The 111868-nt window shown below is 72.5% G+C and carries 103 protein-coding genes and 2 pseudogenes (1 of these 105 cut by a window edge); 59 read left to right on the forward strand and 46 right to left on the reverse strand.

Features of this window, described 5'->3' with window-relative positions; genetic code table 11:
- Positions 1–108 precede the first annotated feature (108 nt).
- From AB0H12_RS33820 to AB0H12_RS33835, 4 genes are all read right to left on the reverse strand, one after another.
- Complete coding sequence (locus AB0H12_RS33820) at positions 109–1143, reverse strand: hemolysin family protein (protein WP_230566197.1); 1035 nt, start codon at positions 1141–1143, stop codon at positions 109–111.
- Positions 1140–2492 carry a hemolysin family protein gene (locus tag AB0H12_RS33825; protein ID WP_499628469.1) on the reverse strand — a complete coding sequence of 451 codons (1353 nt, stop codon included), beginning with the start codon at positions 2490–2492 and terminating at the stop codon, positions 1140–1142. The genes AB0H12_RS33820 and AB0H12_RS33825 overlap by 4 nt, the downstream gene beginning before the upstream one ends.
- Positions 2493–2644: 152 nt before the next feature.
- Entirely contained in the window at positions 2645–3685 is a 1041-nt protein-coding gene (locus AB0H12_RS33830; protein ID WP_499628470.1) for a LacI family DNA-binding transcriptional regulator, read from the reverse strand.
- 123 nt (positions 3686–3808) lie between these two features.
- The gene (locus AB0H12_RS33835; protein WP_499628471.1) at positions 3809–4423 is read right to left on the reverse strand and encodes a TetR/AcrR family transcriptional regulator; all 615 of its coding nucleotides are present in this window, start codon (positions 4421–4423) and stop codon (positions 3809–3811) included.
- Between the two features lie 67 nt (positions 4424–4490).
- Here AB0H12_RS33835 and AB0H12_RS33840 point away from each other — a divergent pair, with 67 nt between their 5' ends.
- From AB0H12_RS33840 to AB0H12_RS33855, 4 genes are all read left to right on the forward strand, one after another.
- Positions 4491–5255, forward strand: coding sequence for an SDR family oxidoreductase (locus AB0H12_RS33840; protein ID WP_499628472.1), 765 nt, complete (start codon positions 4491–4493; stop codon positions 5253–5255).
- 117 nt (positions 5256–5372) lie between these two features.
- Positions 5373–6512, forward strand: a complete 1140-nt coding sequence (locus AB0H12_RS33845; RefSeq protein ID WP_499628473.1) for a Gfo/Idh/MocA family protein — start codon at positions 5373–5375, stop codon at positions 6510–6512.
- Positions 6509–7627 carry a dihydrodipicolinate synthase family protein gene (locus tag AB0H12_RS33850; protein ID WP_499628474.1) on the forward strand — a complete coding sequence of 373 codons (1119 nt, stop codon included), beginning with the start codon at positions 6509–6511 and terminating at the stop codon, positions 7625–7627. The genes AB0H12_RS33845 and AB0H12_RS33850 overlap by 4 nt, the downstream gene beginning before the upstream one ends.
- Positions 7624–8457 (forward strand): sugar phosphate isomerase/epimerase family protein, encoded by an 834-nt coding sequence (locus AB0H12_RS33855; RefSeq protein WP_499628475.1) that lies wholly within the window; start codon positions 7624–7626, stop codon positions 8455–8457. Before AB0H12_RS33850 ends, AB0H12_RS33855 begins: the two co-directional genes overlap by 4 nt.
- On the opposite strand, the gene AB0H12_RS33860 is transcribed toward AB0H12_RS33855, so the two are convergent.
- Positions 8454–9800 (reverse strand): Dyp-type peroxidase, encoded by a 1347-nt coding sequence (locus AB0H12_RS33860; protein ID WP_499628476.1) that lies wholly within the window; start codon positions 9798–9800, stop codon positions 8454–8456. The two genes, AB0H12_RS33855 and AB0H12_RS33860, sit on opposite strands and share 4 nt — an antisense overlap.
- Before the next feature lie 124 nt (positions 9801–9924).
- On the opposite strand from AB0H12_RS33860, the gene AB0H12_RS33865 reads away from it, so the two are divergent.
- Complete coding sequence (locus tag AB0H12_RS33865) at positions 9925–10722, forward strand: PP2C family protein-serine/threonine phosphatase (RefSeq protein WP_499628477.1); 798 nt, start codon at positions 9925–9927, stop codon at positions 10720–10722.
- Between the two features lie 85 nt (positions 10723–10807).
- Here the strand turns inward: AB0H12_RS33865 and AB0H12_RS33870 are convergent, their stop codons facing one another.
- Positions 10808–11074: a hypothetical protein gene (locus tag AB0H12_RS33870; RefSeq protein ID WP_499628478.1), complete on the reverse strand. Its 267-nt coding sequence runs from the start codon at positions 11072–11074 to the stop codon at positions 10808–10810.
- A 61-nt stretch (positions 11075–11135) separates the two neighbouring features.
- Between AB0H12_RS33870 and AB0H12_RS33875 the strand changes: the two genes are divergently transcribed.
- Both AB0H12_RS33875 and AB0H12_RS33880 read left to right on the forward strand, forming a co-directional pair.
- Entirely contained in the window at positions 11136–12089 is a 954-nt protein-coding gene (locus AB0H12_RS33875) for a helix-turn-helix domain-containing protein (RefSeq protein WP_499628479.1), read from the forward strand.
- A 24-nt stretch (positions 12090–12113) separates the two neighbouring features.
- Entirely contained in the window at positions 12114–12302 is a 189-nt protein-coding gene (locus AB0H12_RS33880; protein WP_499628480.1) for a DUF397 domain-containing protein, read from the forward strand.
- A gap of 9 nt (positions 12303–12311) precedes the next feature.
- On the opposite strand, the gene AB0H12_RS33885 is transcribed toward AB0H12_RS33880, so the two are convergent.
- Positions 12312–13016 carry a helix-turn-helix transcriptional regulator gene (locus tag AB0H12_RS33885; RefSeq protein ID WP_499628481.1) on the reverse strand — a complete coding sequence of 235 codons (705 nt, stop codon included), beginning with the start codon at positions 13014–13016 and terminating at the stop codon, positions 12312–12314.
- A gap of 120 nt (positions 13017–13136) precedes the next feature.
- Here AB0H12_RS33885 and AB0H12_RS33890 point away from each other — a divergent pair, with 120 nt between their 5' ends.
- Entirely contained in the window at positions 13137–13559 is a 423-nt protein-coding gene (locus tag AB0H12_RS33890) for a hypothetical protein (protein ID WP_499628482.1), read from the forward strand.
- A 57-nt stretch (positions 13560–13616) separates the two neighbouring features.
- Here AB0H12_RS33890 and AB0H12_RS33895 read toward each other — a convergent pair whose 3' ends face one another.
- Positions 13617–14657 (reverse strand): serine hydrolase, encoded by a 1041-nt coding sequence (locus AB0H12_RS33895; RefSeq protein ID WP_499628483.1) that lies wholly within the window; start codon positions 14655–14657, stop codon positions 13617–13619.
- A 99-nt stretch (positions 14658–14756) separates the two neighbouring features.
- On the opposite strand from AB0H12_RS33895, the gene AB0H12_RS33900 reads away from it, so the two are divergent.
- Positions 14757–15464, forward strand: coding sequence for an SDR family oxidoreductase (locus AB0H12_RS33900; RefSeq protein ID WP_230566182.1), 708 nt, complete (start codon positions 14757–14759; stop codon positions 15462–15464).
- Here AB0H12_RS33900 and AB0H12_RS33905 read toward each other — a convergent pair.
- Entirely contained in the window at positions 15418–16374 is a 957-nt protein-coding gene (locus AB0H12_RS33905) for a helix-turn-helix transcriptional regulator (protein ID WP_499628484.1), read from the reverse strand. The two genes, AB0H12_RS33900 and AB0H12_RS33905, sit on opposite strands and share 47 nt — an antisense overlap.
- Before the next feature lie 42 nt (positions 16375–16416).
- Between AB0H12_RS33905 and AB0H12_RS33910 the strand changes: the two genes are divergently transcribed.
- Positions 16417–17094, forward strand: a complete 678-nt coding sequence (locus tag AB0H12_RS33910; protein ID WP_499628485.1) for an alpha/beta fold hydrolase — start codon at positions 16417–16419, stop codon at positions 17092–17094.
- 9 nt (positions 17095–17103) lie between these two features.
- A complete protein-coding gene (locus AB0H12_RS33915) occupies positions 17104–17835 on the forward strand; it encodes a maleylpyruvate isomerase family mycothiol-dependent enzyme (protein WP_499628486.1) in 732 nt (243 codons plus the stop codon).
- A gap of 306 nt (positions 17836–18141) precedes the next feature.
- On the opposite strand, the gene AB0H12_RS33920 is transcribed toward AB0H12_RS33915, so the two are convergent.
- The gene (locus tag AB0H12_RS33920; RefSeq protein ID WP_499628487.1) at positions 18142–20967 is read right to left on the reverse strand and encodes a glycoside hydrolase family 9 protein; all 2826 of its coding nucleotides are present in this window, start codon (positions 20965–20967) and stop codon (positions 18142–18144) included.
- Between the two features lie 300 nt (positions 20968–21267).
- Between AB0H12_RS33920 and AB0H12_RS33925 the strand changes: the two genes are divergently transcribed.
- Positions 21268–22134, forward strand: a complete 867-nt coding sequence (locus AB0H12_RS33925; protein WP_499628488.1) for an LLM class flavin-dependent oxidoreductase — start codon at positions 21268–21270, stop codon at positions 22132–22134.
- A gap of 81 nt (positions 22135–22215) precedes the next feature.
- On the opposite strand, the gene AB0H12_RS33930 is transcribed toward AB0H12_RS33925, so the two are convergent.
- Positions 22216–22725: a carboxymuconolactone decarboxylase family protein gene (locus tag AB0H12_RS33930; RefSeq protein WP_230572903.1), complete on the reverse strand. Its 510-nt coding sequence runs from the start codon at positions 22723–22725 to the stop codon at positions 22216–22218.
- Positions 22726–22861: 136 nt separating this feature from the next.
- Entirely contained in the window at positions 22862–23482 is a 621-nt protein-coding gene (locus AB0H12_RS33935; protein ID WP_499628489.1) for a hypothetical protein, read from the reverse strand.
- A gap of 340 nt (positions 23483–23822) precedes the next feature.
- Between AB0H12_RS33935 and AB0H12_RS33940 the strand changes: the two genes are divergently transcribed.
- Positions 23823–24890, forward strand: coding sequence for a glycoside hydrolase family 19 protein (locus AB0H12_RS33940; RefSeq protein ID WP_499628490.1), 1068 nt, complete (start codon positions 23823–23825; stop codon positions 24888–24890).
- A 39-nt stretch (positions 24891–24929) separates the two neighbouring features.
- On the opposite strand, the gene AB0H12_RS33945 is transcribed toward AB0H12_RS33940, so the two are convergent.
- Positions 24930–25523 carry an alpha/beta fold hydrolase gene (locus AB0H12_RS33945; protein ID WP_499628491.1) on the reverse strand — a complete coding sequence of 198 codons (594 nt, stop codon included), beginning with the start codon at positions 25521–25523 and terminating at the stop codon, positions 24930–24932.
- Between the two features lie 267 nt (positions 25524–25790).
- On the opposite strand from AB0H12_RS33945, the gene AB0H12_RS33950 reads away from it, so the two are divergent.
- Together AB0H12_RS33950 and AB0H12_RS33955 are read left to right on the forward strand one after the other, a co-directional pair.
- A complete protein-coding gene (locus AB0H12_RS33950; protein WP_499628492.1) occupies positions 25791–26531 on the forward strand; it encodes a lytic polysaccharide monooxygenase in 741 nt (246 codons plus the stop codon).
- An 82-nt stretch (positions 26532–26613) separates the two neighbouring features.
- Positions 26614–27180 (forward strand): DUF305 domain-containing protein, encoded by a 567-nt coding sequence (locus AB0H12_RS33955; protein ID WP_499628493.1) that lies wholly within the window; start codon positions 26614–26616, stop codon positions 27178–27180.
- 75 nt (positions 27181–27255) lie between these two features.
- Here AB0H12_RS33955 and AB0H12_RS33960 read toward each other — a convergent pair whose 3' ends face one another.
- Both AB0H12_RS33960 and AB0H12_RS33965 read right to left on the reverse strand, forming a co-directional pair.
- Positions 27256–28158 (reverse strand): RluA family pseudouridine synthase, encoded by a 903-nt coding sequence (locus tag AB0H12_RS33960; RefSeq protein WP_499628494.1) that lies wholly within the window; start codon positions 28156–28158, stop codon positions 27256–27258.
- A 2-nt stretch (positions 28159–28160) separates the two neighbouring features.
- Entirely contained in the window at positions 28161–28739 is a 579-nt protein-coding gene (locus AB0H12_RS33965) for a DUF4386 domain-containing protein (protein WP_499628495.1), read from the reverse strand.
- A gap of 87 nt (positions 28740–28826) precedes the next feature.
- Here AB0H12_RS33965 and AB0H12_RS33970 point away from each other — a divergent pair, with 87 nt between their 5' ends.
- Positions 28827–29480 (forward strand): TetR/AcrR family transcriptional regulator, encoded by a 654-nt coding sequence (locus AB0H12_RS33970; protein WP_499628496.1) that lies wholly within the window; start codon positions 28827–28829, stop codon positions 29478–29480.
- Here AB0H12_RS33970 and AB0H12_RS33975 read toward each other — a convergent pair.
- Together AB0H12_RS33975 and AB0H12_RS33980 are read right to left on the reverse strand one after the other, a co-directional pair.
- Complete coding sequence (locus tag AB0H12_RS33975; protein WP_499628497.1) at positions 29464–30087, reverse strand: DUF4230 domain-containing protein; 624 nt, start codon at positions 30085–30087, stop codon at positions 29464–29466. The genes AB0H12_RS33970 and AB0H12_RS33975 overlap by 17 nt on opposite strands.
- A 22-nt stretch (positions 30088–30109) precedes the next feature.
- Complete coding sequence (locus tag AB0H12_RS33980; RefSeq protein ID WP_499628498.1) at positions 30110–30790, reverse strand: SDR family NAD(P)-dependent oxidoreductase; 681 nt, start codon at positions 30788–30790, stop codon at positions 30110–30112.
- 61 nt (positions 30791–30851) lie between these two features.
- Here AB0H12_RS33980 and AB0H12_RS33985 point away from each other — a divergent pair, with 61 nt between their 5' ends.
- The 6 genes from AB0H12_RS33985 to lipB are packed head-to-tail and all read left to right on the forward strand — an operon-like array spanning position 30852 to position 34795.
- Positions 30852–31133: an acyl carrier protein gene (locus tag AB0H12_RS33985; protein WP_499628499.1), complete on the forward strand. Its 282-nt coding sequence runs from the start codon at positions 30852–30854 to the stop codon at positions 31131–31133.
- Complete coding sequence (locus AB0H12_RS33990) at positions 31120–32331, forward strand: beta-ketoacyl-[acyl-carrier-protein] synthase family protein (protein WP_499628500.1); 1212 nt, start codon at positions 31120–31122, stop codon at positions 32329–32331. Before AB0H12_RS33985 ends, AB0H12_RS33990 begins: the two co-directional genes overlap by 14 nt.
- Before the next feature lie 13 nt (positions 32332–32344).
- Entirely contained in the window at positions 32345–33328 is a 984-nt protein-coding gene (locus tag AB0H12_RS33995; RefSeq protein ID WP_499628501.1) for a beta-ketoacyl-ACP synthase III, read from the forward strand.
- Positions 33325–33669 (forward strand): 3-hydroxyacyl-ACP dehydratase FabZ family protein, encoded by a 345-nt coding sequence (locus AB0H12_RS34000; RefSeq protein ID WP_499628502.1) that lies wholly within the window; start codon positions 33325–33327, stop codon positions 33667–33669. The genes AB0H12_RS33995 and AB0H12_RS34000 overlap by 4 nt, the downstream gene beginning before the upstream one ends.
- Complete coding sequence (locus AB0H12_RS34005) at positions 33669–34100, forward strand: 3-hydroxyacyl-ACP dehydratase FabZ family protein (RefSeq protein WP_499628503.1); 432 nt, start codon at positions 33669–33671, stop codon at positions 34098–34100. The genes AB0H12_RS34000 and AB0H12_RS34005 overlap by 1 nt, the downstream gene beginning before the upstream one ends.
- A gap of 14 nt (positions 34101–34114) precedes the next feature.
- Positions 34115–34795, forward strand: a complete 681-nt coding sequence (gene lipB, locus AB0H12_RS34010; RefSeq protein WP_499628504.1) for a lipoyl(octanoyl) transferase LipB — start codon at positions 34115–34117, stop codon at positions 34793–34795.
- 114 nt (positions 34796–34909) lie between these two features.
- Here lipB and AB0H12_RS34015 read toward each other — a convergent pair whose 3' ends face one another.
- The gene (locus AB0H12_RS34015) at positions 34910–36661 is read right to left on the reverse strand and encodes a 1-deoxy-D-xylulose-5-phosphate synthase (RefSeq protein ID WP_499628505.1); all 1752 of its coding nucleotides are present in this window, start codon (positions 36659–36661) and stop codon (positions 34910–34912) included.
- Positions 36662–37040: 379 nt separating this feature from the next.
- On the opposite strand from AB0H12_RS34015, the gene AB0H12_RS34020 reads away from it, so the two are divergent.
- The gene (locus AB0H12_RS34020) at positions 37041–37535 is read left to right on the forward strand and encodes an HAD domain-containing protein (protein WP_499628506.1); all 495 of its coding nucleotides are present in this window, start codon (positions 37041–37043) and stop codon (positions 37533–37535) included.
- On the opposite strand, the gene AB0H12_RS34025 is transcribed toward AB0H12_RS34020, so the two are convergent.
- Positions 37532–38704: an alpha/beta hydrolase gene (locus AB0H12_RS34025; RefSeq protein ID WP_499628507.1), complete on the reverse strand. Its 1173-nt coding sequence runs from the start codon at positions 38702–38704 to the stop codon at positions 37532–37534. The genes AB0H12_RS34020 and AB0H12_RS34025 overlap by 4 nt on opposite strands.
- Before the next feature lie 12 nt (positions 38705–38716).
- Positions 38717–39499 (reverse strand): MerR family transcriptional regulator, encoded by a 783-nt coding sequence (locus AB0H12_RS34030; RefSeq protein ID WP_499628508.1) that lies wholly within the window; start codon positions 39497–39499, stop codon positions 38717–38719.
- A 153-nt stretch (positions 39500–39652) separates the two neighbouring features.
- On the opposite strand from AB0H12_RS34030, the gene AB0H12_RS34035 reads away from it, so the two are divergent.
- Together AB0H12_RS34035 and AB0H12_RS34040 are read left to right on the forward strand one after the other, a co-directional pair.
- Positions 39653–40387: a sugar phosphate isomerase/epimerase family protein gene (locus AB0H12_RS34035; RefSeq protein ID WP_499628509.1), complete on the forward strand. Its 735-nt coding sequence runs from the start codon at positions 39653–39655 to the stop codon at positions 40385–40387.
- Complete coding sequence (locus tag AB0H12_RS34040; protein WP_499628510.1) at positions 40384–41487, forward strand: Gfo/Idh/MocA family protein; 1104 nt, start codon at positions 40384–40386, stop codon at positions 41485–41487. Before AB0H12_RS34035 ends, AB0H12_RS34040 begins: the two co-directional genes overlap by 4 nt.
- On the opposite strand, the gene AB0H12_RS34045 is transcribed toward AB0H12_RS34040, so the two are convergent.
- Positions 41468–42082 (reverse strand): TetR/AcrR family transcriptional regulator, encoded by a 615-nt coding sequence (locus AB0H12_RS34045; protein ID WP_499628511.1) that lies wholly within the window; start codon positions 42080–42082, stop codon positions 41468–41470. The two genes, AB0H12_RS34040 and AB0H12_RS34045, sit on opposite strands and share 20 nt — an antisense overlap.
- 216 nt (positions 42083–42298) lie before the next feature.
- A complete protein-coding gene (locus AB0H12_RS34050; protein ID WP_499628512.1) occupies positions 42299–43555 on the reverse strand; it encodes a hypothetical protein in 1257 nt (418 codons plus the stop codon).
- Positions 43556–43868: 313 nt separating this feature from the next.
- Here AB0H12_RS34050 and AB0H12_RS34055 point away from each other — a divergent pair, with 313 nt between their 5' ends.
- From AB0H12_RS34055 to AB0H12_RS34065, 3 genes are all read left to right on the forward strand, one after another.
- On the forward strand, positions 43869–44687 hold the full coding sequence (locus AB0H12_RS34055) for a sugar phosphate isomerase/epimerase family protein (protein WP_499628566.1): 819 nt from the start codon (positions 43869–43871) through the stop codon (positions 44685–44687).
- Between the two features lie 47 nt (positions 44688–44734).
- Positions 44735–45658 carry an RICIN domain-containing protein gene (locus AB0H12_RS34060; RefSeq protein WP_499628513.1) on the forward strand — a complete coding sequence of 308 codons (924 nt, stop codon included), beginning with the start codon at positions 44735–44737 and terminating at the stop codon, positions 45656–45658.
- A gap of 262 nt (positions 45659–45920) precedes the next feature.
- Positions 45921–47111 carry a lipase family protein gene (locus AB0H12_RS34065; RefSeq protein WP_499628514.1) on the forward strand — a complete coding sequence of 397 codons (1191 nt, stop codon included), beginning with the start codon at positions 45921–45923 and terminating at the stop codon, positions 47109–47111.
- Here AB0H12_RS34065 and AB0H12_RS34070 read toward each other — a convergent pair.
- A complete protein-coding gene (locus AB0H12_RS34070) occupies positions 47045–48334 on the reverse strand; it encodes a PucR family transcriptional regulator (RefSeq protein ID WP_499628515.1) in 1290 nt (429 codons plus the stop codon). The genes AB0H12_RS34065 and AB0H12_RS34070 overlap by 67 nt on opposite strands.
- Positions 48335–48603: 269 nt before the next feature.
- On the opposite strand from AB0H12_RS34070, the gene AB0H12_RS34075 reads away from it, so the two are divergent.
- Positions 48604–49764, forward strand: a complete 1161-nt coding sequence (locus AB0H12_RS34075) for a lipase family protein (protein WP_499628567.1) — start codon at positions 48604–48606, stop codon at positions 49762–49764.
- 71 nt (positions 49765–49835) lie between these two features.
- On the opposite strand, the gene AB0H12_RS34080 is transcribed toward AB0H12_RS34075, so the two are convergent.
- On the reverse strand, positions 49836–51044 hold the full coding sequence (locus AB0H12_RS34080; RefSeq protein ID WP_499628516.1) for a DUF6801 domain-containing protein: 1209 nt from the start codon (positions 51042–51044) through the stop codon (positions 49836–49838).
- A 208-nt stretch (positions 51045–51252) separates the two neighbouring features.
- Positions 51253–51795, reverse strand: a complete 543-nt coding sequence (locus AB0H12_RS34085) for a hypothetical protein (RefSeq protein ID WP_499628517.1) — start codon at positions 51793–51795, stop codon at positions 51253–51255.
- Between the two features lie 147 nt (positions 51796–51942).
- Here AB0H12_RS34085 and AB0H12_RS34090 point away from each other — a divergent pair, with 147 nt between their 5' ends.
- Positions 51943–52542, forward strand: coding sequence for a polysaccharide lyase family protein (locus AB0H12_RS34090; RefSeq protein ID WP_499628518.1), 600 nt, complete (start codon positions 51943–51945; stop codon positions 52540–52542).
- Positions 52539–53219, forward strand: a complete 681-nt coding sequence (locus AB0H12_RS34095) for a fibronectin type III domain-containing protein (RefSeq protein ID WP_499628519.1) — start codon at positions 52539–52541, stop codon at positions 53217–53219. Before AB0H12_RS34090 ends, AB0H12_RS34095 begins: the two co-directional genes overlap by 4 nt.
- Here AB0H12_RS34095 and AB0H12_RS34100 read toward each other — a convergent pair.
- Positions 53216–53899 (reverse strand): aspartate/glutamate racemase family protein, encoded by a 684-nt coding sequence (locus AB0H12_RS34100; RefSeq protein ID WP_499628520.1) that lies wholly within the window; start codon positions 53897–53899, stop codon positions 53216–53218. The genes AB0H12_RS34095 and AB0H12_RS34100 overlap by 4 nt on opposite strands.
- A gap of 90 nt (positions 53900–53989) precedes the next feature.
- On the opposite strand from AB0H12_RS34100, the gene AB0H12_RS34105 reads away from it, so the two are divergent.
- Positions 53990–55612, forward strand: a complete 1623-nt coding sequence (locus AB0H12_RS34105) for an AMP-binding protein (RefSeq protein WP_499628521.1) — start codon at positions 53990–53992, stop codon at positions 55610–55612.
- Between the two features lie 7 nt (positions 55613–55619).
- Here AB0H12_RS34105 and AB0H12_RS34110 read toward each other — a convergent pair whose 3' ends face one another.
- Both AB0H12_RS34110 and AB0H12_RS34115 read right to left on the reverse strand, forming a co-directional pair.
- Positions 55620–57470, reverse strand: coding sequence for an ABC transporter ATP-binding protein (locus tag AB0H12_RS34110; RefSeq protein ID WP_499628568.1), 1851 nt, complete (start codon positions 57468–57470; stop codon positions 55620–55622).
- 46 nt (positions 57471–57516) lie between these two features.
- A complete protein-coding gene (locus AB0H12_RS34115) occupies positions 57517–58722 on the reverse strand; it encodes an FAD-dependent monooxygenase (protein ID WP_499628522.1) in 1206 nt (401 codons plus the stop codon).
- 93 nt (positions 58723–58815) lie between these two features.
- Here AB0H12_RS34115 and AB0H12_RS34120 point away from each other — a divergent pair, with 93 nt between their 5' ends.
- The 3 genes from AB0H12_RS34120 (at position 58816) to AB0H12_RS34130 (ending at position 61546) form a co-directional block, all read left to right on the forward strand.
- The gene (locus AB0H12_RS34120) at positions 58816–59748 is read left to right on the forward strand and encodes a TetR/AcrR family transcriptional regulator C-terminal domain-containing protein (RefSeq protein WP_499628523.1); all 933 of its coding nucleotides are present in this window, start codon (positions 58816–58818) and stop codon (positions 59746–59748) included.
- A gap of 19 nt (positions 59749–59767) precedes the next feature.
- Positions 59768–60667 carry a proteasome assembly chaperone family protein gene (locus AB0H12_RS34125; protein ID WP_499628569.1) on the forward strand — a complete coding sequence of 300 codons (900 nt, stop codon included), beginning with the start codon at positions 59768–59770 and terminating at the stop codon, positions 60665–60667.
- A 504-nt stretch (positions 60668–61171) separates the two neighbouring features.
- Complete coding sequence (locus tag AB0H12_RS34130) at positions 61172–61546, forward strand: chorismate mutase (RefSeq protein WP_499628524.1); 375 nt, start codon at positions 61172–61174, stop codon at positions 61544–61546.
- Positions 61547–61602: 56 nt separating this feature from the next.
- Here AB0H12_RS34130 and AB0H12_RS34135 read toward each other — a convergent pair whose 3' ends face one another.
- From AB0H12_RS34135 to AB0H12_RS34145, 3 genes and pseudogenes are all read right to left on the reverse strand, one after another.
- Positions 61603–62595: an LLM class flavin-dependent oxidoreductase gene (locus tag AB0H12_RS34135; RefSeq protein WP_499628525.1), complete on the reverse strand. Its 993-nt coding sequence runs from the start codon at positions 62593–62595 to the stop codon at positions 61603–61605.
- Positions 62592–62876, reverse strand: a pseudogene (locus tag AB0H12_RS34140) (hypothetical protein); the annotation flags it as partial. The pseudogene AB0H12_RS34140 and the gene AB0H12_RS34135, both read right to left, overlap by 4 nt.
- A 60-nt stretch (positions 62877–62936) precedes the next feature.
- Entirely contained in the window at positions 62937–64175 is a 1239-nt protein-coding gene (locus AB0H12_RS34145; RefSeq protein WP_499628526.1) for a family 16 glycosylhydrolase, read from the reverse strand.
- 137 nt (positions 64176–64312) lie between these two features.
- On the opposite strand from AB0H12_RS34145, the gene paaZ reads away from it, so the two are divergent.
- Positions 64313–66337: a phenylacetic acid degradation bifunctional protein PaaZ gene (gene paaZ / locus AB0H12_RS34150; RefSeq protein ID WP_499628527.1), complete on the forward strand. Its 2025-nt coding sequence runs from the start codon at positions 64313–64315 to the stop codon at positions 66335–66337.
- A 120-nt stretch (positions 66338–66457) separates the two neighbouring features.
- A complete protein-coding gene (locus AB0H12_RS34155) occupies positions 66458–67297 on the forward strand; it encodes an aldo/keto reductase (RefSeq protein ID WP_499628528.1) in 840 nt (279 codons plus the stop codon).
- A gap of 7 nt (positions 67298–67304) precedes the next feature.
- Here AB0H12_RS34155 and AB0H12_RS34160 read toward each other — a convergent pair whose 3' ends face one another.
- Positions 67305–67958, reverse strand: coding sequence for an MOSC domain-containing protein (locus AB0H12_RS34160; protein WP_499628529.1), 654 nt, complete (start codon positions 67956–67958; stop codon positions 67305–67307).
- Between the two features lie 95 nt (positions 67959–68053).
- Here AB0H12_RS34160 and AB0H12_RS34165 point away from each other — a divergent pair, with 95 nt between their 5' ends.
- The gene (locus AB0H12_RS34165; protein WP_499628530.1) at positions 68054–68779 is read left to right on the forward strand and encodes an SCO4651 family lipoprotein; all 726 of its coding nucleotides are present in this window, start codon (positions 68054–68056) and stop codon (positions 68777–68779) included.
- On the opposite strand, the gene AB0H12_RS34170 is transcribed toward AB0H12_RS34165, so the two are convergent.
- The 5 genes from AB0H12_RS34170 to AB0H12_RS34190 all read right to left on the reverse strand — a co-directional run bounded on the left by AB0H12_RS34170 (position 68776) and on the right by AB0H12_RS34190 (position 76408).
- Complete coding sequence (locus AB0H12_RS34170; RefSeq protein ID WP_499628570.1) at positions 68776–69462, reverse strand: peptidylprolyl isomerase; 687 nt, start codon at positions 69460–69462, stop codon at positions 68776–68778. The genes AB0H12_RS34165 and AB0H12_RS34170 overlap by 4 nt on opposite strands.
- Before the next feature lie 60 nt (positions 69463–69522).
- On the reverse strand, positions 69523–72462 hold the full coding sequence (locus AB0H12_RS34175) for a helix-turn-helix transcriptional regulator (RefSeq protein ID WP_499628531.1): 2940 nt from the start codon (positions 72460–72462) through the stop codon (positions 69523–69525).
- A gap of 90 nt (positions 72463–72552) precedes the next feature.
- Positions 72553–72765 (reverse strand): hypothetical protein, encoded by a 213-nt coding sequence (locus tag AB0H12_RS34180; RefSeq protein ID WP_499628532.1) that lies wholly within the window; start codon positions 72763–72765, stop codon positions 72553–72555.
- Entirely contained in the window at positions 72762–75650 is a 2889-nt protein-coding gene (locus AB0H12_RS34185) for a type 2 lanthipeptide synthetase LanM family protein (protein ID WP_499628533.1), read from the reverse strand. The genes AB0H12_RS34180 and AB0H12_RS34185 overlap by 4 nt, the downstream gene beginning before the upstream one ends.
- A 188-nt stretch (positions 75651–75838) precedes the next feature.
- Positions 75839–76408: a hypothetical protein gene (locus AB0H12_RS34190; RefSeq protein ID WP_499628534.1), complete on the reverse strand. Its 570-nt coding sequence runs from the start codon at positions 76406–76408 to the stop codon at positions 75839–75841.
- Positions 76409–76467: 59 nt separating this feature from the next.
- On the opposite strand from AB0H12_RS34190, the gene AB0H12_RS34195 reads away from it, so the two are divergent.
- The 6 genes from AB0H12_RS34195 (at position 76468) to AB0H12_RS34220 (ending at position 82889) form a co-directional block, all read left to right on the forward strand.
- Positions 76468–77010, forward strand: coding sequence for an enoyl-CoA hydratase/isomerase family protein (locus AB0H12_RS34195; protein ID WP_499628535.1), 543 nt, complete (start codon positions 76468–76470; stop codon positions 77008–77010).
- A complete protein-coding gene (locus AB0H12_RS34200; RefSeq protein WP_499628536.1) occupies positions 77007–78008 on the forward strand; it encodes a LacI family DNA-binding transcriptional regulator in 1002 nt (333 codons plus the stop codon). The genes AB0H12_RS34195 and AB0H12_RS34200 overlap by 4 nt, the downstream gene beginning before the upstream one ends.
- 274 nt (positions 78009–78282) lie before the next feature.
- Positions 78283–79638: an ABC transporter substrate-binding protein gene (locus tag AB0H12_RS34205; RefSeq protein ID WP_499628537.1), complete on the forward strand. Its 1356-nt coding sequence runs from the start codon at positions 78283–78285 to the stop codon at positions 79636–79638.
- Positions 79638–80507, forward strand: a complete 870-nt coding sequence (locus AB0H12_RS34210; RefSeq protein ID WP_499628538.1) for a carbohydrate ABC transporter permease — start codon at positions 79638–79640, stop codon at positions 80505–80507. Before AB0H12_RS34205 ends, AB0H12_RS34210 begins: the two co-directional genes overlap by 1 nt.
- Entirely contained in the window at positions 80504–81343 is an 840-nt protein-coding gene (locus AB0H12_RS34215) for a carbohydrate ABC transporter permease (RefSeq protein ID WP_499628539.1), read from the forward strand. Before AB0H12_RS34210 ends, AB0H12_RS34215 begins: the two co-directional genes overlap by 4 nt.
- 25 nt (positions 81344–81368) lie before the next feature.
- Positions 81369–82889, forward strand: a complete 1521-nt coding sequence (locus AB0H12_RS34220; protein WP_499628540.1) for a glycoside hydrolase family 13 protein — start codon at positions 81369–81371, stop codon at positions 82887–82889.
- On the opposite strand, the gene AB0H12_RS34225 is transcribed toward AB0H12_RS34220, so the two are convergent.
- Positions 82873–83337, reverse strand: a complete 465-nt coding sequence (locus tag AB0H12_RS34225; protein ID WP_499628541.1) for a MarR family winged helix-turn-helix transcriptional regulator — start codon at positions 83335–83337, stop codon at positions 82873–82875. The two genes, AB0H12_RS34220 and AB0H12_RS34225, sit on opposite strands and share 17 nt — an antisense overlap.
- A gap of 139 nt (positions 83338–83476) precedes the next feature.
- Between AB0H12_RS34225 and AB0H12_RS34230 the strand changes: the two genes are divergently transcribed.
- From AB0H12_RS34230 to AB0H12_RS34255, 6 genes are all read left to right on the forward strand, one after another.
- Positions 83477–84550 carry an alkene reductase gene (locus tag AB0H12_RS34230; RefSeq protein WP_499628542.1) on the forward strand — a complete coding sequence of 358 codons (1074 nt, stop codon included), beginning with the start codon at positions 83477–83479 and terminating at the stop codon, positions 84548–84550.
- 381 nt (positions 84551–84931) lie between these two features.
- Entirely contained in the window at positions 84932–85693 is a 762-nt protein-coding gene (locus AB0H12_RS34235; protein ID WP_499628543.1) for a DeoR/GlpR family DNA-binding transcription regulator, read from the forward strand.
- A gap of 67 nt (positions 85694–85760) precedes the next feature.
- Positions 85761–87104 carry an ABC transporter substrate-binding protein gene (locus AB0H12_RS34240; protein WP_499628544.1) on the forward strand — a complete coding sequence of 448 codons (1344 nt, stop codon included), beginning with the start codon at positions 85761–85763 and terminating at the stop codon, positions 87102–87104.
- 31 nt (positions 87105–87135) lie between these two features.
- Positions 87136–88110 carry a carbohydrate ABC transporter permease gene (locus tag AB0H12_RS34245; RefSeq protein WP_499628545.1) on the forward strand — a complete coding sequence of 325 codons (975 nt, stop codon included), beginning with the start codon at positions 87136–87138 and terminating at the stop codon, positions 88108–88110.
- On the forward strand, positions 88107–88907 hold the full coding sequence (locus tag AB0H12_RS34250) for a carbohydrate ABC transporter permease (protein ID WP_499628546.1): 801 nt from the start codon (positions 88107–88109) through the stop codon (positions 88905–88907). Before AB0H12_RS34245 ends, AB0H12_RS34250 begins: the two co-directional genes overlap by 4 nt.
- On the forward strand, positions 88904–89893 hold the full coding sequence (locus tag AB0H12_RS34255) for a zinc-dependent alcohol dehydrogenase family protein (protein ID WP_499628547.1): 990 nt from the start codon (positions 88904–88906) through the stop codon (positions 89891–89893). Before AB0H12_RS34250 ends, AB0H12_RS34255 begins: the two co-directional genes overlap by 4 nt.
- 51 nt (positions 89894–89944) lie before the next feature.
- Here the strand turns inward: AB0H12_RS34255 and AB0H12_RS34260 are convergent, their stop codons facing one another.
- The 5 genes from AB0H12_RS34260 to AB0H12_RS34280 form a co-directional block, all read right to left on the reverse strand.
- The gene (locus AB0H12_RS34260; RefSeq protein ID WP_499628548.1) at positions 89945–90589 is read right to left on the reverse strand and encodes a hypothetical protein; all 645 of its coding nucleotides are present in this window, start codon (positions 90587–90589) and stop codon (positions 89945–89947) included.
- 105 nt (positions 90590–90694) lie between these two features.
- Positions 90695–91339, reverse strand: coding sequence for an LPXTG cell wall anchor domain-containing protein (locus AB0H12_RS34265; protein WP_499628549.1), 645 nt, complete (start codon positions 91337–91339; stop codon positions 90695–90697).
- Positions 91340–91410: 71 nt separating this feature from the next.
- Positions 91411–94866, reverse strand: coding sequence for a TM0106 family RecB-like putative nuclease (locus tag AB0H12_RS34270; protein WP_499628550.1), 3456 nt, complete (start codon positions 94864–94866; stop codon positions 91411–91413).
- Between the two features lie 228 nt (positions 94867–95094).
- Entirely contained in the window at positions 95095–96240 is a 1146-nt protein-coding gene (locus AB0H12_RS34275) for an aKG-HExxH-type peptide beta-hydroxylase (protein ID WP_499628551.1), read from the reverse strand.
- Positions 96237–97385 carry an FxsB family cyclophane-forming radical SAM/SPASM peptide maturase gene (locus AB0H12_RS34280; RefSeq protein ID WP_499628552.1) on the reverse strand — a complete coding sequence of 383 codons (1149 nt, stop codon included), beginning with the start codon at positions 97383–97385 and terminating at the stop codon, positions 96237–96239. Before AB0H12_RS34280 ends, AB0H12_RS34275 begins: the two co-directional genes overlap by 4 nt.
- A 195-nt stretch (positions 97386–97580) precedes the next feature.
- Here AB0H12_RS34280 and fxsA point away from each other — a divergent pair, with 195 nt between their 5' ends.
- The 5 genes and pseudogenes from fxsA (at position 97581) to AB0H12_RS34305 (ending at position 103770) form a co-directional block, all read left to right on the forward strand.
- The gene (gene fxsA / locus AB0H12_RS34285) at positions 97581–97748 is read left to right on the forward strand and encodes an FxSxx-COOH cyclophane-containing RiPP peptide (protein ID WP_063797885.1); all 168 of its coding nucleotides are present in this window, start codon (positions 97581–97583) and stop codon (positions 97746–97748) included.
- A gap of 98 nt (positions 97749–97846) precedes the next feature.
- Positions 97847–97981: pseudogene (locus tag AB0H12_RS34290) on the forward strand (cellulose synthase operon protein YhjQ/BcsQ); the annotation flags it as partial.
- 1071 nt (positions 97982–99052) lie between these two features.
- Positions 99053–101581, forward strand: coding sequence for an FxSxx-COOH system tetratricopeptide repeat protein (fxsT, locus tag AB0H12_RS34295; RefSeq protein ID WP_499628571.1), 2529 nt, complete (start codon positions 99053–99055; stop codon positions 101579–101581).
- A gap of 19 nt (positions 101582–101600) precedes the next feature.
- Positions 101601–102563, forward strand: a complete 963-nt coding sequence (locus tag AB0H12_RS34300) for a hypothetical protein (RefSeq protein WP_499628553.1) — start codon at positions 101601–101603, stop codon at positions 102561–102563.
- 154 nt (positions 102564–102717) lie between these two features.
- Complete coding sequence (locus tag AB0H12_RS34305; protein WP_499628554.1) at positions 102718–103770, forward strand: hypothetical protein; 1053 nt, start codon at positions 102718–102720, stop codon at positions 103768–103770.
- Between the two features lie 121 nt (positions 103771–103891).
- On the opposite strand, the gene AB0H12_RS34310 is transcribed toward AB0H12_RS34305, so the two are convergent.
- From AB0H12_RS34310 to AB0H12_RS34320, 3 genes are all read right to left on the reverse strand, one after another.
- Complete coding sequence (locus AB0H12_RS34310; protein ID WP_499628555.1) at positions 103892–106177, reverse strand: hypothetical protein; 2286 nt, start codon at positions 106175–106177, stop codon at positions 103892–103894.
- Positions 106174–107121: a hypothetical protein gene (locus tag AB0H12_RS34315; RefSeq protein ID WP_499628556.1), complete on the reverse strand. Its 948-nt coding sequence runs from the start codon at positions 107119–107121 to the stop codon at positions 106174–106176. The genes AB0H12_RS34310 and AB0H12_RS34315 overlap by 4 nt, the downstream gene beginning before the upstream one ends.
- 243 nt (positions 107122–107364) lie before the next feature.
- A complete protein-coding gene (locus tag AB0H12_RS34320) occupies positions 107365–108753 on the reverse strand; it encodes an SDR family NAD(P)-dependent oxidoreductase (RefSeq protein WP_499628557.1) in 1389 nt (462 codons plus the stop codon).
- 76 nt (positions 108754–108829) lie between these two features.
- Here AB0H12_RS34320 and AB0H12_RS34325 point away from each other — a divergent pair, with 76 nt between their 5' ends.
- The 4 genes from AB0H12_RS34325 to AB0H12_RS34340 all read left to right on the forward strand — a co-directional run.
- Entirely contained in the window at positions 108830–110332 is a 1503-nt protein-coding gene (locus tag AB0H12_RS34325; RefSeq protein ID WP_499628558.1) for a hypothetical protein, read from the forward strand.
- Entirely contained in the window at positions 110329–110769 is a 441-nt protein-coding gene (locus AB0H12_RS34330) for a hypothetical protein (protein ID WP_499628559.1), read from the forward strand. Before AB0H12_RS34325 ends, AB0H12_RS34330 begins: the two co-directional genes overlap by 4 nt.
- Before the next feature lie 400 nt (positions 110770–111169).
- Positions 111170–111529: a cupin domain-containing protein gene (locus AB0H12_RS34335; protein ID WP_230569311.1), complete on the forward strand. Its 360-nt coding sequence runs from the start codon at positions 111170–111172 to the stop codon at positions 111527–111529.
- Between the two features lie 87 nt (positions 111530–111616).
- On the forward strand, positions 111617–111868 hold the 5' end (the start) of the coding sequence (locus AB0H12_RS34340; RefSeq protein ID WP_499628560.1) for an AfsR/SARP family transcriptional regulator. 459 nt of this gene lie beyond the right edge of the window; only the first 252 of its 711 coding nucleotides appear in the window; its start codon is at positions 111617–111619; its stop codon lies beyond the right edge, outside the window.

Below are 111868 nucleotides of genomic sequence, written 5' to 3' on the forward strand. Positions count from 1 at the left end.
GGGTCGTTTCCCACTTACACGGCGGGCCGGTCCGTGTTAAACCCCACCACCCCCCGGGGGGGGGGGCGGGGGGGGGGCCCCGGTATCCCCCCCCCCCGCGCCACCCGTTCACAGCTCGCGGCGGACGTGCGTGCCGTCGCGGACGGTGCCGACGTACTCCTCGACCAGGTCCTCCAACGCCACCAGACCGCGCACGACGCCGTCGGCCGACACGGCCTGCGCCAGGTGGCTCTGCGAGCGCCGCAGCGCCGCCACCGCGTCGTCCAGGCTCGCGTCCACCGGCACCCGCGGCAGGCCGCGCACCCGGCTCGGCGGCACCCGCGTCGACGGGTCGGTGTGCGCCAGGTCCAGCACGTCCTTCACGTGCAGGTAGCCGATCAGCCGGTCGTCCTCGCGCACCGGGAACCGGGAGAAGCCGGTGGCCGACACGGCGGCCTCCACCTCCTCCATGGTCGGCCGCGACGGCACCGACGTGATCCGGTCCAACGGCACCAGCACGTCGGCCACGGTCCGCTCGGCCGACGACAGCGTCTGCGTCAGCCGCCGGTGCTCGGAGTCCTCCAGCAGGCCCTCCTGCCGCGACTGCCCGATCAGCAGGGCCAGCTCGTCCCGCGTGTAGGCCGACTCCATCTCGTCCCGCGGCGTCACGCCGACGAGCTTCAGCACCGCAGTCGACACCACGGTGAACCCCCGCAGCAGCGGCCCGACCAGCCGGCAGAACCAGTAGTGCGCGGGCACCAGCAGGAGCGCGGTGCGCTCGGGACCGGCGATGGCCAGGTTCTTCGGCACCATCTCGCCCAGCACGGTGTGCAGCGCCACCACGATGATCAGCGCCAGCGCGAACGCCACGCCGTGCCGCACCGCGTCCGGGATGCCGACGCCGTGGAACGGCGCCTCCAGCAGCGCCGCCACCGCCGGCTCGCCCAGCGCGCCCAGGCCGAGCGAGCACAGCGTGATGCCGAGCTGCGCGCCCGCGATCAGCAGCGGCAGCTCGCGGCCCGCCTTGATCACCGTCCGGGCCCGGCTGCTGCCGGTGTCCGCCAAGGCCTCCAGCCGGTCCCGCCGGGCGGTGATGATGGCGAACTCGGCGCCGACGAAGAACGCGTTGCCCGCCAGCAGCAGCACGATCACCAGCACGATCATCGCGTCAACCCCAAGTGGTCGGAAGGCGACGGTTCGGTCGCGGGGTCGACCCGGGCCACCCGGAGCTCGGCCACCCGGTGCCGGTCCATCTGCACCACGGTGATCCGCCAGTCGTCCACCCGGATCTCGTCACCCGCGTCGGGGATCCGGCCCAGCCTGGCCAGCACCAGGCCCGCCACGGTCTCGTAGTCGCCCTCGGGCATCCGGAACCCGGTCGCCTCGGCGATCTCGTCGTCGCGCAGCAGCCCGGACACCAGCCACGCCTCGCCGCCGAGCCGCCGCACCGGCGAGGTCTCCCGCCGGTCGTGCTCGTCCCGCACGTCGCCGACGATCTCCTCGACCACGTCCTCCAACGTGACCAGGCCCGCCGTGCCGCCGTACTCGTCGACGACCAGCGCCGTCTGCAACCCGGAGGCGCGCAGCCGGTCCAGCAGCGCGTCGCCCTCCAACGTGGCGGGCACCGTCTGCACCGGCCTGGTCAGCGCCGACACCGGCGTGGTCGCCCGCTGCGACCGGGGCACCCCGAACGCCTGCTTGACGTGCACGATGCCGCGCACCTCGTCCAGGTCGCCGGTGTAGACCGGGAACCGGGAGAACCCCGTCTCCCGCGCCTTGGCCACCAGGTCGAGCACGGTCGCGTCCGAGCGCAGCGACTCGACCCGCACGCGCGGCGTCATCAGCTCCTCCGCCGTGCGGTCGCCGAACCGCAGCGAGCGGTCCAGCAGGGTCGCCGTGCTCGGGTCGAGGGTGCCCTGCTCGGCGCTGGAGCGGATCAACGCGCCCAGCTCCTGCGGCGAGCGGGCCGACGCCAGCTCCTCCGCGGGCTCGACGCCGAGCCTGCGCACCAGCCAGTTCGCGGTGCCGTTCAGCAGGGTGATCAGCCACTTGAACACCGCGGAGAACCCGGCCTGCACGCCCGCGACGGCACGCGCGGTCGCCAGCGGCTTGGCGATGGCCAGGTTCTTCGGCACCAGCTCGCCGAACACCATCGACAGCGACGTGGCCAGCGCCAGCGCCAGCGTCAACGCGATCGGCCCGGCCGCCGACGCGGGCACGCCCGCGCCGGTCAACGCGGGGGAGATGAGCTGCGCGATGGCGGGTTCGGCGATGTAACCGGTGATCAGCGTGGTGATGGTGATCGCCAGCTGCGAGCCGGAGAGCTGGAACGACAGCGACCGGTGCGCCTTCTCCACGGTCCGCGCCTTGGCGTCGCCCACCTGGGCGACGTGCGCCTCGACCGTGCTGCGTTCCAGGGCGGTCAGGGAGAACTCGGCGGCGACCGCGATGAACGTGCCGATGGTCAGGAGGACCACGGCGCCGAGGCCGAGCAGGCTGAGCAGGATGGTCATCGGGCCCACCGGTGGTGGGCCGGTCGGGGCTGGCAGCCGGGTATCGGACCCGGCTCGGTACTGCAGCCCGGGGACTGCGCGTCGCGCACGGTAAGGGATCACTCCTCGTGAGGGGTGGTCGAACGGTGTCCAGAATAGAGCGTAATCACCGGTCAGCGCAGTCCGATACCGCTGGGTTGCGAAGTGGAGGCCCGCAGCACGACCTCGCCGGCGACCCGGACCGTGCGCGGGGAGGCCACCACGTCGTCGAGCACCAGCCGTGCCGCGCGTTCGCCCATCTCCTCCAGCGGCAGCCGCACCGTGCTCAGCGCCGGCACCAGGTCGCGCAGGGTGGGGATGTCGTCGAACCCGGCGACGGAGACGTCCTCCGGCACCCGCAGGCCGTGCTCGCGCAAGCCCGCCATCGCGCCCAGCGCCATCACGTCGTTCACGGCGAACACGCAGGTCGCGCCGGTGCGCGCGGCGATCAGGTCGGCCACGGCCGCGTGCCCGCCGTCCCGGGTGAAACCGCTCGCGATGACGTTGGCGTCGGGCAGCTCCAGCCCTTCGTCGGCCAGCCCCGCCTTGAACCCGGCCAGCCGGTCGCGCGCCACGACCAGGTCCGGCGGGCCGGCCAGCACGGCGAACCGGCGGTGGCCGAGCGCGGCCAGCCTGCGGGCCAGCGCGCGGGCGCCGGCGCGGTTCGCGGGCACCACGGTGTCCGTGCCGAGCTTGGCCTGGGAGACGCACGCCACCCGGCCGCCCTGCGCGGTGAACGCGGTGATCTCCTCGGCCAGCAGCCGTGACGCCGACCGGTCGGTGGTGCGGCTGCCCGCGATCACCAGGGCACGGGCCCGGTGCGCGCGCAGCGTGTTCACCAGTTCCACCTCGCGGCGCGGGTCGCGGCCGGTGGTGCCGAGCACCACGACCAGCCCGGCGTCCTCGGCGATCCGCGTCACACCGGCGGCGATGCTGGAGAAGTAGGGGTCGGCGATGTCGTGCACCACCAGGCCCACCAGCACGCTGGAGTTGCGCGCCAGCGCCTGCGCCGAGGCGTTGGGCAGGTAGCCGAGCCTGCGCGCGGTGCCGAGCACGCGTTCGCGCAGCTCTTCGCTGACCTGCCGGGTGCTGCCGTTGAGCACGCGTGACGCGGTGGCGAGCGACACGCCCGCGTGCTTCGCCACTTCCGCCAGCGTGACCTGCCGCGACGTCAACGCCGCCTCCTTCGCGTTCCTGGTCGGGCGAGACTAGCCGTTTCGCCGCGCGGCGCGGAGGAGAGTTCACCAGGTGGGGCCGCCGGTCGGCGGTCGGAGTCGACCGGCGGCGCCGGCGGGCGGTCAGCCGAAGTCGTCGTCGAAGGCGGCGGCGAGAGCGGCGGCGATCAGGTCGGGCAGGTCCGGGCGGCCGTCCTCCCGGGCCCACCGCACGAGGGCGACGTGGAGGGCGGCCAGGCAGGCGCCCGCCGCGACCTGCGCGCGGAACTCCGCCTCCGGGTCCGGCGTGTCGCCGAGCAACGCGTCGACGACCGCCTTCTGGGTGGCGTACTGGCTGTCCAGGTGGCGGGCGCGCAGGGCGGGCGTGTCGACCATCAGCCGGAGGCGGGCGAGGAGCAGTTCCCGCTCCGCCGACGTGCCCCCCTCGGCGGGGCCGACGAGGGACCGGGTCGCGTCGACCAGGGTCCGCCCGATCCGGAGCACCGCGGGCTCGTCGGCCGGCCGGGCCGCGACCCGTTCCGCGAGCAGGTCGTCGTACCGGTCGTGGAGCACCAGGTCTTCCTTGGTCGGGAAGTGCCGGTACACGGTCATCGGCGAGACGCCGGACGCCCGCGCGACGTCGTTGACGGTGGTCGCGTCGTAGCCGCGCTCGACGAACAGCCGCATCGCCCACGACTGGATCAGGCGTCGGGTCTCCGCCCGCCGGCGTTCGCGCAGGTTCGGCCCCTCACCACTCATCCGGTAGACGATACCGTTGTGGTAGTCACTACCATGTAGGGAGTCACTAACATCAAAGGAGTGGGCCATGGGCGAGTCGGCAGGCAGGACCGCGTTGGTGACCGGGGCGTCGCGCGGCATCGGGCGGGCCATCGCCCGACGCCTCGCCGCCGACGGCGCGGACGTCGCCGTGCACTACGGCGGCGGCGAGTCGGCGGCGGAGGAGACGGTCGCCGCGATCGAGGCGGCCGGCGGGCGCGCCTTCGCGGTCCGGGCGGAGCTGGGCGTGGACGGGGACGTGGACACCCTGATGGCCGGCCTGGAGCGCGGGCTGGCCGGGCGAGCGCTGGACATCCTGGTCAACAGCGCCGCCGCGCCGCCGGCCGGTCCGATCGGGACGGACACCCCCGAGCGGTTCGACCACCTCTTCGCGGTCAACGTCAAGGCGCCGTACTTCCTCGTCCAACGGGCGCTGCCGCTGATGCGCGACGGCGGCCGGATCATCACCCTGACGTCGGTCGCCACCAGGGTGGCCAACCCCGGTCAGACGTCCTTCGCCATGGGCAAAGGGGCCCTCGAGACGATGACCCTCACCCTGGCCGCCGCCCTCGGCGTCCGCGGTATCACGGTCAACGCGGTCGCGCCCGGCGCCACCCGGACCGACGTGAACGCGGACGTCTTCGAAGCGCCGGGGCTGGCGGAGTTCATCACCGGCCAGACCGCGCTCAACCGCCTCGGCCGGGCCGACGACGTGGCCGACGCCGTCGCCTTCCTCGCCTCCGACGACGCGCGGTGGATCACCGGCCAGGTCCTCGACGCCAGCGGCGGCGTCCACCTCGGCCTCCGGGGCTGAGGGCGCGGGAGGCCCCTCGCGGACCGCCGCCGAACCCGACCGGGAGGTTGACGTCCGCGAGGAGCCGACCGTAGCGTGTTGGAAAGCGCTTTCCACGGACTTGAGCGGGGTGTACGCATGGCGGTGCGCACGATCGGCGTCGCGTTGAACGGGGTCACGGGGCGGATGGGGTACCGACAGCACCTCGTCCGGTCGGTCCTGGCCCTCCGCGAGCGCGGCGGGATCCGGATCGGTGACGACGTGCTGGTCCCCGAGCCGCTGCTGGTCGGCCGCAACCCCGCCAAGCTGAAGGAGATCGCCGAGCGGCACGACCTGCCGCGCTGGACCACCGACCTCGACGCGGCGCTCGGCGACCCGGACGTGTCGGTCTACTTCGACGCCCAGGTCACGTCGGCGCACGTGTCGGCGCTGACGGCGGCGATCGACGCGGGCAAGCACGTCTACAGCGAGAAGCCGGTCGCGGCCACGCCCGAGGAGGTGCTGGAGCTGGCCCGGCACGCCGACGCGGCGGGCGTGAAGCACGGCGTGGTGGCCGACAAGCTCTACCTGCCGGGCATCCGCAAGCTCAAGCGCCTGCTGGACGGCGGCTTCTTCGGCCGCGTGCTGTCCGTGCGCGGCGAGTTCGGCTACTGGGTGTTCGAGGGCGACTGGCAGTCCGCGCAGCGGCCGTCGTGGAACTACCGCGCCGAGGACGGCGGCGGGATCGTGGTGGACATGTTCTGCCACTGGAGCTACCTGCTGGAAGGGCTGCTCGGCCCGGTGGAGGCGGTGACCGCGCGGGCCGTCACGCACGTGCCGACGAGGTGGGACGAGAACGGCGCGCCGTACGAGGCGACGGCCGACGACGCGGCGTACGCGATCTTCGAGATGACCGGCGGCGTGGTGGCGCAGGTGAACTCGTCGTGGGCGACGCGGGTGCACCGCGACGAGCTGGTCGAGTTCCACGTGGACGGCACGCACGGCAGCGCGGTGGCCGGCCTGCGCAACTGCAAGGTGCAGTCGCGGGCGATCACGCCCAAGCCGGTGTGGGACCCGGACGTGCCCTCGTCGATCGACTTCCGGTCGCTGTGGCAGGAAGTCCCGGACAACGAGGTGTTCGACAACGGGTTCATGGTGCAGTGGGAGGAGTTCCTCAAGCACGTGGCCGTCGGCGCGCCGTTCGCGCACGACTTCCACTCCGGGGTGCGCACCGTGCGGCTGGCCGCGCTGGGCCTGGAGTCCTCCCGGACCGGCCGCCGGATCGAGGTGCCGGCATGACCTCGGTGCGACTGCCCGGCCGGGACGGCGCGCTGCGCGAGCACGAGCTGTCCCCGCCGAAGACGTGGGACACCGGCGCGTTCGAGTCGCGGGTGGCGTTCGCGGCGGCGCACGTGGTGGCGGACCCGTTCGGCGGCAACGGCACCGGCGCGCCCGCCGTGCTCGACTGGGACGCCACGCTGGCGTACCGGGTGCGGTTGTGGGAGCACGGTTTCGGCGTCGCCGAGGCCATGGACACCGCGCAGCGCGGCATGGGCCTGGACTGGGGCACGGCGCTGGAGCTGATCCGGCGCAGCGCGTCGATCGCGACCGGCCGGCTGGCCGCGGGCGTCGGCACCGACCACGACACCGCGGACCCGTTGACGGCGTACCGGGAGCAGTTGGCGGCCGTCGTGGAGGCGGGCGCGCAACCGATCCTGATGTGCAGCCGCAAGCTGGCGGCGCGGGCCCGCGGGCCCGAGGACTACCAGGAGGTCTACGCGGCGCTGCTGGAGGAGGTCGACCAGCCGGTGGTCCTGCACTGGCTCGGCACGGCGTTCGACCCGGCGCTGGAGGGCTACTGGGGCTCGTCGGACGTGCCGACGGCGACCGGGCACTTCCTGGACCTGATCAAGGCGTACCCGGACAAGGTCGACGGCGTGAAGGTGTCGCTGCTGGACGCCTCGCACGAGGTCGGGTTGCGGCGGTCGCTGCCGGCCGGCGTGCGCTGCTACACCGGCGACGACTTCAACTACCCGGAGCTGATCGCGGGCGACGCGCTCGGGCACAGCGACGCGTTGCTGGGGATCTTCGACGCCATCGCGCCGGCCGCGTCCACCGCGTTGCGCGCGTTGGACGCGGGCGACCGCGCCCGGTACGACGAGGTGCTGGAGCCGACGGTCGCGTTGTCGCGGCACATCTTCGGCGCGCCGACGTACCACTACAAGACCGGTGTGGTGTTCCTGGCCTGGCTCGGCGGGTTCCAGGACGCGTTCGGCATGGTCGGCGGCCTGCAGTCGGCCCGGGACGTGGTGCACCTCGGCGAGGCGTTGCGGCTGGCGGACCTCGCCGGGCTGCTGCCCGACCCGGACCTCGCCGCCCGGCGGTGGGGACGACTCCTGGACGTGCTGACGTGAGACTGTCGTTGAACCAGGCCACGGTGAAGCGGGCGTCCGTGCCCGAGGTGGTCGACGTGTGCGTGCGCCACGGGATCGGCGCGGTCGGGCTGTGGCGCGACCCGGTGGCCGAGCACGGCTTGGAGCGGACGGCCTCGCTGGTCGCGTCGGCGGGGCTGGAGGTCTCGTCGCTGTGCCGCGGCGGGTTCTTCACCGGCTTCGACCAGCGGCTGGACGACAACCGGCGGGCGATCGACGAGACCGCCGCGCTGGGCGCGCAGTGCCTGGCGCTGGTGCCCGGCGGCGTGCCGGACCGCGACCTCGTCGCGGCCCGGGGACGCGTCGCGTCGGCGCTGGAGGTGCTGGCGCCGTACGCGGAGTCGGCCGGTGTGCGGTTGGCGGTGGAGCCGATGCATCCCGTGTTCTGCGCGGACCGCGGCGTGGTGTCGACGTTGGGCCAGGCGCTGGAGCTCGCCGCGCCGTACCCGGCGTCGGTGGTCGGGGTCGTCGTGGACGCCCTGCACGTGTGGTGGGACCCGGCGTTGGCGGCCGACGTCCGGCGCGCCGGCCCGCGCATCCACTCCTACCAGGTGTGCGACTGGGTGACGCCGCTGCCGGCCGACGTGCTGCTGGGCCGCGGCCTGCCCGGTGACGGGCACATCGACCTGGTCGGGCTGACCTCGCTCGTCGCCGGGACCGGGTACGACGGGTACGTCGAGGTCGAGGTCTTCAACGAGGAGGTGTGGGCGCGGCCGTTCGACTCGGTCGCGGCGGACCTCGTGCGGCGGCACGCGACGGGTTGGGAGCCGGTCGTGGACGGCGGCCACGACCGACTACCCGTCACCCCTTAACGGGGCAGCTCGCGACCCGCGGCGAGCAGTCTGAGGGTGCTGACCGACGGCGTCAGCGCGTAGAGCGCCCCGGTGGTCCGCACGAAGTCGCCGCCGATCACGGCGTCGACACCGGTGGGCGCGCCGCGCTCGCCCGGCGCGAAGTCCGGGTTGCGCGCCCACGTTCGCTGGACGTACTCGAACTGCTCCGCCAACGACGTGCAGTGGGCCACGAACACGAGGCCGCGCTCGCCGTCGTCGGCGGGCACGATGCCGCCGGGCCCGGGCTCGGCTCGCCCGGTTTCGGCGGGGCCGAACGGGATGCCCCGGCGCAGGATCCGGTGCTCCCGGGGCGTGCGGTGCGCGAACGACCGCGGGTTCGTCTTGCGGATGTGGGCCGGGCACGGTGTCGCCGTGCCCACCGGGTCGTCGGAGTAGTCGAAGTCGTTGTGGCCGAGGCTCGTGGCCAGCGGGCGGCCGTCCGGGTGCCTGCCGATCAGCTCCGGCCCCCGGCCGTGCCGCTCGACGGCTTCCCGCCAGCCCTCGACGTCCTGGGTCAGGCGGCGGACCACCTGGATCGAGCCGTCGGTCAGCCACGCGGCGGCGTGCGGGCGGGGCGACTCGGCCGGGTGGCCGAAGACGAACTCGCCCGCGTTCACCAGGAGCGTGCCCGGCCGGCCCGCGCGGTGACCCGGTCGTTCGGGGTCCTCGTGGTGGAAGCCGCGCACGCCGGGCTGCGAGATGCCGTGCCGGTAGCCGAAGTGCTCGCGCCCGCGCCGGTCGCCGGGGAGCGTGGCGGCCCGCTGCTCGTGGACCGTCGCGACGCCGAGCAGGGTGTCGAGCACGTCCAGGTTGCGCGCGGTCTCCGCCAGGCGGTCCGGGTCGTCGGACGCGACCGTGACCACGGCGTGGACCCGCTGGTCCGCGCGGCCGAACAGCCAGTGGACGGGCGCCGAGTCGCCGGTGTCGCCGTTGGCCCGCGCGGCTTGCTCGGCGGTGTGGGGGAAGTGCTCCCGGAGGTCTTCCCGCGTCGCCTGGGGGTTGATGCTCAGGTCGACCAGGCCCTCGGGCGTGAGGGACACGGTCGCCCAGGTGGCGGTCAGCCCTTCGGGGTCGCCGCCGAACATCGTGCGGCCGAGGGAGAAGACCTCGTTGAAGTCCTCCACCTCGGCGGTGGCGCTGAGGTGCCCGAGCATGGCCGCGAGCCAGGTGCGCCCGAGCTTGTCGTCGGTGAAGCGGACGAACCGGAACAGCTGGTGGTCCTTGTTGAACGCGGCCAGGACGTTGCCCTGGATGTCGTGGGACCGGCGCAGCGGAGGACGCACCTCCCGCCGTCGCGCGTGCGGGTGCAGCAGGTCGGTCATCGTTCACCCCCTGCCCAACAGGAGCGTCACGGTGCGCACCGGATACGTCGCGCTGAGTTGGAATCGCCCGAACGTGTAGCGCGTCTACCCCCGCAGGTGACGGTGACTGCGCGAAGATCCGACCATGACCGACCCGGCCGACCTCGGCGCGCACGTCCGACCGGGAGTGGCGACCTCCCAGGGCCCGAACCGCCCGCTCAACGCCGACGCCCACGCCCAGCACTGGTACCGCGGCACGTTCGCGGCGGCGGTGGTGGACGGGACAGGCTCGACACCGGAGGTCGCCGACTTCGCCCGCGTCGCCGCCTCCGTCGCCGCCCGCGTCGCCGCCCGGGAGACCCCGGTGCTCGGCATCGTCACCGCCTCGATCCCCTATGCCGAAGGGGATGACGACGACAGCTCCGGGCCCAACGGCGCGATCGTCGTGGCCTCGGTGCGGGCGGGTGGGTACTGGCGCGTCGCCTGGGCCGGCGACAGCTCCGCCTACGGCCTCAAGGACGACGGCACGCTGCGCCGCTTCACGACCCCGCACACCCTCGGCGAGGAGATGCGGCAACAAGGCGTCCCCGATGCCGAAGCCGCCGCCCACGACCACAAACTGCGCCACAACGTGGGCCGCGTCCCGATCTACGGCGTCGAGGGCTTCGAGGCGGTGGCCCGGCTGCTGGTCCTCGCCTCCGACGGTCTCAAGCTGCCCCTCGACGAGTTCCGGGAACTGCTCCTCGAACACGGCGACGACCCGCAGCGGTGCGCCGAGGAGCTGCTCGCCGCGACCCGCGCGCGCGGCAGCCGTGACGACGTCACGGTCCTGGTCATCCCCCACCCCGACCGCCCTGCGCCCACCCGTGTCACCGACGAGAGGAACGACCATGGCGAACGCCGACCAGAAGAACCCGCACGACCCGCAGAACCCGCCGCCTGACGAGAGCCCGACGCAGACCCTGCCCGCGGTGCCGTCGAAGTAGTCGCCTGACGAGCCGGGTGGCGTGGCCGCGCCACCCGGCCTCCTAGCCGAGCCACACCAGGTGGGCTCGCCGCGTGCCCGCCGACCGCGAGCTGATCTCGAACAGGACGCGTGCGTTCTCCGCGCTCCGCGAGCTGAGGCGGAAGCCGCCTTCCACCGCGCTGACCTCGGCCCGATCCTCGAAGGCGACGCCATAGCCCGCCACCCGGGCACTTTCCCGCTCGCCGTGCTCCTCCACGATGGCGAACAGCCTCGGCGCTTCCTCGTGTGCCACTTCGCGAACCAGCGCGGTGAATTCCTGCTCGGTCATGGTGCTGCTCCTCTCGCCCCACCGGTCCAGGTGGTGGTGGTTACGCTGCGTCGCCGATACCGTGACTGCCCGCAAGGCTGCCCACCTCCGACGTGGAACGCAAAAAACGCAAAGAGGTGCCTTGCATTCGCCGTGCAGCGTCGAGGGAGGACCGGACATCGTGGCCGCGAAGAAGAGCACGCCGACCATCAGGTTGCGCAGGTTGGCCGGTCAGCTCAGGCGACTTCGCGAGAGCACCGGCCTGCGCCGGGAGGACGTGGAGGAGCGCACCGGGCTCCACGCCACCACCCTCTACCGCATCGAGACCGCCCGGTCCCGCCCCCAGTACCGGACCTTCGACATGCTGCTCAAGCTGTACGGCGTCCCAACGGACGAACAGCTCCGCTTGAAGGCGCTCTACAAGCAGTCGGCGGGTGAGGGGTGGATCCAGCCCTGGCACGAGGAGTTGCCCGAGGGGTACACCGCCTACATCAGCTTCGAGCGTGAGGCGCAAGGGCTCCGCCACTACTCAGGTCTCTCCGTGCCCGGTCTGCTCCAAACCGAGGACTACGCCCGCGCCGGGATCCGCGGAATCCTGCACGAGGCGACCGGCGAGCAAGTAGAAGACCTCGTCAGGGCGCGGATGGACCGACAGTCGGTGCTGACCAAGGAGAAGCCGCTCAGGTTGTGGGCGATCATCGACGAGGCGTCACTGCGCCGCGAGGTCGGTGGTCCTCATGTCATGCGGGCGCAGCTTGAGCACTTGCTCGAAGCGGCAAAGGCCCCGAACGTGACGATCCAGGTCATCCCGTTCAGCTCAGGCGCTCATCCGGGAACGTTGGGCCAGTTCATCATCATGGATTTCGAGGACCCGGTCGACACCGATTTGATCTACGTGGACGGTCAGGCGGGTGAGATATTCTTGGAGTCGGACGCCGACATCAAGCGCTTCCGAGCCGACTTCGACCAGTTGGTAGCGGTGGCCAAGAGCCCTGACGACTCGGTGGCGCTGATCGCCGAGATCGCCAGTCGTTAGCCACGAAGGGAAGTTCGGGCACATATGAAGCACGGGGATCTGTCAGGTCTGGACTGGCGCAAGAGCAGCTTCAGCGCAGCCGGCGAGTGCGTCGAGGTGGCGCCGGTGGGTGGTGGGGTATCCACGCGTGACTCCAAGAACCCGGCCGGGCCGACGCTGTCGTTCGAGCTCGGGCCGTGGCGGAGGTTCCTCACCGGGCTCGAGAACGGCTGACCTCCCGACTCACGGGAGCGCCGGGGTGCGGTCGACGAGATCGCACGTCCGGAGCGCGAAGTCCTCGTGGCGGTGCGCGGGTGAGGGTTCGCCGGTCGTTCTGGCGTTGACGATCCGGTCGACGCGGAACGCCCGCTCGGCCTGTCGCAGCCGGCACCAGCCGACGAGGTACCAGTACCGCCCGCGCACGGTGGCGAACCGCACCGGCTCGACCTCGCGCTCGGTGCGGCCCCCGTCGCGGTCGAGGTAGGTGAGCCGCAGCACCCGGCGTTCGACGACGGCGTCCTGGATCACCGAGGGGACCGGCGACGGCTCGTCCGCCGGTCGATCGAGCAACTGGACCCGGTCGGCCAGGGCGCGGGCGCCGGCGGCGTCACGCGACGACATCGCGGTGACGATCTTGTGGATCGCACTGCGCGCCGCCTGGGCGAACGGAGTGCCCTCGGCGCGGTCGAGTGCCACCGCGACGGCGGTCGCCTCGGCGGGCGTGAAGTTCAGCGGCGGCAGGGTCATGGCCTTGTCGACCGCGTAGCCGCCGCGCCGCCCGGTGTCGGCGTAGATCGGCACGCCGGCCTGGGTCAGCGCGCCGATGTCGCGGGCGATGGTGCGCGTGCTGACCTCGAAGCGCGCGGCCAGCTCACGGGCGCTGCGCCTGCGCGGCGCGACCGCGCGCAGCTCCTCCACGATGGCGTAGAGCCGATCCGTGCGGTTCATGCTCCCGGACGCTAGCCGGGCCCACCGACAAGAATCGCGCGGAGGATTCCGGAAACGTTGACACAGGGGTGTCTCACCGACCGTCGATCGTGGTGTTCACCCAACCGAACGGAGTACGACATGCCTGTCGGATACCTCGACGTGCCCACCGGCGCCGACCCGGACCGGAAGAGCGCCATGGTGCGCGCCATCTACGAAGCCGTGCACGAGGTCTACCCCTTTCCCGGCGACACGCGGATCTTCGTGCGGGAGTGGCCGCTCGACGCCGTGAGCCAGAACGGACTCCTGGGCTCGGAGCCGGCCAGGCCGGTGTTCGTGGTGCACGTCCCGCCGGCCGCGGGGATCGACGCCAAGCGGACGATGCTGCGGAAGATCGGCGCGGCCGTCGGCGACGCGTACGACCTGCCGGACTTCATGACGTTCATCCACGAGCACCCGCTCGACCTCGTGGCGCTCGACGGCGGTCTGCTCGCCGACGACCGGCAGCGGGTCGGTGATCGGACGGAGGCGTCCGTCGGCTCGGCGCGGGGTGGCGTGCGCTGACCCGTGCACGACGGAGCCCGCCCCCGGCAGCACGTGGGGGCGGGCTCCGGTGCGCGATCAGCCGCCGTTGCTCGGCTGGTACCGCTGGGCGCGGTAGGTGCGCGGGGTGTTCGCGGTGATGCGGAGGACCGAGTCGTACAGCGTGCGGCCCAGGGCGGCGCGAGCCCGCAGCGCCGGGTGGGTGGCGCTGTAGTTGTCGGCGTTGGCCGCCTGGTCACCGGCGAACTGGCCGGACGCGAACAGCGCGTACGTGATGATCGGCTTGCCCGCCGTGTCGAACACGATGCCGGCCTCGTTGCGGCCGTCGTTGAACCAACCGGCCTTCGTCGCCACGTTCAACCGCTCCGCCGACGACAGGTTGAGCCTGATCCCGTCCGTGAACGACGTCAGCGACCGCAGCACCTTCAGCAGGTGCTCGGTGGACGCCGCCGACAGCAGCTGACCCGCGGCCAGCTTCTGGAGCAGCGTGAACGTCTCCCGGGGCGTCGTGGTGCCCAGGAAGAACCGGTTCGGGTTGGCCACCGGCACGACCTGCGTGTGCACGAAACCCTTCGAGCGCAGGATCTCGTTCAGCTCCAACGCGGGCACGACCAGCCCGGACAGCCGCACCGCCGTGTTGTCCGACACCGTCAGCAACGCCGCCAGCGCGTGCCCGACCGTCACCGAACTCGGGTACGCGCCGTCCAGCCCGAAGATCCCGTCGGTGTCCTGGATGACGATCGCCTGCGTGACGTCGACCCGTTGGTCCAGCGTGATCAGGCCGCGGTCGACCTTGTCCAGCACGGCCACCGCGACCGCGATCTTGTTCACGCTGTACGCCTCGACCACGCGGTCGGCCTCGACCTCGACGGCGGGCTTCACCGTGCCGTCCGGGTCGGCCACGCCGATGTAGGACGACCACGTGCCGCGCGCCCGTGCCGTCTCCCACGAGTACTTCAGCGAGATCTTGCGGCGCGCCTGGTCGGCCGTCGTCGGGATCACCGCGTCCCACTCCGCCTCCGTCGACTGCGCCTGCGCCGTGCCGGCGGACGTGCCGAGCACGGCCCCGGCCGCCGCGACCGAGCCCAGCCCGAGCGCGAACCTGCGGTTGATGTCCATGTGCCCCCAATCAGTGGATACGTCCTTAACGACGCCCCAACTGGTCTAAATGTTGCTCCGAACCGGTGAACTCGATCTAACCAGCGGTAATCTTCCGCCATGGCGCAAGGGGTGTTCCTGGTGACCGGGGCCAGCCGGGGCATCGGCGCGGCGACCGCCCGCCTGGCTGCCGAAGCGGGGTACCGGCTGGTCCTCACGGCCCGGGACGCGTCCCGCCTGGCCGAGCTCGCGGCGCGGCTCGGCGGGCCCGACCGGGTGTGGGTGGCCTCGTGCGACGTCCGGGTGTACGACCAGCTCGCGGCGCTGATGGGCCGGGTCGAGGAGGAGTGGGGGAGCCTCGACGTGGTGTTCGCCAACGCGGGCGCGAGCGTGACCACCTCGTTCACCTCGACCGACGGCGCGCCGCCCGCCGAGTGGAGCGACATGGTGCTGACCAACGTGTGCGGCCCCGCGTTCACGGCGAGGGCGGCGATGCCCGCGTTGACGCGCCACGCCGGCCACCTGGTGCTCACCGGGTCGGCGGCCGGTCGCGGCGTGCGGCCGGGGAACCTCTACTCGGCCACGAAGTGGGCGGTGACGGGGCTGGCGCAGGCGATCCGCGCCGAGTGCGTCGGCACGGGCGTGCGCGTCACGCTGGTGCAGCCCGGCCTGACCGACACCGGCGGCATCCCGCCGTCGCGCGCCGCCGACCCGAAGCTCGCGCCGGAGGACGTGGCCCGCGCCGTGCTGTACGCGGTGGGCCAGCCGCCGTCGGTGGACGTCAACGAGATCCTGGTGCGCCCGGTCGGCCAGGACGCCTACCGGTGAGCCCGGACCCGACCGAGCGCAGCGCGTCCAGCACCTCGGGCGTCGCGTCGAGCGCGTAGTCCGCGCCGAGCAGCAGCAGGTCCGCGGCCACGTGCTCGACCTCGTCCGCGCCCAACCGCACCCGGCACGTCCGGTCGTCGATCGGCTCGACCCGGCCCGGCAACGCCACCACCAGCCGTGACCTCACGACGTCCGCCGGCGCGTCGACCACCGCCGTGCACGTGTACCGGTACGGCGCGGAGGTCAACGAACGCGCCACGTAGGTGGCCGGGTCCTCGGGCGGCTCACGCGGCGTGAAGCGGCGGCCCGTGGCCCGCGGCGCGTCCATCCGGTCCACCCGGAACGTCCGCCAGTCCTCCCGCGCCGGGTCGTAGGCCAGCAGGTACCAGCGCCGGTAGGCGGTCACCAGGCTGCGCGGCTCCACCCGCCGCTCCTGCCCGCGGTGCGTGAACGCGACCACCTCGTGGTCCCGGCACGCCGACGCCAGGACGCCCAGCGCCGCCGGGTCGGACACCGGGCCGTCCACCGCCATGACCGCGATGGCGTCCCGCACCGCCGCGATCCGCTGCCGCAGCCGGGACGGCAGCACCTGCTCCAGCTTCGCCAACGCCCTGGTGGACGACTCCTCGATGCCGTGCACGCCCGCCGCCGTGCGCAGGCCGACGGCCACCGCCACGGCCTCGTCGTCGTCCAGCAGCAACGGCGGCAGGTTGCGGCCCGACGCGAGCCGGTAGCCGCCGGCGGTGCCGGTCGTGCCGTCGACCGGGTAGCCCAGCTCGCGCAGCCGCTCGATGTCGCGGCGGACCGTCCGATCCGTGACGCCGAGCCGTTCGGCCAGTTCCGACCCCGTCCAGTCGCGCCTGCCCTGCATCAGCGACAGCAGGCGCAGCATCCTCCCCGGCATCGTCATCACGGACATCCTATGTCCTAAAGGACTCCTAGCGTGGTGCCCATGACGACTTACGTGCTGATCCCCGGCGCCTGCCACGGCGGCTGGTACTACGACCCGATCTCCGAACGGCTGCGCGCCGATGGGCACCGGGTGCACGCGGTCACGTTGAGCACCGGACGGGTGAACCTGGACGACCACGTGGCCGAGGTGCTGGACCTGTTCGAGCGGCACGACCTGCGTGACGTCGTGCTCGTCGGGCACAGCTACGGCGGGATGGTGATCACCACCGTCGCCGACCGCGTGCCCGACCGGGTCGCGACCCTGGTGTACGTGGACGCGTTCGTGCCGCGTGATGGCGAGTCCGCGTACGACATCGTGCACGGGGACTGGCGCAAGTGGTACGTCGAAGGCGCGGCGGGGGACGGGTTCTCCCTGGCCCCGCTGCCGATCTTCGACGAACGCGCCACCGCCCACCCGCTGGCCACCCTGCTGCAACGGGCGTCGATCACCGGCGCCGTCGACCGGGTGACGGACCGCCGGTACCTGTTCATGGCCGACTTCCCGGACAGCCCGCTGGCCACCACGTACGAACGGCTGCGCGACGACCCGGGCTGGCACGTCGAGGCGTGGCCCGCCGGGCACAACGTGCTGCGCGACGCGCCGGAGCGGTTGTCGGCGGCGTTGAGGTCCGCGAAGTCCGCACGGATGAATAACACTGTGATCGGTAGGACCGCCTAGCGTGGATGGATGAAGGTCCACGACATGCTCGTTGAAGAACGGCGGCGGATGGCGGACCTCCTCGACGGGCTGGACGCGGGCCAACTGGCCACACCCAGCCTCTCGGCGGGGTGGACCGTGCACGACATCGGCGCCCACCTGATCACGTACCTCAAGTTCGGTCAGCTCAAGCTGTACTGGGGCATCGTCTCCATGGCGGCCGACTTCGACCGGCTCAACCGGGAGCTCACCGCCAAGGCGGCCCGGATGCCCACGTCGGAGATCACCGCCCGGCTGCGCCGGTGGTCGACGTCGAAGACCACCATCCCGCGGTCGGGCTACGACCCGGTGCTGGCCGACATCCTGCTGCACGACTACGACGTCCGCCTGCCGCTGGGCATCGAGCGCGACATGCCGGAGGACCGGCTGTGGGTGGCGTTCCAGCACCTGGCGGCCAAGCCGTCGCCGGGCTACGCGATGGGCTCCCGGCTGGCGGGCCTGCGGCTGGAGGCCGTGGACACCGGGTGGGCGTCCGGCAGCGGCGCGGTGGTGCGCGGCGCCGCCGAGTCGCTGGTGCTGGCGATGAGCGGCCGTGCGGTCGGGCTGGACGCGCTGGAGGGCGACGGCGTGCCGCTGCTGCGTGAACGCGTCGCCGCGCCGCCGCCGCGCGGACCGCTGGAGCGGCTGAAGACGGTGCTCAACGTCGTGGTCGACCCGCCCCCGCCGGACCGCCGCTCCCGCGACGCCGTGGGCGGCCACTGACCAACCCGCGTGTCGAACCTCCAGGTCCCGCGTGTCGAACCCTCAGCGCCCGCGTGTCGAACCCTCAGCGCCCGCGTGTCGAACGCTCACGCCCCCTGAATTCAACGTTCAGGTCGGGCGTCGGTCGTTCCGAGTGTTGAACTCGGGGGTCCTGAGCGTTCGACTCGGGGGTCCTGGAGGTTCGACACGCGGGACCTGAGCGTTCGACACGCGAGGTTGGGAAGCGGACCGGTGGCGGGCGCCGTGGGGAGCCCGCCACCGGTCATGCGGTCGGCCCGTGGTGCCGGGCCGCCCGTTCTCGTCGGATCACCCCACGGTGCAGGGGTTCCCGTTCACGCGGAAGTCGGTCGGCGGGGTCGTCGAGCCAGACCCCGAGGAGTTGAAGCCGACGTTGACCGAACCGTTGACCGGCACGTTGGCGTTCCACCCGACGTTCGTCGCGGACGCGGCCTGACCCGACTGGGCCCACGTGGCCGACCAGCCCTGCGTGATCTTCTGGTTGCCCGGCATGGTGAACTCCAGCTTCCACGACGTCCACGCCGAGGGGCTGGTGTTGGTCACGGTGATGTTCACCGACATGCCCGTGGACCAGGTCGAGGCGCGCCAGACCACCTTGCAGTAGTTGGCCACCACGTCCGGCTTGGTCCGCACGCTCACCTGCGGCGACATGGCCGATCGCAGGTTGGCGCCGTTCTTCGCCACCACGGTGAACCGGTAGGCCGTGTCCGGCCGCAGCCCCGTCACCGTCGCCGTCGGCGAGGTGACCGTGGCGACGACGCGCAGCGCGTCACCCTCGATGGAGATGACGTCGTACTCCTTGACGCCGCTCTCCGGGTCCGTGGACGCCGTCCACGTCAGCTTCGTGCCCGTCGCGGTGGTGTCGGAGGCCACCGGGGTGCCCGGGGTCGACGGCGCGGTGGTGTCGACCGGCGGCGCGGTCGTGACCTTCTCCGCCGCCCAGCTGGCGATCCACGCGAGCGCGGAGTTCCAGTTGACCGTGACCTCGTTCACCGAGTACGCCTCGATGTGGTCCACGAAGCACTTCTGCGCCTTGCACCCCGCGAGCAGGCGAGCGGCGATCGGGTCCTGCAACGCGCTGTTCGGACCACCCGAGAGCGCGCCGGGCGGCGCGGTCGGGAGGGTCGGCTCCAGCTGGTTCGCCCAGTGCCGGTGGTGCACGTTCTTCACCGGCTGGTCGCCGTAGCCCGAGACGTACGAGTACGACATCGGGTTGCGGCCCAGCAGGTAGTTCAGGCCCTGGAACACGCCCGCGCGGTACTTGGCCGCGCCGGTGAAGTCGTGCGCCAGCGCGAGCACCGAGATGTTGTTCGCGACGAGGCCGTTCGAACCCCAGTCGTAACCCGTGGGCGTGAGGTACGGCGCGGGGTAGCCCTGGGTCGACATCTGCGACAGGTGGGCGTCCGCGACTGTGGTGAACGCCGACTTGATCGCCGTGATGTCCGCGGCGGGCAGGCCGTTGGGCACGAGCGCCAGCGTGATGTCGCCCAGCGGGCCGGTGGAGCCCCAGTCGAAGCCGCGCGCCGTCAGGCTCTTGCCCTTGAAGTGCGTCGACGACGTGAGGTCGCTGCGGTAGGACGCCTCACCGGTGGTGGTGAACATCTCCGCCGCGGCCCAGTAGAACTCGTCGGTCAGGATGGAGTCGCTGTAGGAGCCGCCGCCGGTGCCGTCGTTCGGGTCGGCGATCTTGTTCGGGTTCGCCTTCGCCGCCGCGTACGCCTTGGTGGCCACCGCGAGCGCCTTCGCCGAGAACGCCGGGTCGATCGTCTTCCAGATGCGAGCCGCCTGCGCCGCCACCGCGGCCGTGTTCAGCGTCGCGGCCGTGCTGGTCGCGGACAGCCTGCGGGCCTGCGGGTCTTCGTGGGGCAGCAGCGGGAGGCCGGTCCAGTTCTGGTCGTGGATCTTGTGGTGCACCATGCCGTCGGGCGCCTGCATCTTCAGCAGGAACTCGACCTCCCAGCGCGCCTCGTCCAGGATGTCCGGCACCCCGTTGGCCTTCTCCGGGATGTTCAGCTTGCCGTCGCCGAGCGCGGCGGCGTCGCCGATCAGCTTCGCGCGCTCGTAGGTGTTGAGCACCTGCCACGCGGAGATGCCGCCGTTGACGACGTACTTGCCGTGGTCGCCCGCGTCGTACCAGCCGCCGCGCACGTCCAGCGTGTAGCCGCAGGTGATCGTCGCGAGGCAGGGGACGTTGTTGTCACCCTGGTTCGGCGCCACGTTGAGGTGGCCGGCGGGGCGCGCGTACTGCTCGCCCACGTACTGCGCCTCGATCGGGATGCCGCTGCGGTTGTGGTAGAAGTACGCCAGCGAGTCGTACCGCAGCTTCTTGATCTCGTCCGTCGCGATGTCGAACGGGAAGCTGGTCTCGGTGCCGACGGTCAGCGTGTAGCCGGCGCCCGCGGTGTCGAACGCCGAGAAGTCGATCAGGTGCGTGGAGTCGCCCGATTCGGCGTCCGCACCCTTCGGCGTCGTCTGGCCCGAGGCCACCGTCGTGCCCGCGGAGTTCTTCAACGCCCACGGCTGCGGGGTGGTCGCGTCCGAGGTCAGGGTCGCGTGCTTGGGCAGGCCCGGCACGTAGGCGACCTGGTTGACGTTGATCTTCTTCGGCGGGTTGGCCGGGTCGCCGCCCGGCGGCTTCACGCCGCCGATGAGGGAGACGTTGTCCACGCAGACCGTGGTGTCGGCCGCCTGCGCGCCCAGGTGGAACGTCACCTGGCCGGGCCCCGCGTCCGGGAAGTCCAGCTCCGAGGTGAACGTGAAGCTGAAGCGCTGCTTCGTCGTGGTCAGCGCGACGTCGTGCTTGGCGATCTGGCGGTACGGGCTGACGCCCTCACCGGCCACCGCCGCCGCCGGCCTGGCGACCGAGGCGTACGCGTCGAAGGTCATCGTGTAGGACTGGCCCGCCTCGAACGGCACGCCGTTCTGACCGATCAGGGAGTCCCACGGGTTGACCGTGCCGCCGGTGACGGTGGCGCACAGCTCGCCGTTCGTGACGCGGTTCGACACGCCCGCGCTGGCCCACCACGGGTCGGCGGAGCCACTGCTGAACGAGCCGTTGACCAGCCGTTCGTAGTCCGCCGCGTGGGCCGTTCCGGACGCTAGCGCGCCGCTCACCGCCACTAGTGCGAGGGCTGCGGTGGCCTGGCGGCGCCACCGGGGAGAAGGAAGCGATCTCATGGACTTGGGTCTCCTCCGTCTGCTCTGACGGTTGACGACGCTTCTGGGAGCGCTCCCTGGGAGCGCTCCCAGGGACTCTAGAGTGACTCGGCTTACATTCACAACCCTGGATTTGACCTCCAGTTAGCTGGAGGTCACACAGTGTGAGCGTTCACTTCGGGTCGTCTTCGAGGATGAGGTGCGCGCAGTGCGTTCGACAGGGTTCGACGAGATGGGCGCTGCAGTGGTGGTGACACGATGACGCACGTCGGGATCACGTTGCCGGGCTTCGGGGCCGACGCGGTGGAGCACGCGCAGCACGCCGAGGGGCTGGGGTTGGAGTCGGTGTGGCACGGCGACCACCTGATCCCGGTGAACCCGTTCCTGGACTCGACGTTGGTCCTCGCGACGGTCGCCGCCGCGACCACTCGGATCAAGCTCGGGTTCGGCGTGATGGTCCTGCCGCTTCGGCCGGTCGCCTGGGCGGCCAAGCAGGTCGCCACCTTGCAGCACCTGTCCGGGGAACGGGTGCTGCTCGGCGTCGGCACCGGTGGTGACGCGCACGGTGAGGCGGCGTGGCGCGCGGTCGACGTGCCGTTCGCGGAGCGTGGCCGGCGGCTGGACGCGGCGCTGGCCGTGCTGCCGGACCTGGTGCGGGGCGAGACGGCGTCGGTGCACGGCGCGGACGTCGTGCTGTCGCCGGGCGCGGTGATGCCGCCGGTGCTCGTCGGCGGTGGGGGCGGGGCCGCGCTGCGGCGGGCGGCGCGGTTCGGCGACCACTGGTACCCGGCGTTCGTGCCGTTGCGAGCGGTGTCGTCGGGGGTGGCGCGCTTGCGGGAGCTGGCTCAGGAGCACGGGCGGCCGGTGTGCGGGGTGACGGTCGGGGTGAGCGTGGCGCTGGGCGACGTGCCCGCGTCCGTGGTGGAGCACCGGATCCGGTCGATGACCGACTACGGGCTGACCGAGCGGCAGGCGCGGGAAGTGCTCGTGACCGGGTCGGTCGACCAGGTCCGCGACCACCTCGGGCGACTGGCGGAGGCGGGCGCGGACCGGGTCGTCGCGATGCCGTTCACCGAGGACCGGTTCCGCCAGGCCGAACTCGTCGCGAGCGCCGCGGTGGCGTGACGACCGAGCTGATCCTGCGGGCCGACGGCGTCGAACTGCGCGTCGAGACCTCCGGCACGCCTGCGGCTCGGTTGATCCCGATCAGCGGCGGTCGATGATCGCGGCGTAGCCGTGGGGCACGATGGTCTCGGCCATCTGCCGGTACGCCTCCGGGTCGTCGGGCGCCCACGTGGCCAACCCGTCGACGTAGCGGTTGGCGGCGCAGAACATCGCGGCGATCAGCACGGTGTCGTGCACCTCGATGTCCGTGGCGCCGTTGTCCTTCGCCTTGGCGACCATCTCGGACGTCACCGCGCGCCCGCTGTCGGTCACCGCCGTGGCGATGTCGAGCAACGCCAGCATCTTCGGCGTGTGCTCGTAGTCCTCGGGCAGTTGCGCGGCGGCGAAGGCGCCGTGGGAGCCCGCGCAGAACTTGCACTTGTTCAACTCGGAGACGTGCGCGGCGATCAGCTCGCGCTCGCCGCGGGACAGGTCGCTCGGTCCGCGCAACATCACCTCGGTGAGCTCGGTGAGCGGTCGGCCCGTCTCGGGGCGGAAGTTCATCAGCCCGGCCATCCCGGGCAGGTCGTTGTGCAGCTCGATGTGCGGCATGTGTCCAGTGTTCCGACCGGGGGAGACCCGGTCGAGCGGCGATCGGGCGAAAACACAACACAGTTATGTTACGTGTTCGCCCGACTCGCCGCCCCGGTTCGCCTGGACGGGCGGGGTGTCCCGCGTCCGATGCGCGTCAGGCGCAAGCGTTCCGGTCCACCTGGTAGACCGGGGCGTTCCGCTCGGCGCGCACCGGCGTGGTGGAGGTCGCGGTGGCGACGCCGTCGACGACGGCGTGGGTGACGCGCTCGCCGTCGTAGAGCCACGGGTCGGTCGTCCAGTCCACCTCGCCCGAGACGGTCACGAGGAGGCGTCGGCCGTCGACGTCCACGCAGCCGTACCGGCTGACCGCGCTCGCGCCGCCGCCCTCGGTGAGCCTGAGCGTCGCGCCGTCCGGCGTGGTGACGGGGCGCAGGCGCCTCGCGTCCAGTCGCCACACCGTGAAGTGGTCGGTGTTCGCGCCGCGGGCCTCGTTGACGACCACCTCGTCGCGGCCGTCGCCGTCCAGGTCGGTGATCCGCGGCGGCAGTGCGCCGAACGTGCTGTCCGCCGGCATGAAGGCGCTGATCCGGAAGCCGCGGACGACGGCGGTGAGCTCCTGCTTGGTCGGGTCGGTCGCGGCCACCCGGACGGAGATCCGGTCCGCCTGGCCGTCGCCGTCGAGGTCCGCCGCGACGGCCCCGTCGCCCGGCGCCGTCCCCCACAGCGCCGGCACCGCCGCGACGAGCGCGAACGCGGGCGCAAATGCCTTCAACACAACGATTCCCCCTGATTTCGGGCACCACGAAGACACCTCGTGGCACCGGTTCCCCCGGACGCGATCGCGTCGACAACCAGGAGACGGGCGGTGACCGGCACCGTTCCACGGTGTGGTGCGGGTCACAGTTGAGGTCGGCCCACCGGTGAATGTCCTCCGTGGGCGGACGGGCCGGTGCGGCTGCTCCGGGGTGACGGCGCCACCGTTCGTGTGAGCGCTCCCATGACGTCGGCGCGAATGTGCGAATAATTCGCTTTCACCCTTGACTGGTGTAGACCATTTCCGGTTGAGTGGCCCCCGTCACACGTCCGAGGGCGCTCGAACGGAAAAGAGTGATCTTGTGTCGAGATTCCGCGCAGTGGCGGCGATCGCCGCTTTCGTGGTCGGGGCGGCGCTGACCGTCGTGGTGGCCAACACCGCCGCCGCAGCCGCCTGTGCGTCCGCTTGGACCTCGTCGGCCGTCTACACCGGCGGCATGACGGCGTCGCACGCCGGGCACAACTGGCAGGCCAAGTGGTGGACCCAGAACGAGACCCCGGGCTCGGCCGCGGTTTGGGCCGACCAGGGCGCCTGCGGCGGTGGCACGACGCCGCCGCCCGCCTGCGACTACCCGGCGTGGGTGCGGGGCCAGTGGTACACGGCCGGCAGCATCGTGCGCTACACCGACGGCAAGCACTACATCGCCGAGCACGACAACCCGGGCTACGACCCGGTCATCAGCACCTGGTACTGGAACCCCCACGACTGCGGCTCGACTCCGACCACGACGACCACCACGCCCGCGCCGGGCGGCTTCGTGGTGAGCGAGGCGCAGTTCCGGCAGATGTTCCCGAACCGGAACCCGTTCTACACCTACGCCGGCCTCACGGCCGCGCTCGGCGCGTACCCCGGTTTCGCCAAGACCGGCTCGGACACCGTGCGCAAGCAGGAGGCGGCGGCGTTCCTGGCCAACGCCAACCACGAGACCGGCGGGCTGGTGCACATCGTCGAGCAGAACCAGGCGAACTACCCGCACTACTGCGACGCGGGTCAGCCCTACGGCTGTCCCGCCGGCCAGGCGGCCTACTACGGCCGCGGTCCCATCCAGCTCAGCTGGAACTTCAACTACAAGGCGGCGGGCGACGCGCTCGGCCTGCCGCTGCTGACCAACCCGTGGCTGGTGCAGAACGACGCCTCGGTGGCCTGGAAGACCGCCCTCTGGTACTGGAACACGCAGTCCGGCCCGGGCACGATGACCCCGCACAACGCGATGGTCAACGGCTACGGCTTCGGCGAGACGATCCGCAGCATCAACGGGTCGCTGGAGTGCGGCGGGCGCAACCCGGCGCAGGTCCAGAGCCGGGTCGACGCCTACCAGCGGTTCGTGGGCATCCTGGGCGTGCCCGCCGGCGCCAACCTGTACTGCTAGGGGTGGTGACGGGGGTCGCGCGGCGGCCCCCGTCTCCCGTCACCGGTCCAGGTGGGCGAGCACGGCCCAGCCGAACGACCCCGGCGACTCGACCCACGGCAGGTGACCCGCGCCGGGCAGCACGACCCGCGTCACGTCCGGCAGCGCGGCGGCCGGCGAGTCCACCGCCCACCGGGGCCGCACGTCGGCCGCGCCGTCCACGATCAGCGTCGGCACGTCCAAGCCGCGGCAGCGGGCGATCAGCTCCTCCTCGTCCCACCCCTGTCCGACGCCGGAGACGCAGACCAGCGACGAGACCCGGTCCGGGTGCGCCAGCGCGTAGTGCAGCGCCACGTCCGCGCCCCGGGAATGGCCCAGCAGGGCCATCCTCGGCAGTCCGAAGTGGACCCTGACGGCCTCGAGGTCGGTGAGCGCGCGCGCCGTCGGCCCCTCGTGCCGGTCGCCGTCGGGCCCGCCCCAGCGGATCACCCGCACCCGGTCGGCCAGCAGCCCGGCGAGCCCGTCGAACGCGTCCCGCGGTCCGGGGTCGCCGTGGCACAGCACCAGCGGATCGCCGCGTCCCGCTGCGGCGCGCCCCGATTCGGCTGCCCACAACACGCGGCCGTCGTCCGCGATGACCTTGTGCTCCTCCATGCGGCCCAGTGTCGGCCACCCGGCCGTCGGATCACACCGGTGGGATCGATCGAGCCGATGGCCGGCGCGTTCACAGTCAGGGCTACGGGTGGCTGGACCAGTCGGTTCAGATCCTTGACCCGGATGACGTTCACGATTATGGTCTAGACCACATTGCGGGGTGTGACGCACCGTTCCCGGTTCGTCACGCGTCGCGTGTTCCGGCCGCCGCGGAAATGGACCCTGCCTTGGAGACCCCTCCGGGTCTCCTCCGAAGGAGCTGGACACATGAGCCTGAAACGCAAGCTCGCGGTGGCACTGGCCGCCATGGGCATCACCCCGTTCTTCGTCGTGATGTCGGCGGGGACGGCGAGCGCGCACGGCTACATCTCGTCGCCGCCCAGCAGGCAAGCGATGTGCGCGCAGGGCCGAGTCTCCAACTGCGGCCCGATCGTCTACGAGCCGCAGAGCGTGGAAGGCCCGAAGGGCCAGCGCAACTGCCACGCCGGGTTGAGCCAGTTCGCCCAGCTCAACGACGACGGCCGGGCCTGGCCCACCACCCAGGTGGGCAACAGCGTGACGTTCAACTGGACGCTCACCGCCCGGCACGCCACCAGCACGTGGGAGTACTACGTCGGCGGCACCCGGATCGCCGAGTTCAACGACGGCGGCAGGCAGCCCGCGGCCACCGTGACGCACAACGTGAGCCTGGGCGGTCGCACCGGCCGGATCAAGCTGCTGGCCATCTGGAACATCGCCGACACGCCCATGGCGTTCTACTCGTGCGTCGACCTCCAGGTGGGCTCCGGTGGCGGCACACCGACCACCACGACCACGCCGACCACCACCACGCGGCCGACGACGACCACGACGCAGCCCCCCGCGGGTGGCACGTGGGCGGCCAACACCGCGTACTCGGTCGGTTCGCAGGTGACGTACGGCGGCGTGAACTACCGCTGCATCCAGGCCCACACGTCCCTCGTGGGCTGGGAGCCGCCGAACACCGCGTCCCTGTGGCAGCGGCTCTGAACCCCTGACGCAGAGCCGATGTGACCCGCCCGCGCCGACCCTGTGACGGCGCGGGCGGGCCGTCCGGCGAAGGAGGACGACCTTGCGACGCCTCGCAGCCCTGGTGGCCGGTGTGCTCGTGCTGGCCGGTTGCGGCTCCACCCCCGCGGCGACCCCGCCCCCCGCTCCGAGCGTGGTGGAGAGCGACGAGTTCAACCAGACCGACGTGATGTTCCTGCAGATGTCCGTGTCGCACCACAAGGCCGGGCTGGAGATCGTGCGCCTGGCCGAGGACGGCCCCGTGCGCGCGGAGGTGAAGACCCTGGCCGCGGCCATCGAGGTCACCCAGCTGTCCGAAGTGGACTCGATGACGAAGTGGCTGGCGGACTGGAAGCAGCCGGAGACCGCGGGCGACGACCCGCAGCTGCACGCCGGCCACGGCGGTGACCACTCCACCAGCCCGGAGGCCATCGCGGAAGTGGCCGCGACCGGTTCCGCCGAGTTCGAGAAGGCGTTCCTGAACCTGCTCATCGGCCACCAGCACAACGCGGTGGCGATGGCGAAGCTGGAGAAGGAGGGCGGCGTCAACCCGCAGGCGAAGGAGCTGGCGGAGCGGATCTTCCACTCCCGCACGGCGCAGATCGCGCAGATGCTCGGCTACCTCGGCTAGTGCCATGACCGGCGGCCTTCGCCGCGACGGTCCCGTCCGACCGCCGGGACGCGGTGGAGGCCGCCGGTCACGGCGCTACAGGTCGAGCCCGAGGCCGCTGGTGAAGCGACGGTGCTCGCCCGTCACCGGATCGGTGAACTCGAGCACCTTCGCCAGCAACTGCAGCGGCTCGGTGAAGTCGTCCAAGGGCTTCTCGCGCAGGACGGGGTAGAAGTCGTCGTGGCGGATCGGCACGCCGAGCGACGCCATGTGCAGGCGGAGCTGGTGCGTGCGGCCGGTGAGGGGCACGAGCCGGTACCGGCCCCAGCCGTCGCGGTGCTCGACCAGCTCGACCCGCGTCTCGGCGTTCGGCGGGCCGGGCACCTCCTGCGCGGTGATCACGCCCTTGACCTTGACGATCCGGCTGCTGACGGTCCTCGGCAGCGTCAACGCCGGGTCGTGCGGCGCGATGGCCTCGTACTCCTTGCGCACCGCCCGGTCGGCGAACAAGGTCTGGTACTTGCCGCGCAAGGTCGGTTCGACCACGAACATGACCAACCCGGCGGTCACGCGGTCCAGCCGGTGCGCCGGGCTCAGGCGCGGCAGCCCGAGGTCGCGGCGCAGCCGGACGAGCGCGGTCTCGACCACGTGCTTGCCGCGCGGGATGGTGGCCAGGAAGTGCGGCTTGTCGACCACGAGGATGGCGTCGTCGCGGTGCACGACCTGGATCTCGAACGGCACCGCCACCTCGTCGGGCAGGTCGCGGTGGAACCACACCGCGCCGCCGGGCGTGAACGCGGCGTCCGGCGCGATGGGCCCGGCGAGGTCGTAGACGCGGCCTTCGGCGAGCATCAGGTCGATCCGCTCGGGCGCGACCTTGGGCAACCGCTCGACCAGGTGATCGCGAACGGTCGCCCACGGCCCCTCGTCGGGGAACCGCAGGCGTGCCGGGTCGAGGCCGTGGCGCTGGTCGAGCGGCGGCCGGAGCTTGCGCCTCATCGTCACGCAGCGTACGCCGGGGCCCTCGCGTCCGAGGCCGTGGGCGCGGCGAACCCCTTGACGATCAGCAGCACGCCCAGCGCGATCTCGAACAGGCCGCCCGGGACGGAGAGCGCCACGCCGACGCCGTACCCGAGGACTTCGAGGACCGCGCCCAGCAGGAAGACGGCGTAGCCGACCACGCCCCACACCGCGATGGCGCGGGGGACCAGGCGGGCGCGGAGCAGGACCCGGCAGAACAGCACGCCCACCGCGCCCACGGCCATCATCGCGACCTGGTAGCTGTAGTGGTTGCCCGCCGGCACCGGTTCCGGCAGCAGCAGGAAGACGACGCCGACGGCCAGCAACGCCGCCTCCACCGCCCGGCCGACCAGGTACGCGTGCGCGGTGAGTTCGCTGTGCGGGCGCAGCACCGGGAACGCCAGCACGCCGATGCCGGCCACGACGGCGGAGTTCGCCAGCATGAGCAGCGCTCCGGCTGAACCCGACGCCGTGCCGGCCAGGGCGCTGCCGACGCCGTACGCGAGGAACGCCAGCAGGAACAGCGCTCCGATGGCCCGTCCGGTGGTTCTCGATGACATGGGTCTTCCCTTCGACCGCGCTGGCCTTACTAAGTAAGGCGGACGGTACCGTACAAAGTACGAACCTGTCACCACGGGAGGTCGGCAGTGCCGAAGGGCGCACCGCTCAGCAGGGACCGCGTGCTGCGCGCCGCCGTCGCGATCGCCGACGCGGGCGGCATCGGGGCGTTGACCATGCGGTCGCTCGCCGACGCGCTCGAGGTCAAGCCGATGTCGGTCTACCACCACGTGGCGAACAAGGACGAGATCCTCGACGGCATCGTGGACCTGGTCTTCAGCCGGATGGAGCTGCCCACGCCCGGCGGCGACTGGCGGCGGGAGATGGTCAAGCGGGCGAATTCCGCGCGGGAGGTGCTCGGACGCCACCCCTGGGCGGTCGGGCTCCTGGAGTCGCGGACCGCGCCCGGTCCGGCGACACTGCGGCACCACGACGCGACCATCGGCACCCTGCGCCACGCCGGCTTCACCGTCGCGCACACCGCGCACGCCCACGCCCTGATGGACAGCTACGTGTACGGGTTCGCCGTGCAGGAGGCCGCGCTCCCGTTCCACGGACCAGATTCCGCCACCGAGGTGACGGGGGACATCATGCGGCGCTTCGCGGCGGGCGAGTACCCGCACCTCGTGGAGATGGCGACCGAGCACGTCCTGCGGCCCGGCTACGACTTCGCCGACGAGTTCGCGTTCGGGCTGGGCGTGATCCTCGACGCGATGGCCGGCTGGCTCAGTCCAGGCTCGTGAACTCGACCTGGTACCCCAGCGCGCCGAACATGCCGGTCAGCATCTTGCGGGTGTTGTCGTCGGCCCGCCGCACCAGCCCGGACTCCCGCGCCGCGTCCGCGATCTTCTGCTCCGCCGCCACGTAGAACGGTTGCTGGTCCTGGGTTTCCACCAACGACGCCAGCCGGTCGAACAGCCCGCGCTCCTGCGCGAACACGTAGCACCGCTCCTGGTCCAGGTTCGGCTTGTCCAGCACCGCCCCCGGCAACGCCAGCTGCACCTTGCGCGCCTCGCCGGACGCGGTCGTCGGCGCGACCCGCAGCGCGTCCTCGGCCAGCCCGCCGAAGTCGACGTAAGCGTTCACCGTCCCGGCCGCGACGAACAGCGTCCGCTGCCCGGCCAACGCCGAGGGCACGTACCGGACGTCGCGCTCGATGTCGAGCACGACCTGGAACTCGCCCGCCGACGCGTGGTACTGGCTCAAGTCCCGCAACGACTGAAGCAACGCGGGCTGGCTGCGGTCGATCGTGTCCGAGCCCGTCAGGAACCGGGGCACCACCAACACCGCCGCCACCAGGACCCCGACCACCACCAGCACCGCCGCCGCCACACCGATGCGCCATTTCATGCCGCCGGAGTACCCCGGCGCGCTACCAGGGAATCCGCTTCCCGTCGCGGAAGAACCCGCCGGTCGGCCCGTCGTCGGGCACCGTCGCCGCCCACACCACGCCGGCCGCGCCCTGCGCCACGGGCCGCCCGCCGGCGCCGCCCATGTCCGTGGCGACCCACCCCGGGCACACCGCGTTGACCTTCATCGCGGGCAGCTCCGCGGCCAACATCAAGGTCAGCGCGTTCAACGCGGCCTTCGAGGTGCCGTGGGCCGGTGTCCCGCCGCCCATCGACGCCAACGACGCGGCCTCGCTCGACACGTTCACCACCCGCGCGTGCCGGGCCGCCCGCAGCAGCGGCAGCAGGGCCAGGACCACCCGCCACGGCCCGTGGAAGTTGGTCTCCATGGCCTCCCGGACGACCCCCAGATCGGCGGACGACGCACGCTGCCAGGTGTCGTAGTGGATGGCCGCGTTGTTCACCAGCACGTCCAGCCGCCCGTGCCGGGTGGTCAGGTGCGCCGCCGGCGCGGCCACCGACGCGTCGGCGGTCACGTCCAGCCGGTGGTGCTCGACGCCCAGCCGTTCGGCCGCCGACCTGGCCTTCTCCGAGTCACGCGCGGTCAGCACCACGACGTGGCCGAGCGCGGCCGGCTGACGGCACACCTCCAGCCCGATGCCCCGGTTCCCGCCCGTCACGACCGCCACCGGCGCGTCCGCCATGCCCGTCCTCCCCGAGTCGTGCCACCCGGACATTCTCCCTGGTCGACCGGCGGTCCGGCCGATGAGGTTCGATGGTGGGGAGGAGCCGGGCGAACGAGGGGTGACCGCCGTGTACGAGACGTTGAAGAAGATCCTCGTCGACACGTTGAAGGTCGAGCCGGAGCAGATCACCCCGGACGCGACCAAGGACGACCTCGACCTGGACTCGCTCGCGTTCGTGGAGCTGTCGATGGTGCTCGGCAAGGAGCACGGCCTGCACATCAGCGATGACGAGCTGTTCGACATGGAGACCGTCGGCGACATCGTGGCGCTGATGGAGGAGCGCGCCGGTGACCGGCCTTGACATCGCGGTGACCGGGCTCGGCCTCGTCACGCCGGGCGGTGTCGGCGTGGAGGCGGGCTGGGCGGCGGTGCGGGCGGGCCGTTCGACCGCCGCGCACGACCCGGTGCTCGCGGGCCACGAGGTGACGATCTCGTGCCGCGTCCCCGACTTCGACGCCGACGCGCTGCTCGGTGCGCGGCGGGCCGTGCGGCTCGACCGGTTCTCCAGGTTGGCGCTGGTCGCGGCACGGGAGGCGGTCGCCGGGGAAGACCTCGCCACCTGGGACGCGGCGCGGGTCGGCGTGGTGATCGGCACGTCGGCGGGTGGCGCCGAGACGTTCGAACGGCAGCACGGCGTGCTGCTCGCCGACGGCCCGACCGGGGTGTCGCCCCTGGTACTGCCCATGCACCTGCCGAACATGGTCGCGGGCCAGGTCGCGATCGAGTTCGGCTTCCGCGGGCCGAACCTGGTGGTGTCGACGGCGTGCGCGTCCGGGGCAACCGCGATCGGCGTCGCGTGCGACCTGCTCGCCGCGCGGCGGTGCGACGTGGTGCTGGCCGGCGGGGTCGACGCCCTGCTCACCCCGTTGACCATGGCGGGTTTCGCCCGGATGGGCGCGCTGTCGCGACGGGACGACCCGGCGACGGCGTCGCGGCCGTTCGACGTGGGCCGGGACGGGTTCGTGGCGGGTGAGGGCGCGGCGGTGCTGGTGCTGCGGCGCGCGGAGGACGCGCGGGCCGACGGGCGGCGGGTGCGGGCGCGGGTCGTCGGGTACGGCGCGACCGCCGACGCGCACCACATCACCAACCCGGACCCCGAGGGGCGGGGCGTGATCGCGGCGACGAAGGCGGCGCTGGCGGACGCGGGCGCGTCACCGGCGGACGTCGGCCACGTCAACGCGCACGGCACGTCCACGCAGCTCAACGACCTGGTGGAGGGGCGCGTGCTGGCGGACCTGCTGCCGTCGGGGCCGCTGGTGACGTCGACCAAGGGCGTGACCGGGCACATGCTCGGCGCGGCCGGCGCGGCGGAGGCGGTGTTCACCGTGCTCTCGGTCGAGCAGGGCGTCGTGCCGCCGACCGCCAACCTGGCGACCCTCGACCCCCGGCTGGACCTCGACGTGGCGACCTCCGTCGTGCCGAGGGGGATCGACCTGGCGTTGAGCAACTCGTTCGGGTTCGGCGGGCAGAACGCGGTGCTGGCCATCGCGAAGGCGTGAGCGGGGGAGGACGATGACCTACCGCGGTGCGGTGATCCTCGGGGTCGGCGCGAGCCTGCCGGCGCGGGTCGTCACCAACGACGACCTGGCCGCCCGCCTGGACACCTCGGACGAGTGGATCCGGTCGCGCACCGGCATCGGCGCGCGGAGGTGGGTGGAGCCGGGCACGTCCACGTCGGACCTGGCCGTCGACGCGGGCGCGCGGGCCCTGCGCTCCGCCGGGACGTCCACTGTGGACGCGGTGATCGTCGCGACGACCACCCCGGACCGGTCGTGCCCGGCGATCGCGCCGGACGTCGCGGCCCGGCTGGGCCTGATCGGCGTGCCCGCGCACGACGTGGCCGCCGTGTGCACCGGCTTCCTGTACGGCCTGGCGAACGCGGTCGGCCTGATCGCGAGCGGCGCGGCGCGGACCGTGCTGCTGATCGCCGCCGAGACGTTCTCCACCATCCTCGACCCGGACGACCGCGGCACGGCGGTGATCTTCGGTGACGGCGCGGGCGCGGTCGTCGTGGGCGAAGGCGAGGGCGAGGGCGAGGGCATGATCGGTCCGTGCGTGCTCGGCAGCGACGGCGCCGGCGCCGACCTCATCCAGGTGCCGGCGGGCGAGCGCCACTTCCGGATGAGCGGCAAGGAGGTGTTCCGGCAGGCGGTCGAGCGGATGTCGGACGTCGCGCTGGACGCGCTGGCCCGCGCCGGCCTCGGCCCGGACGACGTCGACCACCTCGCGCCGCACCAGGCGAACCGGCGCATCTGCGACGCCGTCGCGCGCCGACTCGGCCTCGACGAGGCCAAGGTGCTGACGGACCTCGACGCGGTCGGCAACACGGCCGCCGCGTCGATCCCCGTGCTGCTGGCCGACGCCGCCGCGGCCGGTCGGCTCGAGGCGGGCGACCGGGTGCTCACCGTGGCCTTCGGCGGCGGCCTGACCTGGGGTGCGGCCACGCTGGTGTGGCCGGACGTGACCGCGGACTTCGGTGTCCTGGGGGATCGGTGACCGGCTACCTCGCGTCCCCCGTGGAAGTGCTGGAACGGTCCGGTACGACCGTTGTCGCGCGCATGGCGGTCGCGCCGGACGACCCCGTGCTCGCGGGCCACTTCCCCGGGTTCCCGATCTTCCCCGGCACGGCGGTCGTGGAGTTCGCGCACCGCGCGGCGACCGCGTCGGGCGCGGTGCGGCTCGCGGCGGTCGAGTCGGCCCGGTTCGTGCGGCCCACGTTCCCCGGCACGACGTTGACCGTGCGCCTGACGTGGGACGACGCGGGGCGGAGGTGCGCGGCGGTGGTGAGCGACGACGACGGCGTGGTCGCGCGGATCAAGCTGCGGTACGAGGCGTGATGACCTCCTCCGAGATCCTCCGACTCCTGCCGCACCGGTACCCGGTGCTGCTGGTGGACCGGGTGGTGGACGTGGTGCCGGGCGAGTCGCTGACCGCGCTCAAGGCGGTCAGCGCCAACGAGCCCTGGCACACCGGTTCCGGTGACTTCCCGTCGACGCTGCTGGTGGAGTCGTGGTGCCAGGCGGCCGTGCTGCTGGCGTCGTGGGACGAGCCGGGCACCGGTCGGGTGGTGCTGTTCGGCGCGCTCGCGGACGTGGAGTTCCACCGGCCGGTCGCGCCGGGCTGCGTGGTCCGGCACTCGGTGCGCGTCCTGGACGCCCGCGGCGACACGGTGGCGTTCACGGGGGAGTCGGAGGCCGACGGGCACGTCGTGATGACGGTCGGCCGGGTCGTCACGACCGCCCGTGCCGCCGCTAGCCTGGATTCCTGACCGTGGGGGGTGCGATGCGGTTCGTGCACGGCGGGTTCGGGCCGGACGCGGTGGCGTACGAGCAGGCGTACGCCGAGCAACGGCGGCTGCACGCGCTGCGCGTCGCGGACGAGATCACCGACGTCTGCGTGCTCCAGGAGCACCTGCCCGTCTACACGGCGGGCAAGCGCACCAAGGCCACCGCGTTCCCGACCGACGACGTCCCGGTGCTGACCGTGGACCGCGGCGGCGAGATCACCTGGCACGGTCCCGGCCAGCTCGTCGGCTACCCCGTGGTGAAGCTGCCGGTGCCGCTCGACTCCGTCGGCCACGTCCGCAGGCTGGAGGACGCGCTGATCGGCACGTGCGCCGAGTTCGGCGTGGTGACGGCGCGGCTGGCCGGGCGCAGCGGCGTGTGGGTGCTCGGCGACCGGCCGCCCGCGCCGGACGTGCCGCCGTCGGCCGCCCGCGCGCGCGGGCAGCACCGCAAGATCGCCGCGATCGGCGTGCGCATCGAGCGGTGCACCAGCCTGCACGGGTTCGGCCTCAACTGCGACCCCGACCTGACGCCGTTCGACCGGATCGTGCCGTGCGGCATCGAGGACGCCGGCGTCACCTCGTTGTCCGCCGAACTCGGCCGTCGGGTCACGCCCGCCGACGTGGCGCCGGTGGTCGAGCGCCACCTGACGAGGGTGTTCGCGACCGATCGCCGGTGACGGCCCGCTGACCGGGTCGCAGGTCGTCCCATCGCCGTGGGGACGTCGAGCAGCGGAAACGGTCCACGGCACCGCTCGGGGCGTTGGCACGGTGGCACGGGTGGAGCCGGACGGTCACCCCGGCAGGAAGCGGGCCACCGTGCGGGCGATGCCGGCGGCGTCCAGGTCGTGCATGCGCAGGATGTCGGCCCGCGAGCCGTGCGGGAGGAAGCCGTCGGGCAGGCCGAGGATCCGGATCCGGCGGCTCAGCCCCGCCTCGCGCAGCGCGCCCGCGACGGCCTCGCCGACCCCGCCGCCGCGCACGCCGTCCTCCACGCACACCACCACCCGGTGCTCGGCGGCCAACGCCACCACCGCCGGGTCGACCGGTGTCACCCAGCGCGGGTCGCACACCGTCACGCCGACGCCCTCGCCGGCGAGCGCCACGGCGGCGGCCACCCCGTCGGACGCGAGCCCGCCGACGGTCACCAGAAGCACGTCCCGGCGGGACGACCGGTGCAGCACGTCCAGCCGGCCGAGCCGGTCCACGGCGGGGACGTCCGCGCCGATCGCGCCCGCGGGGAAGCGGACCGCGGTCGGCCCGTCGTCGGCGACCGCCTCGTCCAGCAGCTCGCGCAGCCGGGCGCCGTCGCGGGGCGCGGCCACCCGCATCCCGGGCACGACGCGCAGCAGCGCCAGGTCCCAGGCGCCGTGGTCGCTCGGGCCGTCCTCGCCGGTCACCCCGGCCCGGTCGAGCACGAACGTCACCGGCAGGCGGTGCAGCGCGACGTCCATCAGCACCTGGTCCGCCGCCCTGGTCAGGAACGTCGAGCACAGGGCCACCAACGGCCGCAGCCCGCCCATGGCCAGGCCCGCCGCGCACGTGACGGCGTGCTGCTCGGCGATCCCGGTGTCGAGCACGCGGTCGGGGAACGCCTCGGCGAACGCGGTCAGCCCGGTCGGGTGCGACATGGCCGCGGTCAGGCACACCAGGTCGGGGTGCCGGTCGGCGAGCGCCGGCAGGTGCCGCCCGAACACCGACGTCCAGCCCGGGCCCCGGGAGGCCGACGGCGCGGGCACGACGTGCAGGTGGTCCACCGGGTCGTCCTCCGCCGGCGGGTGGCCCCGGCCCTTCTCGGTCACGCAGTGCACGACGACCGGGCGCCGCAACGCCTTCGCGGCGGTCAGCGCCTCTTCCACCTGCACGACGTCGTGCCCGTCGACCGGGCCGAGGTAGCGCAACCCGAAGGAGGCGAACACGTTGCCGCCCGCGCCCGCGCGCAGGGCGGCGAGGTGCGCGCCCACCGCGCCGGCGGTCGGCGCGTAGGACCGGCCGTTGTCGTTGAGCACCACCACGACCGGGTGGTCGACACCGCCGAGGTTGTTCAACGCCTCCCACGCCATGCCGCCGGTGAGCGCGCCGTCGCCGACGACCGCCACCACGTGCCGGTCGTGCTCGCCGCGCAGCCGCGCCGCCCGCGCCAGACCGTCCGCATAGGACAGTGCGGTGGACGCGTGGGAGTTCTCCACCAGGTCGTGCGGCGATTCCTCCCGGCTGGGGTAGCCGGACAGACCGCCCTCGCGGCGCAGGTCGACGAACGCGTCCGCCCGGCCGGTGAGCATCTTGTGCACGTAGGACTGGTGCCCGCTGTCGAACACGATCCGGTCGTGCGGCGAGCGGAACACCCGGTGCAGCGCCAGCGTCAGCTCGACGACGCCGAGGTTCGACCCGAGGTGCCCACCCGTGCGGCCAACCGCCTCGACCAGGCGTGCCCGGAGCTCGCGCGCCAGCTCGTCCAGCGCGCCGCCCGCCAGGCCGCGCGGGTCGGCCGGACCGGTGCACCGGCGCGCCGGTGCTCGGACAGCTCGGTGCAGGGTGTCGGTCATCAGGCCACTCCATGCGGTGTGAAAGCCCTTGCGGCAAGGTGGGGTGAGGCGAACGTGCCGCACCCGGCCGGCCGGGACAAGCGGGCCGACGCGTTTCACGCGAACGAGATCGCGGGCGCCACACGGACGTGTGCGCGTCGTCCCCGGATTCGGGGAAGCGGCCCGCCTGCATGGCGTCGTGACCCCGTCAGCCGTGGTGGAGACGCCGGAGGCGACCCCGCCGACCACGCGGAACGCGATTGGGCGCACCTGCCGCGCCCCGTCAGCGCCGTGCCCCGTGGACGCCGTGCCCGAAACACCGGAAACGCCGTGCCGGTGGACGTCACGCCCGCCGAGCGGCACGTGAGCCGGCGCGGTCCGGGCGAGTAGCGTCGGCCGGGTGAGGCCGCTGGTGCTGCTGGACGTCGACGGGCCGCTGCACCCGTTCGCCGCCCGCACCCCGCCGGACGGGTACGTGGAGCACCGGTGGCGGCTGTCCCGGTGGGGTCGGGCGGTGCAGCGGGCCTGGCTGAACCCGGCGCACGGGCCGGCGTTGCTGGAGCTGGCCCGGCGGACCGGCGCGGAGTTGGCCTGGGCCACGACGTGGGAGCACCGGGCCAACACGACGGTCGGCCCGGCGCTCGGCCTGCCACCGTTGCCGGTGGTCGGGGTGCGTGCCTACGAGGGCAAGGCGGACTGGAAGTTCGGCGCGGTCGGCCGGTTCGCCAGGGACCGGCCGCTGGCCTGGCTGGACGACGACTTCGACCTGTTCCCGACCGCGCGCCGCGCGTTCCTGGACCGCCGCCGCGACCCGACCGCCCTGATCGCGGTCGACCCCGCCACCGGCATCACGGCCGACCACCTGGCCGCCGTGGCGGCGGCCCTGGGCTCCTAGCGCAGGGTGCGGTCGAAGAAGGACACCACGTGCCGGCGCACGGTCCGCACCGCGACGGCCGGGTCGAGCGTGCCGACCATCGCCCCGCGTCCGGCGTCGTCCACCAAGCCCGCGGCGTGCAGTTGCGGCACCGTGGCGGCGAAGTCGGTCAACGTCCAGTGGTTGGCGTCGGCGATCACGTGCTGCCGGGCGTGGCCGTGCGCGAGCATCGCCGACCACGCGCGCCGGTAGCGGTCGTTCTGGAAGCCCTCCGTGCCGAGCAGCAGCAACGGCCGGTCCACCCCGTGCCGGGCGACGGGCAGGAGCTCGCCGTCCTGGCCGGGCTGCTCCGGGTGGTAGTCCAGGAAGCCCTCCATGTTGATCGCCGCGTCGATCCGGCGGCCCCGGTCGGAGTACATCGCCTCGGCCGCGATCGTGCCGCCCAGGCCTTGGCCGTACATGCCCACCCGGCGCAGGTCGAGGGCACGGCCGAGGTCCCTCGGGAGCGCACGGCCCTCGGCGTCGGGGTTGCCGCCCGCCGCCAGGACCTCCAGCCGGTCGAGCACGAGGTCCGTGTCCGCGAGCCGGGTGGCGATCACCGCCCGGTAGAGCCGCGGGTCCACGCTGGGGATGCCGGGCAGGCCCACCGGCCGCGGCCCGGACGGCAGGTCGACGGTGAAGGTCTCGCCGGGGTGGTCGATCGTCACCACGACGTAGCCGCGGCTCGCCAGCTCCTCGGCGGTGTTCACGCCGAACGCGCGCGGCTCCACCAGCCCGGGGCTGTAGAGCACGACCGGTCGGCGGACGGGGCGCGCGGGCGCGTCCACGTGCGAGTGGGTGAGGGTGGCGCCCCAGTCCACACCGCTCCTCGGCAGGTGCGGGAACCCCCACGGCACGTACGACGGGAAGGCCGCCGCCGCGCCCGGCGTCAGCTGCGGCGCGACCGGGTGGTCGCGGACGTCCAGCGCCGGGTAGTGCACCGAGGCCATCACCTCACGGGGTCGGCCGTCGGCGGACCACGGGTCCGGCCGCTCGGCGTCGACCAGGTGCAGCGCGGTCACGCCGACGCGGTGCGGACCGGTCGGCGCGGGCAGGCTCGAGGTCAGGCCCGGTTCCGCATCGGCGACGCCGGTCAGCGTCGTGGTGAGGACGGCGAGGGCGGTTATGGACGCACTTGTCCTGATGAACATGTCTCCCCCTGGTCATTCGGCTGACAATGCCGCGTACATGCGGGCCACGTAGTCCCACAGGCCGTCGCCGAGGTCGTCCACCGGCTGACCCGGCAGCACGTCCCGCAGCACGCCGCGCCCGTTCTCTCGGAAGAACGCGCCCATCGAGCTCAGGATCTCCCGGTCGCCGGCGGCGAAGGTCTCGCCGACGTCGACCAGGCGTCGAGCGGTCCGGCGGACCTCCGGGTCGTCCACCGGGTCGCCCGCGCGGTAGTGCCCGACCACCTTCGCGAGCACGTCGGGCCACTCCTCGTCGAGCCTCTTCCGGGCGTCCGGGCCGACCTCGAAGGCGTGCCGGTCCAGGAAGTCGCGTTGTTCCCGGGTGAGGCGCCCGTCGAAGATCGTGGTGCTGCCCAACAACGCGAGGAGCCGGTCCGGGTCCGGTCGGGTCGGTCCGCTCAGCTGGGCGAGCAGCCCTCTCGTCTGGCGGCGCAACGCGTTGAGCCGCCAGACCTGCTCGTCCAGCTGTTCCAGGTGCCCGGCGAGCACCCGGGTGAGCGGTCCGGGGTCGGCCGCGCCGGTCAGCACGCCGCCGATCTCCTCCAGCGACATGCCGAGCTGCCGCAGCAGCCGGATCTGGTAGAGGCGGTGCAGGTCGGCCTCGGTGTAGCGCCGGTGGCCGGCGGGCGTGCGCTCGCTCGGCCGCAGCAGGCCCAGCTCGTCGTAGTGGTGCAGCGTCCGCACCGTCATCCCGGCCACCTTGGCCAGCGCGCCGACGCTCCACCGCGGCTGGTCGAGGCCCCCCTCAGCGCTCATGGCACGACCCTAGAACCTCACGTGGCGTCAGGTTCAAGTCTGTTTCCCGGTCGGGACAACGACGTCCTACCATGGCGTGAATTTCTACCAGGTGGTAGAAATCTGTGCGGGAGCGCTTCCACACACGCCCGACGCCGACGTCAGGAGCCCGTGATGAGCAGAACGTCCGTGCAGCTGTACTCCGTCCGCGACGCGTTCGCGGCCGACCCCGGCGACACCCTGCGGCGACTGGCCGCGATCGGCTTCACCCACGTCGAGCCCTACGGCGTCCTGGAGAACGCCGACGTGCTGCGCACCGCGCTGCCCGAGCACGGCCTCACCGCGCCGACCGCGCACGCGCAGCTCATCGGCGCCGACCAGCACGCCGTCTTCGCTGCTGCGGCCGAGTGCGGCATCGAGGTCGTGATCGACCCGTACGTGGACGCCGAGCGGTGGCAGGACCCCGCGGGCATCGCCGCCACCGCGTCCGCGCTCAACGCCGCCGCCCGGGTCGCCGCCGGTCACGGCGTCCGCGTCGGCTACCACAACCACTGGTGGGAACTGGCGTCCCGGATCGACGGCCGCAGCGCGTTCGAGGTGCTGGCCGACGGGCTCGACCCCGAGGTGGTGCTGGAGGTCGACACCTACTGGGCGACGGTCGGCGGCGAGGACGCGCCCGCGCTGCTGCGCCGCCTCGGTGGTCGGGTGCACGCGATCCACGTCAAGGACGGCGGTCTCGCGCAGGACGCGTCGGGCCAGGTCCCTGCCGGTCAGGGGCGCGTGCCGGTGGCGGACGTGCTGGCCGCGGCGCCGCAGGCGTTGCGCGTGGTCGAGTTCGACGCCTACGACGGCGACGTGTTCGCCGGTCTCGCCGAGAGCCACGCGTTCCTCGCCGAGGTCGCGGCGTGAGCGCCCCGGTCGGCGTCGGGGTCGTCGGCACGGGCGTGATCAGCGAGGAGTACCTGCGCAACCTGACCGCGTTCCCGGACCTGCGGGTGGTGGCCGTCGCCGACCTCGACCCGGAACGGGCGGCTGCGCGGGCGGTCGCGCACGGCGTGCCGCGATCGTCCACTGTGGACGATCTGCTGGCCGACCCGGACATCTCGATCGTGGTCAACCTGACCGTGCCGGCCGCGCACGTCCCGGTCGGCCTGGCCGCGATCGAGGCCGGGAAGCACGTGTGGGTGGAGAAACCGCTCGGGCTCGACCTGCGCAGCGCGCGTGACCTGCTCGACCGGGCGGCGCGGCGGGGTCTGCGGGTCGCGTGCGCGCCCGACACCCTGCTCGGCGCCGGGTGGCAGACCGCGCGCCGGGCCGTCGACCGCGGTCTGATCGGCGAGCCGCGCACGGCGCTCGCCCTGTTCCAGACGCCGGGTCCGGAGAGCTGGCACCCCGCGCCGGAGTTCCTGTTCCAGGCGGGCGGCGGGCCGTTGCTCGACATGGGTCCGTACTACCTGACCGGGCTGGTGCACCTGCTCGGCCCGATCCGCCGGGTCACCGCCGCGGGCAGCCGGGCGCGGGACACGCGGGTGATCGGGTCCGGGCCGCGGGCGGGCGTCGAGTTCGAGGTGACCGTGCCGACCACGGTGACCGCGCTGGTCGAGTTCGAGCGCGGCGGGACGGCGCAGGCGGTGTTCAGCTTCGACTCGGCGTTGTCGCGCACGGGTTTCGTGGAGGTCGCCGGCACGCTGGGCACGGCCGTGCTGCCCGACCCGAACGGTTTCGGCGGCACGACCGCGTTGCACCTGTTCGGTGGTGTGCAAACGCTTGCGCCGCAAGGGCACTCGGCGTCGCGCGGCACGGGCGTGCTGGAGCTGGCGCGGGCGATCCGGGCAGGTGTTCCGGAACGCGCGTCCGGCGAACTCGCCCACCACGTGCTGGACGCGATGCTGGCGATGGAGGAGTCCATCGCCCTCGGGCGTCCGGTGGACGTCGGCAGCACGGTCGAGCCGCCGCCCGCGCTGCCGGTCGACTGGGACCCGAACGTCCTCAGTCCAGCGGGACGGTGAGCAGGCTGCCCAGGTAGAACCGCAGCGAGCCGACCAGGTCGACCTCGTCCGGCGTGGTCAGCCACTGGACCTGCAAGCCGTCCATCAACGCGATGAAGGCCAGCGCCGCCGCCGCCGGGTCGACGCCCGCGCGCAGCTCGCCCCGGTCCGCGAGGGCCTGGAACGAGCCGACCACGCCCTCGCGCGCCGCCCGGTAGTGGCGGACGAAGTAGTCGTGCGCCGGGTGGTCCGCGGCGATGGCCTCGGCGGCCAGGCGCGAGTAGAGGTCGACGATGCCGGGGTGGCGGACGTTGTGCTCGGCCAGGGCGAGGAAGTGGCGCAGGACGTCGACGCCGGGGGTGGCCTGCAGCTGCTCCCGCTCGGCGTCCTCCGCGTCACGGCGTTCCAGCACGGCGGCGAGCAGCGCTTCCTTGGTGGGGAAGTAGTACAGCAGCCCGGCGTGCGTGATCCCGGCGCGCTTGGCGATCTCGCGCAGCGACGACCCGTGGTAGCCGGCCTCCCCGTACACCGCGACCGCCGCCGTGATGATGTCCTCGCGGCGGATCCGGCCCTTCAGGTAACCGCCGGTCCCGGGGCCCGCCGTCGTCTCGCGCACGCGGACATCATGCCCCACGGCCCCGCCGGTGGCGCGTCTCGCCGAGGCGCGCCACCGGGCGATCGGATCAGGCTTCGGCGCAAGGCGCCGCAGGAGGGCAAGGAACCGCGGCGCTCCGGCCCACGTCGTGGTTCCGACCGCGCGGGTGGGAAGACGTCGTCGCAGCAACGGGACCTCCTGCGGGGAGCGACGAGCTCCGGCGCGGCGGTGCCGGGTTCACGTCAGCGGCTGCGGGGTCCACGTCCTGAGCCGTCCGGCCGCCAGCTCGGCGAACCTGCCGGTGCGCGGGTTGTGCGCGATCGGCGTGAAGCCCTCGACCACGCCCGTCCGCGCGCCGTCCGCGGGGTCCCAGACCTCGAGCCCCGCCGGCGTGCCGACGTAGAGCAGGCCGTCGTGCCCCCACATCCGCCCGACCGGACCGGCGAACGCCGTCACCCGCCGCGCGTCCACGACGTCGTGCACCTCGACCCCCGCCACCGCCGGCCGGTCCCACCGGTCGATCGGCTGCAGCACCGCGGTGCGCTCGTCCAGCCACGCCATCGGCACGTCCCACGTCGCCCGTGCGGCCAGCTGCCTGCCGTGCTCGGTCGCGTGCACGTCACCGCCCAGCCACGCCGCCACGTCGTGCACGACCGCCACCCCGTCCGGGCTCCACACCCAGCCGTCGTCCAGCAGCCACCGCCCCGAAGGGTCGAGGAGCAGCGCGCCGTGGAAGTAGTCCAGGTAGTGCTCGGGCTTCGGGTCGTCGCCCGACCACGTCGTCACCCGGTCGGTGAGCAGCCGGCCGGAGGCGAGGTCGAACGCGTCGAGCCGGTTCCAGTCGGTCGCGGCGACGACGACCGCGTCCCGGTCCGTGCCGACGAACGCCACGGGGAAGGACGTGTGGCGGTAGCGGTAGTCGCCGCGGTCCAGGGTCAGCACCGGCGTGCCGGTGACGAGGTCGAGCACCACGCCGTGCCGGCCGAAGTCGGTCACCACCGCCGCGTGCCGCCCGTCCGGCGAGGTGTGCACCGCCGGGCGCGGCTGGTCGGCCGGCCAGGAATCCGGCGGCTCGACCGGCAGCGACACCGGCGCGACGAACGTCGTCCCGGTCCCGTCGACCCGCACCAACCCGGCCTCGGCGAGCACCAGCCAACCACCGGGCAACGCGGCCACGCACCACGCGTTCAGCGGCTCGACCGGGCAGTCCGCCGTCGTCCACGTGCCACCGGGATCGGCGTCGCGGCGGCGGACCTCCGGCTGCCCGATCCAGTCGACGAGGTCGCTGTGGTCCTCCACCCGCTCCACGCACCCGACGCACAGCACGATCAACGACGGGTCGTCCCGCTCCGCGCACGCCTCGCACAGCCGGTCGTACGCCATGCCGACCCCGGTGAACCGCCCGTAGTGGTCAGGGGGTCGTTCGGCGACGAGGTGCGCGCAGCCGCGGGCCCCGGAGTCATGCGCGGCATGCCCGCACGGCAGCACGTCCACCGGCCCATTGTGGACCACCTGTCGGACCAGGGCGGCGGCGTTGGCGGACCGTGCACCTGGACGCCTGGGTCATCGGCCATTCGGGCATGACTTTCGTCTGGAATCAGCAAAAGTCTTGCCAACTTCGGCTGGGCCTGAACAGAATTGCGCTCGATCCGGTTGTGAGCTGGACCACAGAGCCATCGTCCGCGAAGCCCAGCGTTGTGCGACCGACGTGTGTTCCGCCACGTCCGCGTCGAGGAACTGCCCGATGACCGAAGCCGCGCCTCCACCGAAGCCCGGTGACCGCTCCCAGCTGATCGAGGAGTCACCCATGCCGTCCCGCCGCACGTTCCTCAGCACCGCCCTCGCCACCGGCGCGGTGGTCGCCCTGCCCTCCGGCGCGTCCGCCGCCGACCACCCGTGCCGTCGGGTGCCGAAGGAGTCGATCAGCATCCAGCTCTACACCTTGCGCGGCATCATGGGCGACGACCCGGAGCCGGTGCTGTCGGCGTTGGCCGACATCGGTTACCGCAAGGTCGAGCTGGCCGGCACGTACGGCCGCAGCGCCGCGGAGTTCGCCGCCGTGCTGCGGCGGTGCGGGCTGCGGGCGACGTCCAGCCACGCCGGCATCGACGGCGACCTCGACCAGCTGATCGCCGACGCGCGCACGCTCGGGCACAAGTACGTGGTGGTGCCGTGGGTGGACTCCCCGACGTTGGCGGAGTGGCGGGCGTTCGCCACGCGGTTGGAGGCGGCGGGGGACAAGGTGCGGCGCGCCGGGTTGAGCCTCGGCTACCACAACCACGCGCACGAGTTCGCGGAGGTGGAGGGCGTGCGGCCGTTCGACGTGATCACGGCGGGCACGACGCGGCGCAACGTGCACCTGGAACTGGACCTGTACTGGGCGGTGGCCGGCGGGGTCGACCCGGTCGCGGTGCACCGGGCGAACTTCCCGCGCGTGCGGCAGTTCCACGTGAAGGACCGGGCGGCCGACGGGTCCTTCGCCGACCTCGGCACGGGCACGATCGACTTCGCGGCCATCTTCCGGGCCGCGAACGTGACCGAGTACATCGTGGAGAACGACCAGCCGCGCGACGCCCTCGTCACCGCGCGGGTCGGTTACGACTACTTGGTGAACCTTCGGTTCTGAGGGCGGCCCGCTTGCAGGTGACGACGGGCAACCGCCAAGATGCGCGCGTGACGCCGCACGATGCCCAGCCGGAATCGGCGCGTGACGTGGCCGAGTTCGTGGCGATGTTGCGGGAGCTCAAGGAGAAGTCGGGGTTGACCCTGCGCGGCCTGGAGGAGAGCGCGGCGGCGCAGGGGGAGGTGCTGGCCCGCAGCACGGCCGCGGACATGCTGCGCCGGGACAGCCTGCCCCGCGCGGAACTGCTGACCGCGTACGTGAAGGCGTGCGGGGTCGAGCAGGCGGAGCCGTGGTTGCGCGCCCGTGAGCGGCTGGCCACGGGCGTGGCGGCCGCGGTGCCCGAAACGCCGGCTCGTCCCGCGTGGCGCCGCCGGTGGACGGTGCCGGCCGCCGTCGTGGTGCTGGCGCTCGTGGCCGCAGCGGTGGTGTTCCGGGGTGACGTGCCGACCCCGCCGGACGCGGTGGCGATCGACCCGACCACCGGGCCGAAGCCCGACCTGCTGCCGCTGGTGTCCGCCGGCAGCTGGGCGAGCATCCACGCGGCGGACGCGCCCGACCTGTGCCTGACCGAGGGCCGTGACAGCACCAAGCGCTACGAGCCCGCGGTCGCGGCGCTGCGGCCGTGCGGCGATCCCGGGCCGCGGGTGTTCCTCCAACCGGTGGGCGCCGAGTTCACCACCATCAAGTGGGAGCACCCGGTGGACAAGGCGATCGGGTGCCTGACCGTGCGGCGCGACGAACCGGCGCTGCACCTGCTCGAACCGTGGAACCACTGCGCCGACGACAACGCCGACCAGCTGTTCCGCGTGGAGCAGGCCGGTCCCGGTCGGTACCGCTTCCGCTCGGCGGGTGGTACGGCGTGCGTCGGTCTGCGCGGTGGCACGGTCCGGGAAGGCGCGGAGGCGATCCGCGAACCGTGCGCCGACGAACCGGATCAGGAGTTCACCGTCGACTTCACCCCCGCAGAGCGCTGATCCGGCGGGTGGGGTGGCGGCGTTCCGCGTGTCGGATCGCCCTCCGTCGGCTCGATGGTGCGGTCGACGCGGATCAGCAGCGGGGTGATCTTCCTCAAAGCCGCTCGGTGAAATGGGCCCGGCCGGCCGGGATGGCACGCGCGCGCAATTCCCGACCTCGTGTTTGCGTTCGGGTGACAAGAATTCGCAGGGTGCTTGACCTGCGGGAACCCGTCACGCAATGGTTCGGCGGTATTCGCCCGAGCTCGACGAGGAGCAGCCAATGCGATTGCACCGGGGGTGGGCCGTCGCGCTCACCGCGGTCCTGACGGCGGCCGGCACGACCGACGCCGTCGCCCAGATCTCGTACACCGGACCGAGCTCCGCGCCGGCCAACGGCGACGTGCTGCGGTCCGAACCCGCCGACTTCTTCCTCGACCCGGTCAAGCTGCTTCGCGCGCCCGCCACCGTGCACCGGATCCTGTACCGCAGCACGGACACGCACGACCGCCCGATCGACGTCAGCGGCACCGTGCTCACGCCGCACGTGCCGTGGTCCGGCCCCGGTCCGCGCCCGGTCGTGGGGTACGCGCCGGGCACGCAGGGCGTCGGCGACGACTGCGCGCCGTCCCGGCAGCTGGCGATGGGCAGCGAGTACGAGGGCCCGTTCCTGGCGGGTCTGCTCACCCGCGGCTACGGCGTCGTCGTGACCGACTACGAAGGTCTGGGCACGCCCGGGATGCACACCTACGTCAACCGCGCCGCCGAGGGGCACGCCGTGCTGGACGCGATCCGCGCCGCCCAACGGCTGCCGGAGGCGAACCTGCCGGACGACGGGCCGGTGGCCGTCGCCGGGTACTCGCAGGGCGGCGGCGCGGCGGCGGCGGCCGTCGAGCTGTACGCCGGGTACGCGCCGGAGCTGGAGTTGAAGGGCGCGTACGCGGGCGCGCCGCCCGCCGACCTCGGCGCGGTGGCGCGGAACCTGGACGGCCACTACGCCGCCGGGTTCCTGGGCTACTCGCTGCTGAGCCTCGACGCGGCGTACCCCGAGCTGGACGTCCCCGGCGTGCTGAACGACGCCGGCCGGACGCTGCTGGCGCAGGTGGCGCGCCAGTGCACCGCCGAGGCGCTCCTCGCGCACGCGTTCCGCAAGTCGGTCGACCTCACCGCGGACGGTCGGCCGCTGGCCGCGTACCTGGACGAGGAGCCGTACCGGTCGCGGGTGGAGCAGCAGCGGATCGGCGTGCGCAAGCCGGGTGCGCCGGTGCTCGTGATCCACAGCGCGTTGGACGACATCGTGCCCTACGCGCAGGGCGCGGAGATGGTGCGCCGGTGGTGCGCCCTGGGTGCGAACGTCAGGTTCAGCACGTCGCTCGTGCCGACGCACGCGGCCGGCATGGTCGCGGCCTACCCGGAGGCCTTCGCCTGGCTGGAGGCCCGCTTCGCCGGCGTGCCCGCGCGCGGCACCTGCTGAGCGTCGCGCGCCCGGCGGAGCAACCGGCGGGCGCGCAACGCGATCTCCAGCGTCAAGCGCTCGTCGGGGTCGGCCAGCCGGTCGCCCAGCAGCTCCTCCAACTGGTGCATCCGGTACCGGACGGTCTGCGGGTGCACGTCGAGCCGGTTGGCGATCTCGCCGATGCCGCCGCGCGTCTCCAACCACGCCAGCAACGTCGTCTCCAGCCGTTCCCGCTGCTTCACCGTCAGACCGTGGAACGCCGCCAGCGCCCGCCGGCTGAGCTGGCCCACCAGGAACTCGTCCGACAGCAACGCCAACGTCGCCAGGTGGTCGTCGCACCACGTCACCGGCGCGGCGGGCAGCAGACCGCGCCGCACGAACCCCAGCGCCCGCCGCGCGCACGCCAACGACTGCCGCGCCTCGGCCAACGGCACCGTCGGACCCACCGCGGCGCGCCGCCCGCGCAGCTCCGGCTGCGACCGCCCCTCGGGGTTGGCCACCACCAGGCACGGCGTGGAGCTCTCCAGGTCCACCAGCACGTCACGGCCCAGCGTCACCGACGGGAGCTGGTGCTGGTCCTCCCGGTACTCCAGCGCCACCACCGCGACCCGTTCCGGCAACGGCCAGTCGGTCGTGCCCGCCAGGTCCGCGAGCGACCTCGGCGACGGCGGCTGCTCGGCCAGCACCAGCTTGAGCAGCTGGCGCCGCCTGCGCTCCAACGCGCCGCTGGCGTTGGCCTGCGCCTCCGAGTAGCCCTCGATGGCCACCCGGCACAGCTCGTCCACCCACGCGAAGATCGCGTCGGCCACCACGAACAGGGTGTCGGTGGACACGCCCACCGCGCGGCCGTGCTCGCTCAGGTGCCGCCACACGACCCGCGCGCCGACCCGCACCGCGGTCTGCAGCGAGTCCATCGTGCGGCCTTCGAGGTACTCCATCCGCCCGCTGTAGCGCAGCACGGCCTGCCAGTCGGTCTGCGCCGCGTCCGGGTTGGCGATGTTGTCGAAGCACTTCACGATCGCCATCTCGACCGCGCCGACCAGCACCTCGCGGAACTTGCCCTCCAGCGGCTGCGCGTACGCGGGCACGGTCCGGCGGATCTCCCGCACCACGTCCCGCACCAGGACGCCCGACAGCGGCGCCATCTTCTCCGCCAGCTCGCCCGGGATGGTCGACCACAGCTGCCGCGCCGCGCTGTAGGTCCGCGGTCGCGCCACCCCGCCGTTCAGTGAGATCGTCATGCCGCCTCCGCCTTGCGCGAAGCACCGCCCTGGGACTTCGCCCGGCTGACCATAAAATCATCCGCGACGGCGTGTCAAACATTCTTTCGGGAACCGAGCTGCGTTCACTCTTTCGAGTGATGACACTTGTTGTACGAGCATTACAAATTCGGTTTCGGAAACGCGCACCCGGATGACAAGTCGGTCGGTCGGCCTGGACTGGCCGCGCCGGATTAATGCACTGTGCATTGTCCCTGTCGTATTTCCCGGGAGGTGTCGTCTTGCGAAAGATGTTCTCATTGTCGGCGGTTGCGGTCGTGGTGGCCGCCGCCGTCACGGGCCTCGCGCCCTCGGCGGCGGCCGACGACTCGTTCTACGTGCCGCCCAGCCCGCTGCCCGCGGGCGCGCCGGGCGACGTCATCCGGTTCCGCGCCTCGCGGGCAGGTGCGCTCGGCTCGACGGTGAACGCGTGGCAGGTCATGTACCGGTCGACCGACGCGCTGGGGCAGCCGAACGCGGTGACCGGCACGGTGCTCGTCCCCCGGTCCGCCGACCCGGCCGCGGCGCCGGTGGTGGCGTTCGCCGTGGGCACGCACGGCCCGGCGTTCAGGTGCGCGCCGTCGGAGATGGTGCGCATCGGCGCGCTCTACGAGCAGCCCGCGGTCGACGGCCTGCTGCGTGCGGGCTACGCGGTCGCCATCACCGACTACGAGGGCTACCGACCCGACCCGAAGACCACCTACGTGACCGGCCGGTCCGAGGGCCACGCGGTGATCGACGTGGTCCGGGCCGCGCAACGGCTGCCGGACGCCCGGCTGTCCCGCGACGCGAAGGTCGTGTTCCGGGGCTACTCGCAGGGCGGCGGCGCGGCGATGTGGGCGGGTCAGCTGCAGCCCGAGTACGCGCCGGAGCTGAACCTGGTCGGCGTGGTCGGCGGCGGCGTGCCCGCGGACCTCGTCCAGGTCGCCCTGCCGTTGGACGGTCGGAAGGGCTTCGGCCTGCTCGCGTACTCGTTGATCGGGCTGGACCACGCGTACCCGGAGCTGGACCTGGAGGACTACCTCAACGACGCGGGCCGCGCGGAGTTCGCCCGCATGGAACGGGAAGCGTGCACGTTGGAGCTGCTGGTCGACTACCAGGGCCGCAGGCTGTCCGACTACACGACGTCGAGCCCGGTGCTCACGCCGCCGTGGCTGGCGCGGGTGGCGGAGAACAAGCTCGGCGGCACGGCGATCCGCGTGCCGGTGCACGCCTACCACGCCACCGGGGACGACCTGGTGGACTTCACGCAGGCCAAGGCGTTGCGCGACGCCTACTGCGGGCTCGGCGTGCAGGTCGACTGGCAGACCTACGCCACGGACCACATCACCGCCGTGCACACGGGCAGCGCGGCGGCCCAGGCGTTCACCGCGGACCGGATCGCGGGCCGTCCGGCGACGTCCGACTGCTGATCCTCCCGCGAAGGCGCGGAGACCGCCGCGGTCGGGCGCGGCGGTCTCCAGTGCTGTCGGGGTCCGGCTGGTTACGCGGTCTTCGCGGTGAGCGTCAGGTCGATGGTGTTGTCCGGGCCCGCGGCGAAACCGCTGACGAGGTCGTTGAGCGGACCGCAGCCCGTCAGCGCCGGGATCGTGTACGTGCCCGCCAGCTTGCCGCCCTTGAGCGGGTCGAAGCCCGCTGCCGAGGTCAGGCCGATGTCCGCGGGCGTGGTGGTGCGGCAGTTCGGGTCGTTGCTGATCGGGATGCCGAACGCGGTGACCGACGGCAGCTTGATGGTGACCTTCGAACTCGACTTCACCGCGCCGGCGGTGAGCGTGCCGGTCGTCTTGCCCTCCGGCGCGAACTCGATCTTCGACTCCACCGGCACGAACCCGAACAGGCTGAACCTGCCCGAGGTCGGCGGCAGCACCAGGTCACCGGTGAAGGCGCCGGTGGCCAGGTCCAGGTCGGCGTTGAGGCTGCCCGGGCCGAGCACGACCGCGCCGCCCAACTTCTTGATCGTCGACGTGCCGTCCAGCGAGTAGGCGTACTTGATTCCGCCGGGAGGCCGGGTCGTCGTGGTCGTGGGCACCGTGGTGGTCGTAGTGGTGGTGGTGGTCGTGGTCGTGGTGGTCGTCGTGGTCGGGCCGCCGCCACCCGCCACGTCGAACCGGATCAGCGTCGGGTCCTGGCCGGGGTCCAGCACGCAGTCGGACGTGAACGTGCCGAGCCCGGTGTCCGTGCCGTCGGCCTTCTTCGGCGTCAACGTCGTGCTGTAGTTGCCGACCGTCACCGTCGTCGTGCCCGCCTTGGGGATCACCGCCGTCGGCACCGGACCGCTCGCGACCACGTCGAACGCGCCTTCCGCGGGCACCGGGGTCTTCGGCACGGTCAGGCCGGGGATCTTGATGTCGAGCTTGCTGCCGGCGTTGTCCAGCGTCACGCCCGCCTCGGCGGAGCCCTCCACCGTCGCCGCGCCGACCAGCGTCAGGCCCTGCGTCGCGGTCGGCGGCACGGTGACCGTCGCGGAGAAGTCCGTGGTCTTCAACTCGCCGCCGACCGACGTCGGCGCGTCGATGGTGGCCCGGATCCGGGTGGACAGCACCTGGTTGCCGATCAGCGGGAACGGGCAGGTGAACGTCAGCGTCTTGTCGACCTGGACGGGCGCCGCCGCGCCGGTGCCGACGCCGGCGAGCAGACCGGCCACGACGAGCCCGGACGTCACGCCCGCGCCCAGTGTTGTCTTCAACCTCACGGGTGATCCTTCCTCGAAATCTGCCGGAAATGTGCCGACTCGACGGAAGTTAATGAGGGGCGCGGACCAACGGCAAGAGTTGCCCGGAAAACCTTCGAAATCCGCTAAATAATGCGCCGGACATTGTGGCGGTGTCGATCGCGGCACTCACGTGGTGACAAGAACGCGGTGCCGCGCACTCGTGATCACGCGAATAACGCCGGTGCGCCTAGTCGTCTTCCCTGGCCTCGCCGCGGCGGCGCATGAAGGTGAACCCGGGGATGCCGAGGATCGCCTGCCGGACGTCGTTGGTGACCTCCAGCAGCTGGTGGATGTCCGGGCCGACGCGGTCCAGCGTGGCCAGGATCGGCAGCACGTCCTCGATCAGGTGCTTGGTCAGCACGGGCAGCTGGTCCACCAGCCGCACGGCGGCGTCCACCTCGTGGGGCGACAGGTCGTCCACGAACCGCTGCGCCAGCGGCTGCGCCTTCTGCGCGATGGGCGCGTAGCTGTCCAGCAGCTCGCGTGAGGTCCGGGCGGTGCGGCCGACGTCGGTCGTCACGTCCTCGGCCGTCGCGGTGACCGCTTTCGCCCGGCCGACCAGCGCCTCGGTCTCGGCCAGCACCCGTTCGGTGCGGGTGACCATCTCGTCGGCGCGGCGCACGACGGCCTCCGCCGCGCCGAGCAGGTCGAGCACGCGGCCCGGCACCGACACGGCGGTCTCGACGGTCGTCCGGGCCAGGCCGAACAGGGCGCGCGGGGTGAGCTCCATGCCGTCCACTCTGCCGCACTCGGACGTGCCCGGCCTCAGGGAGAACCCTGACCGGGCCGTCCTTGTCCGAGTCGTCCAGACCAATTACAGTGATCTGCGCCACCGCCTCGACCCTCCCCGCGGCCCGGGGAGTCGAAGGAGGCGCGCATGTCCAGAACGCTCCGAGCCCTGGTCGCAGCGGTGTTCGCCGGTGGTCTGCTGATGGTTCCGCCGGTCGCGCAGGCCCAGGTCGAACCCGGACCGTGGACCTCGTACTCGCCCACGTTCACCGTGCAGGAGCGGGGGTGCGGCGACGTCGCGGACCTGACATTCCGGCTCACGTGCGCCACCGCGAGCGGCGACCAGCGCGCCGAGCGGCGGTACGCCACCTACTCCGGGGGCACGCGCCAGTTCGAGGGGTCGTTCCGAGTCACCAGCCTCGGCGGCACCCGCGTCAGCCTGAAGCAGACGTTCAACGAGTCCGCGGCCGGCCCGTTCTTCATGCTGGCGGTGGAACGGGGCGGTCGGCTGTACGCGGTGCACGGCGGGGCGACGGTCGCCACGGGCGCGACCGTCGGCACGACCGTGCGGGTGAACACGGTGCACGTGGTGGGCGGTCAGCACCGGACGTACATCAACGGATCGCTGAAGCACACGTACGACGGCCCCGGTGGCAGCTTCTACGACAAGTTCGGCGCCTACCGCACCAACAGCGGCCAAGGCCCGGCGACGGTCGTGTGGAGCGGCATCCGGTTCTGGCGGAAGTGAGGCGTCTGGTCGCGGTGTCGGTGCTGCTCCTGGTCGCGTGTGGCCGGGAGCAGCACCCGACGCCCACCGCCACGTTGACCGCCACGTTGACTTCGCCGACGGACGTCTCGCTGGCGTGGGAGGCCGAACCCGGCGCGGCGGGGCAGGTCGTCGAGTACGCCAACGCGCCCGACGACGCCTACACGGTGCTGGAGTTCGTGCCGCCCACCCGGATGACGTACGAGCACCGGGACCTGATCCCCCAGATGCCGTTCTACTACCGGGTCCGGTCGTTCCACGGCCCGGTGTCGGCGTCCGTGGACGTGACGTTGCCGCCCGGCGACGAGGTGCCGCCGTCCGACAGTCACGACTGGGCCGCACCCCTCAGCGGTCCGAGCGGCGCGCGCCCGGTGCGTTCGGCCGACGCCGGCGCGGTCGACTTCCGGGCCGAGGTCAAGCACGCCAACGGGATCCTGTTCACGTGGACCGATCGCGCGGAGGGGGAGGAGGGGTACTTGCTGGAGGTCAGACCGGCCGGGGCGGCGGACTTCTCGGTGGCCGCGCGGCTCGACCCGGACGTGCGGTCGTTCGGGTTGATCACTCTGCCGACGGAGAAGACCGCCACTTACCGCGTACGTGCCTACTGCTACGGCGCGGCGTCCGACATCGCGCACCAGAAGACCGGAGGCGAGGTCTAGGCCAACGCGAGGTCGACGCCCGTCTCCACGTGGATGCGGGTCGAGTCGACCAGCGGCACGGTGCTGTCGGACTGGTCGACCAGCAACGTGATCTCGGTGCAGCCCAGGATCACCGCCTCCGCGCCGCGCTCGACCAGGCGTGCCATCACGTCCCGGTACGCGGCGCGCGACGCGGGCTCGACCCGGTTCTTGGTCAGCTCCTGGTAGATCACGTCGTGCACGAGCGTGCGGTCCGGTTCGTCCGGGACGACCAGCTCGATGCCGTGCGCGCGCATCCGGTCGCGGTAGAAGTCCTGCTCCATGGTGAACCGGGTGCCGAGCAGGCCCACCTCGCGGCAGGCGGACAGCCTCTGCGCCGTGGCGTCCACGATGTGCACGAACGGCACCTTGACGGCGTCCGTGATCGCGTCGGCGACCTTGTGCATGGTGTTGGTGCACAAGAGGACCAACTCGGCGCCCGCGCCTTCGAGCTTGCGGGCGGCCTCGGCCAGCAACTCGCCCGACCGCTCCCACTGCCCCGTCCGCTGCAACCGCTCGACCTCGGCGAAGTCGACGGTCAGCAGCAGGCTGGGCGCGCAGTGGTGGCCGCCGAGCCGGCGCCGCGTCTCCTCGTTGAGCAGCCGGTAGTACTCGGCGGACGATTCCCAGCTCATCCCGCCGATCAACCCGATGGTTCGCATGGCGACGATTGTGTCGGCACGCCGTTCACCGGACGGCATGAATAACGTTGTCGCTGGTCACGGGGTTGCGGCCTGCGGTACGTTGCCTCGATGGCGCACCTGAGCTACTCCTCGGGCACCTCCGACGTGCCGCTGCTGGGCGACACCATCGGCGTGAACTTCGACCGCACGGTGGCCGCGCACGCCGATCGGGACGCCCTGGTCGACCTCTCCACCGGCCGCCGGTGGACCTACCGCGAGCTGGCCGCCGAGGTCGACTCCGTCGCGGCCGGGCTGATGGCGGCGGGGGTCGGCGTCGGCGACCGCGTCGGCATCTGGTCGCCCAACCGGGCCGAGTGGGTGGTGGTCCAGTACGCGACCGCGCGCATCGGCGCGATCCTGGTCAACATCAACCCGTCGTACCGGGTGCACGAGCTGGAGTACGTGCTCAACCAGGCCGGCGTGCACACGCTCCTCGCCGCCGCGTCGTTCAAGACCTCCGACTACGCCGGGATGATCGCCGAAGTCCGGCCCCGCTGCGCCGCCCTGCGCCGGGTCGTGCTCTTCGACAGTCCGGAGTGGACGGAACTGCACGCGGACGCGTTGCCGCGGTGGCCGGAGCTGTCGGCGGACGACCCGATCAACATCCAGTACACCTCGGGGACCACGGGGTTCCCGAAGGGCGCGACCCTGTCGCACCACAACATCCTCAACAACGGTTTCTTCGTCGGCGAGCTGCTCGGGTACACCGAGGACGACCGGATCTGCGTGCCGGTCCCGTTCTACCACTGCTTCGGCATGGTCATGGGCAACCTCGCGGCCACCTCGCACGGCGCGTGCGTGGTGATACCCGCCCCCGCGTTCGAGCCCGCCGCCACGTTGCGGGCCGTGGCGGAGGAGCGGTGCACGTCCCTGTACGGCGTGCCGACGATGTTCATCGCCGAACTCGCCGACCCCGGCTTCGACTCCTACGACCTGTCGTCGCTGCGCACCGGGATCATGGCTGGCTCGCCGTGCCCGGTCGAGGTGATGAAGCAGGTCGTGGACCGGATGGGGATGCGCGAGGTGTCCATCTGCTACGGCATGACCGAGACCTCGCCGGTGTCCACGCAGACCCGCCGTGACGACTCGCTGGACCGCCGGGTGTCCACCGTCGGCCGGGTCGGGCCGCACCTGGAGGTCAAGGTCGTCGACCCGGACACCGGCCGCACCGTGCCGCGCGGCACGCCCGGCGAGCTGTGCACGCGCGGGTACTCGGTGATGCTCGGCTACTGGGAGCAGCCGGACAAGACGGTCGAGTCGATCGACGCCGCCCGGTGGATGCACACCGGCGACCTCGCGGTGATGGACGACGACGGGTACGTGAACATCACCGGCCGGATCAAGGACATGGTGATCCGCGGCGGCGAGAACCTGTACCCGCGCGAGATCGAGGAGTTCCTCTACACCCACCCCGACGTGCTCGACGCCCAGGTCGTCGGCGTGCCCGACGTGAAGTACGGCGAGGAGCTGATGGCGTGGGTGCGCCTGCGCCCCGGAGCGGAACCGCTGACCGCCGAGTCGCTGCGGTCGTTCTGCGCCGGCAAGCTCGCGCACCAGAAGATCCCCCGGTACGTGCACGTGGTGGACGAGTTCCCGATGACCGTCACCGGCAAGGTCCGCAAGGTCGAGATGCGCAACCAGGCCGTGCAGATCCTCGGCCTCGCCGACGCCGACGCGGTGCGGCACGCGTAGTGCCGGCTTACGACGTTCGCACCTCCTCTGCGAATTGGGTCCGGTACAGGTCTTCGTATCGCCCGCCCGCGGCGAGCAGCTCGGTGTGGGTGCCGCGTTCCACCACCCGACCGCCCTCCACTACGAGGATCAGGTCGGCCGCCCGGATCGTCGACAGCCGGTGCGCGATCACCACCGCGGTGCGCCCATGCAACGCCTCGCCCAACGCGGCCTGCACCGCGGCCTCCGAGGTGGAGTCCAGGTGCGCGGTGGCCTCGTCCAGGATCACCACGCGCGGCTTCGCCAGCAGCAGCCGGGCGATCGTCAGCCGCTGCCGCTCACCGCCGGACAACCGGTAGCCGCGTTCGCCGACCACGGTGTCCAGCCCGTCCGGCAGCGACGCCACCAGCTCGGCCAGCCGCGCCCGGCCCAGCACCTGCCACAGGTCGGCCTCGGTGGCCTGCGGCCGGGCCAGCAGCAGGTTCGACCGGATCGACTCGTGGAACAGGTGACCGTCCTGCGTCACCATGCCCAGCGCGTCGCGGACCGAGTCGGCCGTCAGGTCGCGCACGTCCACACCGGAGAGGCGCACCGTGCCCGAGTCCACGTCGTAGAGCCGGGGCAGCAGCGAGGCGATCGTCGACTTCCCCGCGCCCGACGAGCCGACCAACGCCACCACCTGGCCGGGCTCGGCCCGGAACGACACGTCGTGCAGCACCTCCTCTCCGCCGCGGTTGTCGAGCACCGCGACCTCTTCCAACGACGCCAGGGACACCTTGTCCGCCGACGGGTAGGCGAACCGGACGTTCTCGAACTCCACCGACACCGGACCGTCCGGCACCGGCCGCGCGTCGGGCTTCTCGGTGATCAACGGCTTCAGGTCGAGCACCTCGAAGACCCGCTCGAAGCTCACCAACGCGCTCATCACCTCGACGCGCGCGCTGGCCAGCGCCGTGAGCGGCGCGTACAACCTGGTCAACAGCAACGCCAGCGCCACCACCGACCCCGGGTCCAACTCGCCGCGCAGCGCGTAGAACCCGCCCAACCCGTACACCACGGCCAGCGCCAGTGCCGAGACCAGCGTCAGCGCGGTCAGGAACACGGTCTGCACCATGGCCGTGCGCACCCCGATGTCCCGCACCCGCCGCGCCCGCGTCGCGAACTCCTCCGACTCGTGCGCCGGCCTGCCGAACAGCTTCACCAGCGTCGCGCCCGGCGCCGAGAACCGCTCGGTCATCCGGGTGCCCATCGTGGCGTTGTGGTTGGCCGCCTCACGTTCCAGCCGCGCCAGCCGCGTCCCCATCCGCCGCGCCGGCACCACGAACACCGGCAGCAACACCAGCGCCAGCAGCGTGATCTGCCACGACAGGCTGATCATCACCGCCAGCGTCAGCGCCAGCGTGACCAGGTTGCCCGCCACGCTGGACAGGGTGTCGCTGAACGCGCGCTGCGCACCGATCACGTCGTTGTTGAGCCGGCTCACCAGCGCCCCGGTGCGGGTGCGGGTGAAGAACGCGATGGGCATCCGTTGCACGTGGTCGAAGACCGTGGTCCTCAGGTCGAGGATCAGGTCTTCGCCGATGCGCGCCGACAGCCACCGCGTCAACAGGCCCAACCCCGCCTCGACGATCGCGATGCCCGCGATCACGGCCGCGAGCACGAGCACCACCTCGTACGCCGAGCCGTTGACGATCGCGTCCACGATGCGGCCAGCGAGGACCGGCGTCACCACCGCCAGCACCGCCACGACCACGCTCAGGGCGAGGTACTGGGCCAGCCTCACCCGGTGCGGACGGGCGAACGCCCAGATCCGGCGGAACGTGGCGACGGAGAACGGCCGCTTGTCGTCCTGCGCGTTCGTCACGTGGTACAGCGACATCCAGGCGGTGGTCTCCATGTCCATGCCGGAAACGTAGGACCTGGAGTCAGGTGGAGGTCAAGCTCCGGGGCCGGTAGTCCGGCAACGACACCGTGTTCGCCAGCTTCTGCAGATCGCCGAACAGTCTCGCGCCGCCGGGGAGGTGCGGGACGACCCGCATCGTGAAGTCGCGCATGCGGATGAACATCCGCGACTTCGGCATCAGGCTGTCGACCCCGCCCAGCGCGAACTTCTGGCACCGCGTCACGTACTCGCGCATCACCTCCTCGTACCGTCTGAACGCCGTGACGTGGTCCGGCGCGGTGGCCAGCTCGCCCGCGAGGACGTACGCGCCGACCATGGCCATGCTCGTGCCGTTGCCCGCCATCGGCGACGCGCAGAACGCCGCGTCGCCCAGCAGTGCGACCCGACCGTCCGACCAGGTGTCCATCCGGATCTGGCAGAGCCGGTCGAAGTAGAAGTCGGGCGCCTCGCGCATGTCCGCGAGCAGCCGGGGCACCTCCCAGCCGTCGCCCGCGAACGTGGTGGCGATCAGCTCGCGCTGCCAGGCCGTGTCGCGCCGGTCGTGCGCCACCGGGGGCGAGGCGAACACGAACATCCCCTTGGCCCCGCCGTCCGGCGTGGGGTAGATGCCCGCGGTGCGGCCGGGCACGGTGTGCATCAGCTGCCGGCCGTCCAGGTCTTCCCGCTGGGTCGTGCCGAAGATGGAGATGTAGGCGCCGAGGTCGTGCGCGAACCGCGACTCGGGGCCGAACGCCAGCGACCGCACCTTGGAGTGCAGCCCGTCCGCGCCGACGACCAGGTCGAACGTCCGCGGCTCGCCGCGCTCGAAGGTGACCGCCACCCCGGCTCCGGTCTGGGTGAGCGAGGTGATGCCGTCGCCGAAGACGTACTCGACGCCGGTCGCGGTCGCCTCGTGGAGGATGCGGACCAGGTCGCCCCGCAGGATCTCCAGCTCGGCGATCACGCCGCCCGAGTCGCCCATCGCGTCGGACGCCATGGTGGCGGTGCGCTTGCCCTCGGCGTTCACGAACGCCATTCCTCGCGCGCCCGTGTGCGCCGCGCGCACTTGGTCGAGCACGCCCATCCGCTCGGCGACCTCGCGGGCCGTTCCGCGCAGGTCGACGGCCTGGCCGCCCGGTCGCGGCGCGGGTGCCCGCTCGACGACGGTCGGGGTGAAGCCGTGGTGGCGCAGCCAGTAGGCGAGCGCGGGGCCGGCGATGCTCGCGCCGGAGATCAATACGGTGTTCATGCGTACACCGTACATCAGTGTTATGCGTGGTCAATCACTCGATCGTGCACTAGTGCTGTAGGATCCGGTGCACTACCTTCGAGGAGGCGGGCGATGACTGACGCGATCTACCAGCGGATAGCGCGCGAGATCCGCGATTCGATCGAGTCGGGCGAGTTGCGACCGGGTGATCGGGTGCCGTCGACGCGCGAGATCACCGTGCGGTGGAACGTCGCGATGGCCACGGCGACCAAGGTGCTGGTCACCTTGCGCTCCGAGGGCTTCGTGCGTCCCGTGGCCGGGGTGGGCACGGTCGTGTCGCCGGAAGGTGGGGAACCTGTGCGACCGCGCGCGCAGGAGACCGATCTGACCGGCGAGCGGCTGGTCCTCGCGGCGGTCCGCCTGGCGGACGCGGAAGGGCTCGACGGGTTGTCGATGCGGCGGGTGGCGTCACGGCTGGGCGTGGCGACCATGTCGTTGTATCGGCACGTCGAGAACAAGGACGAACTGGTCCTTCGGATGATCGACCACGTGTTGCGGAAGGAGGAGTTGCCCGAGCCCGGTCCGGAGACCTGGCGGGAGCGGCTGGAGGTGAGTGCGAGGTTGCAGTGGAAGTTGTTCCAGGAACATGCGTGGCTGGCGCCGGCCATGTCCATGACCAGGCCGCAACTGTTGCCCAGCGCGCTCACGCACACCGAGTGGGTCCTGCGAGCGCTCGACGGGAAGGGGCTCAGCCTGGAGGAGATGATGCACGCCGCCGTGACGGTGTTCGGCTTCGTCCGGGGTGTCGCGGTGAACATCGAGCCGGAAGTCGAGCAGCGGCGCGACACCGGGATGACCGGGGACGAGTGGATGACCCAGCAGGCGCCGGCCCTGCTGGACATCGTCTCGGCCGGGCAGTTCCCGATGTTCAGCCGCGTGGTGGGCTCTGACCTGGACCTGGGGCTCGACACGCTCTTCGAATTCGGCCTCGCTCGAATGCTCGACGGGATCGGGGAATGGATCAGCGGTCGGTCGACGTTGACTGAGGGGAGGACTGGCATGTGAGCACTTGGGGAGGCACGAGGTGGCGCTGGACCCGGAGGATCTGTTCGAGGTCGACTCCGACGTCCCGGACCTGACCGGAGCGGTGTTGTTGCACCGCTTCGACGGCTTCATGGACGCCGGTGCGGCGGGCGCGACGCTGGTCGCACACCTGCTGGAGGTGCACGAACACCGGGTGGTCGCCCGGTTCGACATCGACGACCTGATCGACTACCGCGCTCGGCGGCCGACGATGATCTACGTCACCGACCGGTGGGAGTCCTACGACGCCCCCGAGTTGGTCGTGTACCTGATGCACGACGCGGTGGGCACGCCGTTCCTGCTGATGACCGGCCCCGAGCCGGATCGCCGGTGGGAGGCGGTGGTCGCGGCCGTGCGGTCCCTGATCGAGCGGTGGGGCTTGCGCCTCGCGGTCAGCTTCAACGGCATCCCGATGGGTGTGCCGCACACGCGCAAGCTGTCGGTGATCTCGCACGCGACCAGGCCGGAACTGGTGACGGAGGGCTCGCCGTTCAGCCGGGTGCAGGTGCCGGGCAACCTGTCGGCGCTGCTGGAGCTGCGGCTCGGGCAGAGCGGTCACGACGCCATGGGCTTCGCCGCCTACGTGCCGCACTACCTGGCGCAGGGCACCTATCCCGCCGCCGCGTTGAGCCTGCTCCAGGCGGTGACGAAGTCGACGGGCCTGGTCATCCAGGCGGCGGCCCTGAACGAGGCGGCCAAGCGGACGGACGCCGAGATCACCCGCCAGGTGTCGGAATCGGCCGAAGTCGCCCAGGTGGTCGAGGCGCTGGAACGGCAGTACGACGCCTTCACCGAGGCCTCTGACAACCTGCTCGTCGGCGACGACGAATCGCTGCCCAGCGCCGACGAACTGGGCGCCGAGTTCGAGCGCTTCCTGGCCGAACAACAACGCGACCACTAACCACCCCACACCGGCTGGCCGCACCCACACGCCCACCGCACCGCCGCCACCGGCCGACCCACCGCCGTGCCGCACCGCACACCGGCTCGCGGGATTTGCCGTGCTGCCACCGGCTGATCCGGCAGAACCCATCGGGCCGTCCTGCGGAGCTGTCGCGCCGCCATCGCAGCGACACCCCCAGGGCCGCGCCATGGGGCCGTCCCTGCGTGCGCCCGCGCCACGGTGCCCTCGTGCCATAGGACCGCGCCCGGTGTCGGGTGCCATCACGCCTCGTGCTGTTCGACCGACCCGCCCGGCCCCGGCTGGCTCGGCCGGCAGCACCACACCGGGTCTACTGCGAGCGGGTGCCGCAGCGGTGGCACGCCGTCCGACTGACCTGCCAGGCCCGCACCTCACCGGGCGTGCTGCGGAGTCGCACCACGTTCGGGAGCGGTGCTCGGGTGGTGCGGCCGTGGAGGCTGTGGAGTTGCGAGGTGGGGAGCAGCCAGCCGGTGCGGTTCGTGGATGATGATCGGCGTGTCTGACTCCTCCTCCTCCTCCTCGACGTCGTCCGATTCGTCATCGCAGCCGTCTCTGCCCCCGGCGTCACTGGCGGAGGTCCGCGCGCGTATCGATGTGATCGACTCGGAGCTGGTGCGCCTTCTGGCGCAACGGCAGGGTCTGGTGCGGGCGGCCGCGTCGTTCAAGTCGGATGACCAGGCGGTTCGTGCGCCGGACCGGGTCGCCGAGGTGATCGCGTCGGTGCGGGAGCGGGCGTCGGTGGCCGGGTTGGAGCCGGCGGTGGCGGAGGCTGTGTGGCGGGCGATGATCGGCGCGTTCATCGAGGTCGAGCTCGCGGAGCACGCGGCGACCCAGCACGCGACGAACACGCAGGGGTGACGCGGTCCGCAGGGGTGACAGCAGCCGGCGTTCGGCCCGGGGCCGGTGGGGACGGGTCAGAGGTACAGCTCGGCCAGTTGGCGGTACGAGTCGAGCATGGCGGCGCGGTCGTACGTGCTGGTGGTGACCAGGACCTCGTCGGCGGCGGTGCGGTGGAGCAGGCCGTCCAGGGCCTTGGCGACTTCCGACGGCGTGCCGTGGACGTGTCCTTGGAGCGACTGCTCGAACTGCCGGCGCTCACGGCTCGTCATGGCCTGGGCGAGGACGTCGTCCGGCGCGCTCAGGGGTGGGAACTCGCCTCGGGTGCGTGAGTGCGCCATCGCCCACGCCTCCGGCACGAGGAGTCGCCAGGCGTCCTCGGTGGTGTCGGCGACGGCGACCGTCGAGGAGATCACCACGTACGGGTCCTCGGCCCAGACCGACGGTTGGAACTCGGCGCGGTAGGTGGTGATGGCGTCGACCATGGCGTCTTCGCCTCGGAACGAGCCGATGACCAGTGGGACGCCGTGCGCCGCGGCCACACGCGCGCCGGCGCCGGTGGCCAGGACGAACGGTGACACGCGGAGGCCGTCGGCCGGGTAGCCGCGCACCGCCTGGTCGCCCGTGAAGTAGCCCAGCAGTTCGGTGAGCCTCGGGCCGAAGTCGGCGGCGTCCTCCTTGTCGTGGCCCAACGCCTTGCGGACCGCCTCGATGAAGCCGACCGACCGGCCGAGGCCCATGTCGATCCGGCCCGGGAACAGCGACTCCAGCACCCCGAACTGCTCGGCCACGACCAGTGGCTGGTGGTTGGGCAGCATCACGCCGCCGGTGCCGACCCTGATGCGGGACGTCGCCGCCGCAACGGCCGCCGCCAGCACCGTCGGCGCGGAACCGGCCACGCCCGGCACGCCGTGGTGCTCGGACACCCAGAAGCGGTGATAGCCGAGCTGTTCGGCCTGACGGGCGAACGCGACCGTGTCGCGCAACGCCTCAGGGTGGCCACTCCCGGCCCGCACCCGCGACCGGTCCAGCACGGAGAGCTTCACGACGAGGTCAACGGTGTCGATCACCACCGCATTCCGGTCGCGCTGCGTTCCGGATGGCGTCGAGTGGTGCGGCGGGGAACCTGGTACCGGTGGCAGGGCAGGGTTCGGCGCGGCATGAGCCGCGAGCCGGTCGGGGTCATCGCGGGCCACCCGCCCGAGCCGTCGGCACGGGCCAGGTCCTCGACCGCCACTACCCACGACGGCAGGTCCACCTCGCCGCCGCCGAGGGAGGCGGGCGCGAGCATCCGCGCCACGCCCGCCTCGGCCTGCGCCGCCGCGACCGCCGGGGAGAGTCGGCGGTCGCGGTCGGCCTTGGCGCTTCCGCCCTGATCAGGGTCCGCACGCCCCGATCACGCCGCGAGGGCTCACGCGACGGTCCACTTCTGGTTGGCGGTCCCGTAGCAGGTCCACAGCTGCAGCCGCGTACCGTTGGCGGAGCTGTTGTTCTGCGCGTCCAGGCACTTGTTCGCCTGGATGTTCACGATGTCGTTGGCACCGCTCACCGCCCACTTCTGCGCGCCGGTCCCGTTGCAGTCCCACAGCTGGACCAGCGTGCCGTCCGCCGTGCCGCCCGACGCCGCGTCCAGGCACTTGCCCAGCGCGCGGATCGTGCCGTCGCCCGGACGCGACCACTGCTGGGCCGCGGTGCCGTTGCAGTCCCACAACTGCACCGGCGTGCCGTTGGCGGGGTTCGCGCCGGCCACGTCCACGCACTTGCCGCCGACGCCGGTGATCCGGCCGCTCGCGGGCGGGTTGGAGTCCAACGTCGACACGCGCACGTAGTCGATCACGAACTGCTGCGGGAACGTGGTGGTGGCGTCCGGGTAGCCCGGCCACTCGCCGCCGACCGCCAGGTTCAGGATGATGAAGAACGGCTTGTTGAACACCCACTGGTTGCCGCCGACGTCGGCGGGCGTGCGGCGCTGGTAGACGTTGCCGTCCACGGACCACGCGATGCCGGTGGGCGACCACTCGATGGCGAAGGTGTGGAAGCCGTCGGCGAAGTTCGGCCCGTTGTGGGCCATGCCGATGCCACCCGCGCCGGAGTAGCCGGGACCGTGGATGGTGCCGTACACCGTGTCCAGGTCGTGGCCCAGGAACTCCATGATGTCGATCTCGCCGCTGCCCGGCCACGGGTTGCCGGAGTTGATGTCCTGGCCGAGCATCCAGAACGCGGGCCAGATGCCCTTGCCGCGCGGCATCTTCATCCGCGCCTCGACCTTGCCGTAGGTCGTGGTGAACTTGCCCGCGGTGTTGATCCGGGCCGACGTGTACTGGCACCGGCCGTACCAGCAGTTGTAGTTGCCCGGGTTCTCCTTGCGGGCGGTGATGACGAGGTTGCCCGCGCCGTCCATGGCCGCGTTGCTCGCCGACGTCGTGTAGTACTGGTGCTCGCGGTTGTTGCCGTTGTTGTCGCCGACCTCCGTGTTCCACTTGGAGGCGTCCGGCCGGGTGCCCGCCGGGCCGTTGAACTCCTCGGCGAAGGTCACCGCCATCGTGCCCACGTCGGCGGAGGCGTTCGTTGCCGGGGCGGCATGCGCGGCCGGCACGGCGAGCCCGCTGAAGGCGAGCACGACCGCGCTCACCACCACTCGTGTCCTCATCGACACTCCCTTCACTCTGGCGACGGCCGTCCACAAGTTACTGCATGACCTTGAATCAAGCCACGATGAAAGTACGGAGGCTTTACTGTCGGGTCATGCCGGGACACCCACCGGCCCGACGAGGAGGTCGACACCCGATGGCCATGCTGCGCAGCTACGTGTCAGGTCGCTGGCACACCCCGTCCGTCGAAGGAGCGCCGCTGCACGACGCGGTGACCGGTGAGGAGATCGCCCGGATCTCGTCGCAGGGCATCGACATGGCGGCGGCGCTCGACCACGGCAGGCGCGTCGGCGGACCGGCGCTGCGGGAGCTGACGTTCCACCAGCGCGCGGCCCTGCTCAAGGCCCTCGCCTCGAACCTGCGGGAGCACCGCGACGAGCTGTACGCCCTGTCCGCCCGATCGGGCGCCACCAGGACGGACTCGCTGATCGACGTGGACGGCGGCATCGGCGTGCTGTTCGGCTACGCGAGCAAGGCCAAGCGCGAGCTGCCCAACGACAAGGTCCACGTGGACGGCAACGTCGAGCCGCTGAGCAAGGGCGGCACGTTCGTCGGCCAGCACGTCGCGACCCCGCTGCGGGGCGTGGCCGTGCAGATCAACGCCTTCAACTTCCCGATGTGGGGCCCGCTGGAGAAGTTCGCGCCCGCGTTCATCGCCGGCGTGCCGTCGCTGATCAAGCCCGCCTCCCAGACGGCCTACATCACCGAGAAGCTGGTCGAGCTGATGCTGGCCTCGGGCCTGCTGCCGGAAGGCTCGCTGCAGCTCGTCACCGGCAGCGCGGGCGACCTGCTCGACCACCTCACCGGCCAGGACCTGGTCGGCTTCACCGGCTCCGCGTCCACCGCCCAGGTGCTGCGCACCCACCCGGCCGTGGTGCGCAACAGCGTGCGCTTCAACGCCGAGGCGGACTCGCTGAACTGCTCGATCCTCGGCCCGGACGCGGTCGAGGGCACGCCCGAGTTCGACCTGTTCGTCAAGCAGCTCGTCAGCGAGATGACGGTCAAGGCGGGCCAGAAGTGCACCGCGATCCGGCGCGCCCTGGTACCCGCCTCCCTCCTGGACGCCGTCGCCGACGCCGCCACCGCGCGCCTGGCGAAGGTCGTGATCGGCAACCCCGCGAACGAGAGCGTGCGGATGGGCGCGCTGGCCGGGCTGGAGCAGCGCGAGGAGGTCCGGCGGTCGCTGAAGGCGCTGCTGGAGGTCGGTGACGTCGTCTACGGCTCGCTGGACCGCGTGGACGTGGTGGACGCCGACGCCGAGCGCGGCGCGTTCCTGTCGCCGGTGCTGCTCAAGGCCGACCCCGACCACGCCCAGCCGCACGAGGTGGAGGCGTTCGGGCCGGTGTCGACGCTGATGGCCTACCGCGACGCCGAGCACGCGGTCGAGCTGGCCGCACGCGGCGCGGGCAGTCTGGTCGCCTCCGTCGTCACGCACGACGCCGACTTCGCGCGCGACGTGGTGCTGGGCGTGGCGCCGTGGCACGGCCGCGTCCTGGTGCTGGACCGCGACGACGCCAAGGAGTCCACCGGCCACGGTTCGCCGCTGCCGATGCTGGTGCACGGCGGTCCGGGCCGGGCGGGCGGCGGTGAGGAGATGGGCGGCATCCGGGGCGTGCTGCACCACATGCAGCGCACCGCGGTGCAGGCCGGCCCGAGGGTGCTGAGCGCCGTCACCGGGCGGTGGGTGACGGGCGCGCCGCGCACCGAGTCGGACGTGCACCCGTTCCGCAAGTCGTTGCGGGAGTTGAAGATCGGTGACACGGTGGTGGCCGGGCCGCGCGCGGTGACGTTGGCCGACATCGAGCACTTCGCGGAGTTCACCGGCGACACGTTCTACGCGCACATGGACGAGGAGGCCGCGGCGGCGAACCCGTTCTTCGGCGGTCGGGTCGCGCACGGGTACCTGGTGGTGTCGTTCGCGGCGGGCCTGTTCGTCTCGCCCGAGCCGGGTCCGGTGCTGGCCAACTACGGGCTGGAGAACCTGCGGTTCCTCACGCCGACGTTCCCCGGCGACGAGCTGACCGTGACCCTGACCGCGAAGCAGATCACGCCGCGTGAGGACCAGGACTACGGCGAGGTCCGCTGGGACGCCGACCTGGTCAACCAGAAGGGCGAGTCGGTGGCCAAGTACGACGTGCTCACGCTGGTCGCCAAGCAGTAGGCGGTTCCACCGAGTGGACGCGCGCCGATTTGATCGCCCGGCACGGGAACAACCGACGCGCTCCACCTGGTTGGCGCGAGAGGAGAACCGAGCAACACCCGATTTCGAGGAGCACCAGAGGTGTCTGAGACCTTTTCGCTGGGCGGGGACCTGACCGTCAACCGACTCGGCTACGGCGCGATGCGGCTCACCGGCGAGGGAATCTGGGGGTACCCGGCCGACCGCGACAACGCGATCGCGCTGCTGCGCCGGGTGGTCGAGCTGGGCGTCAACTTCATCGACACCGCGGATTCCTACGGCCCCCACGTCAACGAGGAGCTGATCCGGCAGGCCCTGCACCCGTACGCGGACGACCTGGTCATCGCGACCAAGGGCGGCCTGCTGCGCACCGGTCCGAACGAGTGGCCGATCCTCGGCAAGCCCGCCTACCTGCGGCAGGCCGTCGAGACCAGCCTGCGGCGGCTCGGCGTCGAGCGCATCGACCTCTACCAGCTGCACCGCGTCGACCCGGACTACCCGCTGGAGGACCAGGTCGGCGAGCTGCGCAAGCTGCAGGAGGAGGGCAAGATCCGGCACATCGGTCTGTCCGAGGTGGACGTCGCCCAGCTCGAGGCCGCACGGGCGGTCGCGCCGATCGCGAGCGTGCAGAACCTGTACAACCTGGCCAACCGCGGGCACGAGGCCGTGCTGGAGCGCGCCACCGAGCTGGGCATCGCGTTCATCCCGTGGTTCCCGGTGGCGACCGGTGAGCTGGCCCGTCCGGGCGGCGTGCTCGACTCGGCGGCCAAGGAGCACGGCGTCACGCCCGCGCAGCTCGCGCTGGCGTGGCTGCTGCGCAAGTCGCCCGTCGTGCTGCCCATCCCCGGCACGTCCTCGATCGCGCACCTGGAGGAGAACGTGGCGGCGGCGCGGATCGAGCTGACCGACGAGGAGTTCGAGAAGCTGTCCGCGCTCGCCTGAGCGACCGCTACGCCGGGTCGAGCGCCCGCCGTTCGACCCGGCGTCGCACGTCCTCGGGCAGGTCGTCGCCGGCCGCCAGCAGGTCCGGCAGCAACGCGGGTTCCAGGGTCAGGGCGCGGAACGCGAGCGCGATCGTGACGTCGTGGTCGGGCCGGTGCTCGATCGTGATCTCGTCACCCGCGGTGATCGTGCCGGGCTCCAGGACGCGGAAGTACGTGCCGGGAAGCCCGCGCCGAGTGAACGTTCTCACCCACCCGTGCTCCTCCATCACCCCGGCGAACGTCCGGCACGGCACCCGCGGGCTGGTCGCCTGGAGCAGCAGCCCGCCGATCCGCCACCGCTCGCCGATCCGCGCGCCGCACACGTCGACGCCCACCGTGGTCAGGTTCTCGCCGAACAGCCCGGGCCGCAGGTCGGCGCGACCCAACTCCACCGACCACGCGTCCAGGTCTTCCCGCGCGTAGGCGTAAACGGCCTGGTCGTCGCCACCGTGGTGACGGGAGTCGGAGATGTGGTCGCCGACGACGCCGCTGCCGGCCGGGCCGGGCGCGCGGACGTCCACGGGGCCGGGGGCCGGGCGCTTGCCGATACCGGTGTGGCCGACGTTGGCCTGGTCGAACTCGACGCGGGAGCCGATGTTGACGGAGAGCACGTGGGGCATGCCCACGACCGTAGCCGAGGCACTTTAGGGGTTCGCACCCCTTATCGGTCGCCGGTGGGGGAGGATGGCGTCGTTCACCGTCCGTGGGGGGAGACATGCGCAGGTCCGTCGTCGCGTTGGTGCTGGCCGGGGTGGCGCTGGCGGGCTGCGCGGAGCGGACAGCCCTGCCGACGCCGACCCTCGGCCCGGTGGTGGACGACAGCGCCACGCTGATCGCGAACCTGGTCGCCCGCGTCGACGAGCAGCGGTCCGTCCGGTTCGACGCCGAGACCACGATGACCGGGCTGCGCGTCACGCTGGACGGCGGCCTGCTGCGCGCCCGCGAGGGCCGGCTGGTGTCGTTGCGGCAGGACTCGTCCACCGACGTCGTCGTGCTGGCCGACGCCGGCTACTCCCGCACCGGCGGCGGCACGTGGACCAGGCTCGACCTGGCCGACCGCGCGCCCGTGCGGGCGGACACCACGGTCGCCGGCCTGGCCGACGAGGTGGACCCGGCCGCGGTGGTGCGGTCGCTGGCCGGCAGCCTGCTCGTGGAGAAGGGCGAGGAGCAGGTCGACGGCGTGTCGACGCGCCGGTACGCCCTGCTCGTCGACCTGCGGCTGCAGGCCGAGCGGACGCCCGACAGCTCGCGGCGCGCGCAGCTGCTGGCGGCCTACGAGTCGGGCTTCACCGCGTCCGCCACCGTGTGGGTGGGTCCGGGCGACCTGCCGGTGCGGGTGGAGCAGGTGCTGAAGACCTTGGAGGACAACGTCTTCCAGCGCACCGAGCACCGCTTCACCGACTGGAACGCCGACATCCGGGTCACCGCCCCGGTGCCCTAGCAGGTCCGCTTGGCCCGCTCGATGTCCGCGGTCAGGGCGGGCCGGCCGTCGACCTCGCTGTCGGGGTTCGGCACGATGCCGCCGGCGGCGACCTTGTCCAGGGTGGCGAGCCCGGCGGGCGTGATGCGGCCGAAGACGGTGTAGTTGGGCCGCAGCACGGAATCGGACGTGACCAGGAAGAACTGGCTGCCGTTGGTGTCCGGGCCGGCGTTGGCCATGGCCAGGGTGCCGCGCGGGTAGATGCGGCGCAGGCCCGTGGGGTCGTTCGGGGCGGGCGCGAGGTCGGTCGGCAGTTCGTCGGCGTACTTGTAGCCCGGACCGCCCTCACCGGTGTTGGACGGGTCGCCGCACTGCAGCACCTTCAACGTCGGGTAAGCCGTGAGCCGGTGGCACGTCGTGTCGTCGTAGAACTTCTTCCGCACGAGGTGCAGGAAGCTCTGGACGGTGCACGGCGCCTTCGCGCGGTCCAGCACGAGCGGCACGGGGCCCTGGTTGGTCTGCAGCAGCACCTCGGGGTGACCGCGGTCGGGCGTGTGCCGCGGGTCGGGCGGCAGCGGCACGGGCCGGGCGGCCGGCTCGTCCGGCGTCACCGCGTACGCGCACGGCCCACGAGTCGTGTCCGGCGCTCCGGCGTCCGGTGTCCCGGGGGAGGCCTGCGCCACCCCGCCGCCAAGAGCCATCATCAGCGCCACTGCCACCAGGATTCTCACCGCACCAGGTCTAACGGACCCGCACCCGCCTTGCTAGGGCCGGTCGGCGGGTCCGAGCGACGCGGCGAACGCGCTCAGCGACTCCCGGTCCGGCTGCGCGGTCTTCGTGATCAGGCTCGCCACGTGCTTCTCCACCGTGCGCGGCGAGATGTGCAGGCGGGTGGCGATGGCCTTGTTGCCCAGGCGGCCCGCCAGCAGCCGGAACACCTCGAACTCGCGCACGGTCACGCCCAGCGCCCGTAGCTCCCGCGGCACCTGGTCGGACCCGGTCCGCCGCTGCGGCACCGACGCGCCCACCTGCCGCAGCAGCCCGCGGCACGCGCTGGCCACGGCCGGCTGTCCGGCCTGGTGGAAGTACTCCTCGGCGCCGCGCAGCCAGCCGACCGGCTCGCCCCACCCGTCGGCCACCGCCGCCTCGGCCACCAGCCGCAGCCCCAGGTGGCGGGCCAGCGGGTGGACAGCCGCCGCCTCGCGGCCCGCGCGCACGGCCTGCGCCGCCTCCGCCTCCCTGCCGAGCCTGCCCAGCAGCACGGCCAGCGCGAACTGCGCGAAGCCCCGGTTCCAGCGCATCCGCGCCGCCGCCGACCGCGTCACCGCGCGGTAGCCCTCCAGGTCCAACGCGCCCGACACCGCGTCCAGCAGCAGCTTCAGCCCGTGCCTGCCGGACAGGTGGTACACGGTCGGCGTCTCGGCCTCGTACGCGATGGCGCGCGCCAGGTCGTGCCCGGCCGCCGTGCGGTCCTCCTCCAGCAACGCGCAGAACGCCCGCGCCAACCCGAAGCACAGCGGCCGTTCCTGCGAGCCGACCCCGCCGACCTCGTCGAACGCCTCGATCGCCGCGTCCATCTCGGTCCGCCTGCCCTGGTGCGCCGCCGCGGTCGCCCGCGCCATCAACCCGTACAGGGTCAGGTTGCGCAGCTGCAGCCGCCGCGTGTCCGCGATGACCCGGGTCAGCCGCTCCGCCGCGGCGTCGTACTGCCCGCGCAGCACGGCGTCCAGCCCGAGGATCGAGTCCACGTTGTAGGCCACGCTGATCGCGCCGATCCGCAACGCCTCGTCGCGCGCCTCGACCAGCTCCGCCGCGGTCCCCTCGGCCAGCCAGTCCAGCCCGGCCTGCCGGATCACCGCGTACACCCGCTGGATGGGCAGCCCGTGCTCCTCGGCCAGCGCACGCGCGCGGCTGAAGCACTCGGCCGCCTCGTCCAGGTCGCGTTCGCGCGCCAGCACGCCGAGCAGCTGCCACGTCTCGCAGCCGACCTCCGGCAGCGGCACCCGCTTCGCCGCGTCGGCCGCCCGCCTGGCCAGGAACTCGGCGGACTCGATGCGGTCCGGCGCCTCCAGGTTCAACGTCACGAACGCGGCCACGGCGTCGAGCCGCGCGGTGTGCTCGTCGGTCGCGTCCGCGCCGAGCAGGGCGCGTGCCGTCTCCACGTGCGCCATGCCTTCGGTCCACCGGCCCGCGGTGTTGGCCACCTGCGCCAGCTTGGCGTGCAGCTCGGCCCGCCGCACCCGGCCCAACCCGGCGGCGCTCAGCTCGGCCACCGCGTCGACCAGCGCGAACGCCCGCTCGAACTGGCCCGCCTCGGCGAGCGCGGGCAGCAGCGAGTCCAGCACGTCGGCGCGGATCGCCACGTCGACCTCGCTGGCCAGCAGCCGGTGCGCGTGGTCGAGCAGCCGCACCGCCGACCCGGCCGCGCCGTCGGCCAGCGCCCGCCGCCCCGCCTCGGCCAGCAACGCGCCCGCCTCGGCGGTCTGCCCGGCGTCCAGCCGCAGCGACGCCACCAGCGCGCACCACTCGCCGGGCAGGTCGGGGTGCAGCTCCCGCACGGCGTCGGCGGTCCGCCGGGCCAGCTCGGCGCGGTGCGGCGGCGGCATCTGCGCCAGCAGCGCCTCGGCGGTCAACGGGTGCCGGAACGCGTACCAGTCGGGCACCGGCTCGTCCGGCGTGACGAGCTGCGCGGCCACGCCCGCGTGCAGGTGCGACAGCAGGGCGCGGTCGTCCATTCCGGTCACCCGCCGCAGCACCGACAGCGGGAACCGGTGGCCGAGCACGGCGGCCACCGACAGCACCTCGCGACCCTGCGGCCCCAGCCGGTCGGTGCGGTGCGCGATCGACCGGACCAGCGCGGACGGCACGTCGATGCGCAGTTCGCCGAGCACCTGCCAGCCGCCCGGCCCGCGCACGAGCAGGCCGCCGTTCACCAGGCCGTGCAGCATCTCCTCGACCACGAACGGGTTGCCCGCGCTGTCGGCCCACAGCCGTTGCACGACCTCGGCGGGCACCTCGTGGTCCTCCGCCTCCAGGCACAGCCCCACCATCCGGCGCACCTGCCGCTCGTCCAGGCGGCGCAACTCCATCAGCACGCCCGCCTGCCGCTGCGCCGCCAGGCGGACCACGTCCAGCGTGGGGCCGGGGTCGGCGCGCGTGGTCACCAGGAGCGCGGCGGGCGCTTGGTCGAGGTTGTCCACCAGGTAGTCGACGACGGCCAGCGTCTCGGCGTCCGCGTCGTGCAGGTCCTCCAGCACCAGCAGGCACGGCTGCGTGCGGCCGACCACGGCCAGCAGCCGCAGCACGGCCTCGGCGAGCACCAGCACCGACTGCGCGGGTCGTTGCTCCTCCGCGCCGCCCGCCTCCGGGCTCCACTCCGGAGCCAACCGGCCGAGCGCGGGCTGGTACGGGCCCAGTTCGCGCAGGTTGAGGCCGTCCCCGGCGCGCAGCAGCGACATCAGGGCCTCGGCCAGCGGCCGGAACGGCACGATCGGCCCGATCGTGCTGCCGCGACCGCGCAGCACCCGCATGCCGCGGTCGAAGGCGGCGCCGGCGGCGAAGCGCGCCAGCCGGGTCTTCCCGATGCCCGGCTCGCCGACGAGGAACACGGCGCGGCCCCGGTGGGCGCCCGCGTCGGCCAGCACGCGGTCGAGCACGTGGAGTTCTTCGTCGCGGCCGACCACGACCGGCGCGCGGGTGTGCATGCGCCGACCTTAGTCAAGCCGAACGGCGGCACGCCAAACTGCCCGCACCCCCAGTGTGGGCGGGCAGTCCGGCGGTGGGGCCGAGCCTGGCTACAGGGGCAGTCCGGGCGCGCTCACCGTGGTCATGGTGCCTTCGCTCACCGCGACCGCGGCGTACGCGCCGACGGCCATGGTGAGGCCGGCCAGCGCGCGTGCCCGTGCGCCCGCCCTGGCCTTGCGGGACAGCGCCATCTCCCCGGCGGGGTGGTCGCCGTCCTGGTCTTCGCTCCAGGTGGTGACCTCGTCGCGGTTGGCGTCGTTCATCGGGTGTTCTCCTCGAGGGGGTGGATGTCGTGCGTGGATCCGAGCAGGAGCACCGAAGGCACCTGCTCGGGGAAACCGAGGCGGAGCAAGCCGTACCCGATGCCGGACAGCCCGGTGAGCAAGCCGGCCGACGGCACGCCCCCGGGCGTGCCGCAGCGCGCCCCGTACTGGTCCAGCGCGCCGAGGACCAGCCCCGCGCGCCGGGTCTGCATGGCCGCGGCCAGCCCGTGCCCGCGTTCCGAGAGGACGGTCAGGGCCTCGATCACGCCCAGCTCACCGTGGCACAGGCTCAGGTCCCGCAGGGGTTCGTGCACCGCCAAGGCGTTCAGGCACCGGTCGAGGTGCAGGGTGTGCGCGTCGACCGGTTGGTCCGGGTGGGCGCTGTGCGCGAGCACCGCGCCGGAGAGCCCGGAGCACCAGCTGTGGTCCGCTTCGGCCACGTCGAGCAGGCGTTGCCGCAGCGCGTGGTCGGCCCGCAGGTTCGCGCGGCCGATCACACCGCAGCGCTGGTCGCCCGCGGCGCGCGCGTAGCGCAGCATCGCCCAGCCGACGCCCGCCCGGCCGCGGGCGAAGCCGTCGCCGCCGGGCGTGGCCGCGGCGAGCCGGTCGGCGTAGGACCGGGCCAGCGCCGAGGCTGCGGGCAAGCCGCGCTCCGCCCGCACCGCCAGCATCGCGGCCAGGCCGCCGGCCCACCCCTCGACCACGTTGGCCGGGTCCTCGCCCACCGCCTCGACCTCGGTCGCGACCTCCACGGCGACCCGCAGCCAGTCGCCGATCTCGTCGTCGTCCAGCAGGTTCGCCAGCCGTGCCAAGCCGTAGGAGATGCCGCCCAGCCCGTGGAACGCGCCGCTGCCGACGGCCACCGCCATCTCGGTGTCCTCGGCGAACGCGGCCAGCAGGCCGGGGATCGGCCGCAGCGCGTCCCGCGCGTACTCGGTGTACCGGGCGGCGCCGGTGAGCTTGCCGAGCTGGGCCAGGAACAACGCGACGCCGGTGTAGCCGTTGGACAGGCCCGCACCCATCGGGGCGACCGCCCAGTGCCGGTCGTCCACCAGTTCGAGGCCCACCCAGTTGACCCGGCCGTCGGCGGTCGTGGCGTGCGCCAGCACCTCGTCGGCGATGCCGCACGCGGCGACGAGCAGCCGTTGCGGGTCGGGGACGCCCGCCTCCACCGGCGAGGCGACCCCGCGGCCGGTGCGGTGCTCGACCGGTCTCGGCCTGCTCGCCAGCCCGGCGCTGATCAGCCACTGCTGGTCGTGCTTGTCCACCTCGTCCAGCGCGGCGACCTTGGCCGTGACGGCGTCCAGCGCGGAGGACGGCAGCAGGTCCGGCAGCCGGCGCCCGGTCGAGGTCCACACGTCGCGGCTGCCCGGCCGGGTGGTGAACAGCGGCACGTCGCCCGCCCACAGATCGCGCATCTCGTGCGGCACCAGGGCGTGCGCCACGTCGTCGTCCGCCGTGCCGTCCCACAGCAGGTCGAGGAGGTCCTGGCGGTCCGACGCGCCGCGCAGCGCGTCCGGGTGCGTCGACTCGTCCAGCAACGTCGCGTACAGCTGGGTCATCCGCGGCACGAACCGCACCGGCAGGTCGGCGAAGCCGTGCAGCAGCCCGTTCGGGCCGAGCAGTTCGGCGCGGTGGTCGTAGAGGGCGTCGTAGCCGATCCGGAAGCCGGCCAGCAGCGCGCCCTGGTAGTCGGCGGGCTCGGCCTCGCGGCCGTCCAGCACCGGCCGGTTGTGCGCGGTGGGCATCGGCGCGGGCCTGCGCACCAGGCGCATCCGGTCGGTGCCGGGGTGCAGCCAGGCCACGCCCTCGGTCGGCAGCCGGTCGCCGTGGTCGCCGCCGATGCCGCCGACGTCCAGCGCGCCGTGCTCGCCCAGCAGCACGCGCGGCAGCACGGCGGTGCGGTGCACGGACCGGGCCAGCGCCCGGACCGCCGGGTCCGCCGGCGCGCCGACCGTGGGGTGGAACACCGTCTCCACGTCCACCAACACCGGCTGGTCGCCCGCCGCGATCAGGTTCTCGTAGTGCATGTCGGTGCCGTCCACCGCGTACAGCAGCGCGATCAGCGCGCCGAGCCGCTGGTAGAACCGGCCGACCTCGGTGACGTCCGCGCACGGGCGGTGCTCGACGAACTCCAGCCACCCGTGGCCCGCTCCGGCGAGGGCGCGCGGCAACCGCAGGTCGAGGCCGGTGTGCCCGTCGAACCACGTCACGAGGTCCGCGAACGCCCGGTGCAACGTCACCGGCCGGGGCTTGTAGACCACCCGGCGGCCGTCGGCGAAGGTCAGCACGGCCACCGAACGCCCCTGCGCGTGCGGGTCGCCCCGGCCCGTCTCCACGTGCGCGAGCGGGCCGGGGTCGCGGCCGTCGAGCAGGGTCCGCACGATCTCCGGCCGGTCGGCGGCGAACCGGTCGAGCAGCTCGCCGTGCGCGTCGACCGCGTGCAGGCAGGCCTGGCCGAGCAGCCGGGCCAGCACCGGGTACCGGGCGAACAGCGCGGGCAGGTCGACGCGCCGGACGAAGTCGGCGAACCGCTCCTGCGGCGTGTCGCCGACCAGCCGCCCGCCGACCCGGTCGAGGTTCAGCTCCAGCACGAGCGCGCGTGCGGCGATCCGGACCAGCCGCTTGCCCAGGACGTGGGCGAAGTCGTCGTCCAGCCTGGGATCGAGGGCGACGGCCGCGCTCACCAGGGGTCTCAGCGCGAACCCGAACGCCTCGTCCCAGCTGCCGCCGGTGAAGTCTGCACGGGCCGCGGTCGTGGTGGCGCGTTCCACGAACGCGGCCCATGAGGGCCGTCCACGGGGGACGACCAGCTCTTGGTGGTTCCCGCGCACACCGCTGAGCCACCACGCTGGGGGCGGCCGGTCCACGGCGGAGGGGAACACGCCGCACAACGTGACACGCGCGAGCCGCGGCGCACATGGGGGCCCTGCCCCCAGATTTGCGGGTGTGGGGGCACGAAGCCGCACATGTGCGGAGAACCGCTTCCGTCGCAGGTCACCAGGGCACTGCGGGGAGGTGAACGGACGGCGTCGTTTCGGGCCCGTGCGTCCCGGCCCGATCGGTTCCCGGTCTAGCTCCCGCAGTTCTCGGCGTCGCCCACGGCGTCGCGGTACTCGTCCGGCAGCGAGACCACGTCCATCTTCTCCACGGCCTCGTTCATCACCGTGACGGCCTCGGTCATGTCCTGGATGACGGTGGAGAAGACGTCGGTGGTCATCTCCGGCGCCGCGTCGACCGTCGACTTGGCCGAGACGAACTTGTCCCGCGCCCTGGTCAACGGCTCGCTGATGACCTCGACCGCGGTGTCGGCGGCGGGTGTCGGCGCCGGGGTCAGCTCGTCGAGGTCGTGCAGGACGACGTCGAGCACGTTGACCACGCGGCCGAGCGACTCGCTGACGGACTTCTTCGCCTCGACCGGGTCGGTCTGAGTGTCGTCGAACGACACAGCGCTCGAGGCGATCATGTACTTCGCCACGCCGCAGAAGTTGTTCATCCAGCGCACGACCTCGGGCGTGGCCCCTGACGGCGTCGGGCGGGCCGTCGGCTGCCCCGCCACTGGCACCGCGCACCCGGTCAGGCCGACCAACGCCACCACCACCGCCACCACCCACCGCTTCACAGGGGATTTGTACCTCGTCATCACCCGATAGTGGGGTGGAACATGACAACCGGGGGAACCGTCGACCACGATGGCGGCTCATGACCGTCTCACTCGATGTCTCCGGCGGGATCGCGGTCATCCGGATCGACGAGCCGTCGGACACCCTGCTGACCGACGTGCGCGCGTTGCTGCCCGTGGTGGCCGGCGCCCGTGCCGTCGTGCTGCTGGTCGACCCGGGTCTGTGCGCCGCCGACACCGAGCGGCTGGTCCGGGGGTCGGTGGCGGAGCGCGAGGCGGTGGCGGCGTCGTTGCGCGGCGTGCGCGACGAGGTGGCGAACCTGTCCGTGCCGGTGGTCGCGGCGATCGGCGGCAGCCCGTCCGGCGAGGCGGCGGAGCTGGCCATGGCGTGCGACCTGCGGGTGCTGGCCGCCGAGGGTGGTCTCGGGTGGGTGACCGGCGGTCGGGTGACGGGCGATCAGGTGTTGGTGGCACGGCGGGTGACCGCCGACGAGGCGTTGCGCACCGGGTTGGTGGACCGGGTCGTGCCGCGGTGCTCGCTGTTGCGGGCGGCGGTGGAACTCGCAAACGAGTGCAAGTCAACGCAAGCGGAACGTAAGTCCTGCCGTATAGTTGCTCCATGACGCAACGGCGGTTGGCGGAAGTGGCCGCGAAGGTCGGCGTGAGCGAGGCGACGGTCAGCCGGGTGCTCAACGGCAAGCCGGGCGTGTCCGACGCGACGCGGTCGGCCGTGCTCACGGCGCTGGACGTGCTCGGGTACGAACGGCCGACGCAGCTGCGCGGCGAACGTGCCCGCCTGGTCGGCCTGGTGCTGCCGGAGCTGCAGAACCCGATCTTCCCGGCGTTCGCCGACGTGGTCGGCAACGCCCTGGCGCAGCGCGGCTTCACGCCGGTGCTGTGCACCCGGACGGCCGGCGGCGTGACCGAGGCGGACTACCTGGAACTGCTGTTCGAGCAGCACGTGTCCGGGGTGGTGTTCGCCGGCGGGCAGTACGCGCAGGCGGACGCGTCGCACGAGCACTACCGGCAGATGACGCGGCGCAAGCTGCCCGCGGTGCTGGTGAACGCCGCCATCGACGACCTCGGGTTCCCCCGGGTGTCGTGCGACGACGCGGTGGCGGTCGAGCAGGCGTTCGGGCACTTGGTGGCGTTGGGGCACACGCGGATCGGGGCGGTGCTGGGCCCGTCGGACCACATGCCGTCGCGGCGGAAGCTGACCGCGTTGACGTCGTGCGCGGAGGGTGCGGGGGTGGAGCTGTTCGAGGAGCACGCGATGTTCTCGCTGGAGGGCGGGCAGGCGGCCACCACCCGCCTGCTGCACCGCGGCGTCACCGCGATCGTGTGCGCCTCGGATCCGCTGGCGTTGGGCGCCGTGCGCGCCGTGCGTCGGCACGGCCTCAAGGTGCCGCACGACGTGTCCGTCGTCGGCTACGACGACTCACCGCTCATGACCTGCACCGAGCCGCCGTTGACCACGGTCCGCCAGCCGATCGAGGCCATGGGCCGCGCCGCCGTCGAACTCCTGGCGAACCAGATCGCCGGCACCCCCGTCCCCGACGAGGAACTCCTCTTCGAACCGGAGCTGGTCGTCCGCTCCTCCACCGCCCCCGCCCCCCGCTAACCGCGAGAGTCCTACCTCCAGACCTCGAGAGTCCTACGTTCGCAACCCCTGGATTCAACGCTCAGCACAGCGGTCGTCTGCGCTGAGCGTTCAACTCGGGGTGCTTGAACGTAGGACTCTCGCGTTCTGGACGTAGGACTCTCGCGAGGTGTGGGCGGACGCGAGGCTTTCGGGGCAATGTCGCGAAGTTGCGAGTTTTCGTAGACATCTTGCGGCGAAGTGGTAGGGCGACTTACCGTGTCCGCCACACCACATCCGAGGAGGGTCCGCCCCCATGAACTCATTCAGCCTCCGCAGAGCGGCGGGGTTGCTGCTGGCAGGCAGCCTGAGCCTGACCGCCGTCGCGTGCTCGCAAGCCGACGAGACCGGCGCCGCCGGCGGCAAGGTCACGATCTCGGTCAACGGCCAGCCGCCGCAGACCCAGCCGTTCGAGCGCAAGATCTTCGACGAGGACGTGGCCGAGTTCGAGGCCGCCAACCCCGACATCGACATCGAGCCGCACGAGGGGTTCATGGACCCCAAGACGTTCTCCGCGAAGCTCGCCGGCGGCCAGCTCGAGGACGTCTTCTACGCCTACTTCACCGACCCCGCGAACCTCATCGCCCGCAGGCAGGCCGCGGACATCACCGACTACGTCAAGGACGTCCCGCACTACGACGCCCTCCGGCCCGAACTGCGTGACGTCTTCAGCAAGGACGGCAAGGTCTACGGCGTCCCGACCGCCAACTACTCGATGGGCCTGCTCTACAACCGCGCGCTGTTCACCCAGGCGGGCCTGAACCCCGACCGGCCGCCGAAGACGTGGGACGAGGTCCGCGAGGCCGCCAAGAAGATCACCGCGCTGGGTGACGGCAAGGTCGGCTTCGCCGAGTACAGCAAGAACAACCAGGGCGGCTGGCACTTCACCGCGTGGATGTACTCCGTCGGCGGCCAGGTCGCCCGCCAGGACGGCGACAAGTGGGTCGCCGACTTCAACAACGAGAAGGGCCGTGAAGCCCTCCAGCACCTCAAGGACATGCGCTGGACCGACAACACCATGGGTGAGAAGCAGCTCCTGGTGATCGAGGACGTCCAGCAGATGATGGGCGCGGGCCAGCTCGGCATGTACCTGGCCGCGCCGGACAACGTGCCCACCCTGGTCAACCAGTTCAAGGGCGACTACGCGAACTACGGCCTGACCGGCATCCCGGACGGCGAGGGCACGCTGATCGGCGGCGAGGGCTACATGATCAACCCGAAGGCGTCGCCGGAGAAGATCAAGGCCGGCCTGAAGTGGATCCAGTGGAAGTTCCTCAACCCGGACCGGTTCGAGAAGAACCTCAAGCGGTACAAGGAGCAGGGCCAGCCGATCGGCCTGCCCGTGCCGCCGGTCGCCGACGTGTGGACCGGTGACATCGCCGCCAAGCAGTCCCAGCTCAAGGAGAGCCTGGCCACGGTGCCGGTGGCGAACTTCCAGTCCTACGTGGACGCCACGCCGGAGGGGAAGATCGAGCCGCCGAACGCGCAGCAGGTGTACGCGATCCTCGACAACGTCATGCAGGCCGTGCTCACCGACCGCGACGCGGACGTCAGCAAGCTCCTGGCCGACGCGGAAGCCAAGGTGAACCCCGTCCTGGCCCAGGTCAAGTGATGCGCCGCCGCGTCGCGGAGAACCTGACCGCGTACGGGTTCCTGTCCGCCGCGCTGATCTGCTTCGCGGTGTTCTCCTGGTACCCCATCGCGCGTGGGGCGGTGCTCGGCTTCCAGCAGGTCGACTTCGTCACCGAGCCCACGTGGGTCGGCTGGGAGAACTTCGAACGCCTCTTCGCCGACCCCCTGTTCGCCACGGCGTGGCGCAACACCCTGCTGTTCACCGCGTTGGCGCTGGTGTTCGGCTTCGTGGTGCCGTTCCTGCTCGCGGTCGTGCTCAACGAGCTGCGGCACTTCAAGGCGTACTTCCGGCTCATCGTGTACTTGCCCGTGATGCTGCCGCCGGTGGTCGCCGCGTTGATCTGGAAGTGGATGTACGACCCCGGCCCCGGCCTGCTCAACTCCGCGTTGCGCGGGCTCGGGCTGGAGGGCGCGGCGTGGTTGGACAGCGCGGACACCTCGATGCTGTCGCTGGTGATCGTGGCGACCTGGGCGAACCTGGGCACCGCCACGCTGATCTACCTGGCCGCGCTGCAGAACATCCCCGGCGACCTGTACGAGGCGGCCGAGCTGGACGGCGCCGGTGTGCTGCGCCGGCTGTGGCACGTGACGGTGCCGCAGACCCGGTTCGTGCTGCTGGTGCTGCTGCTGCTCCAGATCGTGGCGACGATGCAGGTGTTCACCGAGCCGTACGTGATGACCGGCGGCGGACCGGAGGACTCCACGGTCACCGTGCTGCTCCTGCTGTACCGGTACGCCTTCTACTACAACGACTTCGGCACCGCGAGTGCCCTGAGCCTGTTGCTGCTGCTGGTGCTCGGCGCGTTCACCGCGCTGTACCTGCGGGTGACGCGGAAGGCGGACGCGTGAGGACGTTGATCGCGCCGGGGCGGGCCGGCGTCGGCTACAAGGTCGCGCTGGCGATCACGACCGCCATCCTCACCGCGGTCTTCGTGGTGCCGCTGGTGTGGGTCGTGCTCTCGGCCATGAAGCCGGCCGTGGAGCTGGCGCGCGTGCCGCCGACGATCCTGCCGCGGACGTGGACGCCCGGCACGTACGCCGAGGCGTGGGAGCTGATGGACCTCGGCCGGTACTTCCTCAACACGCTCGTCGTCGCGGTGGGCGTGTGGGCGGTGCAGCTCGCGGTCGACGTGCCCGCGGCGTACGCGCTGTCGCGGCTCAAACCCGTGCTGGGCAAGGGGATCCTCGGCATGATGCTGCTGACCCTGATGATGCCCGCCGCGGTGCTGCTGGTGCCGACCTACCTGACGATCGCCGACCTCGGGCTGCTCAACAACCCGTTGGCCCTGTGGCTGCTGGGCGCGGCCAACGCGTTCACGGTGTTCCTGCTCAAGCGGTTCTTCGACCAGCTGCCCGCGGAGGTGCTGGAGGCGGCGCGGATCGACGGCGCCGGCCAGTTCACCATGCTGTGGCGGATCGTGCTGCCGCTGTCCAGGCCGATCCTGGCGGTCGTGTCCATCTTCGCGGTCGTGGCCGCGTGGAAGGACTTCATCTGGCCGCTGCTGGTGTTCTCCGACCCGGCGCGGCAGACGCTCAGCGTCGCGTTGCAGCGCTTCGCCCCCGACACACCGGTCAACCTGCTGCTGGCCGGCCTCGTGCTGTCCAGCGTGCCGATGATCGGCCTGTTCCTGGTGTTCCAGCGGCACGTGCTGGCGGGTCTCACCGCCGGCAGCGTGAAGGGCTGAACACATCACCGAGGGAGGAATCCACATGAACTGGTGGCGCGGTGCGGCCATCTACCAGGTGTACCCGCGCAGCTTCGCCGACGGCAACGGCGACGGGATCGGAGATCTGGCCGGTCTGCGCCAGAAGCTCCCGTACCTCGCCGAGTTGGGTGTGGACGCGATCTGGCTCAGCCCCTGGTACCCGTCGCCGCTGGCCGACGGCGGCTACGACGTCGCCGACTACCGCGACATCGAGCCGGTGTTCGGCACTCTCGTCGAGGCGGAGAAGCTGATCGGCGAGGCGCACGCGGTCGGCCTGCGGGTGATCATCGACATCGTGCCCAACCACTGCTCCGACCAGCACCCGTGGTTCCAGGAGGCGTTGCGGGGCACGGGTCGTGACCGGTTCTGGTTCCACGAGGGCGACGAGCCGCCGAACGACTGGCAGTCGCGGTTCGGCGGACCGGCGTGGTCGCAGGCGCCGGACGGGTCCTGGTACCTGCACCTGTACAGCCCGGAGCAGCCGGACCTGAACTGGACCAACCCCGAGGTGCGGGCCGAGTTCGAGTCGATCCTGCGGTTCTGGCTCGACCGCGGCGTCGACGGGTTCCGCATCGACGTCGCCGACGGCCTGGTCAAGGACTTCTCCCGGTCGGACGCCGAGCTGCCGTACTCCGACCAGGACGGCGTGCACGACATCTACCGGTCGTGGCGGAAGGTGCTCGACGAGTACCAGGACGAGCGGGTGTTCGTCGGCGAGATGTGGTTGCCCGACCCGGAGCGGTTCGCCCGCTACCTGCGGGCCGACGAGCTGCACTCGGCGTTCAACTTCGACTTCCTGTGCTGCCCGTGGGAGCCCGACGAGCTGCGGCGGGTCATCGACGGCACGCTGGCCGCGCACGCGCCGGTGGGCGCGCCGCCGACCTGGGTGCTGTCCAACCACGACGTGACGCGGCACGTGTCGCGGATGGGTCGGGAGGACTCGTCGTTCGACTTCGGCCGGCGGCAGCACCTGACGCCGACGGACCTGGAGCTGGGCACGAAGCGCGCGCGTGCGGCGATCATGCTGACCACCGCGCTGCCCGGCTGCGTCTACGTCTACCAGGGGGAGGAGCTGGGGCTGGAGGAGGTGGACGACCTGCCCGACGAGCTGCGCGAGGACCCGGTGTGGGTGCGTTCCGGCCACACCGACCGGGGCCGTGACGGGTGCCGGGTGCCGATCCCGTGGGGTGACGACGGCCCGTCGTGGCTGCCCCGGCCGGAGCGCTGGCGGTCGCTGTCGGTGGCCGCGCAGACCGGCGTGCCCGACTCGATGCTCGCGCACTACCGCACCGTGCTGGCGTTGCGGCGCTCGGAGCGGGCGTTGGGCGACGGGCCGATGGCGTGGCTCGACCTCGGGCCCGGTGTGGTCGCGTTCAGCCGCGGGGACGACTTCGCGTGCGTGCTCAACCTGTCCGCCGAACCGGTCGCGCTGCCCGCGCACGACGCCGTGCTGCTGACCAGCGGACCTCTCGTGGACGGCGCCGTGCCGCCCGACACCGCCGCCTGGATCAGGACGGCTCGCTGAACCGACCGGTCCGCGTCGCCAGGTTGCACTCCAGCAGGCCGAGCACCCTCAGGGTCTCGGCCTGCTGGTCTTCGTCCAGGTCACCGAGCGTGGCGTCCTCCAGCTCACGCCACATGCGCTCCACCTCGTGCCGCAGCGCCTGGCTGGCGGCGGTCGGCTCGACCAGCGCGGCGCGGCCGTCGGTCGGGTCGGGGGAGCGGCGCACGAAGCCCGCGCGTTCCAGCCGCTGCACGGTCCTGGTCATGGTCGGCGAGTCCGTGCCCAGCTCCTCGCACAGGTCGGCCTGCCGCATCGGGCCGCAGTCCCACAGGCGCATCATCACCATCTCCTGGCCGGGGTGCAGGCCTGCCTGCCTGAGCAGCTGACCGGCCAGGAGGCGGTGCAGCCGGGCCACGCGGAAGATGGCGTGGCTGATCCGGCCGCTCTGGGCGACCTCCGGAATCGGCATTGACGTGGGATTTTGTCCTGTCGCGGCCATAGGTCGATTCTAACCGCACGATCGAGTGAGGGGCGTCACGTCGCCTTGCGGGAATCATCCGGGCTCGGATTACTGTTCGAGCAGGTAAAGGTAGCGCCCTGGAGGAACCATGAGCACCGCGTTCGAGCCCTTGAACCTGGCCGGCACCGAGTTGGCCAACCGGATCGTGATGTCGCCGATGACCCGCAGCCGCGCTTACGACACCGTGCCGACGCCGGTCATGGCGGAGTACTACGCCCAGCGGGCCGGCGCGGGACTGATCATCACCGAGGGGATCCAGCCGTCCGCGATCGGCCAGGGCTACCCCTTCACGCCCGGCCTGCACAGCGACGAGCAGGTCGAGGGCTGGCGCGGCGTCACGGACGCGGTGCACGCGGCGGGCGGGCGGATCTTCGCGCAGCTCATGCACACCGGCCGGGTCAGCCACCCGAGCGTGCTGCCCGGCGACCTGCACCCGGTGGGCGCGTCCCCCGTGCGTGCCGCGGGTCAGTTGTTCACCGGTTCGGGGATGGCGGACTTCGTCACGCCCAGGGAGCTGACCGGGGCGGAGGTCGAGGCCACGATTGCCGACTTCGCCACCGCCGCGCGCAACGCGGTCGAGGCGGGGTTCGACGGGATCGAGCTGCACGGCGCCAACGGCTACCTGCCGCACCAGTTCCTGGCCGACAACACCAACCGGCGCGCCGACGAGTGGGGCGGCCCGGTGGAGAACCGGATCCGGTTCGTGGTCGAGGTGGTCCGCGCGACGTCCGAGGCGATCGGCGCGCACCGCGTCGGCCTGCGGATCTCCCCGTCCAACCCCTACAACGACATCGCCGAGGAGTCGACGGACGAGCTGTACCCGGCGCTGGTCGACGCGATCGACCCGTTCGGCCTGGCGTACCTGCACATCGGCGAGTCCGGTGCGCGGTCGCTGACGCTGGAGCTGCGCAAGCGCTTCTCCGGCACCCTGATCCTCAACCCGTTCACGCCGGGCGGCGTCACCGGCCCGGACCACCTGCCCCTGCTGGACGACGGCACGGCGGACGCGCTGAGCTTCGGCGCGATGTTCCTGGCCAACCCGGACCTGCCCGCCCGCCTGGCGAACGGCGGCCCGTTCAACACGCCGGACCCGTCCACCTTCTTCAGCGGCGCCGAGAAGGGCTACATCGACTACCCGGCGCTGACCGGCGTCAACGCCTGATCGGCCCACTCCGAGTGTTGAACTCGGGGTACGCGAACGTAGGACTCTCGCGGCGCGAACGCAGGACTCTCGCGTGAGCCCTGCGTTCGGAACGGGTGAGTCCTGCGTTCGGGGCGCCCGAGACGGACGTTCGGAGCGAGGCGAGGCCCCCGAGTTGCGCAAACTCGGGGGCCTCGTGGCGTCGAACGGGGTGTGAACGGGCAGGAGGATGGGCCCGTTCGGGCACGGATTCACTCGATCGTGTGTGTTCGGTCAGGCGAAGCGGGCGGAACCCGGGCATCGTCCACCCAGCTGTGGCGCTGGCCACACCATTTCGACGGTGTTACACCTTAGGCGCGGCCCGAACGGGCAGCGACGGTCCGAGCGGGCAGAGGAGGCGACGTGCGGGCGGACGAGCGCAAGCGCCGCATCCTGGCCCGCGCCCGGGCGGACGGCCGGGTCGACGTGGCCGAGATCGCGGCCGAGCTGGAGGTCGCGCAGGAGACCGTGCGGCGGGACCTGCGCCTGCTCGACGAGCACGGCCTGGTCCGCCGCACGCACGGCGGCGCGTTCCCGGTCGAGAGCGCCGGGTACGAGACCGGGCTGAAGTTCCGGTCCGCGTCGATGGTGCCGGAGAAGCGGCGCATCGCCCGCGCCGCCGCGGACCGGCTCGGTGACGCGGAGACGGTGTTCATCGACGAGGGGTACACGCCCCAGCTCGTCGCCGAGGCCCTGCCCACCGGCAGGCCGTTGACGGTGATCACCGCGTCCCTGCCCACGGCCGCCGTGCTGTCGGAGGTGCCGTCCGCGACCGTGCTGCTGCTCGGCGGACGGGTGCGCGGCCGGACGCTGGCGACGGTCGACCACTGGGCCACCCGCATGCTCTCGGAGATGGTGATCGACCTCGCCTACATCGGGGCGAACGGCATCTCCCGCGAGCACGGCCTCACCACGCCGGACCCGGCGGTGGGCGCGGTCAAGGCGCAGGCCCTGGCCTCGGCCCGCAGGCGGATCTTCGTCGGCGTGCACACGAAGTTCGGCGTGTCGAGCTTCCACCGGTTCGGTGGCATCGCCGACCTGGAGGCGGTCGTCACCGACTCCGTGCTGCCCGCCGGCGAGGCGCACCGCTACGCCCTGCTCGGACCGAAGGTCGTCCGAGCCTGACCCGACCCACGCACGGCCCCCGGAGCACCAGGGGCCTGTTCCCGCTCGCCCTAAGGAAGGCAGGACGATGAAGTCATTGCGGTATGGCGGCCTGCTGGCCGCGGTGCTCCTGGCCACGACCGCGTGCGCCGGCGCGGGTGGCGGGGGCGGCGGCGCCGAGAACTCGATCAACGTCCTGATGGTGAACAACCCGCAGCTCCAGGACCTGCAGAAGCTCACCGCGGACAACTTCACCAAGGACACCGGCATCACGGTCAACTTCACCGTGCTGCCCGAGAACGACGTCCGCGACAAGATCAGCCAGGACTTCTCCAGCCAGGCGGGCCAGTACGACGTGGCCACGATCAGCAACTACGAGACGCCGATCTACGCCGAGAACGGCTGGCTCACCCCGCTGGACGACTACGTCGCCGAGGACACCGGCTTCGACCAGGACGACGTCCTCGAACCGATCCGCCAGTCCCTCACCGCCGCCGACGGCAAGGTGTACGCCCAGCCGTTCTACGGCGAGTCGTCGTTCCTCATGTACCGCAAGGACGTGCTGGACGCCAAGGGCCTGACCATGCCGGAGAGGCCTACGTGGCAGCAGGTCGCCGAGATCGCCGCCCAGGTCGACGGCGCGCAGCCCGGCATGAAGGGCATCTGCCTGCGCGGCCAGCCCGGCTGGGGCCAACTGATGGCGCCGCTGACCACGGTGGTCAACACGTTCGGCGGCACGTGGTTCACCAAGGACTGGCAGGCGCAGCTCGACGCGCCGGAGTTCAAGGAGGCCACGGAGTTCTACGTGGACCTGGTCCGCGCGCACGGCGAGGCGGGCGCGCCGCAGGCCGGGTTCGCCGAGTGCCTGAACAACATGACCCAGGGCAAGGTCGCCATGTGGTACGACGCCACGGTCGCCGCCGGGCTGCTGGAGGCCGACGACTCGCCGGTGAAGGGCAAGCTGGGCTTCGCCCAGGCGCCGGTCGTGAAGACGGAGAGCTCGGCCTGGCTGTACACGTGGGCGTTCGGCATCCAGAAGGCGAGCAAGAAGGCCGACAACGCGTGGAAGTTCGTGTCCTGGGCGTCCGGCAAGGGCTACGAGGAGCTGGTCGGCAAGACGCTGGGCTGGTCCAAGCTGCCCGACGGCAAGCGGAAGTCGACCTACCAGCGGTCCGAGTACCTGGCCGCCGGCGGCACGTTCGCCAAGCAGGCGGAGGCGGCCATCGCCGGCGCCAAGCCCACCGACCCCGGCGTGCAGGAACGGCCCGCGAGCGGCATCCAGTTCGTCGGCATCCCCGAGTTCACCGACCTGGGCACGCAGGTGTCGCAGAAGATCAGCGCCGCGATCGCGGGCTCGACCACCGTGGACGCCGCGCTGGAGGAGAGCCAGGCGCTGGCCGAGGTCGTCGCCGAGAAGCACCGGGGGAAGTGATGACGAACCCAACCCCCATCGGGAGGACCCGGTGACCGCCGTGCGGGAAGCCCCCGCGCAGGCCGGACCCACGCCTCCGGCGCGGACGGGGCAGTTGGCCGCGGCGGCGCGCTGGGCACGGCGCGCCCCGCTCCTGCCCGCCCTGATCTTCACGATCGTGGTCACCCAGCTGCCGTTCGTGGCCACGCTGGTGATCTCGCTGATGCGGTGGAACTCGCTGGACCCGGCCAACCGCGGGTTCGCGGGCCTGGACAACTACACCGCCGTGTTCACCGACCCCGACCTGCGCAGCGCCATCGGCGTCACGGCCCTGCTGACCGCGACCGTGGTGCTGGTCTGCCTGGTCCTCGGGCTGGGACTGGCCCTGTTGCTCGACCGGGGGTTCGCCGGGCGCGGTCTCGTGCGCACGATGCTCATCGCGCCGTTCCTGGTGGTGCCGGTCGCCGCCGCGCTGCTGTGGAAGCACGCGCTCTACAACCCCGAGTACGGCCTGCTCAACGGTGTGCTGACGTGGTTGTTCGGCGACGACGCGCCGCAGCCGGAGTGGATCAGCGGCATGCCGCTGATCGCGGTCGAGGCGGCGCTGGTGTGGCAGTGGACGCCGTTCATGATGCTGATCCTGCTGGCGGGCCTGCAGAGCCGCCCGCAGGACGCGGTCGAGGCCGCGCGCATCGACGGCGCCACGGCGTGGCAGGTCTTCCGCTACCTCACGCTGCCCCACCTGCGGCAGTACCTGGAGCTGGGCGCGCTGCTCGGCTCGATCTACGTCGTGCAGAACTTCGACGCCGTCTTCACCATCACGTCCGGCGGCCTCGGCACGGCCAACCTGCCCTACACGATCTACCAGACCTTCTACCAGGCGCACGACTACGGCCAGGCGTCCGCCGCGGGCGTGGTCGTGGTCATCGGCTCGATCGTCATCGCCACCTTCGCGTTGCGCGTCGTGTCGTCGTTGCTGCGTGAGGACGGCGGCCGAGCCGCGAACCGGACGGAGGCGAGGGCATGAGCAGGTTGCTCGGCTTGGCCGCGTGGGCCGCGGGCCTGCTGTTCTTCGCGCCGGTGGCGTGGATGGTCCTCACCTCCCTGCACAGCGAGCAGGACGCGGCGACCAACCCGCCGTCCCTGACCGCGCCCATCACGTTCGACGGCTACGCCGAGTTCTTCGACTCGGAGCCGTGGCCGCCGCTGATCAACTCGCTGAGCGCGTCGATCGGCTCGACCGTGCTCGTGCTGCTGCTGGCGATCCCGGCGGCGTACGCGCTCTCGATCAAGAAGGTCGACAAGTGGTCGGACGTGCTGTTCTTCTTCCTGTCCACCAAGATGCTGCCGGTCGTGGCCGGGCTGCTGCCGGTCTACCTGGTCGCCCAGCACACCGGGATGCTCGACAACATCTCGTTCCTGGTCGTGCTCTACACCTCGATGAACCTGCCGATCGCGGTGTGGCTGATGCGGTCGTTCCTGGCCGAGGTGCCGGGCGAGATCCTGGAGGCCGCCGCGCTGGACGGCGCGGGCCTGGTCACCACGCTGCGCCGGGTCGTCGCGCCGGTCGCCATGCCCGGCATCGCCGCGACCTCGTTGATCTGCTTCATCTTCAGCTGGAACGAGCTGCTGTTCGCCCGCGTGCTGACCGGCGTGGTCGCGGGCACCGCGCCGGTCTACCTCACCGGGTTCGTCACCAGCCAGGGCTTGTTCCTTGCCAAGGTGTGCGCCGCCGCCGTGGTGGTGTCGCTGCCGGTGCTCGTCGCCGGGTTCGCCGCCCAGGACAAGCTGGTCCAGGGCCTTTCTCTGGGAGCCGTGAAGTGAGAGCAGCCGTGATCACCGGTGTCGGCGCGGTGGAGGTCGCCGAGGTGTCGGACCCGAGGCCAGGCCCGCGCCAGGTCGTCGTGGACGTCGCGGCGTGCGGGCTGTGCGGCACCGACCTGCACATCCTGCAGGGCGAGTTCGCCCCGACGCTGCCGGTCGTGCCCGGGCACGAGTTCGCGGGCGTGGTCGTCGAGGTCGGCTCCGAGGTCGCCGAGGTGGCGGTCGGCGACCGGGTCGCGGTGGACCCGTCGCTGTACTGCCACGAGTGCCGGATGTGCCGGTCCGGGCGGAGCAACTTGTGCGAGCGGTGGGCCGCGATCGGCGTCACGACCGGTGGCGGCGCGGCCGAGTACGCGGTGGCGCCCGTGGCGAACTGCGTGAAGCTGCCCGACCACGTGCGGACCGAGGACGCGGCGCTGATCGAGCCGCTGTCGTGCGCCGTGCGCGGTTACGACGTGCTGCGGTCGCAGCTGGCCAGCCGGGTGCTGATCTACGGCTCGGGCACGATGGGCCTGATGATGCTGCAGCTCGGCAAGCTCACCGGCGCGTCGTCCATCGAGGTGGTCGACCTCAACCCGGACCGCCTGGCCACGGCCGCGCTGCTCGGCGTCACGGCCACCGCGACGTCGCCCGACGAGCTGGACCGGCCGCAGGGGTGGGACGTCGTCATCGACGCCACCGGCAACGAGAAGGCCATCCAAGACGGGCTCGGCCGGGTCGCGAAGGGCGGCACGTTCCTGCAGTTCGGCGTCTCCGACTACGCGGCGCGGGTGACCATCGACCCGTACCGCATCTACAACCAGGAGATCACGATCACCGGCTCGATGGCGGTGCTGCACTCGTTCGAACGCGCGGCCGACCTGTTCGCCACCGGCGTGCTCGACCCGGACGTGTTCATCAGCGACCGCCTGCCGCTGGCGGACTACGCCTCGGCGCTGGCGCGGTTCCAGGCGGGGCGTGGACGCAAGATCCAAGTGCTGCCGTGACGCGGCTCGGCCCCGGTCACGCGCACGTGACCGGGGCCGAGGCGGTGGGTGCTAGTTGTTCGCCGCGCGCCTGCGCAGCACGATCAGCAGGGCCGCGCCACCGCCGAGCAGGACGACGCCGATCACCAGCGGGATCGCGATGCTCGCGCCCGTGTTGGCCAGGCCGTCACCCGTGTCGGCCACCGGCACGACCTCGGGGGTCGTGGTCGTGGTGGCGGGCGCCGAGGACGGGGACTCCGTCGTGGTCGTCGTCGGCACGGTGGTGGTGCTCGGCTCGGTCGTCGTCGGCGGGAACGTGGTGGTGGTCAGCGACTTGGTGGTGGTGGTCGTCGGGACGACGCACGCCTCGACGGTCTTCGTCTCCTTGAAGGAGTACTGGGCGGAGTCGTGCGCGGTCACCTCGACCACGAACACGCGCTTGACGTCGCCGGTGGCGGAGTACGAGCCCTCGAAGCTCCTGCCGAAGTCCTTGTTCTCCAACTCCTCGTCGCCGTCAAGGGTGATCTTGACGCGGTTGGCCTTCTGCGAGGTGCTCTCGGCGTACTGCGTGAGCTTCACGCTGAGGGTTGTCGTGCCGTCCTGGCACTTCGCCTCCAGCTGGGGGGTGTGCGCGGAGGCGGGGACAGCGGCGAAGACGGTCGCGGCGACGGCGGCGACAGCGGCGCCGACCAGGGCACCGACTCTGGCGAACTGCATGTGAGGGCTCCTGAGGGAAGGGCTGAGGAGAACCGCGCCACCCTATCGGGGGGTTTATAACAACACGATTCGGGGTTCGGTAACTACTTTCCGTAGATCTGTGACCTAGCGCCGGAGCCGTCGCCGGAGGACGAAGAGCACCACGGTTCCGCCGCTGAGCAGCAGCACGCCGAGTACAAGGGGGACGGTCACGTCCGCGCCCGTGTCCGGCAGGCCGCTGTCGTTGGCGGCGGGCACCACCAGCGCCTTCCGTTGCGTGGTGGGCCAATCGAACGTCAACGGCGTGGTCGTCGTGGTGGTCGTCGTGGTCGTTTCGACGGGAGTCGCAGTCGTGACGGTCGTGGTGGTGACCGGGACCGCGGTGGTCGTAATCGTGGTCGTCGGCGTCACGCACGCGGGCACGGTCAATCGCCTCGTGAACGACCAGCCGCGTTCCCACCGGGGGTCGTCCCAAGCGCGCACGGTGACGGTGAAGACGTGCTCGACGGTTCCGGGCTCGGTGTAGGACTTCCGGAACGACTCGCGGAACCTGCCGTCCTCGACGGACCGCCCGTTGTCCTCGACGGTGACCGAATTGGACCGGCGGCCGTCGTACCGGGTGAGACCGACGGTGAGCACGGCGTTGCCGTCGAGGCACCCGGACTTGAGCGACGGGGTGTGCGCGGAGGCGGGGACGGCGGCCAGCAGGCCGGCGGACGCGACGGCCGCCGCGACGCAGAGTGATGCCCGGACGGCCCGTGCGAACTGCATGGTGGCTCCTGTGAACGGCGGTGGCGCGGCGGGGAACGCACACCCCTATACGGACGCCACGGGCCGAGCGTTCACATCGGAGCTTGGTCGATCCGGGTGACACCCGGCCACGGGGCGGCGTCGGCCATCAGGCCGATCATCCCCGAGACGAGGCGGAGCTGGTCCACGCCGCGGATGTCGGCCTCCACCAACCTCGGCGAGCACACCACGACCGCCACGGCCTGCGCCCGCGACAGGGCGACGTTCAACCGGTTGCGGGACAACAGGAAGTCCAGCCCGCGCGGCAGGTCGACGGCGGCCGACGAGGTCATCGTGGTGATCACCACGGGCGCTTCCTGGCCCTGGAACCGGTCCACGGTGCCGACCCGCACGTGCTCGTAGCCGTGCTTCTCCAGCTCGCGCCGCACCAAGCGCACCTGGAGGTTGTACGGCGCCACCACCAGGATGTCGGAGTCGTCCAACGCCCGCGCGTCCGGCCCGTCGGTCCACATGCGACCCATCAGCGACCGCACCACGCCCACGACCGCGTCCGCCTCCTCGATGGACGACGTGGTGTTGTGCGAGTGGGGCACCGAGTGCACGTAGACGCCCGACGGCACGCCGTCGATCCCGCGTGCGGCGGCGCTGGGGTGCGCGTGCAGGAGTCCGGCGTAGGACAGGTTCGAGACCGGCGCGCACACGGCCGGGTGCATGCGCCGCGTCTGGTCCAGGAAGTAGCCGAGCTCCGGCGGGATCACGTCGGCGTCGCCGATCAGGTGCCCCAGCGCCGACGCCTCCGCGCCCGCGGGGTGCGTGCCCTGCACGACCTGCGGCAACTGCTGCGGATCGCCCAGCAGCACGAGGTTGCGCGCGCACGTCGACACGGCCAGCGCGTCGGCCAGCGCGAACTGGCCCGCCTCGTCCACGATCAGCACGTCGAACGGCTGCTCGCGCAACGCCGCGTTGGCGAACGTCCACGCAGTGCCGCCGACCAGGTGCCCGCCGCCCTGGTCGTTGCGCCACCGCACCAGCGCCGGGTTGTCGCGTGGCTGCTCCCACGAGCAGTCCTTCACGGGCGCGCCCTTCGCGCGCTTGGCCGTGGGGATCGGCACCCCCAGCTCACGACCCGCCGCCAGGGCCGCGCTCAGCACGTTCTCCACGGCCTTGTGGCTGGTGGACGTGACGCCGACGCTGCGACCGCCGCGGATCAGGTGCGCGATCAGCCGTCCCGCCAGGTAGGTCTTGCCCGCGCCGGGCGGACCCTGCACGGCGAGCGTGGAGCCGGCCAACGCGTCCACCGCCGCGATCACGTCGGCGATCAGGTCGTCGCTCCTGGGCAGCGCGCCGGTCCTCAGGCGCGGCGGCGTGCGGCGGACCAGGTCGATGCCGGGGTGCGGCGGGAGCGCCGGCAGTTCGTCCACGACCGAGCGCGCCAGCTCGTAGACCGCCTCGTCCTTCGGCTTCGGCTGGACCGGGCTGCCGGGCAGGACCGCGACGGGCTGCTCACCGTGCACGTCGTCGGGCGCGACGCTCTCCAGGACCACCACGTCCTCGGCCGACTCGGCGAGCACCACGGCGTCCCGGGTCACGTTCGCGGGCTTGCCGGGGTAGAGCAGGCGGACCTGGTCGCCCTTCGCGAACGGGTGCGGCCGGTCCGGGTCGCACCACACCCGCACCTCGCGCTTGGCCTTGCGGACGCGTCCGGACGGCATCGCCCAGTCCTGCGCCCGCACCGACACCGGCACCGCGCAGGCGCTGTCGGACTCCAGCTCGGACAGCGGCGCGGCCATCTGGCGGAAGAAGTCCCACCACGCCGGGTTCGTCTCGCGCCGGTGGTAGCCGACGGCGGCGGCGAGCAGCGCGCGTGCCCGTTCGTCGTCGCCGGCCTCGGCCGGGTTGTCCGGCAGACCCTCCAGCAGCGGGTCGACGACGGCGGCGAGGCGTTCGGCGCGCTCGGCCCGGCATTGGGCGGCGAGCTCGTCCTCGATCTCCTCGGTGAACGACGGCTCCGGCACGTGCGGCTCGATGCCCGCCTCCGCGCGCACCTCCAGCAGGAACCGGTAGAGCCGCAGCGTGGAGACGCAGTCGTAGGTGTTGTAGTCGGCGATGCCGGTGAGCACGTCCTCGGCGCGTGCCGGGTCGACGTCGCGCAGGGCCAGGAACTCCTCGTACGCCTCGATGCTGGACACGGCCGTGGTCACGTCGCCCCCGCGCGCCTCCGGCATGTAGAGCGGCTCGAGGTACTTGATCGAGTACGACCGCTGGGACACGCGCAGGGCCTTGCGGACGACGGCGTAGAGGTCGACCAGCGCGCCGGAGCGCAGCAGGTGGTCGACGGCGTCCTCGCGCGTGCCGTGCAGGGCGGCGAGCCTCTTGAGCGCGTTCACCTCGTACGGCGCGTAGTGGTAGACGTGCGCGTCCGGGTGATCTTGCAGCGTTCGGGTGGCGTGGTCGACGAACCGCTCGAACGCGGCCTTCTCCTGCGGGCGGGTGTGCGCCCAGAACGGAGTGAAGCGCTCGGCTTCGTCGACCACGCCGAACAGGTACTCCAGGCCTTCGCCGTCGAGCGCGAACGGGTCGCCCTCCATGTCGAAGAACAGGTCGCCGCTGCTCGGGACTGGCAGCGTGGCCAGGGCTTCCGGCGCGACGACCTCGTAGGCGACCTTGCCGGTCGGGTCGTCGTCGGTGCGGGAGTCGTCCTGGATGACCTGGAGCGCGGCCTGGGCGCGCAGGCCGGTGAACGTGGCGGCGGACATCGTCGCGGGGCGGTCGGCGCGGGTGGCGTTGGCGAGGGCGTCGATCGTGCCGAGGCCGGCGGCGACGAGCTTGCGGCGCTGGTCGGTGCGGATGCCGGCGACCAGCGAGAGGTCGCGGTCCCGTTCCCGGCCGGTGGCGCAGTGCCTGCCGAAGCGGCACGTGGCGCACGCCGGGCGTTCGTCGTCCCAGAGGCGTTCGGGCAGGGAGGGCGGTGCGGCGAGGCGTGCCTTCAGGCGGGTCTGGAGGTCGCGGACCAGCGGGAGGAAGTCGGCGACCTGGAACGTCTTGGTGGTGCCGTCGCCGAGCAGGAGGTGCATGGCGGGGCCGGCGTGGTCGCGCAGGGCGTTGGCGTAGGCGGTGAGCTGGACGACGGCGGCGGGGGTGGCGTGCCGGGCGAGCTTGGCGTCGTGCGGCTCGTAGCCGCGGTCGGTGGCGACGAGGAAGTCGGCGCGGCCGTGGAAGCCGTCGGCGTAGAAGACGGCCTGGTAGATCACCGGCGCGCGGGCCGTCATCGCCCGTGCGGTCAGCTCGGCGGCTTGGGTGAGGGCCGCGTGGGTCGGCGCGGGTTGGGGGATCTCGACGACGTCGTGCTCGGCGCGGAACTTCGCGAGCACCGCCTGCTCGTGCGCGTGGCCGTGCCGGGTGGCGAGGGTGTTCGGCGACGGGTCCGGCACGGGTGCGCCGGGCAGGCCCGCGGCGAGCGCCAGCGAGAGCCGGGCGCGGTGGTCGCACTCCAACAGGTCCACCAGGTCCGCCGGGGAGTGCACCAGGTGGCCGTCGGCGGTGAGCATGGCGGGCAGTATCGCGGCCGGACCCGTGAACCGGGCGGACCGCGCACGGCGAGTCGCCGGACTGCCGCCTCCGCCACCCGGCCCGCGTCGCGCGTCCTGAGCGTTCAACTCGGGGTACCTGAACGTAGGACACACCCGACCTGAGCGTTCGACACACGCGCGTGTCGAACGCTCAGGACCCGCGTGTCGAACGTTCGGGGCCGGTGAGTTCTGCGTTCGGGGTGGGGTTCAGGTTTGGGGGAGGGGGCCGTTGGCGGCTTGCCAGCGGGCTTGGTGGGCGGCGGCTTCGGCGGCGGCCACGGCTTCGGCGGCCGGGGGCAGGGGTTCGGCGCACCAGGCGCGCAGCACGGTGGCCAGCTCGGTGACGAAACGGGTGCCGGTCGGGGTCAGCTCGTCGCCGGCCAGCAGCGTCTCGGCGGTGGTCAGCGCCGCTGAACGCCAGCGCGCGTACTCGACCCGCGCGGCGGGGCCCGGGCGGGCACGCCAGAAGCCGGCCACGCCCAGGTGCGCGTAGGTGCCGTGCAGCAGACCGGCCGCCGGCCGCGGGTCTTCCCGCCACGGCGCGTAGAACCGGGCCTCACTGCCGGGCTTGACCAGCGCGAACAGGTCCATCAACGCCACCAGCTTGCTGTGCTGCGCCTCGTGCGCGAGCGTCACGGCCAACGTCTCGGCGTCCGGCGTCGGCGACAGGAACACGCACCCGAACGCGTCGGCCAACGTCGCGCTGCTCGTGCCCGTCGGCGACGACGGCATCGGCGTCAGCACCGACACGACCTCGGTGAACTCCGCGGCGACCGCCGGGTGGTCCCGGGTCAGCAGGTCCCACGCCGAGCCGAGCGCGTCGCGCCACCGCGGCAGGTCGACCGACGCCGCCACCGGCAGCTCGGCGGGCACGCCGCCACCGGCCCACAGGTCCACCTGGAGGGAGTGCGCGCCCAAGCGGATCTCCGGCAACGGCTCGTAAGCCAACCCCGGACCCACCACCACGCCCAGTGACGGCAGCGAGAAGACCTCCACCGGCGGGAACTCCAGGTCCACCGCCACACCCGCGCGCACCGCCGCCGCGGCGGCGGTGAACGCCAGCTCCGCCGGCCGCGCCTCGTCGCCCCGACGCATCGCCAACGCCGTCCGCGTGGCCCAAGCGCCGACCGACGGGTGGTCGAGCACCCGGTCCACCGCCGCCGGCGCCACCCGCGCCGCCTCACGCAGCAGCGCGAACGCCTCCCGCGCCGCCGGGTCCGCCGCGATGGACCTGATCATCAGCAGCGTCCTGCTGCGCCGCGCCAGCCGCAACGTGCGCACCGCCGCACCACCACCGCCACGCGCGAGGGCGGCGAAGTCCGACGCGGAAACCCGGAACGGCCCGACCGTCACGCGAGCGCCGCCAGGTCCGCCGCCACGCGCGACCGCACGTGCCCGATCAGCCGCACCAGGTCCGGGCAGTACACCGACGGCCGGTCGAACCCGGCGCCCTCCAGGAACCGGTGCGCCCGCAGCCCGCCGCCGCACGCCGACACCACCGGGCACCGCCGGCACTGCTGCGACAACCCGGCCAACCCCGAACGGCCGGCGCGCACGTCCGGCAGGTCCAACGCCGCGTCGAACGGGTCGCGCGCCACGTGCAGCCCGGTCGCCGAGGCCGCCGGCGAGGACGACGCCAGGATGTCCGAAGCCTCGATCGTGCCGTCGGTCTCCACCACCACCTGGGCCGACGGGCTCAACCCGATCCCCTCCACCCCGGAACGCCCGCCGAGCAGCACCGCCAGCAGCTCCTCGAACAGCCGCACGCGCGTCAGCGGCCGGCCGTACCAGACGTCGAACACGGCGATCAGCCACTCCGCGTACGGCGTCGAGACGGCGTCCGCGACGCGTCCCGGCGGCGGCGCCGACCAGTTGCCGTGCGGCAGCAGGAAATCCACCGCGGGCGGCGAGAACCCCAGCAACGACTCGTAGACGCGCACCGGGTCTTCACCCACGTCCACCACGCACAGCAGACCGCCGTACACCGCCGGGAACGACCGCAGCGACGTCAACGCCGCCCGCACCGCCGCCCAACTGCCGCCGCCGTCCGGCCGAACGCGGTGCCGGTCGTGCGCTTCCGGCGTGCCGTCCACGCTCACCCCCACCCGGACGCCGTGCGCGGAGAACAGCTCCAGGAATTCCCGGTCCAGCAATGTCGCGTTCGTCTGCACGGTGAACCGCACCGGCACGGGCACGACCGAGCGGAACCGCGTGATCAGCGACTCGATCGCGGCACGTCCGGCGAGCAGCGGCTCACCGCCGTGCAACACGACTTCGACTTCGGACAACCCGTGTGCCCGCACGTGTTCCGCCACCCGTTCGGCGGTGTGCGCGACGATCCCGGGCGACATCACCCTCGGCCGGGAACGCCACCGCTGGTCGGCCAGTTCGTAGACGTAGCAGTAGTCGCACGCCAGGTTGCACCTGCTGTGCACCTTGAGCACGAACTGGCGGAACGGCAACCCATTCCCCGAGTTCACCGTCACCACCCCCGACATTCCCCACACCACAAGCAAACTCGAGACCCCACCAGCAATCAAACACAGCGCGCCGCCCGCTACCTCCGCCAATCGGAGGATTCCCGACGGTGACCGTTGTCGTTCACTACGATGGGAAGTGCGCCGTCGGCGTTCGCCGGCAATCAGGCGGCTGCGGTGAAACCCGCAGCATTGCGGTGAGGGGGTAGGTCGGACATGACTTCCGAACCCGTCCTGGAGTCCGAACTCCTGGACGTCACTGGCGTGGACCTGGCCCGGTTGGCGGAGCTGCCGGACACCGCGCTGCGCGCCGCGCTGCACCGGATCCTCGCGGAGAACGCCGAGCTGCCCAACCGGTTCGCGGCCTTCGAGAGCTCCTTGTGACCGTGACTGCTGCCGTTCGGGTGAAACGCGGCTGAGTCGCGGGCGCGCGGCCCGCGCAACCGGTATTCCCAAGTCCCCCCGCCGCTCTGGAGCAGCAGATGAGCACCCCGCGCACCACACCGGGCCCCTCCGGGGTCACCGCCTTCCTGTCGGCGACCGGGGGGACCGGCCGCACCAGCGCGGTGGCGAACCTGGCGTGGGCGTTGGCCGCGGCCGGGCAACGGGTCCTGGTCGTGGACTGGGGTTCCGAGGTGCCGCGGGTGCGCGAGTATCTGGAGCCGTTCCTGGTGGCCCGCCTCGGGCTGCCGGACGCGTTGGGCCGCGGGCTGCTGACCGCGTACCGGGCGGACCCGCTGCGCGAGGACGACCCGGCGCCCGTCGTGGAGCGGTTCGCGCCGCCGGCGGGCGACGTCACGGTCCCCGGCCACATCGACGTGGTGTCGCCGATACCGGTCGACGCGGCGGGCCGACCGCAGCCCGAGACCAGGCACGGTGACGCGGGCGCGATCGCCGAGCTGCGCGCGCGACTGGCGGAGTCCGACTACGACCAGGTGCTGATCGACGCGCCGACCGGCGCGGGCGACGAGTCGCTGACGCTGATCGCGACGCTGTGCGAGCTGGCCGTGGTGTGCTTCCGCCCGCGTCCCCGGGCCATCGCCGACGCGGCGGACCTGGCCGCGCGGCTGCGCAAGCGCGCGCCGATCCGGATCGACGTGGTGCCGGTGGCGACGTTGTTCGACGACGCCGACGAGTTGTCGCGGGCGCAGCGCATCCGGTCCGCGATCCGCGCCGCGTTCGCCGAACTGCTGGCCGGGCAGGCGAAGCGGGTGCCCGACGGCGGCACGATCGAGATCCCCTACCGCCCGTTCGACGCGTTCGACCCGCTGCTGGCGATCCTGGTGGAGGAGCCGACCAGCGGCGGCGCGCTGGAGGCCCAGTACGGCAGGCTGGCCGCGGCGGTCACCGGCGGCGCGGTGACCGAGGTGGTCCCGGTGTCGCCGGTGCTGCGCGCCCGCTACCGGCGGGTGTTCGGGCTGACGTCGACCACCGCGCCGGACCGCGTGGTCCTCGTGCACGCGCCGCGCGACCGGCCCTGGGCGGACTGGGTGCGCGGCCTGCTGGAACGCGCGGGCGCGCAGGTGTCCCGGTTGTCCGAGGCGCGCGGGTGGTTCGAGGCCGACGTGCCGCCGGGCGTGCTGATCCTCTCGTCGCCGCACCTGGGCCCGGTGGAGCTGCCCGCGCTGCCGCTGACCGTGCTGCGGCTGCGGTTGTCCGACGACGGGCCCGCGGACGGCGGGCTGGACGTGCACGACCACACCCCGGAGACGTTGAGCGCCCGGCTGCTCGGCCACTTCGGCCTGATCGACCGGCCGGGCACGGTGCACGAGCCGGGCATGCGGGTGCCGGGCAGCGACCCGGCCGTGTTCGAGCTGCCGCCGCGCCACCCCGGCTTCGTCGGCCGGGACGAGGACCTGGAGGCGTTGCGCGACCAGTTCGCGGCGGCCGGCGACGGTCGCGCGGTGGTGACGGTGAACGGCGTGCCCGGCGTCGGCAAGAGCGAGTTGGCGCTGGAGTACGCCTACCGGTTCTCCTCGGACTACGCGGCGGTGTGGTGGCTGTCCGCGCACGACCGGCAGTCGGTGCTGAGCGGCCTGGCCGAGCTGGCGGTCCGGCTGCGCCAGCCGGGCTCGACCGACTACGGCACGCTGTCCGCGCTGGAACGGCTGTCGAACGACCCGGCGTACGCGCGGTTCCTGCTGGTCTACGACAACGCCGACGACCCGGACGCGCTCGCCGGCCTGTTACCGGGCGGCGCCACCGGGCACGTGCTGATCACGTCCGGACCGGTGGACCGCCAGGCCGTCGAGCTGGTGCCGATGCGCGCCGAGGACAGCGTGCGCCTGCTGCTGGACCGCGTGCCGGGGCTGACCGCGGAGGACGCGGGCCGGGTCGCGGAGGCCGTCGACCACCTGCCGCTGGCGCTGGACCTGGCGTCGTCCTGGCTCGGCGAGACGGCGCGGACCGAGGTCGCCGCGGGCTCCCGGGACGCCGACGCCGCCACCTGGGCCACGCGCACCCTGTTCGAACGCCTGGGCCGGTCCGAACTGGACGGCGTGGCGCGGGTCGTCGACGTCGCGGTGGACGCGTTGCGGGACAACGGGGTCGGCCGGTTGGCGGTGCTGGTCGCGGAGCTGTGCGCGTTCCTCTCGCCGGAGGGCGCGAACCTGGGCCTGGTGCGCTCGCCCGCGTTCCTCGGCCGGGTGATCGCGGCGGGCGGCGTGGACGCCGAGCCGCTGGAGCTGGACGCCGCCGAGATCGACCGGGTGCTCTGGTACGGCGCGCGGTACGGGCTGTTCCGCGTCGACTGGGGCGACCAGTACTCGCTGCGCCTGCACCGCGTGGTGCAGCGAGCGCTGCGCGACCGGATGACCCAGGCCGAGCGCGAGGAACGGCGGGCCGACGTGCTGCGGGCGTTGGCCGCGTTGGCGCCGACCGAGGTGGAGGACAACTCGCCGACCCGGCACGCCCGGTTCGCCGAGCTGCAGAAGCACGTCGTCGGGTCCGGGGCGCTGGCCAGCGACGACCCGAAGGTGCGCCGCTGGCTGGTCAACCAGGTGCGGTTCCTGTTCACCGACGGCGGCGCGGGCGTGCGCCGGGCCGCGCTCGAACCGGGCCGCGCCCTGCTGGACGCGTGGACCCGGAGGTTCGGCCCGGCCGACCCGCTGCGCAACCGGCTGGCCACCGAGCTGGCCAACGTGCACCGCGTGCTCGGCGACCCGGCCGAGGCGCTGCGGCTGGACGACCTGGCGCTGGCCCAGCAGCGGCGCGCGCTCGACCTCACCCACCCGCGCCCGCTGATCACGGCTCGCGGCCGGGGCGGCGACCTGCGAGGGCTCGGCCTGTTCGCCGAGGCGCTGGCCGAGGACCAGGCCACCTGGGAGAGCCTGCGCTCGGTGCTCGGCGAGGACCACCCGGACACCCGCCGCGCGGCGAACAACCTGGCGTCCTCGATGTTCCTGTCCGGTGACGCGGCGGGCGCGCTCGCGCTGGAGGAGGACAACTACCGCAGGCGACGGCGGCTGTTCGGCACGGGCGACTCGCGGACCTGGGCGACCCTCGCGCAGATCGGCCTGTACCAGCGGGAACTGGGCCGCTACCCGGAGGCGCTGGACTCGCTGCTGTACGCGTCGCAGCAGTTGCAGGCGCTGCGGCACGAGCTGAACCAGGTGCAGATCGGCGTGCAGTGGAACCGCGCCATCGCGTTGCGCCTGGTCGGGCGGGCCAAGGAAGCCAAGGAGCGCACCGGCAAGGCGTTGCGGGACTACCGCGAGGTCCTCGGCCCGCACCACCCGTACACGCTGGGCTGCGCGTTGAGCTTCGCCGCCGACCACCGCCGCGTCGGCGTCGACCCCGAGCTGGCCGTCGAACTCGCGCGCACCGCGCTGGACGGCTTCCAGCAGCACGTCGGGCTGCGCGACGACCACCCGTTCGTGGCGCTGTGCAAGCTCGGCTCCGGGCTGGCGCTGCGCGCGGCGGGCGACCCGGCCGGCGCGGTGAGCCACGTGGGGGCCGCGTCGCGGACGTTGCGCGCACGACTCGGCGACACGCACCCGTGGACGCTGGCGGCGGCCATCGACGAGGCACGGGTGCACGCCGCGGCCGGGAACGCGGACCGGGCCGCCGAACTGATCGCCGAGGCGCACACCGACTGCCTGGAGTTCCTGGGGCACGATCACCCGCACACCGCCGCGGCGGCGCACAACCTGCGGCTCGCGGCGCACCCGACCGACCAGGACTGGCGGGAGTGCGATGTCGACATCCCGCACACCTGAGCGCGCAGGAGGGAGCGGCGTGGAGCTGCACGAGGAGCAGGCCGAGCACGTCGGCCCGGAGTTCGACCTGGCCAAGCGGGCGTGCCGGGCGGCGATCGAGGAGACACCCGCGCTGCACTACCTCGCGCACTACAGCAGCGGCGTGTTCGACTTCGGCGTCGACGCCCTCGGCGACCCGCCGCCCGTGCCGGACGCGCTGCCCGGCGGCACCCGCCGCGAGGAGCTCAAGCGGCTGGGCAGGCACCTCACGTTCCAGGTCGCCACGCTGGACCGGGCGTTGCAGGAGGTGCGCACGGGCCGGCTGATCCGCACCGTGCTGCACACCGAGGAGGGCGCGCTGTTCTGCGACTCCGTCGTGCCGACCGAGCACGTGGTCGGCCTGGTGCTGGACCACGCGGGCGCCGGGCCGCTGTTCGGCCACCCCGCCGTGGACGAGGCGGACCGGGCGGTGGCCGGGCTCGCCACCCGGCTGCGCGGCCAGCTCAGCCTCGGCTCGCTCAACCCCGGGGGCTGGGAGAGCGCGGCGGACGTCACGCCGCTGCCGGTGCGCGCCGCCGTGGGCGCGCACGTGACGGCGGGGGAGGGGCCGCTGACCGCGTGCCTGGCGGCGGTGCGGCCGGAGGACCTGCACCTGGTCGCGCACGTCGTCGGCGGCGAGGTGCGGGCGATGGTCGACTGCCTGGGCGACCCGTCGCTTGCGCCGTTCTTCAAGCAGGTCACGGTGGAGGCGCGGCGCCGGTTCTACCACGGGTTCGTGCAGGAGCTCGGCGCGTTGACGACGAAGCTGAACCGGGCCGTGAGCCCCGTCGTCGGGGGACTGATGGCCCGGCTCGTGCTCGACGTCGAGATGGGCGCGATCTACTACTACCGGTTGCGCGCCGGTGAATACCTCGTGGGCGTGACGATCGACCAGGCGCGGGTGCGAGCGGCGGATGATCGAATGTCCGCTTTGGCCGAAGAACTCACTCCAATCGGTCCTTGAACGCTCATCCACCCGTGCCTACCGTGGAATGGTGACGCCCGTGATCCGTTCGGCCGCGCTCCTCTCGGCCCTTGGCGCGGGCTGGCTCTGCGCATGGCAGTTCGGACTCCGCGAAGTCGACCGCTCGCCGGTCTACGGGTATTTCATCACCGCATTGCTCGGATTCGGTTTGTACGCGAGCACCAGCGGGATCGTGATCGCGGAATTCCGCAGGCAGCTCCGCACGGTCGTGCTGGCCGTCACGATCGGTGTGCTGGCGAAGGTCGCGCTGATCTTCGGCGTGATGTTCTTCGCGTTCCGCGACCCGGCGTACCTGGTCCTCGCGGTGGCGGTGGCGCAGATCGACCCGCTGTCGGTCGCCGCGATGCACGCGAAGTCGCGGATGTCGGACTCGGCGAAGGCGCTGCTGTCGGCGTGGGCGTCGTTCGACGACCCGATCACCGTGCTGCTCACGGTCTACCTCACCGCGTTCGCGCTCCAGGGCGGTGCGGTCGGCGGCGTGGGGACGTTCGCGGTCAACCTGGTGCTGAACCTGGCGTTGGCCGGGGTGGCGTTCATGCTGTGGACGCTGGTGCGCCGGCGGGTGCGGCGGGCCGAGGCCGGTGGCCGTGCGGTCCGGTACGCGGTGCGCGCGGTGATGGTGGTGGCGGTGCTGGCCATCGGGTTCGTCGCGGTGCAGTACTCGCTGCTGCTCGCGTTGGCGCTGCTGGGCCTGTTCTTCCGGCCGAACCTGGGCCGGTGGGTGGACGGGCTGGCGCAGGCGGGCATGGTCCTGGCCCTCGCCGCGGTCGGGTTGGTGCTGGCCGCCGAGTTCAGCTGGGTGCTGGCCGGTGTCGGCGCGGTGCTCGGCGTGGCGGCGTTCGGCGCGCAGGCCGTGGTGGCGTTCGCGCTGACGGCGCCGAAGCGGTGGCGCGGCGACCGGGTGCGGCTGGCGCTGGGCCAGCAGAACGGGCTGACCGCGATCATCCTGGCGCTGCTGCTGGAACCGACGTTCCCGGGCGCCATCGCCGTGGTCGCGCCCGCCGTCGTCGTGGTGAACCTGCTGCACGCCGTCGCGAACGGCGCGTACGACCGCGTGGCGGCCCGCCCGGCTCCGGCTCCGGCTCCGGTGCCCGCGCGAGCGCCGAAGCGCGTGCCGCGGGTGCCGCTCAAGCCCGCGACCGCGCCGCAGGCGACCCCCGCCTACCGGGTCAAGCCCACACCCTGAGCGTTCACCTCACACGTCCCGAACGTAGGACACGCCCGAGAGTCCTACGTTCACGCCGCGCGTGTCGTACGTTCAGAACGCGCGTGTCCCACGTTCAGGTACCCCGAGTTGAACGTTCGGGTCACGCCGGGGACGAGCGGAAGACCGCGCGGCGCACGCGAGGGCTCAGGTTGCGCAACGCCTCGTGCACGCGGGCGCGGCGCGAGCCCTGGCCCACCTCCGCCACCAGGCCACCCGCCCGCGCCGACCACGGCGGCAGCTTGAACAGCGGGTCCAGCAGGAACAGCGGCAGGAACTCCACGATCCCGTCGTAGATGCCGCACAGCTCCTCCAGCCGGTCCTGCGCGTCGGCGTCCTCGGCCGACTGGTACCACTGCGACACCGCCGCCCGGAACGCCTGCACGGCCTTGCGCATGAACTCCGCCTGCGCCGCGGCCTGGGTGAACTCCGGCGTCCGCAGCCGCCGGTGCACGGCCTCCTGCGTGGCCGTCGGCGCGTGGTCGAACGCCTCCTCGAACATCACGTCGACCTGCGTCAGGTCCTCCAACGCGTCCGCAGCGTCCCGGAACAGCCGCTCCACCTCGCCGGGCAGCCTGCCCGGCGCCGCCTCCGCCGCACGGCCCGGCGTGCCGCCCGCCAGCGCGCCGAGCTGCCGCTGGATCGCGCCGAGCTGCCGGTCCGACGACGCCCGCACGCCGTCCATGTGCTCGGCCAGGTGCTCGATGAACCCGTAGATGCTTGACTGCTGCTTGGCCAGCTGGTCCATCCGCCACCGCAGCGCCGACAACGGGTCCGCGTCGCCGGCCGGCCGCCGTCCCGTCGCGCTCACCAGCGCCTTGAAGTCGTCGGCGAACGTCCGGTCGACGTACACCAGCGGCTCGCGGCCGAGCAGTTCCCGCAGCTGGATCGCCACGCCGTCCGCCACCACGCCGTTGACCAGCAGGATCAGCTCGGCGTCCGGCTCGGCCTCGCGCACCGCCGAGATCCGCCGCCGCACCACGCCGAGGTCCGCGTTCTCCAGCAGCGACCGGGTGATCAGCACGGCGCAGCCGGTCGTGTGCTCGGGGAAGGTGACCCAGAAGTCCGCCAGCGAGTCCTCGGCCGTGCCGAGCAGGTGCCGGTGCAGGTAGTCCAGGCCGTTCGCGTCGAGCAGCCGGCGCACCACGCCGTCGATGTCGTCCGAGCTCAGCGACCCGAACAGGTCGCGTGCCGCCTGCCGCACCATGTCCTCGGTGACGGCGAACTCGTGGCCGGGCGCGCGGGACAGGTCGTCGGCCATCCGGAACACCCGGTGGCACAGCCGGATCACGTTGCGCGCGTTGCCCCGGGCGAGGTCGCGCAGGTACCGCGTGGTGTCGACGGTGAACGGCGCCAGCTGCCGCGTGCCGAACGCCTGCTCCTGCGCCAGCTCGACGAACTCGCGCACCTCGCCCTGGCTGAGCCCCGACATCACCACCGTGTACGGGATGCGCTGCCGCACCGCCTGCGGCAGGACGGACTTGAAGTCCGGCAGCCCGCACAGCACCAGGCACGCGCCTGCCTTGGCGAACACCTGCAACAACGTCTGGAACGCGGCCATGGTCCGGGCCTGCGGCCTGCTGTCGGCGGAGAAGATCTTGTCCAGCTCGTCGACCGCCAGCACGAACCGCCGCTGCCTGCCGCCGAACAGCAGGGCGAACACGCCCATCGCCTCCAGCGCGGCCACCTCGCTGTCGATCGGCGTGTCGATGCCGCGCTCCACCAGCACCTGGTCCGGCGCGCCGCCGAGCAGCCACGACCACACCGAGTGCTCGAACCCCGGCCGCAGCAGCAGGGTGAGCGCGGTGCCGAAGTCCTTGTTGTTGGTCACCTCGCGCAGCGTGTCCTGGACCTTGCGCAGCAACGCGCTCTCCATCAGGCCCAGCCGTTCGACGACCTCCTGCGGCTCCAGCTGCCTGCTGCCGAGCCACTCCAGCATGTCGCTGGTCAGGCCGCTGCTCTGCAACGAGTCCGCGACGATGTCCGCGTAGTACTCGCTGACCTGCGCGCGCACGCCCTCGCGGCCGAGCTTCTGCATGAACCGCCGGTACAGCTCGATGAAGCTCTCCGCGGTCGCGTCCAGGTACAGCGCGTGCGTCGGGTCGGCCAGCACCTGCCGGGCGTGCCGGACCAGCCGCACGGCGAGGTGCGTCTTGCCCGTGCCGTAGTCGCCGAGCACGGCCACCACGGTGCCGGTGCGGTCACGGCCGCCGCGCGCGGGCGGCGCGTCCAGGTAGGAGGTGAGGTGCGCGAGCGCCTGCCGCGTCGCGTCGGTGGTGATCGCCACGTCGACCGAGTCGGGGTCGGCGTCGAAGTCCGTGATCCGGGCGACCGCCATCGGCGAGAAGGGGTTCTTCCGCGAGGGCGGGAGATCGCTGCGGTCGCTCATGGCCCATTCACCGGTCCATTCCGGGACTTCGTGTTCAAGAACGCCCTGATGTCCTCGACGGTCACCAGATCGGCCTCGGTGTAGCCTAGTCCCGTTTCACGTTTGTGTTCGTACGTGCCATGTAAGAATCTCTGCAGCATGGCGACCGATTGGCAGTGCTTCGCCACCAATTCGATCGCGTCATCACTCATCCGGGGATAACTTCCCGCTCCCGCGTGACGTGACAGCCGGTCTTCGGCGAATCGCTGCGCGTCACCGGTGTCGAGCGGACCGACGTGCAGGGTGATCGGCGGGACCCAGGTCTCCAGTTGGCGCACGACGTCGGCCACCTCGGCCGCGCCCAGGTACGCGGATTCGGTCAGGAACAGCACTTTCGCGCTGTTGAGCGTCCGGGCGTAGCGGATCACCTCGTCCACCAGCTCGTTCGGGCTCGGCAGCAGCACGATCAGCGCGACGTCCTCGCGCAGCGCCTGGCCGAGGCGGGGGAACACGCGGCGCGGCACGTCCCGGACCGCGTCCAGCCGGTCCTCGCTCTCCTGGCGCAGCGCGCCGTCGTCCACGAGCAGGTCGAACATCCGGTCGCACACCTCGGCGGTGCGCTGGTCGATGGACAGCTCCTGGTCGGTCGGCAGGCAGCCGGTGAGGTCGAGCACGAGGCCGCGCATGTCCCGCCGCGCGAGTTCGCCGGCGACCCAGTCCGCGCACCGGTTGACCAACGCGGTCTTGCCGCACCCGGACTCTCCGGTGACCAGCGCCAGGCGGCCGTACTCCAGCAGCACGCCGAGGTCGCCCATCTCCTGCCGGAACTGGTCGAACGCCTCTTCGGTGCCGTCGACGGGCACGTAGTAGTCGCGGTGCGCCGGCCGGTGCCACGGGCGCAGCGGGCGCATCGGCGTGCTCTCCCAGCCCGGCAGCGGGAACGGGTTGACGCGGGGCGCGGTCACCACGACGTCACCGACCCGGTCACGCGCGGCAGTGCGGCGGCTCGACCGGCCCGCCCGCCGTCCATGCCCACCCCCGTCGCCTCGCGGCGGCCTAGCGAAAGCTTCAGCCTACCGACGGAGAGTCGCACACGGGCGCGGTTCCGTTAACCGACTCGCCCCGTTCGGCCCATTCACGTTGGTGCCGGCGGGAATGCGCGGGACGGTCGCGGTCGACGCTGAGGTGAACAGGTGCGGCGAACGGGCTCACCAGGGCGCGGGCGCGTAGTCCTTCAGGAAGCAGCCGTACAGGTCCTCGCCGAGCTCGCCGCGCACGATCGGGTCGTACACCCTGGCCGCGCCGTCGACGAGGTCCAGCGGCGCGTGGAAACCCTCGGCGGCCAGCCGCATCTTGGTCGGGTGCGGCCGTTCGTCGGTGATCCAGCCCGTGTCGACGGCGGTCATGAGGATGCCGTCCTCGGTCAGCATCTCCTCCGCGCTGGTGCGGGTCAGCATGTTCAACGCGGCCTTGGCCATGTTCGTGTGCGGGTGGCCGGGGCCCTTGTAGGCGCGGCTGAACTGACCTTCCATCGCCGAGACGTTCACCACGTACTTGCGGCGCGCGGGCGAGGCGGCCATCGCCGGGCGCAGCCGGGAGATCAGGATGAACGGCGCGGTGCTGTTGCACAGCTGCACCTCCAGCAGCTCCACCGGGTCGACCTCGTTCACCCGCTGCACCCAGCTGTTGACCGCCGCCTCGTCGGGCACCAGGCCGCCCGCGTCGATCTCCTTGGACCCGGCGGTCAGCGCCAGCGCCGTGACCGCGGGGATCGTGTCGGCCAACGTGCCCGCCAACGCCACCGGGTGCGCGGACATGGTGTGCCCGAACGTCACCAGTTCGGGCAGGGGACCGGATGGCAGCGCTGCCGACTCGGCCGCCACCAGCGGCGCGTAGGCGTTCGACGAGCGGCGCACGGTCTGCGCGGCGTTGTTGATCAGGATGTCCAGCGGCCCGGCGGCGGCCACCGAGTCGGCCAGCTGCACGACCTGGGCCGGGTCCCGCAGGTCGATGCCGACCACGCGGAGCCGGTGCAGCCAGTCGGCGCTGTCGGGCATGGACGCGAACCGGCGCACCGCGTCGCGCGGGAACCGGGTGGTGATGGTGGTGTGCGCGCCGTCGCGGAGCAGCCGCAGCGCGATGTACATGCCGATCTTGGCCCGGCCGCCGGTGAGCAGGGCGCGCTTGCCGGTCAGGTCCGCGCCCTGGTCGCGCTTGGCCCGGTTCAACGCCGCGCAGTCCGGGCACAGCTGGTGGTAGAACGCGTCCACCTCGGTGTACCGCTTCTTGCACGTGTAGCAGGACCGGGCGCGCAGCAGGGTGCCCGCCTTCGCGCCGGGTTCCGGCTCGCGCAGCAGCACGCCGCGGGTCTCGTCGTCGATGCGGGACGGCGAGCCGGTCGCGGTCGCCTCGATGACGGCGCGGTCGGCGGCCGTGACCGAGGCGCGGCGGTCGGCCTTGCGGCGCTTGCGGAGGTTCTTCCAGATGCCGGCGGTGGCCCGGCGGACGGCTACCGCGTCGGGGTGCTCGGTGTCCAGTTCGTCCACTTGGGCGAGCACCCTTAGGGCGATTTCCAGTTCGGCGGGGTCAATCGACACGTCCAGCACTCTACCTGCGGTGAAATCCGACCTCGGACGGGTGAAATTCACGTGAGCCACCGCTAGGGTGCCCGGCATGCCTACAGCGGGTACCGGCCCACGGGTGCGGCGACTGGCCCATCCCGACGCCGACATCCGGGCACGCGCCCTCGGTCTGCCCCGCGGTCGCCCGGTCCTGGCGGTGTTCGGCTCCGCCGACGCCCTGCGCACCGACCTGGCCGCCGCCGTGCTCCCGGTGCTGCGCGTGGTGCTCGCGGCGGCGGCCAGGGCGGACGCGGTCGTGGTCACGGCGGGCGCCGACGTGGGCGTCACGCACCTGGTCGGCCTGGCCGCCGAGTCGTTGGACGGCCGGTGGCCGCGGCTGGTCGGCGTCGCGCCGTCCGGTCGGGTGGCCGCGGAGGACGCGGAGCCCGCGGACGGTGAGGTACGGCTCAACGTGAACCACGACACGGCGGTGCTCGTGCCGGGGTCGAAGTGGGGCGGGGAACTGCCCGCGCTGTTCCGCGCGGTGGACGCCGTCACCGGGTCGAAGCGCTCGGCGCTCGCGCTGCTGATCGGCGGTGGCGAGGTCGCGCGGGCCGCCCTGGTCGACCACCTGGGCCGCGACCGGCCGCTGCTGGTGCTCGCGGGCACGGGAGGGTTGGCCGACGAGATCGCGGGCGGCAGTCCTCGGATCGCTCCGGCCACCCCCGCTCTCGTCACCTCCGGCACCGTCACGCCCGGCACCGCCCCGGCCGATGCCGAGGTCGCGCGCGTCACGGGCGCTGCCGACAAGGTCACGGTCGCCGGGATCGCGGGCGTCGAGGGCGCTGCCGCCGAGGTCGTCGCCGTCGAGAGCGGGACCGGGAGCGCGACGGGCGCCTCCGCTCCCTTCCCCGCCGCGTCCGTTCCCACCGCACCCGCGCCGACCCCCGTCGCGTCCCCGGCGCAGGCCGCTGCCCCCGACCGCGACGACGACCTCGCCGTGCTCGTCCGCAGCGGCCAGGTCGCCGTGGTGCACCTGGACGAAGGCGCGGACAAGGTGTCGGCCGTGGTGCGGCGGGTGTTGGGCAACCGGCCCGGCGCCAAGCTGCACGCCGACGTGCCGCCGCCCGCCGTGTGGCCGCGGGTGCCGTTCCGGGCGCCCGAGCCGCACCCCGTGATCGACCCCGGCTACGTGCTCGACTACCCGCTGCTCGCCGACGCGATCCACGAGGCGAACCAGGTGGTGGCCCCCGTGCTGCACGAGTGCGAGGTCGCGGCCCTCCGGTCGCGCGAACGCGCCCGCCTGCTGGTGGTGCTCGCGATCGCCGCCGGCTTCTTCGCCACCGTGTCCGCCGCGTTGCAGGTCTGGCTCCGGGACGTGCCGTGGCCCGGTGTGCTGCTGGCCGTGTCCGGCGCGGCGGCGGCCGTGCTCGCGGTCGTGGCGCGGTCCGGCGAGGACCCCGACGCCAAGGTCCGGGCCGAGCGGCTGCGCGCCTTGTACTTCGACCACCTGGCCGCACCACCCGCCGCCGACGACGCCGAGCGCGACGAGCGCGCCCGCGAGTTGGCGACGGCCGTGGCGCGGCTCCGGCACGAATCGGTGAGCCGCACATGACCAGCGCCGGATCGTCGGCCCGGCCGACGGTGGTCCACGACCACCGCGAGCAGTTCCTCCGCGCCTACCTGCGCCACCGGGTCGGCGAACGGCTCGCCGGGTTCGAGCAGGCCCAGGCCCGCTACACCGCCGCACGGCGGTGGACCACGAGCCTGTCGGTGCTGCTGTTCACCGCCGCGGCGGCGTTGGGCGCGGTGGCCGTCGCCGATGACGGGCGGCGCGCGCTGTGGGCGTTCCTCGCGACGGTCGCGGCGGCGCTGGCCACGGCGATCACGGTGTACGAGGCGGCGTTCTCGTTCCGCGCGCTGTCCCGCCGGTCCGCGAGCGGCGTGGCGTTGCTGCACCTGCTCCAGGCGCACGGCGCGCCCGAGGGCGAGGACGGCGTCAACGCGTTCCGCACGGAGGTGGAGAGCGTGCTCCGGCACGCGGACCGGTAATCGGCTGGTACTGCGGGGTTTCGCGTTCCCGAAGGACGAGCGGGCCGCGCCGGCGGGCGCCGCGCGGGCCGGGCGACAGCCTGCCCGAACCCTCCGACCTGCGGTACGACCGGGTCGGGCGCGCGCCGGCCGAGGCCGACGGGGAACCGGTGACCGAACTCGTCGCGCGCTCGTGGCGAACGTGCGCGCTCGAGCGTGTGGCCGCCGCGCACCTTGGTCGATAGTTTCTGGCGGTGGGCCGTTCGGTGGCAATGGTTTTCCGCCCCGGCGTGCCGTGGCGACAACCTCCGGCGGCCACGCCGAGAGTTCGCCGTTGACAACGTCGGATTTCGGTCGGCGCCGGGGAGAGCACCGTGGGACACGTGGAGCCTGCCGCCGTGGTGGGGCGGTAGCCGTGGAGATGCGCCGACTCGACCCGGGGGAACTGGTCCGGGACAGCGGGCTGGTGGCCCGCAGGCTGATGCCGTGGCCGCTGGTGAACGCGCCGTTCGACGGCTCGTGGTGCGTGGTGCAGCCGGGCGCGGCGTCGAGCACCCACGCCCACCGCGAGCACGAGGTCTGGGTCGCCGTGTCCGGTGAGGCGGAGATCGTCACCGACGAGGGCAGGCTGCCGTTCGCGGCGGGCGACATCGTGCACTTCCGCCCGTACGAGGAGCACCAGCTGGTCAACGACGGCGAGGCCGACTTCCAGTTCTTCGCCGCCTGGTGGGACGTGGAGATGGCCGAGCGCTTCAGCGCGCGCGACGAGGACGCGCGCTGAGTCGTCCGTCCGGCGGAACCACGGCACGAAACTGGCCGTCACAGTCGCGTCTTTATTGGTGAACGTTCAACGCGACTGGGGGTCGGAGTGGAGTTCCGGATCCTGGGCCCGGTCGAGGTCCGGCGGGACGGCGCGGAGCCGAGGGCGTTGCGGCGCAAGCCGGGCCAGGTCCTGGCCGTGCTCGCGGCGCAGTGCGGCAAACGGGTGCCGGTGGACCGGCTGCTCGACCTGGTGTGGGGCGAGGAGCTGCCGCGACGCGCCCGCAAGTCGCTCCAGGTGCACATCTCGGTCCTGCGCGGGGAGGGCGTGCCGGTGACGCACCAGGACGCCGGGTACGTG

Source organism: Actinosynnema sp. NPDC023794 (assembly GCF_040639675.1).
In the GTDB taxonomy this organism is placed as follows: Bacteria; Actinomycetota; Actinomycetes; order Mycobacteriales; family Pseudonocardiaceae; genus Actinosynnema; species Actinosynnema luteola.

What these genes read in the sequence shown, in the direction of transcription:
- AB0H12_RS33820 (WP_230566197.1), bottom strand. Translation starts at nt 1,143, where the DNA reads ATGATCGTGCTGGTGATCGTGCTGCTGCTGGCGGGCAACGCGTTCTTC.
- AB0H12_RS33825 (WP_499628469.1), bottom strand. Translation starts at nt 2,492, where the DNA reads ATGACCATCCTGCTCAGCCTGCTCGGCCTCGGCGCCGTGGTCCTCCTG.
- AB0H12_RS33835 (WP_499628471.1), bottom strand. Translation starts at nt 4,423, where the DNA reads ATGAGTGGTGAGGGGCCGAACCTGCGCGAACGCCGGCGGGCGGAGACC.
- AB0H12_RS33840 (WP_499628472.1), top strand. Translation starts at nt 4,491, where the DNA reads ATGGGCGAGTCGGCAGGCAGGACCGCGTTGGTGACCGGGGCGTCGCGC.
- AB0H12_RS33845 (WP_499628473.1), top strand. Translation starts at nt 5,373, where the DNA reads ATGGCGGTGCGCACGATCGGCGTCGCGTTGAACGGGGTCACGGGGCGG.
- AB0H12_RS33850 (WP_499628474.1), top strand. Translation starts at nt 6,509, where the DNA reads ATGACCTCGGTGCGACTGCCCGGCCGGGACGGCGCGCTGCGCGAGCAC.
- AB0H12_RS33860 (WP_499628476.1), bottom strand. Translation starts at nt 9,800, where the DNA reads ATGACCGACCTGCTGCACCCGCACGCGCGACGGCGGGAGGTGCGTCCT.
- AB0H12_RS33865 (WP_499628477.1), top strand. Translation starts at nt 9,925, where the DNA reads ATGACCGACCCGGCCGACCTCGGCGCGCACGTCCGACCGGGAGTGGCG.
- AB0H12_RS33870 (WP_499628478.1), bottom strand. Translation starts at nt 11,074, where the DNA reads ATGACCGAGCAGGAATTCACCGCGCTGGTTCGCGAAGTGGCACACGAG.
- AB0H12_RS33880 (WP_499628480.1), top strand. Translation starts at nt 12,114, where the DNA reads ATGAAGCACGGGGATCTGTCAGGTCTGGACTGGCGCAAGAGCAGCTTC.
- AB0H12_RS33885 (WP_499628481.1), bottom strand. Translation starts at nt 13,016, where the DNA reads ATGAACCGCACGGATCGGCTCTACGCCATCGTGGAGGAGCTGCGCGCG.
- AB0H12_RS33890 (WP_499628482.1), top strand. Translation starts at nt 13,137, where the DNA reads ATGCCTGTCGGATACCTCGACGTGCCCACCGGCGCCGACCCGGACCGG.
- AB0H12_RS33895 (WP_499628483.1), bottom strand. Translation starts at nt 14,657, where the DNA reads ATGGACATCAACCGCAGGTTCGCGCTCGGGCTGGGCTCGGTCGCGGCG.
- AB0H12_RS33900 (WP_230566182.1), top strand. Translation starts at nt 14,757, where the DNA reads ATGGCGCAAGGGGTGTTCCTGGTGACCGGGGCCAGCCGGGGCATCGGC.
- AB0H12_RS33905 (WP_499628484.1), bottom strand. Translation starts at nt 16,374, where the DNA reads ATGACGATGCCGGGGAGGATGCTGCGCCTGCTGTCGCTGATGCAGGGC.
- AB0H12_RS33910 (WP_499628485.1), top strand. Translation starts at nt 16,417, where the DNA reads ATGACGACTTACGTGCTGATCCCCGGCGCCTGCCACGGCGGCTGGTAC.
- AB0H12_RS33915 (WP_499628486.1), top strand. Translation starts at nt 17,104, where the DNA reads ATGAAGGTCCACGACATGCTCGTTGAAGAACGGCGGCGGATGGCGGAC.
- AB0H12_RS33925 (WP_499628488.1), top strand. Translation starts at nt 21,268, where the DNA reads ATGACGCACGTCGGGATCACGTTGCCGGGCTTCGGGGCCGACGCGGTG.
- AB0H12_RS33930 (WP_230572903.1), bottom strand. Translation starts at nt 22,725, where the DNA reads ATGCCGCACATCGAGCTGCACAACGACCTGCCCGGGATGGCCGGGCTG.
- AB0H12_RS33945 (WP_499628491.1), bottom strand. Translation starts at nt 25,523, where the DNA reads ATGGAGGAGCACAAGGTCATCGCGGACGACGGCCGCGTGTTGTGGGCA.
- AB0H12_RS33950 (WP_499628492.1), top strand. Translation starts at nt 25,791, where the DNA reads ATGAGCCTGAAACGCAAGCTCGCGGTGGCACTGGCCGCCATGGGCATC.
- AB0H12_RS33960 (WP_499628494.1), bottom strand. Translation starts at nt 28,158, where the DNA reads ATGAGGCGCAAGCTCCGGCCGCCGCTCGACCAGCGCCACGGCCTCGAC.
- AB0H12_RS33965 (WP_499628495.1), bottom strand. Translation starts at nt 28,739, where the DNA reads ATGTCATCGAGAACCACCGGACGGGCCATCGGAGCGCTGTTCCTGCTG.
- AB0H12_RS33975 (WP_499628497.1), bottom strand. Translation starts at nt 30,087, where the DNA reads ATGAAATGGCGCATCGGTGTGGCGGCGGCGGTGCTGGTGGTGGTCGGG.
- AB0H12_RS33980 (WP_499628498.1), bottom strand. Translation starts at nt 30,790, where the DNA reads ATGGCGGACGCGCCGGTGGCGGTCGTGACGGGCGGGAACCGGGGCATC.
- AB0H12_RS33985 (WP_499628499.1), top strand. Translation starts at nt 30,852, where the DNA reads ATGAGGTTCGATGGTGGGGAGGAGCCGGGCGAACGAGGGGTGACCGCC.
- AB0H12_RS33995 (WP_499628501.1), top strand. Translation starts at nt 32,345, where the DNA reads ATGACCTACCGCGGTGCGGTGATCCTCGGGGTCGGCGCGAGCCTGCCG.
- AB0H12_RS34005 (WP_499628503.1), top strand. Translation starts at nt 33,669, where the DNA reads ATGACCTCCTCCGAGATCCTCCGACTCCTGCCGCACCGGTACCCGGTG.
- lipB (WP_499628504.1), top strand. Translation starts at nt 34,115, where the DNA reads ATGCGGTTCGTGCACGGCGGGTTCGGGCCGGACGCGGTGGCGTACGAG.
- AB0H12_RS34015 (WP_499628505.1), bottom strand. Translation starts at nt 36,661, where the DNA reads ATGACCGACACCCTGCACCGAGCTGTCCGAGCACCGGCGCGCCGGTGC.
- AB0H12_RS34025 (WP_499628507.1), bottom strand. Translation starts at nt 38,704, where the DNA reads ATGTTCATCAGGACAAGTGCGTCCATAACCGCCCTCGCCGTCCTCACC.
- AB0H12_RS34030 (WP_499628508.1), bottom strand. Translation starts at nt 39,499, where the DNA reads ATGAGCGCTGAGGGGGGCCTCGACCAGCCGCGGTGGAGCGTCGGCGCG.
- AB0H12_RS34035 (WP_499628509.1), top strand. Translation starts at nt 39,653, where the DNA reads ATGAGCAGAACGTCCGTGCAGCTGTACTCCGTCCGCGACGCGTTCGCG.
- AB0H12_RS34055 (WP_499628566.1), top strand. Translation starts at nt 43,869, where the DNA reads ATGCCGTCCCGCCGCACGTTCCTCAGCACCGCCCTCGCCACCGGCGCG.
- AB0H12_RS34065 (WP_499628514.1), top strand. Translation starts at nt 45,921, where the DNA reads ATGCGATTGCACCGGGGGTGGGCCGTCGCGCTCACCGCGGTCCTGACG.
- AB0H12_RS34070 (WP_499628515.1), bottom strand. Translation starts at nt 48,334, where the DNA reads ATGACGATCTCACTGAACGGCGGGGTGGCGCGACCGCGGACCTACAGC.
- AB0H12_RS34075 (WP_499628567.1), top strand. Translation starts at nt 48,604, where the DNA reads ATGTTCTCATTGTCGGCGGTTGCGGTCGTGGTGGCCGCCGCCGTCACG.
- AB0H12_RS34085 (WP_499628517.1), bottom strand. Translation starts at nt 51,795, where the DNA reads ATGGAGCTCACCCCGCGCGCCCTGTTCGGCCTGGCCCGGACGACCGTC.
- AB0H12_RS34090 (WP_499628518.1), top strand. Translation starts at nt 51,943, where the DNA reads ATGTCCAGAACGCTCCGAGCCCTGGTCGCAGCGGTGTTCGCCGGTGGT.
- AB0H12_RS34100 (WP_499628520.1), bottom strand. Translation starts at nt 53,899, where the DNA reads ATGCGAACCATCGGGTTGATCGGCGGGATGAGCTGGGAATCGTCCGCC.
- AB0H12_RS34105 (WP_499628521.1), top strand. Translation starts at nt 53,990, where the DNA reads ATGGCGCACCTGAGCTACTCCTCGGGCACCTCCGACGTGCCGCTGCTG.
- AB0H12_RS34110 (WP_499628568.1), bottom strand. Translation starts at nt 57,470, where the DNA reads ATGTCGCTGTACCACGTGACGAACGCGCAGGACGACAAGCGGCCGTTC.
- AB0H12_RS34115 (WP_499628522.1), bottom strand. Translation starts at nt 58,722, where the DNA reads ATGAACACCGTATTGATCTCCGGCGCGAGCATCGCCGGCCCCGCGCTC.
- AB0H12_RS34120 (WP_499628523.1), top strand. Translation starts at nt 58,816, where the DNA reads ATGACTGACGCGATCTACCAGCGGATAGCGCGCGAGATCCGCGATTCG.
- AB0H12_RS34130 (WP_499628524.1), top strand. Translation starts at nt 61,172, where the DNA reads ATGATGATCGGCGTGTCTGACTCCTCCTCCTCCTCCTCGACGTCGTCC.
- AB0H12_RS34145 (WP_499628526.1), bottom strand. Translation starts at nt 64,175, where the DNA reads ATGAGGACACGAGTGGTGGTGAGCGCGGTCGTGCTCGCCTTCAGCGGG.
- paaZ (WP_499628527.1), top strand. Translation starts at nt 64,313, where the DNA reads ATGGCCATGCTGCGCAGCTACGTGTCAGGTCGCTGGCACACCCCGTCC.
- AB0H12_RS34160 (WP_499628529.1), bottom strand. Translation starts at nt 67,958, where the DNA reads ATGCCCCACGTGCTCTCCGTCAACATCGGCTCCCGCGTCGAGTTCGAC.
- AB0H12_RS34165 (WP_499628530.1), top strand. Translation starts at nt 68,054, where the DNA reads ATGCGCAGGTCCGTCGTCGCGTTGGTGCTGGCCGGGGTGGCGCTGGCG.
- AB0H12_RS34170 (WP_499628570.1), bottom strand. Translation starts at nt 69,462, where the DNA reads ATGATGGCTCTTGGCGGCGGGGTGGCGCAGGCCTCCCCCGGGACACCG.
- AB0H12_RS34175 (WP_499628531.1), bottom strand. Translation starts at nt 72,462, where the DNA reads ATGCACACCCGCGCGCCGGTCGTGGTCGGCCGCGACGAAGAACTCCAC.
- AB0H12_RS34180 (WP_499628532.1), bottom strand. Translation starts at nt 72,765, where the DNA reads ATGAACGACGCCAACCGCGACGAGGTCACCACCTGGAGCGAAGACCAG.
- AB0H12_RS34190 (WP_499628534.1), bottom strand. Translation starts at nt 76,408, where the DNA reads ATGACGAGGTACAAATCCCCTGTGAAGCGGTGGGTGGTGGCGGTGGTG.
- AB0H12_RS34195 (WP_499628535.1), top strand. Translation starts at nt 76,468, where the DNA reads ATGACCGTCTCACTCGATGTCTCCGGCGGGATCGCGGTCATCCGGATC.
- AB0H12_RS34200 (WP_499628536.1), top strand. Translation starts at nt 77,007, where the DNA reads ATGACGCAACGGCGGTTGGCGGAAGTGGCCGCGAAGGTCGGCGTGAGC.
- AB0H12_RS34205 (WP_499628537.1), top strand. Translation starts at nt 78,283, where the DNA reads ATGAACTCATTCAGCCTCCGCAGAGCGGCGGGGTTGCTGCTGGCAGGC.
- AB0H12_RS34210 (WP_499628538.1), top strand. Translation starts at nt 79,638, where the DNA reads ATGCGCCGCCGCGTCGCGGAGAACCTGACCGCGTACGGGTTCCTGTCC.
- AB0H12_RS34220 (WP_499628540.1), top strand. Translation starts at nt 81,369, where the DNA reads ATGAACTGGTGGCGCGGTGCGGCCATCTACCAGGTGTACCCGCGCAGC.
- AB0H12_RS34225 (WP_499628541.1), bottom strand. Translation starts at nt 83,337, where the DNA reads ATGCCGATTCCGGAGGTCGCCCAGAGCGGCCGGATCAGCCACGCCATC.
- AB0H12_RS34230 (WP_499628542.1), top strand. Translation starts at nt 83,477, where the DNA reads ATGAGCACCGCGTTCGAGCCCTTGAACCTGGCCGGCACCGAGTTGGCC.
- AB0H12_RS34240 (WP_499628544.1), top strand. Translation starts at nt 85,761, where the DNA reads ATGAAGTCATTGCGGTATGGCGGCCTGCTGGCCGCGGTGCTCCTGGCC.
- AB0H12_RS34250 (WP_499628546.1), top strand. Translation starts at nt 88,107, where the DNA reads ATGAGCAGGTTGCTCGGCTTGGCCGCGTGGGCCGCGGGCCTGCTGTTC.
- AB0H12_RS34260 (WP_499628548.1), bottom strand. Translation starts at nt 90,589, where the DNA reads ATGCAGTTCGCCAGAGTCGGTGCCCTGGTCGGCGCCGCTGTCGCCGCC.
- AB0H12_RS34265 (WP_499628549.1), bottom strand. Translation starts at nt 91,339, where the DNA reads ATGCAGTTCGCACGGGCCGTCCGGGCATCACTCTGCGTCGCGGCGGCC.
- AB0H12_RS34270 (WP_499628550.1), bottom strand. Translation starts at nt 94,866, where the DNA reads ATGCTCACCGCCGACGGCCACCTGGTGCACTCCCCGGCGGACCTGGTG.
- AB0H12_RS34280 (WP_499628552.1), bottom strand. Translation starts at nt 97,385, where the DNA reads ATGTCGGGGGTGGTGACGGTGAACTCGGGGAATGGGTTGCCGTTCCGC.
- fxsA (WP_063797885.1), top strand. Translation starts at nt 97,581, where the DNA reads ATGACTTCCGAACCCGTCCTGGAGTCCGAACTCCTGGACGTCACTGGC.
- AB0H12_RS34310 (WP_499628555.1), bottom strand. Translation starts at nt 106,177, where the DNA reads ATGAGCGACCGCAGCGATCTCCCGCCCTCGCGGAAGAACCCCTTCTCG.
- AB0H12_RS34325 (WP_499628558.1), top strand. Translation starts at nt 108,830, where the DNA reads ATGCCTACAGCGGGTACCGGCCCACGGGTGCGGCGACTGGCCCATCCC.
- AB0H12_RS34330 (WP_499628559.1), top strand. Translation starts at nt 110,329, where the DNA reads ATGACCAGCGCCGGATCGTCGGCCCGGCCGACGGTGGTCCACGACCAC.
- AB0H12_RS34335 (WP_230569311.1), top strand. Translation starts at nt 111,170, where the DNA reads ATGCGCCGACTCGACCCGGGGGAACTGGTCCGGGACAGCGGGCTGGTG.